The following is a 115,343-nucleotide window of genomic DNA, read 5'->3' as shown; positions in this document are numbered from 1 at the left end:
AAGTAGTGGTTCAAGCTTAGGCCATATCACTGAGCCTATCGCATAATCCGACGTTGAGATACGTACCGTACCGGCGGCTTTACTGTTGAGGTCTTTCAGTGACTGTAATCGCCCCTGGATACCATCGATATAAGGGCCGAGGTCATCGAGCATGGATTGCCCTAGATCGGTTAACGAAATACTGCGTGTGGTGCGGGTCAGAAGTTTCATCCCAAGACGGGATTCGAGGGTGCGAATAGTATGGCTAAGCGCTGATTGTGAAACGCCTAAATGGGCCGCTGCTTTGGTAAAACTCTTTTCACGCGCCACCACTATAAACGCCATTAAATCATTAAGGTTTTCCCGTGCCAACCTGTGCTCCTTGCAGCCAAAAAAGAGTAATGAGCGTAGTGTAGCGTAATGCAACACGAACAAGCACTCAATCGAGGGATAATTTATTGCTTTTGAACGGGTCGAATTTCAGGGAATACCATTTATGATATTCATTCATATGTCATATCGAATTTCACCCCTAACTCACCCCTGCCTTTTACTTTAAAATGATTATTCGTCTATGACAGAGGAATTCAATAGTGGATTATTCATTATTAAACAATAACCTGAAAATGCCTATGGCCGGTTTTGGTGTTTTTCAGGTGACAGATAAAGAAGAATGTAAGCAGTCAGTGTTGACTGCCATTCGTGCTGGCTATCGTCTCATCGATACCGCAGCCGTTTACGGTAATGAAGATGCTGTTGGTGACGCTGTGCGTGAGGCCATTGCCGAAGGTTTATGTCGTCGCGAAGATCTGTTTATTACCTCAAAACTGTGGGTACAGGATATGGCCAGTTACGATATGGCCAGGGCAGGTATCGACGCTTCCTTAGAAAAATCAGGGCTGGAATATTTTGATCTCTATTTACTGCACCAGGCAATGCGCGATTATTTCAGCGCGTGGCGTGCACTTGAAGACGCCTATGATGCCGGTAAACTTAAGGCGATTGGAGTCTCTAATTTCTATGCTCATGTATTAGCAAACTTCTGTGAGACCGTCAGAATCAGGCCCATGGTGAATCAGGTTGAATTACATCCTTACTTCACCCAGCCGGTTGCCCTTGAAACCATGAAGTATTACAACGTTCAACCGGAAGCCTGGGCCCCATTAGGCGGCGGCAGGCATAAGCCGTATGAAAATGAAATGCTGCAACGAATTGCCGATGCCCACAAGAAAACGGTTGCTCAGGTTGTACTGCGCTGGAATGTGCAGCGTGGCGTCACGGTTATCCCTAAATCCACCCGTCAGGAGCGTATTGAAGAGAACTTTGCCATCTGGGATTTCTCACTGACTGAGAGCGAGATGGAACAAATCAGCTCACTCGATTTAGGCTACGTTGGCGATGCCATGAAACACTTTAACCCGGAATTTGTGCGTGGCTGTCTCGGTGTGAAAATTCACGACCGTTAACGCTGATTTTCGTATTGAGCCTTCATGAGTGAAGGCTCAATACGACGTATTTCTGCCGGAGATTTTTCTCTTGCAGGAATTTACTCACCTGGTGACGGAAGCACCGATTCAGCGTTTGATTGTCGTGAGAGAACTGAACGCTTTAAAAGGACTCTGGCCGGTTAAACTACCCCTGCTCATCCGTTTCTGACTAAACAGCCTCTTATCTGGTCGTGCGCCCGGCGCTGCCCAGACCTGGATGGTCGACCAGAGAGTTGAAAATCTACGTCTCAGTCATATATTCCGGAGCTCTTCACGACCCTGCGGGATCATTTCCCGGGTATGAGATAATTGACCTGAACCGGGCAACATAACCAGAGAGCGTAACCATTGCTCAGCACGGTTTCTCATGCCGGGCAGCGATGAGTGTCTGATTAATTTAAATATGCCTGATCACTTATTTCACGTATCAAAACGTATCTGTGAAATTTTCCGGATACGATCAGGGTCGGTATGAGAATGGAAACAACTTACGCCCGTTTCCATGTGGGAGATAATGTCGGTCTCTTCTTCACTGAGTTGAAAATCAAAAACTTCCAGGTTTTGTTTCATTCGTTGTGGGCTGACAGATTTCGGAATCACAATAATGTCACGCTGAATCAACCATCTGAGCACAACCTGAGCGACACTTTTGCCATGTTTTTCTGCAATCTTTAACAACACCGGGTTTTGAAAGAGATGGTTACGGCCTTCAGCGAACGAAGCCCATGACTGTGGCTGAACCCCCAATTCTTTCATGAATGAAACGTTCTCTTCCTGCTGATAAAAGGGATTGATTTCTATCTGATTCAGCGCGGGGGGAATCCGGTTAAAGACAGTCAAATCCACCAGCCGGTCCGGCGAGAAGTTACTGACGCCGATACTGCGCAGCGTACCATCATCAAACTTCTCTTCCATGGCCCGCCATGTGCCGAACACATCTGAGTAAGGCTGGTGAATGAGATACAAATCTACGTAGTCCAGCCCCAGGCGTTCCAGAGAGCGATCTATTGCCCGAAGGGTCTGGCTGTATCCCATATCCTGAACCCATACCTTGGTGGTAATAAACAGATCTTCCCGCGCAACTCCGCTGCGTTTTATTGCCTGACCAACAGCTTTCTCATTCTGGTAGGCGGCAGCTGTATCAATAAGTCGGTAACCCGCTTTTATTGCTTCATATACGGCATTTTCACATTCATCAGCATCATTTATTTGATAAACGCCAAAGCCCAACCGGGGCATACGGTGACCAGAGTTTAACGTGACATAGTTCATTGGTTTACCTCAATAGATCTGCTTTCAGCATCTGACCGGTTCATTAAGCACAAACTATCCATAGAGTAGCGCTGGTTTTCCGGTTCAGGGGAATGGTCAGTATAATTAAACCGCGATAGATAATTAATCATAGAAAGTCGCTATCAGTTTATCAAAAGTCTCATGAACTCATCCGGCGGTTGTCTTCACTCTTCCGGATTCGATAGCGTTAGCCTTCCACTCATTGAAGCGGGTTATCGAAAGGAATGGGTGGATTTTTCGGGTAAAGACCACCTCTGCTCATCCGTTCCCGGAGAAATAGTCCTTGCTACAGTAGTACGCCCGGCGCTGTCCCGGCGTGGCTGATCGAAAAGATAGTGTCCTCCTTATCTGACAGACTCAGGAATTCAGACGATTAACTGCGTATGGTTTCTAACCAATCGGTGACCGTTTCTGTGGTCCTGCGCTCCTGGTCGCATTCCATAACCAGCGGTTTTTCCCGGCGGGCGGTTGGCGCCAGACTGGCAAGGATGTCGTCACTGTCTCCCTGACCGTAGCCGCCGTGAGTAATGAAGGGGATAAGTAATTTGCCCGCAAGGTTATGGCTGCTAAGAAATGTCTGCACTACGGGAGGCACGCTGGTTCCCCAGACGGGAAAGCCTAAATATACGGTCTCATAGCGTGAGATATCTGTGACACTATTTTTTAACGCGGGTCTTACTCCCCGTTCACGCTCATTTTTTGCCTGTTCAACGGTCTGGAAATAGTCTTCCGGATAAGGTGTTGCCGGTTCGATTTCAAACAGAGAGGTGTTCAGGGCACGGTGAATGACGCCCGCAATCACCCGTGTATTACCGCTGCGGGAAAAGTATGCCACCAGAATACGGCTACCTTGCACGTTTGTGTTTCCGGCAGCAGCCGATGCCAGAGAGACGTTGGCCAGAGATAGCCCGGCAAGCGCAGTAATCAACATCCTGCGGGAGGGGTTATGTTGCATAATCAGCTCCTGATTTTTTTTGCCAGCGCCAGATCCAGCGCCTTTTCAGCGCGCGTAGCCGCATCTTTTTCGCCATGTTCACGCAGAACCTGTGCCAGTTGTCGCAGCTGAGATGCCGTCAGACCGACCCGCATACTCGCGCGCGTATGTGATAACAGTTGGGCTTCAACGCCTGGTGTGGCGGCTAATGCACCCACCGTTGCCAGTTCACGGCTTTGCCAGTCGAGGTTATCGCGGGCGAAAATGTCGCCGAACAGATGTGTTTGCAGAAATTGATTAATGACGGGGGCAAAATCAAACAGAGGTCCCTTGACGGGAGCGCCTGAAATTTTAGTCTGGTTTGCGATACCGACTCGGCGAAGCTCGTCCCCGACAGGGATTGGGGCAACCGGTTCTTTACCCGCAACGTCTTTAATACCATGTTGTTTACGTGCTTCAACGACCTTCATCAGTTCATTAAGTGCATTCAGGCTACGGGGAAAGCCCGCGTAGGCATAGAGCTGGACCAGAATCTCTTTGGTTTGGTTAATGGTGAGTCCGGAGTCCAGTCCCAGATTCAGGGCCGCATTCAGCTTATCCATCTGACTGTTGGCCATCGTTGCCGCAATCAATGGGATGGCCTGCTGTCGGGCTGACAGTGTATCTGAAACGGTTTGTTGGTGGTTCATTTCTGAGGCTCCTTTATTGACGGTGGCTGCGTTTGCTGTGAGACCCAAACTCAAGGTCAGCAGTACTGCTGTCGCTAATGCTTTAACGGGCGTTATATTGTTCATCTGTCACTTTCTCCATCCAGTTAACACTCTTGCCATTCACAATCCCGGTTATCGCCATATGCGTCATCGCGCTGCCAGGCGCGGCCCCATGCCAGTGCCTGACGCCCGGCGGGCAACAGACAACGTCACCCGCGTGGATGACTTGCACCGGCTGGCCTTCCTGTTGGGTGAGCCCGACACCAGAGATAACAATAAGCCGTTGACCTGCCGGATGCGTATGCCAGCCCGAACGGGCACCCGGCTCAAAGGTGACATAAGCCCCGGAAACCGGGATATCCTTATCCGGTTTGAACAGCGGATCGACCCGGACGCGACCGGTAAAGTTTTCGGCTGACCCATACACTGGCTTCTGACTTCCTGCGGGAGCGATATTGACAGCGGGATTTTGCTCCGCAGCCTGGGATGAAAACGTAAAAAAGGGCAGTAACAGCCCGAGGTAACGTAAGTGTCTGATCATGCAAAGCGTCCTTATCAATGAAGAGGGGATTGCCTACGATAATTTTATCGAGGGGGTGATGACGTCAGGCTGACGCCTCCCTGACAATTCTGTCAGTTAACCCGGGTCCCGGTTTAGTGTCGGAGTGAGCATTGCTCAGTGTTTCATCCGCCACCAGCATGTTTAATTCAGAACTTGTGCGCCGCAATGGTATGCAGAATTCACAGCTGGATAGTATCCGGCAGCGTCTTCAGCAGGCTTCTGATACAGGTGCTCAGGAAGCCGCCGGAGGCGAAGTGCGTTACTCCGGTGATGCCAACCTGACTGATGAACAGATAGCTAAATTACCTTTTGCCTTATACCGGCAGGGTTACGAGTACTACTGGAAAACCCACGCACACCCGAACTCCACGTTTAAATACACCACCAGCAGCCTGATAGATTTGATGAACTTTGACGTGACGGACCATATCAATCTCATCAATAAACCACTGCTGATGATTGCCGGAACAAAAGCGGATACGCTCTATATGACGAAAGATGCGTTCACTAAAGCTACCGGTACGAAGGACAAAGAACTCTTCCTGACCGATGGTGCTACCCATATCGGGACATATTGGGTTCCTGCATACGTTGACAAGGCTTTGCAAAAGCTGAACGTCTTCTTCGAAAAGAATATTTAAATCGTTTCTGATGATGCCCCGGCGACTCTGGCTGGGGTAGGTCAGTCAGCAATATTTACTTTCTTATGGTCACGTCTTGATACATTTTAAATTGTCTGTTCACACCGTAAACCCAGATTAACGAAGTTGTGGTTAAAGATAATTACGTCAGTTAAATAGGTGCTATGAATAGAATTCATAGGTCCGGAGCAGGGAAGGTTATCAGTTAGCCTGATGTGACAGGATGAATCTTAAGTGAGTTAATCGTTCACTTTAGATCACTTTCAGATGGAGAAGTAAATCAGAATTCGCCCGGGGAACGCAGACCCGGGATATTTTCGTTCCTGAAATATAGCTCTGGCTTTTGGTTGACAGACCGAAAGCTGAGCACAGGTAAGGTGTTGGTCATGTCTCCGGGAAGTGGTTAGACGGATAATGTAAATGTTTTGCCGCTTTTTAGATAAAACAACCCGGAACTCACTGCGGGGTAAATGTTAAAGTTATCCTGACTGTAACAGCTATACCTCGCAGAGGTATGGCTGAATCTGCTAAAAATCAGTCTGAAAATAGGTAATACTGAAATGTTCTGCTCACCGGGTCAGGGTGTCTGTTGATATGTCCGCCAGGGAAATTACAGGTGCTGTTCACCGGCCGGAGAGTCGTCAACGCAATACTACCGCCAATCCCGGTGTGGTTTTATGAGTCCGGGTAATCTTAAGCTAACGGGACTCAGACAACAATTCTGACAATTGGCCAGTAAATTATTTAATTAAGTTCGCCGTCCATAGCGATGGTTAATTTAATTATTTGATTAAGTCCGGGGGCAGGTCGATAAATACGCAGGTATGATTTATTGGTATTTATTTGCTGTCCTTGTTATCTGACAATGTCGCCGTCATATAGACGTGATCCCGCCAACTGGCACCAGTAATATGATATGCCTTATATCCCAGTCGCTTTGCTTGTTGAGCAATATTATGTTGAGCTTCATCCAGGGTGCTGCCGGTCGCTGATATTGTTTTAGCGAATGCTACACCGGATAACAATGTAGTGAGTAATGCGGCAATAAATAATTTTTTCATTAACTTCTCCTTAAGAAATGACAGGGCGAGTGGTAAGTTGTGCCATCATTTATGAACTGAATTAGCAATGATGGTAAATTTTATTAAATTAAAAATATAACCAGGTGGTTATTAATACAATTTAATGCGTTGTAATGATCGTGAATATCTCCTCGCATGTGAATGGATTTTCTGATACGAAGAGTATATTAACCATAATCTCTCAATTGAATTGATGTGTGCTCAATATAACAAGCAACTGCTGACAAAACTCTGACATCGAAATGATAAATTTGTCATCCAATAATGGCGAGAATTCTTATGGAATTGTTAGTGTTAAACTGGTAATGGGAGCAGGTTTCGCCTGTTGCCTGCCCTCAGGGTTCCGGGCAGGACAGTGATTTTTGAGTTAACTTATCCTAAAGGTTTTTAACCGAAAACTACGATAATACGGGCATAATGGTATTATATTACCGGTTTAATTTACGGGGGATGAGAAAATATTATAAAGGCAGCATGGCTGAAAACCTTTAGTCAGAAGTAGGGGGTGTAACCTTTTACCCTGGCTGTTGGTAAACAGTGCATCGAAGCTACTCTGCCAGCGATTTAATGTCACCAGGGATGTTTTAATGGATGTGGTGACTGGACGAACCCTTAATCCGGCAGCTGATTTAATGGTTTTTAAAAATGGATATTCAGACTTCCCGAAAAAGAACACTTCATTGATTCCGCACAAGATAACAGAAACTTTAGTTATTAATTAAAATAATTGCTCAGGTATTGTTAAACATATCATAACTATTTAACAGCAGGGAATAAGGATAGCGGGTCAGATGCCAACGGGTTGGTTCCTGAAACAGAGTTAAATATCATCTTCCAGGGAGGGAGAAAATATTCATGGGTGCAATGGGATTTTACCTGCGGGTAGGTGATTCGACGACCTGTGGCGGGAAGATACTGACCGGCGATGAAACGCTCAGCTGGTATGGCGTGGCAGGCGCACTGGAAGGCGATATCGTATCGTGCGGTAAGCATCCGGGGACATATCAGATACTGGGTGGCACATCCGATACCTGGGACGAAGGGAGAAGGCTGGCAGGAACGTTGGACAGTGTCAGTTCCTGTCCGTGCCGGGCACGGTTTATCCAGTCAATATCGGACGGCTATATCCGGGAAGATAATGCTGAAGAGCAGGAGCAGCAGAAGGCAGAGGAAAAATGGTTAGCGGAAGAACGCGAGCATAACCGCGTCTTTGCTAAATCCTGCCTGTGTGGTGAAGGCTGTAATGATGCCGGGGAAGAGCAGGACCCCCATACTAATTTTGCCTCAATGGCATTTTATCGGACTGTTCCGGCATCCGATCTGATGAGACAGGTCGATTGTACCAACGAATAAGCAGTAATGTGATGTAGCTTTGAGAGTTTTATATCAGACGTTTGTAGAGAAGAGGGAATGGGTTGCCCATTGATAAACAGCAAAAAGCCCGCTCAGGTTTCCCTGAGCGGGCTTCTTTAAAATGGCTCCTCTGACTGGACTCGAACCAGTGACATACGGATTAACAGTCCGCCGTTCTACCGACTGAACTACAGAGGAATTGTCGTGAAGACGGGGCGAATATTAATGACCTGATGGCAGGTTGTCAATACGGATAAACATATTACGATTCAACTGCCTAACTTTAAAACGTTCTGTCGGTTATCTGTACTCTGGCAGGCTTATTGTTCACCGACAGTGAAATCATGGCGGCTGGCAGGAGGCGAATAATCTCATTCTTGTTAACAATTAGTGAAGTAAAGAAACATTTTGCCATATCCCGCTATGCTTAACGGGGCAGGGAGCGCTTTCAACTTCGGAAACAAGGATATTCCGGCTTACCGGTAGTGACTGTGGTAAGACAACATTCAGTCAGAGATAAGGAATCTTATTATGAATGTACCTGAAAGGCGGCGGGGATCGGTGCTGGCGACGGGAATTTTTGAACTGTTAAACCCGGTTCCCTATGGTTTTTTTGTCGGCGCATTGATTTTTGATATCACCTATATGTACAGCAGCCAAATCCTGTGGCAAAAGTCTGCCAGCTGGCTGATTACCCTGGGGTTGTTGTTTGCCATTATTCCGCGGTTAATTAACCTGGTACAGGTCTGGTCCGGCCCTGATTATCCGGGGCGCAGAATGCAGCGGTTGAGTTTCTGGCTGAATGTGCTGGCCATTATTGCCGCTATTTTTAATGCTTTCGTTCACAGCCGTGATGCCTACGGGATAGTGCCGGAAAACGTGGTGTTATCGGTAATTACGGTCATCTGCCTGGCACTGGGTGCTCTGGTGGTCAGCGGCCGGTCACGGAATTATGCAGGAGGCAGACCATGAACAATACGCTGAAACTGGCCCCGTTGGCGGTCATTATTGCTTTAGGCCTGTCCGGCTGTGATCAGCAGGCAAAGTTGACCCCGGAACAACAGTCCGGCAGTGACCCGCATCTGCCGGTGGCGAAAAACTTCCTGGTACCACCGATGCAGGTACCGGATGCCGCAGGCTGGCAGCAAGGGGCAACGCCGAAAGTCGCGGCAGGATTAAAAATTGAGAAGATAGCTTCAGACTTAAAGCATCCGCGACAAATTTACGTGTTACCAAACAACGATGTGCTGGTGGTGGAAAGTAACAGTCCGGGTACTGAGGCGGTGACCACGCCGAAACAGATGATTGCGTCGTTGGTGAAAAATAAATCAGGTAAAGGAGCAAAAGGGGGCAACCAGATAACCCTGCTGCGCCACACCGCTAATGGCTGGGAAAAGCATCTGTTTCTGCAACATCTCAATTCTCCGTTTGGGGTTCAGCTGATTGGTAACACACTGTATGTAGCGAATACCGACAGTATCTGGCGTTACCCTTATCAGACCGGGCAGACAGAGATAACTGACCCGGGCAGTGAACTGGCCGATTTACCAAATACCATCAATCACCACTGGACCAAGTCACTGCTTGCCAGCCGTGACGGCACGCGACTGTATGTCGGAGTCGGTTCCAACAGTAACGTGACCGAAAATGGCCCGGAAGTGGAATATCGCCGGGCCGATATTCTTGAGGTGTTCACCGATACCGGTGCCAGCCGGATTTACGCCAGTGGTATCCGAAACCCGACCGGATTGCAGTGGGAACCCTCGGGCGGAAAACTGTGGGCGATTGCCAACGAACGGGATGAAATTGGGGCTGATCTGGTGCCGGATTATCTGACTTCGGTACAACAGGGCGGATTTTACGGCTGGCCTTACAGCTACTATGGCCAGCATGTCGATCCACGGGCCATGCCTCAACGACCCGATTTAGTCGAAAAAGCGCTTAAGCCCGATTATGCGATAGGGTCACATGTGGCACCGCTGGGTTTATGGTTCTATACCGGTCAGTCACTGCCGCAGAAATATCATGGCGGGGCATTTATCAGTGAACACGGTAGCTGGGATCGCTCGCCGCTGAGCGGTTATCAGGTCTCTTATGTGGCCTTCAGCAACGGTCAGCCCACCGGAAAACCAGAACCGGTAGTGACCGGCTTCTATTCAGCGGATCAGAAACAGCTGTATGGGGCACCCGTCGGTCTGATGCAGGACCAGCAGGGCGCACTGATTATTGCAGATGATGTCGGAAACGCGGTCTGGCGGGTGTCGTCTGACTAAACAGTACTTTCAGCCCCGTTGCTGAACACGGCGGGGCTACTTTCCTGCAAGACGCATCAGCTGGCTCTGGTTTGCCGGTAATTATGCTATCAGATTGCTCAGCGAAACTTTGAAGGCGAGAGGCCAAAGCGCTGAGTAAATCTTTCCGCAAAGCGTGATGCGGACTGGTAACCACAGGCATCAGCTACCTGCGCCATATTCCATTGGGTGGTTTGTACCAACATCAGGCCATGCTGCATACGAATATCCAGCAGTAGTTTCTCAAAGCTCAGCCCTTCCTCACGCAGACGTCTGCGCAAGGTCGATTCGCTCATTGCCAGTTTTTCTCCGGCAACCCGCGCAGTCCAGGTCATTTCTGGTGCATCGCGTAGCAGATGACTCAGTCGCGGGAAAATGCCCTTGCGTTGAGACAACGCAAAATGAACCCCATGTTCGGCCATCAGTAGCAGTAAGTCATAAATCCGCAGACGAATCCGGTCATCACTGATATCCGTTCGTACTGCTTCATTCAGCAATCGCATCACGGACTCATTCAGTGCTTCAGTAAGCGCTATCCTGTTTATCTGTGGTCTGCTTTTTACTGGAGAATGGTGCTGTTCAAATAACTGATAAAAATGTTCTGACACCCCTTCACTGAAAGTAAGAAACAGCGAACGAAACGGTGTGCCGATATCCGGGGGGGATTTAGTGTAATCAGCAATCACCCCCTGATCGATAAACGCGACCGAATCACCGTTTGCCAGTCTGTGCGTTGCACCGGAAATCGTAAATTCAATGCTTCCGGTCAGAACGATCAACACCGTAGGCTCATAAAAAAAGAAAGAACGGGTATGTTGCTTTACTTTCAACTGAGGGTAAGCCACCGACAGCAGCCCGGGTCGGCTGAAGCTGCTGGCGAAAAAAACAGACCCGTCGGAGGGATTAACCTCCTCAGTTTTATGTGTTACAGGTTGATAATATGGACTTTTTTTAATCATCGGTGGCTGGTCGCTCCATGGTGCACTGTCAGGCAGTCACATCAGGGTTTAGGCTGTAAACTCCGGTAAGTGTTGCTTTGGCCAGAATCTCGCTGCTATTCAGGGCGTTGAATATATTAGCCCCGGTCAGCTCGCCACTGACAGATAACTCTGCTGTTGGAAGTGCGTACAAAGTAAATATATAACGGTGAATTATTTCATCATTCCACGGCGGACAAGGGCCATCATAACCATAATAGTCTCCGGCCATCGACTCATCTCCTGCGAACCATGCCGTGTAATCATTAATACCATGCAACAGCCCCTGAGGCGCGTCAGGGCCAGATTTTCCTTTCACCGTAATTCCGCTGGATTGAGAGCCTTCTTCAATCTCGTATTGTTCCGGCGGAATATTAAGTAATGCCCAATGGAAAAAATTGATTCTTGGAAGTGACGCAGCAACGGTTCGGCCTGCCTGATTGACATTCTCACCTTCAGAAGGCACGTCCGGATCGTGACATAGCAATACTAATGACCGGCTGCCGGCCGGGATATCTTCCCAGCCCAGATGTGGATTCAGGTTGTCAGATAACCGGATATGATTTTCTGCATCGTAAACAGCAAAACTATTTTTACCTGGTATGGTTTCACCATCTTTAAAACTACGACTGAATAATTTCATGTTATTTCCTATTCACAACAGGGTAAAGCAAGTATACGGGGACAGCCTGGTATGATAGTCGCTTATCCGGTCATATTTGCTCCGGAAACTGTCATTCTGACAGGCGATGTCATACACCAGGGACATCCTGGCTATGGACACATTTTCCGGAAGATGCTGGCGGGCCTGGTTTTGGTTTGCCCACAGTGAGTCGCGGAGAGGTAAACTGATAACTCTGGCTGACGTATTTTGCAAAACAAACAGGAAAAAAGTTACCTGAATCATCGATATACTTATCAACCGATCCCTGTTTACCCGATCCCGTGTCAGGAACCTGATAAACACGATGAAAAAACAATTAACTTTGGCCCGGCGCCATTTTCTGTTGTCCGGGCTGGCTTTATGCCTGCCGGCGCTGGCAAAAGAAGAATTCGCGACTCTGACTTTCACTCCGCTTTCACCTGCCCGCAGCAGTACAGAAAATCAGCCATCTCCGGGCCGCAGAACGCTCTCCCGGACACCTGCCGCGGTAGAGGTGACAACGTCACCTGCAGCCAGGCAGCCTCATGCCCGTAAACTGGTAATGATAGACCCGGGACATGGCGGTAAAGACCCGGGAGCCATCGGTGAAAAGGGGGAGGAAGAGAAGCATGTAGTGCTGGAAATTGCCCATAATCTGCAGGCTCTGTTTGCCGACAACCGGCATATTGAGGTGCGGTTAACTCGTGAAGATGACCATTTTATCCCACTGTATCAGCGGGTCGAAATCGCTCATCAGCACAATGCGGATATGTTCCTGTCAATTCATGCCGACGGATTTACCAGCCCGCAGGCCCATGGCGCTTCGGTATATGCGCTCTCTACCCGCGGAGCCAGCAGTACCATGGCCCGTTATCTGTCGCAGCGTGAGAATGCTGCCGATGATTACGCCGATATTAACGTGCAAACTAAAGATGCTCAGCTACAGCAGGTGTTTTTCGACCTGGTACAGAACCAGAATATTAAAAGTAGTCTGGATCTGTGCCGACATATGATTGGGCACATCCGTACCGTACATACCATGCACAGTTATCACCCCGAACAGGCGGCGTTTGTGGTGCTGAAATCACCTTCCATTCCTTCGGTCCTGATAGAAACCTCCTTTATTACCAATCCGCAGGAGGAGCATTTGCTGGGCACACGGCAGTTCAGAATGAAGATGGCAAAAGCGATTGCCGGAGGGATTGAGAGCTATTTTACTGTCTGAGGCAGGCAGACCAGGAGGGGGAGGACGCAAACCGTTCAGCAAAATGGGTTTTATTATGCGTTAATTTTATATTAGCTTAGCTAAAAAATTAATTTCACTCATGTTGGTCCAGTGAATATGATGCCCCTTATCGGCTGGTGACTCGCCGGCATCATGACAGAGGGGATCTCATGAGCATTAATTTTTTAGGGATGATCGGGCATCGCCTGGCATCCGAGATCATTCCGGCACAAGGGCCGGTGTTTGATAAACACTATATCAGTGAATTTGCCCGGGTACACGAACAGGCCGGGTTTGACCGTATTCTGGTTGGCTACTGGTCTGATCAACCGGATGGCTTTCTGGTGACGGCACTGGCAGGCAGCCAGACATCACGGATTAAATTTCTGCTGGCCCACCGTCCGGGTTTTGTCTCGCCAACCCTGGCGGCCCGTAAACTGGCCACCCTTGATCAACTGCTGGACGGTCGTCTGGCGGTTCATATTATCAGCGGCGGCAGTGATGCCGAACAGCGGCGTGACGGCGATTATCTGAATAAAGCGCAACGTTATGCCCGTACCGATGAATTTCTGGATGTTCTGCAACAGAGCCTGAGCAGTTCCCGCCCCTATGACCATCAGGGGGAGTACTATCAGGCCGAAGCCGCGTACTCTGCCGTTAAACCCGCTCAGTCCCGTTTGCCTGTCTATTTTGGCGGTTCTTCTGCTGAGGCGATTGAGGTTGCCGGCAAGCATGCGGATGTGTTTGCCCTGTGGGGTGAACCACTGGCCGGTGCGGCCCAGACCGTGGCCGCCGTGCGTGCCAGTGCCGCCCGCCATCAGCGTAACATCGACTTCAGTATCTCTTTCCGTCCGGTGATTGGTGCCACCGAAACGGAAGCCCGGGAAAAAGCCGCGCATATATATCAGCTGGCAAAAAAGCAGCTGGCAGATTCCGGTCATCATTTTGGATTGCCCAAACCACAGAGCACCGGTGCACAACGGCTGCGGGATGCGGCGGCACAGGGGGAATGGCTGGATAAATATTTATGGACCGGGGTGGCCGGGTTGGTGGCGGGTGGATACAACTCGACGGCGCTGGTCGGCACTGCCGATCAGGTCTCCGATGCATTGCTGGAATATTATCGACTGGGTATCAAAAATGTGCTGATTCGGGGCTTCGACCCGCTTAACGATGCCCGTGAGTTTGGTGAAGCTTTGTTACCGTTGACCCGTGAAAAAGTAGCTGCAGAAGATGCGCTGGCGAGGATTGCCTGATGAGTAAACGGACACCGCTGGCACTGTTATTGCTGGCGCTGGTTTCCCCGCTGATTCATGCCGCAGATGAAGTTACCCTGCGGGTGGGGGATGTGAAAGGAGACCGGCTGGTGGCGCTTAAAGCCTCAGGGGAGCTGCAGCATCTTCCTTACCATCTGCAACTAAGTTCTTTTGATGCCGGTGCCCCGGTGCAGGAGGCATTAAATGCAGGCGCGCTGGATGTCGGATTTACCGGTGATTTGCCTTTCCTGTATGTCTATGCCGCCGGCGCACCGGTCAAAGCGGTCGGTGCCTGGCAAAATAATCCGGACAGCATCGCCTTGCTGTCGCGGCCCGGAGCAGGAATTCACTCGCTCGCCGATTTAAAAGGAAAACGCATTGCGGTAAACCGCGGTGGTTGGGGGCAGTATCTGGTGCTTGGGTTACTGAAACGGGCAGGGCTTACACCTTCCGATGTCTCATTACGATTTCTCAGCCCGACCGATGGACGGGCCGCACTGGCTTCCGGATCGGTGGATGCATGGGCCCCGTGGGAACCTTATCTCTCTTCCGCGGTACTCATCGACCATGCGCAACGGGTTCCGCAGGGAGGAGGCCTGGGGATCATGAGTGGCTACTCCTTTGTGCTGGCGCGCCAGGATGCGATTAACAGCCCTAAACGGGCTGCTATTGTCGACTTACTGACCCGTCTGGCACGCGCACAACGTTGGGCACAACAGCACCCGCAACAATTTTCCGTGGCGCTCTCAACAGAGCTGCATATGCCGCAGAATGTGACCCGTGCCTGGATAGCCAGTGCGCGAATCTCGCCGGTCGTTTTCAACCAAACCATTCAGGCTGCATTGCAACATTCTGCCGACGTCTTCCACCAGGAAAAAGTATTACCTAAAGCGGTCGATGTCAGCCATGCCTTTGATTTCAGTCTGGCAACAGGCGCTGACAAGATTGCAGCGACGCCGGCAACTACTACTCAGGAGCAACCATGAAAAGGATCTCTGCGTTAATGATATTGCTGGGTGCATCGGCAGCCAGCGTACATGCAGAAGAAGTGACCTTGCAGATAGCTGACCAGAAGGGCGGGATGCGTTCTGTACTGGAAGCGGCGGGTGATTTACAGCATTTACCCTATCATATCCACTGGACCGAATTTCCTGCGGCTGCGCCGTTAGGCGAGGCGCTAAATGCCGGAGCTGTGGATGCCGGTATAATCGGCGATGCTCCGTTGTTATTTGCTGAAGCCGGGGGGGCCCGGGTAAAAGCTATTGCTGTGGCTAAATCCGATGCTTACGGCACAGCCTTACTGGTGAATGCCAACAGTCCGCTGCATTCAGCGGCTGACCTGAAAGGTAAAAGCATTGCCACAAACCGTGGGTCAATCGGCCATTTTGTGGCACTGAAAGCCCTCGCCAGCGCAGGGCTGAAAGCCAGTGATGTGAACTTCCGCTTCCTCGACCCGGCCGACGCCAAACTGGCGCTGGTGCGTGGTTCGGTAGATGTCTGGGCGACCTGGGAACCTTACACTGCCTTTGCGGAAACTCAGGATCACCTGCGGGTACTGGTCAATGGCCGTGGGTTGTGGGCCGGTAACAGCTATGTGGCGGCCACCGACACGGCGCTGGCCAATCCGGCGAAACGTAAAGCCTTACAGGATTTCCTGTTACGTCTGGCCAGCGCCCAGCAATGGGCCAACCAGCATCCGGACAGCTACAGTCAGACGCTGTCAAAAATCATCGGTTTCCCGGTCGATGCCGTCAAACTGTCGTTTACCCGGCGGCATATGGTCTGGCAGTCCATCGACTCACAGACGGTAGTCCAGCAGCAACAGACGGCCGATTTCTATCACCAGAGCGGGCTGCTACCTAAGACCATTCAGGTGTCAGCTACCTTTGATCACAGTTTTAAACTTCCGGCGCCAGACGTGGGTTCTGCCGCAGCCACCACTCCCTCACAGGAAGGTAAATAATGGCAATTTTCTCTCTGGATACCCCGGAGCCTGGAACTCAGCGCGCCGGAAAATCACGAGCCGTCAGCCGACGGTTGCTGAATGCACTGGTTCCCTGGGCGTTACCGATAGTGGTGATTGTGCTGTGGCAGCTGGCGGCTCAAATTGGCTGGCTGTCGGTCAGAATCCTGCCCGCACCGGTCACTATTGGCAAAACGTTCTGGCGCATGACTCTGAGTGGTGAACTTGGCAGTAACCTGGCTATCAGTACCGCCAGGGCATTAACCGGCTTTGCTATCGGTGGTTCTATCGGATTGTTACTGGGATTTATCACCGGGTTGTCGCGCATCGGTGAACGGCTACTGGATACCTCGGTACAGATGTTGCGCAATATTCCGCATCTGGCACTGATCCCGTTGGTCATTCTATGGTTCGGTATTGATGAAACCGCCAAAATATTTCTGGTGGCACTCGGCACCTTGTTCCCTATCTATCTCAACACTTACCACGGAATACGTAATATCGACCGTGGATTACTGGAAATGGCCCGTAGCTATGGATTACGCGGGTTCAGCCTGTTCCGCCAGGTGATATTACCGGGAGCATTGCCTTCCATTATGGTCGGGGTCCGTTATGCACTCGGGGTGATGTGGCTGACACTGATTGTCGCCGAAACCATCTCTGCCGACTCCGGTATTGGCTACCTGGCGATGAATGCGCGCGAGTTCCTGCAAACCGATGTGGTAGTGGTCGCCATTATTCTGTACGCACTGCTCGGGAAACTGGCTGATGTCTGCACCGTGCTGTTAGAACGGGTCTGGCTACGCTGGCATCCGGCTTACCAGTCTAAGGAGAAAAACTAATGACAATTCACCAACCACCGACCGGGACGCCACTGAATATTCAGCATATCAGCAAGCGTTATGGCGAGCGTACCGTACTGAATAATATCGATCTGCAGGTTGACGGAGGCCAGTTTATCGCTGTGGTCGGCCGGAGTGGCTGTGGTAAAAGCACCTTTTTACGGCTGCTGGCCGGGCTCGAACAGGCCGATGGCGGCAAATTGCTGAGCGGCAGCCGGCCGTTGCAGGAGTCGCAGCAGGAGACGCGGTTAATGTTCCAGGAAGCCCGGTTGCTGCCGTGGAAAAGCGTGCTGGACAATGTCGGGCTGGGTCTGAAAGGTCAATGGCAGTCAGATGCCGCACAGGCGCTTGAAGCCGTCGGACTGGCTCACCGTGCCAAAGAGTGGCCATCTGCATTGTCGGGCGGGCAAAAACAGCGGGTTGCACTGGCCAGGGCACTGATTCACCGGCCGGAACTGTTGCTGCTGGATGAACCGCTGGGGGCACTGGATGCGCTGACCCGTATCGAAATGCAGACGCTGATCGAATCACTGTGGCAGGAACATGGATTCACCGTGGTTCTGGTCACTCATGATGTCAGTGAAGCTGTGGCGTTGGCCGACAGAGTGATACTGATTGATGAAGGTAAAGTAACGCTCGACCTCACTGTCGATGTTCCACGTCCGCGTCGGCGTGGCAATGCCCGTCTGGCGGAGCTGGAGGCTGAAGTGTTGAACCATATTCTTAGTCCGGCAGTCGTTGCGACAGCACCTGACAGCATAAGGAAAATCGCATGAGCAAACCCAGAAATTATTCCCGGCTGACCGGTTTTATCCGTGAGCTTTCTGAGGAATTACACCGCTTCCCGGCCGATGATGAAGCGGCAATTTTGCAGCATAGTGCACCTTTGCTGGCCCGACTGGTCAGTGAAGATGACTGGCTGGATGATGAATTCGCCGTGCCGCATCCTGAACATTATCAACAGTATTTGCTGCATGTTGATTCTGCAGAACGTTTTTCAATTGTCAGCTTTGTCTGGGGCCCGGGTCAGCAAACGCCGGTGCATGATCACAGAGTCTGGGGACTGATTGGTATGCTGCGGGGGTCGGAAAAGTCGCAGTCATTTATCCGCGACAGTCATGGGCTGACAGCGTCAGGCGAAGCCGTGGTGCTTAATCCGGGTGATGTTGAGAAGCTCTCGCCGCAAGAAGGCGATATTCACCAGGTTTCTAACAGCTACCAGGACCGTGTTTCGGTCAGCATTCATGTTTACGGCGGCAATATCGGTCAGGTTTCACGGGCAACCTTCCGTCCTGATGGCAGTGAAAAACTGTTTATTTCCGGTTATGCCAATCAGCGTTTACCTAATATCTGGGGATTATCTACTCATGAGTCATGAACATCATTTCTCGCTGCGCAGTGCAGCGGATATTCGCCAGACACTGCTGGCACAACAGGAACTGGCGTTGGTGGATGTGCGCGAAGAAGCAATTTATGCAACCGGTCATCCGTTATTTGCCGTGAATCTGCCACTGTCTAAGCTGGAAATTGAACTGTTTTCGCGGATCCCACGTCGCACCACTCCGGTGGTGATTTACGATGATGGTGAAGGGCTGGCGTTACCGGCGGCACAACTGTTACATAAGTTGGGCTATAGCCATGTTTCCTTGCTGGAAGGCGGGCTGGAAGGCTGGCGTAGCGCGGGTGAACAATTATTTATCGATGTTAACTCCCCCTCAAAAGCCTTTGGCGAGCTGGTGGAGCATCAGCGGCATACTCCGTCGTTGTCAGCACAGCAGGTGGCAGAATTACAGGCCAGTGGCGCTGACCTGCAGATTTTCGATGTTCGTCGCTATGACGAGTATCAGACGATGAATATTCCAGGCAGTCTCAGTCTGCCGGGCGGCGAGCTGTTACTGCGCATTCGCGATTTGCTGCGCTCGAATAAAACTCAGGTAATTATTAACTGCGCCGGTCGTACCCGCAGCATTATTGGCACCCAGACGCTGGTAAATGCCGGAATAACTAACCCTGTCGCTGCGTTACGCAATGGCACCATTGGCTGGACACTGGCAGGGCTGAGCCTGGAACACGGGCAGTCTCGTCAGTATGGAGAGTTGTCGGCGGAAAACCGGGTGCACTCTTCACAGCAGGCTGCGGATGTTGCGGAGCAGGCGGGAGTGAGCCACATCTCGCTCGCACAGTTGCGGGAATGGCAACAGCAAGCCGATCGTACTACTTATCTGTTTGATATCCGCAGTGCTGAAGAGTATGTGGCAGGCCACTTGCCAGGGGCGCGTCATGTGCCTGGTGGTCAGCTGGTACAGGAAACCGACCATTACGCCAGTGTCCGTGGTGCACGGATTGTGCTGGTGGATGATCTGCATACCCGGGCTGATATTACCGCCTCGTGGCTGGCCCAGATGAACTGGCAGGTGGCAGTGCTGACCGGTCTGGATGGCAGCGAATTCAGTGAAGGGGGGGAGTGGCGGGTGCCAGTGGCGGAAGCCGGACTTCATCCACAGATTGATGCCCGGACGGCAGAGCAATGGCTGGCAACGGGTGGAACGAAGATCTTCGATTTCACCACCAGCGCTAACTATGTCAAAGGTCATATCCCCGGAGCCGGCTGGTTGCTGAGAGCCGATCTCCCACTGCTTGCCGGGCAGGGAGCACTGCCGGAAGCTGAACGTTACATTGTCACTTGTGGCAGCAGCCTGCTGGCGCGTTATGCCGTGGACCAGTTACAGCAACTGACGGGCAAGCCTGTGGTTGTGCTGGAAGGGGGCAATGCCGCATGGCGTGCCGCAGGTTTACCGGAAGAGCATGGCGAAAGCTGGTTACTGTCAGAACGTAAAGACCGTTATCGTCGGCCTTATGAGGGTACCGATGTTGCCCCTCAGGCGATGCAGGCTTATCTGGACTGGGAATATGGTCTGGTTGCTCAACTTGAAAAAGATGCCACTCACGGTTTCAGTGTTATCTGACCTCTGTTGCCCGTCGGTCAGTGACCGGCGGGCTGACCTTGCCTTTATCGTTATTCTCTTCTGCTATGGCTTCCCCGACACTCACTCCCTTCAATGATCTTTCAAGTCGCCTTGCCTGTGAATACTGAGTATCGTCTGCCGCTGTCACGGTTCACTCAGCGCTGGCTGTTGCTTTTTTGCTGTGCCGGTGACAGGATAAATCAGTTAGTTGGCATGTGAGCTTAACTATAAGAATTCACAATGTTTTTTACCGGCGGGGCGAAATAATGGCTGAGCATAAAAAAGGCGAGTTAGCAGACAGCGATAAAAGTCTGGACCGCTTTGATATTGCGATTCTCAAAATACTGCAACAGGACAGTTCCGTGTCCAACGTCGCACTGGCAGAAATGATTAGCCTGAGCCCGCCTGCCTGCCTGCGGCGGGTCGAACGGCTGAAACAGCAGGGCTATATCAGCGGTACGGTGGCTTTACTGAATCCGCAAGCCCTGAAAGCCGGGCTGGTAGTAATGATAGGGGTGGTGCTCGACCGGTCTACCCCGCAATCATTTAAAGATTTTGAAGGTGCGGTAAGTAAAATACGTGGCTGCATGGAATGTCATATGGTGAGTGGTGAATTTGATTACATCATGCTGATTCGCACAGCGGATAATCAGAGTTTTAATAAACTGCACGCCGAACAGTTGCTGTTCCTGCCCGGGGTCCGGCAAATCCGCTCGTTTATTGGTCTGCGTGAAGTTTTCTCTACCACTCAAATCCCGCTCTGAACTCCTCTGAAGCATCGCCGCCTGACCGCGGCGGCCTGCACTCTCAGAAATCGCCCGGCCGGGGTAATAACTATTTCCTATCACCCGTAACCGGCCAGTTTTTCCGAAAATCAGCCCTCTCTGCGTTGCTCTTTGCGCCCTAAAGTTTTTACTGTCTAACCATTTGATAGTTATAAGTTAATTTTTCATTCCGTCAATGGCTTTACAAATATTCGTCAACAGGTTGATTAATAAAATTCCATACAATGACTCACAGAAGAAATTTGAGATAAAAAAATAAAATAACCAGGAAATTTAATAAAAATATTCGCCATTAAAACGAAATTTACAAAAAATCCGACTGAGATATGGTGAAAGGGTACTGCATTTAGCGCGATAAACCACAGTTGTTTATCGCCCCCGATATCCCAGGAGATAAATGATGAACCTAGAAAAATTCCCACGTTACCCACTGACTTTTGGACCATCACCGATTACGCCAATGAAAAGGCTGAGCGCGGAGTTAGGCGGAAAAGTGGAAATTTATGCCAAGCGTGAAGACTGTAACAGCGGGCTGGCATTCGGGGGCAATAAAACCCGTAAGCTGGAATATCTGATTCCTGAAGCGCTGGCTCAGGGCTGCGATACCCTGGTATCTATCGGCGGTGTGCAGTCTAACCAGACCCGTCAGGTGGCTGCCGTTGCTGCACACCTGGGAATGAAATGTGTGCTGGTGCAGGAGAACTGGGTTAATTATTCCGATGCGGTGTATGACCGGGTGGGAAATATCGAATTATCGCGGATTATGGGCGCGGATGTTCGTCTGGATGCTGCCGGTTTTGATATCGGGATTCGTGAAAGCTGGAAGCAGGCGATGGAAGAAACCGCAGAAAAGGGCGGTAAGCCGTTTCCGATCCCCGCGGGTTGTTCAGAACACCCTTATGGTGGTTTAGGTTTTGTCGGTTTTGCCGAAGAAGTACGTCAGCAGGAGAAAGAGCTGGGGTTCAAATTTGACTATATCGTAGTCTGTGCGGTCACCGGCAGTACACATGCAGGAATGGTGGTGGGCTTTGCTGCCGATGGGCGTTCACGCCGTGTGATTGGTATTGATGCTTCCGCGAAACCTGAAAAAACCAAAGCTCAGGTGCTACGGATTGCACAAAATACTGCTGAACTGGTGGAACTGGGCCGTGAAATTACCGAAGAAGATATTGTGCTGGATACCCGCTATGGCGGACCAGAATATGGGCTGCCTAATGAAGGAACCCTGGAAGCTATCCGGCTGTGTGCACGTACCGAAGGTGTGCTGACTGACCCGGTCTACGAAGGAAAATCCATGCATGGCATGATTGATATGATACGTAACGGGGAATTCCCTGAAGGGTCAAAAATTCTGTATGCTCACCTGGGCGGTGCCCCGGCACTGAGTGCCTACAGTTATATTTTCCGCAACGGTTAATCACCGCGAACTCTGCCGCCGGTTTCCCTGTTCCTGTAACCGGCGGTGAGTTACATCAGCCGGATACCGAACCGGTTTAGCAGTGTGGCCCAGGCAAGAAAAATAATCAGCGTCATAACGCAGGATGCCAGCAAAGCCGGCCAGAAGCCCCAGTTCTGCAATGCCCACGGGAAGAATATAAACATCGGTAGTGTCGGAACCACATACCAGAAGGTATACCAGGCGTGACTGGCAATCTTCTGTTGATTTTGTCCTTCCAGCTTCATCCAGACTAATACCAGTACGGTGACCAACGGCAGTGCCGCCAGTAACCCGCCAAGCCGGTCGCTGCGTTTTGCAGTTTCAGAAATTATGACCACCATACCGGCAGTCAGAGCGTATTTAGTGATAAGCCACAGCATATAATTACCTGTCAAAAACCCATGAGAACACGAGGGAATGCACTGCCCGGGTGATTTCAGGCTGAGCAAAAAAGAGTATATCCTGTGTACTGAAAGTCCGACAGGGGAGCCGTGTATCACTCTGGCTCAACCACCCGCCTGGCGGGTAGCTTGTCAGAGAATATTGCGTAAGGTTCAGACATCTAATTTACGCTGAGTAATCCACTCAACCCGGGCCGGATCACGGTGCGAGAAGAATGCACTGGTCGCAGTATCAATGGCGGTAATGTGTAACATCTCTTCTGCGGTCAGAGAAAAGTCCAGTACACCGAGGTTTTCTGTCATTCGCTGCTTACGCACGGTTTTTGCCAGTGAAACAATATTACGTTGTAACAACCAGCGCAGGATCACCTGGCCTACCGATTTTCCATAACCTGCGCCTATAGCAGCCAGTTGTGGATGGTTAAACAGATCGTTACGACCTTCAGCAAACGGCGCCCAGGCTTCCGGTTGTATCCCACGGCTCTGCATCCAGGGAACCGTTTGCAACTGCTGATGGAACGGATTTACTTCTACCTGATTCACCGCCGGAACGACTTTGTTAAAGGCTATCAGGTCTGCCAGCCGGTCGGGATGGAAATTACTGACCCCGATGCTGCGGATTTTACCGGCCTCATACAGCTCTTCCATTGCCCGCCAGGCACCATGAACATCACCATAAGGCTGATGGATCAGATACAGGTCAACATAATCCAGTTGCAGGCGGTTGAGGGAACGTTCGAACTGTGCTTTTGCCCCGCTGTAGCTGGTGTCCTGCAACCATAATTTAGTCGTTACAAACAGCTCATTACGGTCAATTCCACTCTGTCGGAGGGCATTACCCACCTGAGTCTCATTCTGATAAGAGGCTGCGGTATCAATCAGCCGATAGCCACTTTCAATAGCATCAAGCACAGCCCGCTCACACTCAGTTGCATCGGTCATCTGAAATACGCCAAACCCCAGTAAAGGCATATCGACACCGTTATTGAGTTTTACTGAATTCATCTTAGTCTCCTTTTACTTTGGTGGGTGGATAGTGTTGTCAGCGAATATAAGTCGATAAAGGGTGTAAAACCGCACGGTCTGTGAACCAGATTAATCACTGTCCACCAGGCCCGGCGGCAGGTTATTTTATGAGTAGGTTGCGATCGCCTGCTGTAATGCAGCTTCTGCCCGCGAAGCAGCGTTATCATCACAGGGGCGCAATATCTCAACCAGATGCTGTAATTGTTGCTTACTCAGACCGACACGCAGGCTGGCGAGGGTGTGAGCCAGTAATTGCGCCTCTGCACCCTCTGTGGCGGCCAGCGCCCCGACCGTCGCCAGTTCACGGCTTTGCCAGTCAAGATTATCGCGGGCAAAAATGTTGCCAAACAGGTGGGTCTGCAGAAACTGATTAATCACCGGGGCAAAGTCGAATAATGCGCCTGCGACCGGGCCGCCGGCAATAATGCTCTGATTTTTAAATCCTAGCTGCTGCAATTCCTCGCCGACCGGCACCGGGGCCATCGGATCGGCACCTTCTGAATCCTGAATACCACGTTGTTTGCGTGATTCGGTCACTTTCATCAGCCGGCCCAGTGCATTCAGGCTGCGGGGAAATCCGCAGTAGGCGTATAGCTGGATCAGAATCTCTTTGAGTTCACTGACAGTCAATCCTGCGTCCAGTGCCTGCTCCAGCTGGTTTTCCAGTAAATCCATGCGGCTGGTCGCTACGTAACAGCCTGTCAGCGGGATTGTCTGTTGCACCGCAGACAGTGTCTCAGAATCAGCGGGTTGTTGTGCCATGATTAAACTCCTGTGCACGTACATTAAAACCTGTCGCCACTTCCGACAGAATCCATAGGGTTACTCTCAGTGTCCGGCACTATTGCGGGCAGTGACGGCCATAACACCACTGGCACAGGCAAACAATGCGATTATCCAGCCCATGGTCCAGGGAGTGCCGTTACTGAACAGTGCTAGCAACAGTGATGAAATAATACCGCTGCCATACTGCAGTGCTCCCATCAGTGCGGCGGCTGATCCTGCGATTTCAGGGACCTGGTCCAGAGCACAGGCAGTTGAGGTTGCGGCAATAATTCCGTTCATTGAGAAGAAAATGAAAACGGTGACAATAATAAGTGCGATGCCACCGATGTTCAGCGCGGTACCCATCCCCAGAACCAGTGCAGCCAGCACGGCGATCAGCACGGCAATTTTCAGCAATTTTTCCAGCGGATATTGATGAACCAGTCGACGGTTCAGCATACTGACAGCCATCAGACCAACAATATTCACCGCGAACAGCCAGCCATAAAATTGCGGAGCGACGCCAAAATAGCGGATGTATACCCAGGGAGAGCCGGTGATAAAGGCATAAGCTGCTACATAGTAAAATGTCAGGCACAGGGTAAAACGCATGTAGGTAGCATTGCCGAGCAGTCGCAGATAATTACGAAAAGCACCAGCCAGCGAAACATTCACCCGACGATCAGCTGGCAGTGTTTCGGGAAGAAAATTCAACGCCAGTAATAACACCGCTCCGATAGCCACCAGTAACCAGAAAATGGAATGCCAGCTGGTAAACCTGATCATCTGTCCGCCGATTAACGGACCCGCAATGGGGGCGATAGCCATAATAATCATCAGCGTGGAGAGCATCTGCGCCGCCCGGCTACGGCTGAACAGATCGCGAATCATGGCACGCGCCAGCATCGGTCCGGTACAAGCCCCGAGCGCCTGAAATACGCGCCAGAAAACAATCTGGGTCATATCCGTTGACAGGGCACAACCCGCCGAACCAATGATAAACAGAATAATCCCGATGAATAAGGGTAACCGGCGCCCGTACTGGTCGCTGATCGGCCCCCAGATCAGTTGGGCAATACAGAACCCGGCTAAAAAGCCGCTAATGGTCAGTTCAGAATTGCCCTGTAAATCGCTGTTCATCTGCGGCATGGCCGGCAGATAGATATCGGTGGACAGTGAGGTCACCGCCATCAGGGCACTCAGAATTACCACAAACAGCATGCCTGTAGGTTTTGTGGAATGAGCAGAAGAATATTGCACAGTTGAGTTAGACATACGTCTCCGGCGGAAATAAGTAATGTGCACAGAATAACGTTTTCCGGAGAGGGGATAATGGCAGGGAAACGGATTGATGTTATGAACCAGTTTCATTAATTATGTGATGTAACAGCAGGCGCAGAAACCGCAAAAGCTTAGCAGAAAGCGATGTTTTGCCGGTCACTGCGGCACTTATATCATGGAATTCTTTGTTTTCGGGGAAACCAATATGAAATATTTGCCGTCGATGATTACTGCTGCGTTATTGCTGAGCCTGGGGGCAAGCGCCACCGCCAACGCAGAACCAACGTTACGTATCGGCTATCAAAAATCTTCCACATTACTGACCTTACTGAAGCAGCAGGGGACGCTGGATAAAGCACTGGCCAGTCAGGGAATTAGTGTCAGCTGGCATGAGTTTACCAGTGGGTTACCGCTGCTGGAGGCACTGAATACCGGCAATGTGGATATTACTGCGGATGTCGCCGATACCGTACCGGTGTTTGCCCAGGCCGCAGGGGCAGATTTCACCTATTATGCCCGTGAAACTCCGTCTCCGGAGGCTCAGGCCATTCTGGTACCTGCCGGTTCGACAGTGAAAAGTCTGGCTGAACTGAAAGGCAAAAAAATTGCAGTTACTAAAGCCGCCGGCAGCCACTACCTGCTGATTGTGGCACTGAAACAGGCGGGACTGACGCTTAAAGATGTTGATGCGGCCTGGCTGACACCGGCCGACGGCCGGGCCGCTCTGGAAAATGGCAGTGTTGCTGCCTGGGTGACATGGGAACCCTATGTCACCAGCGCCCGTGAGGAGCAACATGCCCGTGTACTGGTCAGCGGTAAAGGGCTGGCCAGTTACCAGCGTTATTATCTGGTCGCCAGTCCGTATGTAAAGGCTCATCCGGCCGTCGTCAGTACGGTATATCACGCCCTGCAACAGGAATCTCACTGGCTGAAAGATCATCCGCAGGATGCGGCCAAAATTTTATCGCCGTTATGGGGAAATCTGCCCCTGGCGACGATTGAGAAGGCTAATGCTTATCGCAGCTATCAGGTCGAACCGGTGAAAAGCAGCGACCTTACTGAACAGCAAAAGATTGCTGATGTATTTTATCAGGCCAGATTACTGCCAAAACCAGTGAATGCTACGCAGATAGCGACCTGGCAGCCAGCTAAACCTTAATTCATTCTGACGGCAGTGGCTGTGTCTTTAGCGCTGCCTGATTCTGTTTTATCACAACAAAGTGGCAGATACAGCCAGAGCTGCAGAGTCAAAATTCCCCGCGAAAAAGCACTGACATCTTTTATTACAGCAAGTTCAACCTGTTTACATTGAACTGACAATCAAAATGATTATACTTCTCATTCCCTTTACTGCATGTTTGCGATTTCCTGTTTTTTTCTGGAATTGCCGGTCAACGGAAAACCTGTTCCTGGCCGGGGCTCAGTCATATCTGTCTGCTTATGCAGCATGCATTAAGCCGGTTATTGATATAACCAAATATAACTATATTGAGGACGATAATGTTTTTTGCTGCCAGACGATCTGAACAACAGGACCGTTCCCCTGTTGCTGATTCCGTAAAAGGTTGTATTCCGTCGCTGTCTTTACTTGCTGTAGTCATTGCCACCGTGTTGCATGTCCCGCAGGGGATGGCTGCTGATTCGGAGGCTTCTGCCAGCAATACGGCTGCCAGCCAGCCTGCTAACAGCAAGCAGAACACCAGCAGTGCTAAAAGCAGTACTCTGGTGGTCACTGCGAAGGATCAGGCAAACGATCCTGATGCGCCAAAACCCACCGATTACAATGTGCCAGTGACCCGTGCTGCAACAAAAATGGCACTGACTGCCCGGGATACCCCGCAGTCAATCAGTGTGATTACAAAGCAGAGGATGCAGGATCAGCAACTGGATACCTTGTCAGACGTGCTGCAAAATACCACCGGTATCACCCAGGAAAACTCAGGGGCGAACCGCAGCAATTACTATTCCCGTGGCTTTAAAATCGATAACTACCAGATAGACGGCGTTCCGGTACTGGAAGATGCTGTCTGGAATCTGGGTGATACTCTGTCAGACACGGCAATCTATGACCGCGTAGAAGTGGTTCGCGGAGCGACCGGACTGATGAGCGGCGTCGGCGATCCTGCGGCATCAGTGAATATGATCCGTAAGCAGGCAGACAGCAAAACCTTTAAAGGCAACCTGACCAGTAGTTACGGTAGCTGGGGTAATCAGCGTTACGTTGCTGATCTTTCCGGACCACTCAGCGAGAACGGCAGGGTGCGTGGCCGTATGGTGGCCGGCTATCAGCGCAGCGGCAGCTGGCTTGATGATTACCATACCCAGAAGAAGTTCTTTTATGGCACCATCGCGGCTGATTTAACTGATTCCACCACCGTGTCTGCGGGTTATGATTTTGATGAAACTCAGGTACATGGTGCGACCTGGGGCGGATTGCCAACCTTTTATCTGGATGGCAGCAAAACCGATTACAAACGCAGCACCAATCTGGCCCCAGGCTGGGCGTACAATAACGTGCATAACCGCACAGTTTTTGCCAGCCTGAAACAGCAACTGGCCAACGGCTGGGAATTTAACCTGACCGGTACCCACAGTGAAGCTGAAATGGACAGTAAGCTGCTGTATATCGACGGCTACTTCGATAAAACCACCGGAATTGGTGTCGGGCCTTATGCGGGTTATGACCTGCTGGGTGGAACCGGCTATAACACGGCCTACCGTCGCGAAAATGATCTTGATGCATACGCCAGCGGTCCGTATGAACTGTTTGGTCGCCAGCATGAGCTGATGTTGGGTGTCACTTATATCCGTCAGAATGACCGTTATTACAGTGCCTCGACCAGCTTTACCTCGGCAGATGTCGGTGATTTCAACGACTGGGGTAGCTATCCGGAGCCTGACTGGGATCCACAGAGTCTGGCAGAAGATAACACCATCCATCAGAAATCTGCGTACATGGCGACCCGAATTTCTCTGGCTGATCCGCTGCACCTGATCCTCGGCGCGCGCTATACCCAGTACAGGGCGGATACCATGACCGAGAAAATGGAGAAAAACAACGTTACGCCATACGCCGGACTGGTGTATGACATTAACGATACTTACTCGGCGTACGCCAGCTATACCTCCATCTTTAAGCCTCAAGCTTATCGTGATATCAACGGCGCGTATCTGAACCCGATCACCGGTAAAAGCTACGAAACCGGGATTAAAGGTGACTGGCTGAACAGCCGACTGACCGCTTATCTGTCAGTTTTCCGTATCGAGCAGGATCACCTGGGAACCACCGATTATGAGCTGGTAAAAGGCAGTACCGATTATGCCTATTACGAGCAAAACGGCACTGTCAGCCGTGGCGTGGAATTTGAGATTAATGGCGCGGTCACTGACAACCTGCAACTGACGTTTGGTGCAACCCGTTATGTGGCGAAAGATGGCAGTGGTAATGCGCTGGAGCCGACTCAGCCTCAGACGACCTTCAAACTGTTCGGCAGTTATCGTCTGCCGACAATACCGGATCTGACTGTGGGTGGTGGTATAAACTGGCAGAACCATACCTGGGATAGTGTCGCGGGACCGGGTGGTACCAGCAACCTGTATGCGGATCAGGGAAGTTATGCCCTGGTTGATCTGTTCGGGCGTTATCACGTGACCAAAAACCTGTCTGTGCAGGCGAACCTGAATAACCTGTTCGACAAGAAATATAATATTGATGTTGGCCGTAACTTTATCTACGGCGAACCGCGTAATGTTTCTGTGTCGGCCAGTTATAACTTCTGATAAACGAATGAATGCCCGTCAGGGCTGACGGTTTCCCGCAAATAAAGACAGGCATAGAAGGTTGTGATCTACCTGGTGTTCCACCAAAAGGGTAGGTCACACCTCTATGCCTGCTTCACAAGTCTGCCATAAATTATTCAACTCGTTCATCTGACGGTTCATCAGTGTAGCTGGCAGGTTATTATGCTGAAAATAATGGAATAGCAGGGCGTTCAGGCATTCAGTGCGAAGTGACGAAGGGTGTTGTCGGACTTAACACTGAGTGAGCATATCATTCGGCAGTCTTCGCAAATCCTGCCGGGGATGAACGCCGACAGGGTTTTTGGTTTGCTGATTATGTCGATGCGTGTGCTGTGGTTCAGGTTCGTGGCTTTCCGCGGGATAGTTTCCTCGTCACAGGCTCTGACATAAGAGATTCAAGCGGAATATTTGCGCGTTGGTGCAACGCCAGAATTTGCGTTTTAGATAATTGCCGGGTGCCGTTCAGTATTTCATACACTCTGGATGGTGTAGCATCGATCATGCTGGCAACGTCCCGGGGAGTTAACCCCTGCTGATCCATGCGAAACTTTATGGCTTCAACCGCGGTAGGCGGTATGATTTTGTAATGCTCATCTTCATATACGGCAATCAGTGTAATCATTACTTCCATAAAGTCGCCAGCCTCAGTACCGGGTTCTGGCTGGGAGTCAAACAGCGGCTCTGTAACAGCCAGGGCGTTAAGATAATCAGCCTCATTGCGAATTGGTTTCACCTGGTATTTCATAATGTCACCTTGTTAGCATCGATACTGCTGTATTCGGCGTGGGTGCCGGCAAATTTAATGAACACGGCCTTTTGGCTATAGGCTACACTACAAATTATCCGGTAAGTATTGCCCTTTATGTCGAAAACCACGCTGTTTTGCTCTAAAAAATCAACGGAACAATACTTGTTTTTTATGTCATGCGGCCCGTTCCAGTCAGCTTTGCTGACTTCGTGATACCATGCGGACATTGGCCCTTTTGCATCAGCGTGTTTAGTCCAAAAATTCGTCAGAGTTTTTTTTGCTATAACGTTCATGACTTGTCCATAAGTCCCAATATGGGATTAATTTTATACCTCCCAAAATGGGACTCAAGCACTTTAACTGAGTCGGGGCAATAAAACATGCGTGGCGACACCAAAATGTATCGTTATCTCATTGCCTTCAGGTCTGACGGGTTAGCATTTATCCGGTCACGGCTGACCGACGTTTTCCGGCCAGCAATCCTGCCAGGGCCAGTACTACCGGTACCAGAGAACCCCATAACACCCCGTTCCAGCCCACCATATGCAACAGTGCTCCTGAGGCGAACGAACCGATAATCATCACCCCGAATACCACGAAATCATTCAGGGACTGCACTGTGGTTTTCTCTGACGGCTGATGATAATTGATGATCTGTGTCGAGGCGCCGGTAAAGCCAAAATTCCAGCCCAGGCCAAGCAAAATCAGTGATAACCAGTAATGCAGCACATCGGTACCAGCCAGACCAGCGAATATTGATAATACCAGCAGCAGCAAACCGGCGATGGTGATTCTGTCAGAACCAAAACGGCTGATTAAGCGGCCGGTAAAAAAGCCTGGTCCATACATGGCAATAACATGCCACTGAATGCCCAGATTAGAGTCCTGTTGAGAAATACCGTGCATATGCATGGCAAGCGGCGAGGCAGTCATCAGGAAATTCATGACCATATAAGAGACAGCACCGCTAAACACCGTACGCGTAAAACCTGGCTGTCTGACCAGTTCCCGCAACGGGCGGCCACGGCTTTCCGTCTCAGCCCTGACCGACGGCAGTTTTACGCCAGCCAGTACTGCTGCCGAAAGCAATGCCACCAGTGCCTGAGCCATGAAGGTGGCTGCAAACAGGTGCTCCGGCCACAGATTCATGGTACCGGTGACCAGCATCGGGCCGATCACTCCGGCAATCACCCCTCCACCCATCACCAGAGACAACGCTCGTGCACGCTGGCTGGGAGCCGCACCATCAGTAGCGGCGAAGCGGAAAGTGACAGCCACAGCGGCATAAGCACCGCCAAAAAAGGCGGCCAGGCAGAATAATGAAAACGAGCTGCTAACCACTGCCAGCGCAGCCAACAGTCCGGTGATCACTCCCGACCCGGTGCCCGTCATAAAAGCAGCACGGCGGCCGTATTTTCGGGCCAGCTGGCCAAAGGGTAAAATACAGGCCGCCATACCTATTACAAATACTGTCACCGGTAATGTCGCCAGACTATTGTCAGGCGCAAGGTTGTTGCCGACGATGGCCCCGGTAGCATAGAACACCACCGAGTTGGCGCCTGCCAGCGCCTGAGCCGTTGCCAGCCGGAAAATATTACTTTTTTGTTGTTGTTCTGAAAGTGCAGTATCACCATTCATGCAGAAAATTATCCTGTGTAAAGGTAGGAACAGACGTTGCTCTGTCGCCAGCCCGCCCGGGATTAAACCGGTCATGGCACAGAACTGCCGGGCCCGTGCTGTCGGTGGCTACGATGGTTTCCTTGCGCAAGCATGCCAGTGTTAAGCGCCCCTGACGAATAACAAAATATATCTGAACGCGACAGAGAAACTATCCCGTCAATGGATTTCCTTCCGTTGCGGGCCTACGGAAGATTATGTTGCGGGACGGTTATCAGTTGTTCCACAGGGAAATTGAGTTGTTTAGCCAGCCTCAGATAGTGATTTCGGATGTCCGTCGGCATCTCCGGTGTCCGTGAGAGCAACCATAAATAATGGCGATTAGGACCACTGACCAACGCATACCGATAATTTTCATCCAGCGCAATGACGTTGTAGCCACCATAAAACGGGCCAAAAAACGACACTTTCAGGGCACCCACATCCGGTCGTCCGGTAAATAACGCCTTTCCAACGCTGCTTTTCCATCGCCGGTTCTGCACGTCATAACCCCGGTTAATGACCCGCAGGCTGCCATCACCTTGTGGCTGATAACTGGCGGTAACCTGTTCCAGCCCGCGTTCAAAACGATTATCCAGCCGCATAATTTCATACCATTGGCCGGAATAACGGCTGGCATCAAACTCAGTGACCGGGCTGACGCCTTTCGGCGGAGTGGGGGAGCGGCAGGCGGCAAGCGCGATGGAAAAGGCAACGACCGATACTACGGGCCAGATTTTCATAGCTACTCCTGTCACCAACGGTTTGCTGGTGAGTATAGCATTGCCACAGACAGTAACGGGTGCGATTCCCAAAAAACTGTTATATTTTAGTTAAATAGTTTTTTAAACTGAGGAACTGCATAATGCCACACTGGACGCTGCACTGGCTGGAGGCGACAGGTTCGCTGTCACAATACCGGGATCGGATTAGCGAAAATTTTGTTGCGGCTGAATCGCTGCTCAGTCAGATGATGCCGCCTCCACGGCTGGATGTCCTGATTCAAAATCTGCCAGGCCAGGTGATTCCTGAAGTCGGGCTGTTGGGCCGTGCCTACACTGAGAGGTTGTTCAGCCTGGCGGTGGACCCTGACAGTCCGGCGCTGGAAGAGAGCCTGCATCAGGGAGCGTTACTACGACATATCCTGCATGAAGTTCATCACTGTTTGCGGATGGCGGGACCAGGTTATGGGCTGTCTGCCGGCGAAGCGTTGGTCAGTGAAGGACTGGCAGGACAGTTTGTCACACAGTTGTCCGGTCATTCACCAGAACTCTGGGAAACGGCGTTCAGTGACACACAGTTGCTGCAATGGCCGTTACCTGCTGAAGTGTTGGCTCAGCAGCCCTACGACCATGCCGCGCTGTTCTTTGGCAGCGGCACTTTACCACGCTGGTATGGTTACAGTCTTGGTTATCAGATGGTGGCTGCCTGGCTGGCTCAGTCCGGTACTCCTGACCCGCAGCAATGGGTCAATGTCCCTGCGGCGCAGGTGATAGCGGCAGCACAACAAGCGGGGCTGGTGTCGGCCTGACATTATTGCTGTGACCTGCCGTAACGGGCATCCTGTGCTCAGCTAATTTTCTGCAAAGCTTATGATTTCTATTCGGTTGTTTTCTCTCTGCCAGTCAGCAATATTTTGCTGAACTGTATAATTTTTGACGGGCTTTATGGCAGAAAAGAAAACCGCATATCTGGATGTGCAACAGCGGGACTGGATAAAACAGCAACAGCTGCGCTGGTTGTGGCGCAGCGAATTCCCCACATGGGGTCTGATTGTGACTATTTACGGTGGCTGGTTCGGAACCTTTGTGTTTGCAGAATCTCTGGGAACAGGGCTGACCACGGTGCTGCTTATCTGGTTTACTGCATGGTATATGTCGCTGCAACATGAACTGATTCATGGCCATCCAACCCGTTATGCGCGGGTTAATCAGCTGCTGGGACTGCTGCCTCTGGCGGTCTGGTATCCTTACGGACTGTACCGTGATTCTCATCTGGCCCATCATCGTAATGAATTACTGACATACCCGCAGGATGATCCGGAAACCTATTATTTTTCGCACCAAAGCTGGCAGCGCTTTGGGCCAGTGCGTCGCCGGTTAATCCGGCTGAGAAATACGTTCCCCGGCAGACTCCTGTTAGGTCCGTTAATCGATATTGCCGCGACTCTGCGCCAGTTACTGAGTGATTTTTGTCGGTTCCGGCTATCCGCAATACTGATGTGGCTGGTTCATGGCTTGTTGTTGCTGGTGGTATTCCGCTGGATAACTGAGCATGGCATGTCAGTAGGCTGGTATCTGCTGGCGGTCAGCTATCCTGCGCTGGCGCTGACCAAAGTACGATCTTTTTACGAGCATCGCGCAGATGACAATCCGGCAGCGCGTTCGGTGATTAATGAAGCCGGTGCCGGCTGGCGTTTACTGTTCCTCAACCTGAACTATCATTCAGTACATCACGATTTACCGGGCATTCCCTGGTATGCACTGAGAACCATTTATCTGCTGAACCGGCAAGGTTATCAGCAACGCAATCAGGGATTCGTGGTGAAGGGATACCGCCACTGGTTAAGGAATTTTTTGACCGCGCCGGTAGATGTGGAACTGCATCCGGCCGAACAGGAACAACAGCGTGATTAGTCTGCCAATGTATGATGTCGATCATCCGGCAACCCTGGCTCTGACCGAAGAGTTAGCACGGCGCCTGCAACTGCGGGGCTTTAGCAAAGAACAGACACGTGTGGTCTGGCCTGATGGCTTAGCCGCGCACTGGCAGGCAGACTCCCTGTTATTATCGCAGACCTGCGGTTATCCGCTGGTCACACTGCTCGACACTGTCCGGACCGTAGGCTGCTTCCATTACACCGTAGCAGGTTGTCAGGATTACCGTTACCGCAGCCTGTTTGTGGTCAGGGATGCCGACAGGCAACGGCAGGTGGCTGATTTTTCCGGGCAACGGCTGGTATGTAATTCCGCCGATTCACAGTCGGGATATAATGTCTGGGTTCGACGACTGGCAGAGCAGCAGTCGTCAGTGAATGAATTCTTTTCTGAGGTTCACTTCAGCGGCGGTCATCGTCAGTCTCTCTGGGCATTACAGCAGCAGAGTGCGGATATTACGGCAGTGGATTGTGTCTCTCTGGCTCTGTTTGCCCGCTACCATCCTCAATGGCTGGAAGGGTTGGTCGTTATTGATCAGTCACCGCTGACGCCTGGTTTGCCGTTAATTGCTGCGGCATCGGTCAGTGATAACCAGTTACAGCTGTTACGGCAGACGCTGGCGGAGCTGGTAGCTGATCCGCTCAGCCAGCGGCTGTGTGCGCCGCTACTGATTGGCGGATTTAGCGAAATATCACGCGAGGCATATCAGGAACTGTTGTGATTCCGGCTGGCCGTGGTGGCCTGCCGGAAAACAGCCAATTACCCCTGAACGAACTGATTGGCGATGGCCGGTAGTCCGAGTTTTTCCCGCAGATTCCCGGCAGCATACTGTTGACGCATCACCCCACGTTGCTTTAACAGTGGAACGACTTCCCGGGTGAAGTTTTCAAAATCTGTCGGCAGATACGGGAACATCAGATTAAACCCATCCGCAGCACCACTGTCGAAGATCGCGGTTAGCTGATCAGCGATTTCCTCCGCGGTTCCTGCCAGCAACCAGCTATCTGAACTCTGCAGTAACTGTCGGCCAATCTCAATCAGTGGCATCGACGGGTCGTAGCCTTTGATCACTTCCAGCAGAGTGCGGATACCGTCAAAGTTCTCAACATCAGGCAATTCCGGCAATGGCAGATCTCGTGGATACTGACGCAGATCTATTTTCAGGTATGAAGAGAGCAGGTCTATAGCCATTTCATCTCCTGACAGCTGTCGGTTCAGTGCCAGCCGTTGTGCTTTTTCTTCCTCATACCGGATAACCACCGGTAACACACCGGCAATGATTTTTAGTGATTCCGGCTGACGTCCGACACTGAGCAGTCGCTGATTCATATCCTCGCGGTAGGCGAGACCCTGTTCGATGGAGCGAATAAACACAAAATGCATATCCGCATACTGTGCGGCCAGTTGTTTGCCGGCATCCGAGGAGCCTGCCTGCACCAGCACCGGACGCCCCTGAGGTGGTCTTGGGACATTCAGCGGGCCACGGACCCGAAAATAGTCCCCCTGGTGATTCACAATATGGACTTTATCCGGATCGGCAATGACTCCGGTCTGTTTATTAAACAGCAGTGCGTCATCCTGCCAGGAGTCCCATAATTGAGTCACCACACGAATAAACTCTGCTGCCCGTTGATAACGGTCCTGATGAGAAGGCAGGGTGTCACGACCAAAGTTGGCCGCTTCTTCCGGCAGCCATGAGGTTACAATATTCCAGCTGACCCGCCCTTCGCTGATCCAGTCCATTGAGGCAATAAACCGCGCCAGATTATAGGGGTCGTGATAGGTCGTAGATGCTGTTCCCATCAGCCCTATATTTTGGGTAACCGCAGCCAGGGCAGATAGCAGCGTCAGCGGCTCCAGACGCAGATTAGAGTATTCTGTCAGCCCTGACGGAACGCTGTCCCAGACGCTGTAGTGATCGGCGATAAAGATATTATCCAGGGTAGCGGCCTCGGCCTGAGCCGCCAGCTGTCGGTAATACTCCAGAGAAAATATCTGCTGATCGGCGGCGGCCGGATGCCGCCACGAAAAGCGATAATCTCCCTGAGGGTTATAGAAAAACAGATTTAATATCAGCTGTCGTGACGACATATACCGCTCCGTTACAGGGTTTATCCGCAGTGATTAGAGATTTTTTTTCACCCAGTCATCGGCCACAGTCGCCGGATCGGCATGTTGCAGATCAACCTGCTGATTCAGTTCGGTCAGGGCTTTATTATTCAGTTTCGCTGATACTTCATCCAGCGTCTGGCTGATCTGTGGAGTCAGAACAGCCTTTCTGACCAACGGAACCACATTCTGGCTGGGTTGTTCATGTTTATCGTCCTGCAATACCACCCAGTCTTCTTTTGCCAGGTTGCCCTGAGTAGAGACCACCGTGGCTACATCGATTCGTTTAGAGTTAAGCGCCATACGGGACAGCGGGCCACCCATATCCAGGGTCTCAACCCGTTTAAATTTGATTCCGTAAACCCGCTCCAGTCCCGGCAGACCTAATGCGCGGGTCACGACTTCCGGCGGGCCACCTACGACCAGCTTATCAGCCACTTTTGCCAGGTCAGACAATGTTTTCAGATGATATTGCTTCGCTGTTTCGGCGCGTACCGCCCAGGCAGTGGTAGATTCAGCCGGAGAGGCCTGCAACAGTGTAAATTCGGCGGGAAGGACTTTTTTCAGTGCGGCTTCGACATCCTGCTGCTGTGTCACTTCCGTTTTCGGGTCATAGTAGTTGAGCAGAGCACCGAGATACTCAGGCACAATATCAATCTCGCCGCTTTTCAGCGCAGGAATAATGATTTCCCGGTTGCCGAGATTCAGGCGGGTTTTCACCTCCAGTCCTTTCTTCTTCAGAGCCTCTGCATAGATATTTGCCAGAATCGACTGTTCAGAGAAATTAGCGCCGCCGATAGTCAGGGTTTCGGCATGTGCGGTAGCTCCTGCCAACAGTACGGCAGCCCCCAGTAGTGACAGAATCGGTGATTTCAGGTGTAACGATAGTTTTTTCATACAGAGAACTCCGGGGTTAATAAAACAGATGTTGTCCGTTACGGCTGAGCGGAGTAGCCAGGGCTGTGGCGGAACAGTCGGCGGCGTAACACCAACAGCAACAGATCACAGACAATGGCCAGCACCGAGACGATTAATGCACCAGAAATGATTTGCGGCACATCCTGTTGCCCCAGACCATCGATAAGAAAGCGCCCAAGCCCGCCGGCTCCGGCATACGCAGCAATCACTGCAGTGGCAATCAGTTGCAGCAAAGCGGTGCGGAAACCACTGAAAATTAGCGGCATGGCTAACGGTAACCGTAAGCCGGTCAGGCTTTGCCAGCCCGTCATTCCCATCGCCCTGGCCGCATCACACAGTTGTTTATCGGCATGATAAATTCCGGCATAGGTATTGGTGACAATCGGTGGCAGAGACATGGCAATCAGGGCAATAAATACCGGCAGATCGGTAAAACCTATCAGCAGAATAAACAGCAGGATCAGGCCAAGCGAAGGTATGGCGCGCCCGGCATTAAACAGGTTGATAAACCAGAAAGCGATACGCGGGCGGTACCCCAGATAAATACCTGCCGGTACTCCGATTAGGGTGGCAATCACAATACTGACGGAGACATACCAGCCATGCTCGGCAATCCGCTGTAAAATGCCGGAATCTCCGGTCCAGTGTCCGGCATCGGTCAGCCAGTGAAAGGTCGCGATAAAGGTCGCTATTATCTGTTCCATGGCATAATCCACTGGCCGGTGCGGGCAATAACAAAATCAAAGCAGAAAGATAACAACAGGCTAAGGAACAGGCTGACCCAAATCGGGGTCAGAAAATCCTGATTAAAACCCGCCAGTAACAGCTGACCCAGGCCACCCTGACCAATCAGCGAGGTGACGGTCACCAGCCCGACCAGAGTGACAGAAGCAATCCGCAGACCACTGATCACTGCCGGCAATATCAGAAAAAATTCCACATCGAAAAAACGCTGAATCCGTCGATAGCCAAGAGCACGCGCCGATTCCAGCACATCCGCAGGCAGTTTCTCCATTCCCGCCAGCAGATTACTCAGCAAAATCAACAGAGAATACAGAGTCAGTCCGATAACAGAAGTCGTGACACTCAGGCCTGTGAACGGAATCAGCAGAATGAAGAGGGCCAGCGACGGAATGGTAAACAGCACACCGCATAAAGCGACAATAGGTTGAGCCGTGGCTGGCCAGCGCAGGATTACCAGTAAGCAAAGGGCGCTCAGCAGTGAGCCAAAAAACAGGGAATAAACCACCATCTGCACATGTTGCCAGCTCAGATTTGCGATCATCGCGCTGTTGGTCACAATCCAGTGCCAGTCAATCATCGGCCAATACCCTCCAGGTGAGTGTCCAGACTCTGGTTCAGAAGCGCAAGCGACAGAACTCCGCAATAGCGGCCATCAGCATCGGTTTTGACCAGCAGCCCGTGCGGCGCGGTCAGTAACTGATTACAGGCAAAGCGCAGCGACTCCTGTAAACCGATGGTCTGCGGCTGCGGGCTGCCCTCTGTCTGCCAGTGTAACGGTCGTAATTCTTCGTCCAGCACCAGTACTGGCGCATTTGCCAGTTGTGGGTGCGGGCTGCTTTGCGGCAACGCCCGGCTACCTGTCAGCGGTACATCATATTGTGGAGTGGAGGAGACGACTATTCTGTCCAGACGGCGCAGATTGGCTTCCGGACCAATAAACTGACGTACGAAATCATTGGCCGGATTGGCCAGAATCTGATCGGGAGTATCGTACTGAACCAGCGTTCCCCCTTGCTGAAATATGGCAATCCTGTCGCCCAGACGAATTGCTTCATTGATATCATGAGTCACCAGCACAATGGTTTTTTTCAGACGCTGCTGGATATGCAGTAATTCTCCCTGCAATTTATCCCTGACGATCGGGTCGATAGCAGCAAAAGGTTCATCCATTAACAGAATAGGGGGATCAGCTGCCAGCGCTCTGGCTATGGCGACACGGCCTTGCTGGCCGCCGGATAACTCATGTGGGTAACGTTTCAGCAGGCTGCGGTCCAGTGACATCAGATCCACCAGTGCCTCTATCCGTTCGGCAATCCGGGCGCGATCCCAGCCACACAGCAATGGCACAGTAGCAATATTGCGGAATACGGTACGATGCGGAAACAGGGCCGCATTTTGCATCACAAATCCAATCTGTCGTCTGACCTGAATAATATCTGACTGAGATAACAGTTTATTTTCAACATAGACCTGGCCGGCATCGGGAATATCCAGCTGGTTTATCATTCTCAGAATAGTGGTCTTCCCGCAACCACTGGGCCCGACAAAAGTACAGAATTCATTCTTGTTGATCACCAGGTTTAAATTACTGACCGCAGCGTGTTGGCTTCCCGAATAGGTTTTAAAAATTCCCTCAAGTTTAATCATATCCTGGTATCGCTTTAACAAAGAATAATAATAAGTATAGGAGAGATAGTAGTGATACGCCGGAAAGCTGCAAAATGCTGAATTGTTGTTTCTATTTTCAGAATAAGCAAAACGGGCAGGAGGTATTTTTCGGGGGACGGGTAAATTGCACAAGCAGTATCAGTAAATCAGCCCGGCGAACCGGGCTTAGGTGTTTTGAAACTCTTACAGCGGGACGGTTTGTAACACCACCAGTGAAAAAACCATGATGACCGAAAACAGAACCACAGGAATAAAGCAGAAACGAATATGGTCTTTTAGTTCAACGCCGGTCAGGCCAATCGCCAGGTAAGTGGTGGCGAACACCGGGCTAATCATCATGGTGATATTTTTTCCTACCACCATAGTCAGCCCCATTTGTTCCCAGCTCAGACCGTAATGGGTGCCGACTTTTGCCACCAGCGGATAAATTCCGTAAAAGAAGGCATCCGGACCGATAACAAAACCAATCAGACCACCCAGCAGACCCATAATAATGTGCAGATGTGCTCCCAGAGCATCCGGCATGACCTGCAGCACTACATCAGCCATTTCTGTCAGTATAGAGTTGTTACCGCCACCACTAAGAATGCCGACAAAGGCACCGGCAGCCATCACGGTGGCCGAAATCATATACGCGGAATAGGCGTACTTTTTCATTACCGCTTCCTGCTGTTTCAGCGACGGATAATTAACAATCATCCCCACTGAGAAGGCAGCCATAAAAATTACATAGGCCTGAATATGGGTGACCAGCAGCAATACAGTAGCGCCAACCACTAACAGTACATTGATGGCAAATACCCATTTATTGCGTGACGCACCTGGCCCGTGATCATTCTTACCGTTCAGCGAATCAGGCTCAGACAGGGTTTCGGGAATCGGTAAGCCCTGTGCCAGACGTTTCTTTTCAAGCAGCCCCAACACCAGCCCCATCACCAGCACGCAGACCAGACCGAATATCTGGGTTGGAATCAGCCGGTGGTAAAGTTCATTAACGTCCAGTCCGGATACTGCGGCCACCCGGGCGAGTGGGCCAGCCCACGGGGTGAAGTTGGTTACCCCCATTCCTGCGGCCAGCATGCATAATAAAACCACCGGCCGAAGTTTATAATGTTTGTATACCGGCAGCATGGCGCCGATAGTAATCAGCACAGACGGAACGGATGATCCATCAATATGAGCGACGGTGGCGATAATTCCGGTCACCATTACAATGGCGACCACATTATTACCGGCAATTCGTGTCAGCCAGTTGACCAGCGGCTGAAATACACCCGCTTCGGTCATAATACTGAAAAATATAATTGAGAATGTGAACAGTACAGCATTGGGCGCAACCTGCATTACGCCCTTCATAATATACTGATTCATTTGCATCGGAGTGTATCCGGCGCAAAAACCGGCGATCACCGACAGACAGATAAATAATGCAACCGGTGTCGCCTTTCCACGGATAAGGAAGAACATTAAAACGCCAATGAGCACATAGCCAACTAATGCAAGGTACATATTATTATCCTTATAGTTATAAAATGCTTCTATTACACCGGACAACCTGCTTTGCGTAATATCGAATTAAAACGTTCAGGGTCGCTGGTGCCACTGGCATTACTTTTACGGATAGCTTCTTCTTTCAGTAAATGAGCCTGGGCTCGTTGCAGTACAGCTGCAGCATCACGGGCCGGGATAGCTATAACCCCGTCGCTGTCAGCAAGAATCAAATCACCGGGCGCAACAGCCATACCGGCACAGGCAATTGGCGTGTTGACTTCACCAGGACCACTTTTATCAGGGCCGCGATGAGTATGTCCTTTAGCAAATACCGGGATCTCACCATCGGCCCATTCCGCCAGATCGCGGATGGCACCATCCACTACAAATCCGGAAATTTTCTTCGTCAGGGCAGTTGTGCGGATTAATCCGCCAATCAGCGCCTGGGTCAGACAGCCACTGCCATCAATAACAATCATATCTCCGGGCTGAGCCTGCTCCAGCGCCTTATGGATCATCAGGTTATCCCCGGGCCGGACTTTCACTGTGATAGCCGGACCACAACAGCTGATATTGACATCCTCGTGGTAACGCTGAAGCCCCAAAGTGCCGGTGATTCGGCCCATACAGTCACCAGCTACCGCGACCGGAATCTCGCGAAATGCCTCAATGATCTCCTGCGGGATCTCATTACGACGTTCAGCAATAAAAAAGCCTGCCGGCCAGACTGCGGATGAATTACTCATTTTTCCCCCCTTAACGTAAATACTGCAAAATGTCTGAACTTAATGTTCTAAGGCAGTATTGTCGCGGGCAATTATTTCCTCTAATGTACTTTTTTATCAAATCGATGAATTTAAGGAATAGATGTTGAATAACAGAGACCTGGACTATTTTATTGTCGCGGCAAGGATGTTGAATTTGGGAATAGCATCACAAAACCTCAATATCACTCAGCCAGCGCTTTCCAAGTCTATCGCCCGGCTGGAAAAAGAGTTGGGGATCAGCCTGTTCAGCCGCAGCGGCCGTGGTCTGATACTTACCGAAGCTGGCGAAGTGTTATATCAGCGCGGAATAATTTTGCAGCACTCCCGCGAAGAGATAGTGACTCTTATGGCCGAGCTGGGGAGCGGAAATAAAGGTGTCGTGCGGATTGGTAGTGCCGGATCGGCAACCCAGTATCTGTTACCGACCGTCTGCCGCCAGCTTCAGGAGGAAGCACCGGGAATTAAGCTGGAAATTCAGATTGGTATGAATGACATTCTGTTTGGCAAGCTGGAGCGGCATGAACTGGATATTATCATTGGGCCACTGGTCGATTATCACCAGCCGGTGGTGCAGTACCCGGTGACATCGGACCGCGTGGTGGTCGCAGCCAGCCGTAATCATCCACTGGCAGGTAAATCGGCCACCCTGCGTGAACTGGCACGTTACGGATGGATTTTACCGGCGGCCAGCGTACGGATGCGGCAATGGCTCGAACGGGTATTCGATCAGCATCACTGCCCGCCACCAGAGGTCAGAATTGAAGTCAGTTCACTGGCTGCGGCTCCGGACCTGATAGCCAGCAGCGGATTACTCAGTTTTATTTCTGAAAACAGTCTGGCGGAAGATGCTTTTTCCTCACGGCTGGCCAGGATAGATATTCCACAGCTGGTTATGGAGCGGCGGGTCGGTATTACCTGTCTGCAGGACGCCTGGCTTTCACCGGCGACCCGTAAGGTGATAGAAGTGACCCGCCGTTACGGTCAGACGGAAAATTCAGACAGCAGCGATGAGTCATCACCGCCTGAGAGTCCGTGTTACTGAGGAAACCGCAAAAATAGCGGCTGAGCTTCATAGTGTTCTGCCATGGCCTGCAGAACAGTAAACTCCGATTTATCTACCACATGCGGGACCATAAGCTGGATAAAACTCCAGACGACGGTCCCGGTCACTGCCACCTGGTCCGGATTATCGGAGGGCACATGAGTGCTTAACTGAGCTTCCCAACTCCGGCAGGCTTCGAGCAACTGCCCGGTGACCCGTTCAACCCAGGGCTGATATTGTTTATTCTCCGGGCGCAGACGATGTTCATGCACATGTTGTACCGTTTTCTCAGCGGCAATCAGGATAGTTCCGAGAATCTGTAAGTCTCTTGCCAGTGCCGCAGGCGCTGCAGGCAGTAGTTTTTTGTCTGGTGCAGCCAGGGTCTCGTAATATTGCAGAATCAGCGACGAATCGACTAACCGGCTACCATTATCAGTTAACAGGGTCGGGGCTTTGACCAGAGGGTTATAACCGGCAAATTCCTCGTAATCCCGGAATACTGACAGCTTAAGACTTTCAAAACTCACACCATACAGAGCCAGGGAAATGGCAGTTCTTCTTACATAAGGTGAATCCATCATGCCAATCAGTTTCATAAAGAGTCCATCAGCCGGAGTAAAAGAGGCAGTCCATAACGATAGGGGATGTACTGCTGTAGTCTCTTCAGACTAGCTGAAATTTCTGTGGCTAACATCAGTCTTTTCTGACGGTTTATGTAAGCCTGGCTAACATAAACCGGGCCAGATGAATGGCAGTGTGATCGTATATGCTACAGTCCGTTTATCTGTTTATCTGTTTATCTGTTGGAGTCTGAATGTCTGCTTTCCCACCGATCGCCGGATTAAGGAGCTTTGAAGCTGTTGCAAGGCTGGGCAGTGTTACACGGGCAGCCACTGAGCTGCACGTCACTCATTCAGCTATCAGTCAGCAAATAAAGACACTGGAGCAACTCACCGGGGTAAAACTATTTATCCGCCACGGGCGCGGGTTGCGGCTCAGCGAGCAAGGGCGGCTGTATGCGCTGCAAATTCGTCAGGCTCTGAATCAGATTAATGATGCAACCCGGCTGGTACAGGTACTACCGCGACGTGAAGAGTTGACTATTGCCGGGATACCGTCGTTTATCAGCCACTGGCTGGTTCCCAGGCTGTCCGGTTTTCGCCGTCAGTACCCGGAAATCACCCTGCGGCTGGTGGCGGGACTGGAAATTGGCGACCTGCAACAAGGAACGATCGACCTGGCGATCCGTATGGGGAAAGGGGACTGGCCTGCGGTTAGCTGCAGGAAGATGTTCAGTGACCAGTTGCTGGTGGTGGCTTCGCCGGACTTTAATGACGGGCAGTTGCCGGTGACGGCAGAACAGATTGCCGCCAGCAACATTATTTTCTCGATGGAGTCCTGGCAAAGCTGGTCGGAGAGTGCCGGATTGCAATCACCGGTGGTTCCTCAGGGGCTATGCATTAATGATTCGAACCTGGTGCTGGAGGCGGTCCGCTGTGGGCAGGGAATTGCCCTTGAACGACGTTCGCTGGTGCAGGAACTTATCCGTCGGGGAGAACTGGTGCAGTTAGGTGACTGTGTGGTGGCGTACCCGTGGGATTACTGGCGGGTTATTCCCTTATCCGTGGCTGAAAAGCCGGCGCTCGGGCTGTTTTGCCAGTGGCTGGATGAACAGGTTGAACAGTGGGAGGCAGAATTTGGCATCAAGGCTGGCGTAGCTGAACATCACGAGGTAAAGAGCGAAGACTCTGCAACTGAATAGCACGGAGAAACCACCACCTGAATTCAGGTGGTGGTGATAGCCGGGAGAGCGGTTGGTTCACTGCACTGCACCGCACAACCCGGTGAAACGGCGTAACCGTTATTTACCGCTGTCCTGAGAGGCGATGGAATCTCCCAGCCAGCTTTTTGCTCCGGTTGCTTTACGGGCTGCGCTCACCTGGTCAGCCGTGACGGCCGGAGCGGCGTTGCCCCAGCTGTTACGGATATAGGTCAGGGCCTCTGCAATATTAGCGTCAGACAGTTTCCAGCCGAACGATGGCATACCTGCAGCCGTCGGATTCGCATGGGTAAACGGTCCCTCGCTGCCATTCAGTACCACGTTTAGCAGGCTGGACGGATCTGCAGAATTTACCTGTGGATTGCCTGCCAGTGCCGGGATCATGTTGCGAATCCCTGCACCATCAGAAACGTGACAGGCACTGCACTGAGATTCAAACACTTTCTTGCCGGAGACCATTTGCTGGTCATCAGCCGTCAGAGCTGTCGGAACCTGTGGGTGAGAGGCAGGAATAGATTTCAGATAAGCCGCAATCGCGTTCAAATCATTATCATTCATATACTGCGTTGAATTCTCTACCGCTTCGGTCATCGGGCCTGAGGAGGCGGTGATACGGTTACTGCCGGAACGCAGGTAGCTGACAATATCGGCATTACTCCAGTTGCCTAAACCGGAATGAGGATCCGGCGTCAGGTCCGGTGCATACCAACCCTGCAATGCTCCGCCCTGCAGATAAGCAGAGCTGTCACCGCCCAGCATATTTTTGGCAGTATGGCAGGAAGCACAGTGCCCTGGTCCATCGACCAGATACTGGCCACGGTTAACCTGTTCGCTGGCCTGTGGATTAGGGGTAAATGCCGCATCTTTAAAGAACAGCATATTCCAGCCCGCCAGCGTCCAGCGCTGATTGAACGGGAATGGCAGCTGGTTTTCTACCACTTTATGGTTAACCGCTGGCAGGTTACGGATATAGGCCCATAAATCGGTCAGGTCTGCATCGGTCAGCCGTGAGTACGCCGGATAAGGCATGGCTGCATACAGATAGCCGTGAGAACCAACACCATGACGAACAGCTTTATCAAACTGTTCCTGAGTCCATCCACCAATACCGGTTTCCCGGTCAGAGGTGATGTTTGATGACAGAATTTTCCCGAACGGCGTTTGCAGAGCATAGCCCCCGGCAAATGGCTGGCCACCTTCAGCGGTATGACAGGCCGTACAGTCAGAAAGACGGGCAATATATTCGCCCCGTTTAATCTGGTCCTGCAGTGCCGGGCCCGTCTCCAGGCTGACGGTTTGTGGATAGTTTTTATGAATACCGTACTGTTCATAGGCGGTATAACCGAGTGCACCGGCAATGACTACCGCAGCGACCACGGAGATAACGCGTCGTGTTTTTTTAGCCATGAGAGTTTCCTTATCGTACCAGCGAACCCGGATTTTTCAGGTAGTCATTAACGATATGGTGCGCAGTCCATAACGTCAGGGCACTGAGAGTGATGGTCGGGTTATAACCGCCATTATTCGGGTAAGATGAGGCCCCGAGCACAAACAGATTGTGTGCATCCCAGTGTTGCTGGTAGCGATTCAGTACCGAGGTTTTCGGATCAAGCCCCATCACGGCACCGCCAATGGTATGAGAACTGTCATAGGCACGGAACGGTGAGTTGTGGGAGTCAGGGAACGCTTCGGTTATCCAGCTGCTGGCGCCGGAGACTTTACAGATATCTTCAATCCGGTCACGAATAAAACGCGCCATCAGACGATCATTCTGGTTGTAGTCGAAGGTCAGACGCAGCAGAGGCTGTCCGTTCTCGTCAGTGTAATTCGGGTCCAGTGACAGATAGGAATCACGGTGTGAATACGAGGTTCCCTGGCCCTGAATTTTGGCATAGTTCTGATAACTGTGGCGGAACGCTTTTTTCCACGCCGAGCCCCACATTTTGCTGCCGGCAGGCAGGCGGTCAGTCATACTTAACGGAGTCCCCTGATCTGACAGCGCCTGAATTCCGGCACCTCCCAGGAATCCAAGCCCGGTGTGGTCGAAGTTATCGCCATTGAAATCATCAATCTGGGTGGATAACGCGCCGGTAGAGATGAACGGGTTCATGTATTCATTTTCGTAATACAGATATCCCATCGACATGGTCTGGTAGTTATAGGCGCGACCGAGTGTACCTTCGCCTGTGGCGTGGTCGTAGGCTTTACCGATTTTCGACAGTAACAGCAGGCGCACGTTGTCTAACTGATACGCCGACAGGCAAACGATGTCTGCCGGCTGGAAGCCGGTGTTACCATCAGAATCACGGAAGGTCACACCGGTGACGGTTTTTTCATCGTCAGCTTTATTAATGTACAGCGCGGTACATTCGGTCAGCAGGGTAAAGTTGGTGCGATCCATCAGTGCCGGAACCACACAGATATTCGGTGAAGATTTAGACCAGTTACCACATCCGTAAAAACCGCAATAGCCGCAATAGGTACAAGGGGCCAGGTTAATGCCTAACGGGTTGGTAAACGCTGCACCGATGGTTCCTGCCGGAATAGGGAACGGGTGGTAGCCCATTTTAGTGGTGATATTATGGAAGGTATCGTTCCAGTGCGAACGGATTAATGGCGGTGTCGGGTACTCACTGGTACGGTTGCCTTCAAACGGATTTCCGCCTTCCTGAGTGGAGCCGTTAAGCACACCTGCTTTACCGGAAATACCGGCAATTTTTTCCACACGATCATAGAAAGGTTCCAGCTCTGCATAGCTAACCCCCCAGTCCTGAAGGATCAGGCCGTCGGCCAGCGGCATATTGTTATAGCGCTCTTTGTGACGGGTCGCCATCTCGAAATCAGAAGGGTTAAAACGCCAGGCATTGGCTGCCCAGTGTTTACCGGCACCACCTACACTGTAGCCCATCTGAAAGGCATTCCAGTCGCGGGCTGGCAGTGCTTTCTGGCTGCTGTCGTTACGAAAAGTCAGGGTTTCTACACGGGGCGGTTTCAGTATTTCGCGGCGTACGCCATAACGTAGTTCATCGGCAGCAATGGCGGGGGAGAAATTGCTCTGGGTCTGTTCCCAGGGGCCGCGTTCAATCGCAACCACATTTAATCCGGCGCGGGTCAGTTCTTCGGCCATCAAAGAGCCGGCCCAGCCGAGGCCGATAATAACGGCATCTGCTTTAGGTCTGGTGTAATTCATATTAAGCCTTCAGTAATCTTATGCTTTCAGGAGTTGAATAATGCTGACCGGTTCGATATTTAATTTAGTTCCTTTCAGTGGGGCATAATCACGATAGTCATAACGTGCTCCCGGGAAACCAATCATTTTCCAGCCAATCATATTGCGGTTACCACCATATATCGGGTCGGCAAGAAAACCTTCCTGTACATTGGATAAGAACTGACTAAATACATCTTTGGATGACAGGGTAGGGTATTTAATCTGGTCGGCTTCCATCTGTTCCAGATATTTATCCTGCTGATCATTAGTTAGTTCGCTGAAGGATTTTGAAAATTTACTCTGACAGTCTTTTTCTATTTCGGCCAAACCAATACGGTAAATCTGAGCCGGAGTGTAAGGCTGCTGGTTACCCTGGGAAGGCGTACCATTTTCAAACGGGCCAACATTATAGCGCCAGCTGGCTTTACCATAATTTCCGGCTAACTGGTTATCGATAAAAACAACACAGCCCGCATCGGAGGCGCTGACAGTCAGTTCATCTGCAGGGATCAGCCGGTTAAAAATCGCGGTGATCTGGGCATATTCCTGTTCGGTCAGATAGAGACGTTTGGTTGGATCAGCCGGAGTCGGCGGTGGTGTTTCTTTAGCTTTCCACAGTTTTCCGCCATTCAGTATATTATCGCGCGCCGCAGCACCCGCTGGTTTAAATACTGATGCTGCAGTTCCGGTCCCTGCCAGGATTAATCCGGTCTTGATAAATTTACGACGTTGCATTAAATACTCCTGAAAATAAAAACTGTATTACAGATGAATACAGGTAATCCGCTGAAGTTAATCAGAGAGTTATTTGTCAGATAATCTTATTATTAAGTAGGGCGAAGTACTTATATTAAACCGTTACGATATTGCCTCCTGAACATTTCCTCCTGAATATGGCCATGGTCATTAATAATAACCATGGCCGGTCAGTTTATTTACGCAGATGAGATGTTCGTAATGCCAGTTTGCCGGGAAGCCGGCGCATACTCTCATCAGTGTTACCATCAATCAGGCGACTGATCGCTTCTGATATCTGCAATGCCGCGTCCTGATCCCAACTGGTCAGTGACCATGTTGGTGAGTGCGCTTCGTCAACGTTATCAAACCCCACCATCCCGATATGCAGGTCAGGGCTGAAATCTTTTACCGCCTGCATTGCGCCAAACGCCAGAACGTCATTTTCACAAAACAGAGCTTCAATGCGCTGTTCCGCCGGGGTTGCCAGCAGATAACCACGCATTATTTCATACGCGCGGTCCCGGTCGTAATTACCTGCGACCAGTAGCTGGTCCAACGTTTTACCCGCCTCATGCAGACTGGCCGTGTACCCCTCCAGACGCAACAGATGCCTGGATGAGGTATCCGGGCCTTTTAAATAACCGTACCGCTGGTAACCCTGTCCGGTCAGTAACTGTCCTAACTGACGGGAGGCGTTAAAGCCGTCGGTCATCACTTCATCAATCTCAGCACTGTCTGTGCTGCGAAACACATGGATTGCCGGGATGTGATGCAGTGTTTCGGTGGCCACCAGCAAAGCATCACTGACAATCGTTGCCAGATAGATCAACCCGTCTACCTGTAACTGTCCTGCCATTTGCAGAACCGACTTAAAGTTCTCAGCAGACTCGACATTCAGCAACAACGTCATATAACCACGTTCGTTCAGCTGTGCAGTCACTTCTCTGAGCATGCGCAGACTATGTGGGTTGGTAAATTCATCAGCTACCACCCCGATAATATTGGTCTTGCGCCGTTTCAGACTTCTGGCCAACAGATTCGGCTGAAATCCCAGTTGTTGTGCTGCGGCCATTACCTGCTTTCGTGATTTATCAGAAATCGAAGCACCTTCCTGAAAAGCCCGTAATACTGTCCATTTGGAGACACCCGCCACTAAGGCAACATCATCGGCAGTGGCAGGGTTGTGCTTATGTCCGTCATGGTTGTCTTTTGCTTTCACATAATTCCCTTGAGGTTTCGTACAGAGGGGGACCAGACATAGAAGCTACCTTGCCTGCTGCCGAAGCTCAATGCCGCATTTCATGCGGTCGGGAGTTGTTATTAGTTATGTTTTTTTCGTGTTGCAATTATGTATGCCTTTGCAACCGTTGGCAATAATTTTGCCAACGGTTGCAAAATGATTGTATGATTTATATTAATCCATTAAATACAGATGGTTGCGTGGTATTTTTCCCGTTCATCCATTCCCGGGCTCTGACAGGCTAATTGTTAGTAAATGTAACGAAGGGGGGGTTGTTTTTAACCGCACTCAGGGGTACTCAACAACGCGGGCAGCGGCTGCAATTCCCGGTAAAGGTTGGTTTCCCCGGTAATGGTATTTGCAGCAACAGGTTAAACGGTTATGGTAGTTATTCTGGTCATTCTGTTGAAGTTAACGAAGATTCGGCCGGTCATGTCAGTTTTTTTGGGCTTGCACATTGAGGGGGATAAATTCTGTGACTAAACGGGTAGCAGTAATCGGTGCCGGAGTGTTAGGACTTTCGGTTGCGCGTGAATTAGCCTTACGCGGAGTGCAGGTCACGGTTTTTGAACGTGAGACTGCCGGGGCCGGAACCAGTACAACCAGCTATGCCTGGATTAACTCAAACGGTAAATCGCCGGACAGTTATCACCGGCTGAACGCCGAAGCTATCGATGAACACCGAAAATTACAACATAACAGCCCGACAGAAGGGCGCTGGCTGGAAGAGACCGGCACTTATGAATGGGCCATCGACCCGCAGGGTGAACAGCAACTACTGGAGCGGGTTAGCCGGTTAACCGCTCACCATTATCCACTGCAACAAGTAACTGCTGCCGAAATAAAAAAACGAATTCCTGAATTACAGATCCCGCCAGCGGCTGGTTCACTCTGGTACTTTCCTCAGGAGTGCCTGCTCAATCCAGTTATTTATCTTGCAGCGCAGCTTGCTGTATTGCGTGAGCAGGGCGCGGAAGTAATTACCCGCTGTGAAGTGGTGGATATCAGTGAAGATCCTTCCGGAGTGACTCTGCAGCTGTCTGATGGCAGCCAGTGGCAGGGAGATGAGGTGATTGTTGCCACCGGAAGGTGGTCCCAACAACTGGCAAACCGGCTGGGTTTGTCTCTGGCGATGATTGATGCCAACCAGCAGGGAAAAATTGCCTGTGGTTTCCTGGCTTACACTACGCCGCTGATGACTCAGCTGTCTGCTAACCTGATCTCGCCGGAACTGAATATTCGTCCGGCAGGGGGCGGGCGGCTGATTTTACAGGCTACCGATCTGGATGTTCATGCGAATCCGGTACAACCCCCTTCAGTGGACGGATTTATCGGCAAAGAAATGCTGATTCGTTTGCGGCGGATGCTGGCGAATACTGACAATGCCCGGCTGGAAAGCATTGCGGTCGGGCAACGGGCAAAGCCTGCGGACGGATTACCGGCCATCGGCTATCTCACACCGCAACGTAAGGTTTATATGATGGTGACTCACAGCGGAATAACACTGGCACCGTTGGTCGGCAGACTGGTTGCGGAAGAGGTGAGTTCACAGCAGCGTCCGGCAATGCTGGAAGATTTTGCGCCTGATCGCTTACTGGGAAAAACCGCCGCTGACTTCCCGTCAGAAGGGATCTATTTCCCGGCGGCACAATAACCACTGTCACCGGCCCGTTATCTGGGCCGGTGACAGTGAGAGAGTAGCCGACAGTCAGGTTTACTGCAGATGGCTAATCAGTTCCTGATTAAAGCGGGCCGGTTCTTCCATCTGTGGTGCATGGCCAAGCCCTTTAAATTCGATTAGCGTAGATCCCGGAATCATCGCGGCGGCCTGTTTCCCCAGCACATTGTAATGACCAATCTGTGCTTTTACTGCCGGTGGCGCGATATCACTGCCGATGGCGGTGGTGTCTGAGGTCCCAATCATCAGCAGAGTTTTAACCCGCAGATCTTTCAGCTCGTAATATACTGGCTGTGTGAAAATCATGTCGTAGATCAGCGCCGAGTTCCAGGCAACCCGCTGGTGTCCCGGCCCTTTGTTCAGCCCGGCCAGCATGGTCACCCATTTATCGTAAGCAGGCTTCCAGTGCCCGACATAGTAGGTATGTAATTCATAGTTATGGATAGACTGAGCACTCAGCTTCAGTTCACGCGCATACCACTGGTCGACGCTGCGCCACGGTACACCTTTCGCTTTCCAGTCTTCCAGACCAATCGGGTTAACCAGCACCAGCTGGCGGACATTATCCGGATACATCAGCGCATAACGCACTGCCAGCATACCGCCAGTGGAGTGGCCGATAATAATGGCCTTACTGATATTCAGCTGCTGCAGTAACTGATGGGTATTCTGCGCCAGTTGCTGAAAACTGTACTGATAATGCTCCGGTTTCGAAGACGTACAGAAACCAATCTGGTCCGGCGCAATCACGCGGTACCCTTTTTTATGCAGGGCACTAATGGTGTCTTCCCAGGTGGCTCCGCAAAAGTTTTTACCATGCAACAGCACGGCCGTCTGGCCATTACCCTGTCCGGCAGGAGCCAGGTCGATATAACCCATCTGCAGGTTATCGCCCTGAGATGAGAAAGAATAATGCTGTAGCGGGTAAGGGTACTGAAACCCTTCCAGGTGCATGCCGTATGAAGGGGTGTCATCACTGAACGCTGCTGTGGAAAACAGTCCGCAAACCAGCAGGCCAGCGGCAATAATCGGATGTCGGATACGCAACGAATTTTCTCCGTGAATAAAATAAAACCTGCCCGTCAGGGCAGGAAGGCCGGTTATTTCCCCTGATAAGGAGGATAGTCGGTATATCCGTGCTCGCTGCCACCAAACAGTGTGGCCGGATCGCCAATCGGGCTCAGTGGCAGATGTTTCTCCAGACGCTGCGGGAAGTCAGGGTTAGCAATAAACGGCCGGCCGAAAGCAATTAAATCGGAAAGACCAGCACTGAGGATCCTGTCCGCTTTTTCTTCAGTGTACTGACCAGCGACGATAAGCGTACCCTGAAAAGCTTCGCGCAGATGATGACGAAACTCATCAGGAACCTGTGGTGCATCGTCCCAGTCAGCTTCGGTCAGATGCACATAACACAGTTGTTGCTGGTTACACCAGGCTGCCAGCATCAGAATGGCATCAATTGCCTGCGGATCATTCATGCCGCGCTGGGTAATAAACGGAGCCACACGAATCCCGGTGCGTTCGGCACCAATCGCATCACTGATTGCACTCAACACCTCCTGTGCAAAGCGAATACGGTTTTCCATACTGCCGCCATATTCGTCAGTACGATGATTAGATGTACGACGCAGGAACTGATCGATCAGATAACCGTTGGCACCGTGAACTTCTACCCCGTCAAATCCGGCTTCTATTGCATTAAGGGCGGCCTGGCGGTAATCGGCGATAATGGATTTAATTTCGTCTTTACTCAGTGCCCGTGGCACTGGGCAGTCAACCATTCCACCTTTACCGTTGTCATCGACAATCCACACCTGGCCATCAAACGGCAGTGCCGAAGGCGCGAGTGGTTTTCCGTCGGGATGAAATTGTGGGTTAGACATCCGGCCTACGTGCCATAACTGGCAGAAAATCCGGCCACCTGCTTTATGCACTTCATCAGTCACCTGTTTCCAGCCTGCAATATGTTCCGCAGTGTAGATACCTGGCGTCCAGGAATACCCCTGAGCAGTGGCAGAAATCTGGGTGGCCTCGGTAATGATAAGCCCCGCACTGGCGCGCTGGGCATAATAAGTGGCCATCATCGGCGAAGGGATATTGCCCGGTTGCAGGGTGCGCGCACGAGTCATTGGCGCCATAACAATACGGTTAGCAAGGGGCAACGAACCGGCATGGGCCGGCTGGAACAGAGTAATCGATGACATGCTGTAGTACCTGTGATGAACGAAGACATCACTTTAATTCGCGGCGTTAATATTGATAATATCGATAATTACAGATGCTCTGTTCGGAAAAACTGAAGAATATGGGAAAGCTTGAAGATCTCTCATTGCTGGTGACGGTGGTGGAAGCCGGCAGCCTGGCGGCGGCAGGGCGTCGGCTTAATTTATCTCCTGCCTCAATGAGCGCCAGACTGAAAGCCATGGAAGAACGTTACCAGACACGGCTGTTTAACCGGACAACCCGCTCGATTGCCCTGACTCGCACCGGGGAGGATTTCTATCATTCGGCGTTGCGGGTACTGGATGAAATGACACTGGCTGAGGATAAGTTGCTGAGCCAGGAAGGAATGCTGCGGGGGAATCTGCGGATTTCCGCCCCTTCAGATTTCTCACGACAGTATGTGGCTCCGGCGCTAATGGCATTTTCTGAGCTTTACCCGCAAATTGCAGTCTCGCTATATGTGGGTGAAGATGTGGTGGATTTAATCTCACGACAACTGGACATGAGTATCCGCTTTGGCAATTTGCCGGACAGTAACCTGGTGACCCGGGTAATACAGCCGAATCACCGGGTGCTGGTGGCTTCTCCTGACTATTTGTCGAAGCGGGGGATTCCGGAACAACCTGCCGATCTTAACCAGCACCGTTGCCTGGTCATTGAGCGTCGCGGGATGCTGCTGAATGAGTGGCGTTTTGAACAGCAGGGCGAAATTAGCACGGTACGGGTTAAACCCGCCATTAGCAGTGATGACGGTTCGATCCTGCGGCAGTGGGTACTGTCTGGTGCCGGTATCGCCGGAAAATCATGGTGGGATGTTAAAAGAGATGTCAGTGAGGGTCGGTTGTCACTGGTGCTGGCTGAGCAGTTTATTGGTTTCTCGGCGTCAGATCGTAAGCAGGTGGGATTGCAGTTTGTCTATCCTGAACGTCGTTTTCATCCGTTGCAGGTCAGTCGGTTTAGCGAATTTTTTATTCAGTGGCTGGAAAATCAGTAACCTGTGGGGAATTACTGAATACCGGTCAGCCAGCAACCACGGCTGACCGGTAGATTACGCGGGTAATACTTCTCAGAATTTCAGTTTTAGCTGAACCCCGGTCACCCAGGTATTTTTAATTTTCTCATTGGCAAAGGCACCCGGATTTTTAATGTACTGCACGCCAGGACGCAGCGACATCCACGGAGTAACCTGTACGTTATAATCCACTTCAGCCAGTTCTTCACCAATTCCCAGCCCGCTTAACTGATCAGCGGCAGCAGTTTCGCCCGCAGCCTCCAGTTTCGCGATTGCATTGTGCCGGCTGTTGTTATTATAGACAGCACGTCCGAAACCAATGGCGACAGAATCATCCGGACGCGCTTCAAACGGAGCATTTAAAACCAGGCCGGTGGAGTACCAGTGACGGAAAGGCGAGGTCGCGCCATCAGTGGTGGTCGCCTGACCAAACAGATGCAGGTTACGCCGGGCAACAGAAGGAGACTGCCACAGTGTCTGGTCGGCCAGCAGGTAAGCGCCCCAACGCTTCTGAGCACGAATGGCCGAATCGTCAATCCGGGCTACGTTAGAACTGTCGTAGTAGTAACCCACTTTATACAGGCCCGGCAAGGCGGCATGCAGGTTATAAATCAACTCCACTGGCATGATATAGCCGGTGGTGCCGGGGCCAAAGGGTTTAAATGCCCTGGCTGAGCGGCTGCTCATTTGTGGATTGACGTTAAACACTGCGGTCTGAATCGCCCAGCTGTCATTGAACTGATAACTCAGTTCGCCACCGAAGTGGGCACTTGGGTAGTTACCCCAGCCACTGCCACCGGATAAGGTCAGCGGGTGTCCACAGAAACCGGCGTTCATAAAGCTGCACATAATAGGCAGCGTGCCAAAATCGTTCCCCATCGCCAACAAACCGACTTTATATTTTAATTGCGGAGTCAGCAGGGTATTGGCATAACTCAGTTCCGACAGACGGGTATACAGTCCACCGTAGATCTCCTGAATTGGCAACCGGTTTCCTACCAGGTCAGCAGAAGCACTGCGTCCCCGGCGGTCATTAATTGTCAGTTGCAGGGTACCTGCATGAGTGGTGTTAAACAGTTTGTTGAAATCGAAGGTCGCGCCAATGCGAATCTGTTGTGCATAACGGGTTCCCCGTGACTGGCCACCTTTCACCACACTGGCGGTCTCAGAAACATAGTCTCCGCTGAGAGTAATCCCTTTTTGTTCAAGCGCCTGCCGCTCTCCGCCCCAGTCACCGGTCAGGGTAGGCTGGGTCATCAAATCAGTTGCGTAAGCAGCGGGCATAGCCAGTGCACATAATATGGCGACTGGCAGGATACGGATATTATTTTTAATGACTTTCATTATTTTATTGTCATGTGGATGAGTAAGCTTTTCTATCATATTGCTAATTTATAACTATAGTTATTATTATTTTATCACTCGCGGAAATGTTGTGTTTCTTAATGTATCTGTGGGTAACACAATGAGAAAATATGCTCTAAATGACTGATATTTAACCAGAGTGAATGATAAGTAAACAATAGTTACGCTAATGTTTAATATAAAAAATAATAAAAAGATAACGGAGGGTTATTAATCTGTTCGCCTCTGGTTAATTAATTCCGTAAAATAAATCCCACTGTTACACAATACAGTTAAATAAGTTGCATTTAATTTGTTCAGTGGCGTTTAAATAATAATCAATTGGCAATCCGGGAAGGAAAGAATAATTCACCGGCGGCTAAAGTTTATTATGTAATAGATTTATAGGTTAAAAAATAATCCTGCAGGGTTCTCTGTAATGAACTCAGCGGGCCATCCATGCCCACCATCAACATATCGGTCCAGGCATTTTCATCTTCCAGCGGGATGTAAACGATATTGCCGATGTTGTAGGAAACAATGCAACCTGGCACCACACTGACGGCATTCCAGGCATTGACCATGCCCAGCGCATTACTGACAGCAGAAACCCGCCATTCGATATGCGGGTTGAACCCTGCGGCCTGGGCCAGCCGGATCAGTACACTGGTAATCCCGTAGTTATTGAGATCCTGATACCCGACAAAGGCATCATTTTTCAGCTGGTGCAGTGACAAACTTTTTTCCCCGGCCATTGGATGTGACGGGGAGAGTGCGACGTAAAGGCGGTGACGTGAGAAATGCTTACTGATAGTTCCGTCCGGCAGTACCGGCTGCGGGCCACGGATAAACGCCAGATCAATTTTGCGTTGTTCCAGTAAAATCAGCTGCTCATCCATCTCCAGTTCCAGCAGCGAAATGCCGACGGCCGGGTAGAGGGCGCGAAAGCTTTTGAGAATGGTCAGAAACAACGGGTCAAACAGAGCGGTACCGACATGGCTGATAGTGACCCGGCCGGTTTCACCACTGGCAGTTTTCCTGGCTTTTTCAATTGCCGACAGATGGCGGTCCAGCAGATCTCTGACACTGTCATAATAATTCTTACCCGCCAGTGACAGACGAATACCCCGGCCTGCAGGTTCAAACAGCCGGACGCCTACCTCATGCTCCAGCGCTTTTATCTGCTGACTGAGAGCCGACTGAGCGATCCCCAGTTTCTCCGCAGCTTTGCCGTAATGTTCAATTCCTGCCAGACAGGCAAAGTATTCCAATCGTTTTAATGTATCAGCCATATCAAAACCATAAGTATTTACTTATTAAATTAACATTTTTTGTATCTGGATTACATTTTATTATCAAACCATAATCCTGCCCACAACAACCGTGGGGGATTTTCTGCCCTTCCGGACACCCACCCGGATGCCCCGGAATATACAGCTGACATCAGTTGAACAGCGAGACCTCAGCATGGAATCGCTGGCTTTCGTTCGTTGTCGGCGGGCAGAGAATACCACCAGAAAATTGATTCAACAGTAGGTAATCATGAATAAGGCTACACCTGTCAGCCCCGGTGAAAGACGACGCTTTATTAAGTTGTTAGCAGCATCAACGGTGGCGGGAACAGTCAGCAGTTTATTGCCGGGCCAGATAGCCTGGGCAATTGATGCCGGGCAGCCGGCGGTCGCCGGTTTTCCGGCATTTATGACGGTATCTGAAATTATTTGCGGCTATCCGACTCTGGATAATGCACTGGGCAAACGTATTTTCAGCCTGATCAGTGCTGAGCACGGTGATGCTTCTCAGAGTATTGCCGAGCTGCAAAAGCAACTGAATGCAGATATGTCCTCTGCCGAAATGCAGGCGGCGTTGAAAACACTGGATACCCCGGCACAACAGCTGTTCAGTGAAATTTTGCGCGGCTGGCAAATTGGTATTGTCGGTAGCGGTAAGCAATCACAGGTCGTGGCTTATGAGTACGCACTGATGTACGCGCCGATTTCAGATGTTGTCGTCCTGCCGACGTTTGCCCGTGGTGAACCCCATTACTGGGCATACCCTCCTGTGATTAAGACCGGAAAGCTGTAAGAGATTTATTATGAAAACCACACATTCTGCCACCGTTGTTATCATCGGTTCAGGCATCGCAGGCTCACAGATAGCCCAAAAATTACAAAAAGCTGGCATTGATACTCTGATGCTGGAAGCAGGTTCACGGATTGAGCGCTGGAAAATTGTAGAAAACTACCGTAATTCGCCATTTAAAACTGATTTTCAGTCACCGTATCCACCGACCCGTCATGCGCCACACCCGCAATACTCGCCGGAAGATAACGGCTACTTTATTCAGTATGGTCCGGAGCCTTATAAAGCGGGCTACCTGCGTGTCGCTGGTGGAACCACCTGGCACTGGTCTGCTCAGGCCTGGCGTTTACTGCCAAATGATATGCGTCTGAAAACACTGTATGGCGTCGGGCGTGACTGGCCGATCAGTTATGACGATCTGGAACCGTATTACTATGAATCTGAAGTTGAAATGGGTGTTGGCGGCCCGGAAGACACCGGTTCACCACGGAGTAAACCTTATCCACATCCGCCGTTGCCTTTGTCTGATTTTGACAAGGCCTTCAAAAATGTGGTGGATAAAAACGGCTATCACCTGATTACCGAACCGGCAGCCCGTAATACTGAACCGTTTGACGGTCGCCCGGCCTGCTGTGGCAACAGTAACTGCATGCCTATTTGTCCTATTGAAGCGCAGTACACCGGTGAAACCGCGGTTCGTAAAGCTGAACGTGCCGGATCTCTGCTGGTTCCGGATGCCGTGGTCTATAAAATAGAGCACGATGCCAAAGGCAATATCACTTCTGTTCTGTATAAAGATCCAAACGGGGAAAGTTTCCGTGTCACAGGGAAAATCTTCGTACTGGCGGCTAATGCCATCGAAACTCCGAAGCTGATGCTGATTTCCCGATCTGACAAATATCCAAATGGTATTGGCAACACGACTGATAACGTTGGCCGTCACCTGATGGATCATCCTGGAACTTCAGTTTACTTCCTGAGTAAAGAACCGATGTGGCCGGGCCGTGGGCCTATGCGTTTAAGTTGCATTAACAACCTGCGCGATGGTGATTTCCGTTCAGAACATTCGGCGATGAAAATCAACCTGGGCAACTATTCTCCAACGCTGGCGGTGAGTAATTACCTGCTGAGTAAAGGGGTTTCCGGCAAAGATCTGCCGGCGATGGTGCGTGATTATGCGTCACGCTGGGTAGCAGTGAATACCTTCTTCGATATCCTGCCTGACAGAGATAACCGGATTGTGGCGGTAGACTCGCAAAAAGATGCAATGGGTATTCCTAAACCAGGCGTGCATTACCACATCAACGATTACATTAATAAAGCGCGTGATGTCGCCCACCAGCACTTCGACCATATTGCCGGTCTGTTTGGCGGTACGGAAGTGCGTCATGATGATAAGTACTTCAACAATAACCACATCATGGGCACCCTAATTATGGGTAATGATCCCAACGACTCCGTGGTGGATGCTGATTTACGTACCCACGATCACCAGAATCTGTTTGTGGCGTCCAGTGGTGTTATGGCCAGTGCCGGAACCGTTAACTGCACCCTGACATTATCAGCGCTGGCGATGAGACTGGCAGACAAATTAATCGCGGAGTGCCAACATTTATGATTCGTTCATCTTTTAAGCGCTCACGGAATTTTCTGCCGTTGGCCGGGCTGTTGTTTTGTGCTGCGGGCTATGCGCAAACCGGATCAGCTCAACCTGATCCGGTGGCAACACAACCCACTCCGACTCAGCCAGCGGCCGCTGCCGGTACGCAGGGAACGACCCTGATTCAGCAGGGTGAGTATCTGGCGAAAGCCGCGGACTGTGAAGTTTGTCATACGGCTACCGGCGGGCAGACCTTCGCTGGTGGGCTTGGGTTTAAAACCCCGTTTGGCACCATTTTTTCATCGAACATCACCCCGGATAAAACCCACGGGATTGGTCAGTGGAGTGAGAAGCAGTTCAGTGATGCGCTACGTTATGGCATCCGTGCTGATGGCAAGAATCTGTACCCGGCAATGCCTTATACCTCTTATTCTAAGCTGACGGATGCAGACATACATGCCATGTATGCCTTCTTTATGTCGCTGAAACCGGTCGCCACCGATCCCCCGGAAAATAAGATGGGCTTCCCGTACAATCAGCGTATTGCCCTGAAAGGCTGGAATCTGATCAATTTCCATTACCAGCCGTTTAAGCAGGATCCTGATCAGTCGGCCGAATGGAACCGGGGTCACTACCTGGCAACGGCGCTGGGACACTGTGAAGAGTGCCATACTCCACGTAACCTGGCGATGGGCCTGAGCGATAAGTCCTATGCCGGTGCGATGGTGGATGGCTGGGAAGCATTTAACATCTCTTCGGATAATACTTCCGGGATTGGTCGTTGGAGCCACGCTGATCTGATGCAGTACCTGAAAACCGGTTCTGTACCAGGTGTGGCTACCACGGGCGGAGGTATGGCTGATGTTATTTCTCACAGTCTGCGTTTCCTGAGCAATGATGACCTCAGTGCACTGGCAACCTATATCAAGAGTGTTCCGCCGCAGAAAACTGCGTCACAAAACCGCTCCGGATACGGCGACAATGTTCAGAGTGATATTACTCAGGCGGTTCGCGGCATGCCAATTGATGATTCCGCACCTTCTGGTGCCGTATTATTTAACGGCAACTGTGCCAGCTGTCACGGGACCAAAGGTCAGGGGATAGGTGAAAACCGTTACTATCCGTCACTGTCAAATAACAGTGTGGTCGGTGCGGATAAAGCCAATAACCTGGTTCAGGTGATTCTGTATGGTATCGATCGTACCAACGGCAAAGGCGAACATATCGTGATGCCTGGCTTTGGTGACGAACTGACCGACAGTCAGATTGCGACCCTGACTAACTATCTGCGCACCAATTTCGGCACTAATCCTGCGCCGGTTGATGCCGCACAGGTGAAAGCGCTGCGGGAAAATAACGTGATGGTTATTCCGGGCTACCTGCTGATTTTGGGCGGAGTCATCGGTGTCATCATCCTTGTTGCCATCATTATGTACTTCCGTCGCAGAAAAGCTGCGCGCAACCACGCGGGCTGATTTTCAATAATCCCCGTCCGTGAATGCTACGGACAATATGAAACCATCATCCGGGCCACGGGTGATGGTTTTTTTTTGCAAGCGATGGTGAATCTGCAGATTATTAGCAGTGAACGAGGTTCAGCCAAATTCCCGGCGTAATGCCTCGACAAACTTACGCACTTTGATGGTGGGTCGTAGCCCGGCCGGGATCAGAATATTCATCGGCCGCGACGGGCCGGCATAGTCTGCCAGCACTTGAATTAGCCGTCCCTGTGTAATCTCCTGGCGCAGAATATCTTCAGGACCCAGGGTAATACCATGACCTGCGGTGGCTGCATAGAGCAGTGCTTTCCAGTCGGTAGAACGGAAACGACCACGCGGTTTGATTTCCTGCTGCTGGTGGTTTTTGCTGAAGATCCAGCGACAAGGATTGGCTGCTGACCAGATACCATAGACCAGACAGGAGTGATGTTCGAGATCCCCCGGATGTTGCGGCACTCCGGCTTGTGCCAGATATTCTTGCGAGGCACAGGCAATGAGCCGGTAAGGACGCAACGGCAGACTTATCATGCTGCTGTCAGCTAACTCGCCGATGCGGATCAGAACCTCAAAACCTTCTTCCGTCGGGTCAGCAAACCGGTCGTTGAGGGTAAGTTCCACTTCGGTTTCCGGGTAATCCTCAAGATAACGGCTGATAAACGGCGCCAGAGTGTGAGCTCCAAAGGTCACCGGGGCATTGACCCGCAACACACCAGCCGGGGAGAGTTTCATTTCCAGAGCAATCGCATCGGCTTCTTCTGCTTCTGCCAGCACGGTTTTGCATTTACTCAGATAACTGTGGCCGATTTCGGTCAGACTCTGGCGGCGGGTGGTGCGGTTCAGCAACCTCGTGCCCAGTCGCGTTTCCAGCCAGGCGACATTTTTGGCCACCATTTGCGGAGACATATTCAGAGCTTCGGCGGCCGCGGCAAAAGATCCGAGTTCAGCGGCTTTAACGAAAACGTTCATGCTGGTCAGCTTGTCCACCATTCACTCCTGTTTGTTGTTTATAAGAGTGTTATATCAGTGTTTATCCCCGTATTACATTTAAATACATTGAACCGGTCGATTCACTTTTACAGGAAACATAACGATGAAACTGGGAATTATAGGTGCAGGCTTTGTCGGACGGGCGATTGCTAAACTCGCTATCCAGGCCGGCCATCAGGTTATGCTAAGCAATTCACGCGGGCCGCAGACATTATTTAGCCTGCGGGCGATGATTGGTTGTCAGACTGGCACCGTCAGTGAAGCAATTAACTTCGCGGATGTGGTGGTGGTGGCGGTTCCACTCAGTGCAGTGAACCAGTTACCTGCCAGTGAACTAGCTGGCAGACAAGTGCTGGATGCGGTGAATTACTATCCGGAACGTGACGGGCAACTGGCGGTGCTGGATGCTAAACAGACCACCACCAGTGAGTGGCTGGCAGAACAGTTACCTGAAGCGATTATCACCAAAGCGTTTAATGCCATACCAATGACAGACCTGGAAACTGACGGCTTACCTGCCGGGTCCGAAGGGCGTCGGGCATTACCTTTGGCAGGAGATAATGCCGAAGGAAAACATATCGCCACCGAACTTTATCAGTCATTTGGATTCGATACTGTGGATGCCGGGGCGCTGGCAGAGGGAAGGCGGTTTGAACGCGGGACGCCCGCGTATTGTGTACGTATGACTAAGGGTGAACTGGAAACTGCACTGCGCGAGGTGGTGTAACCGGGGCCGCCGTTACTGCAAGACAGGTAACGGCGCTATCCTTTTATTCCGGCAACAGGTAACTGACCGAGAGTTCGTCCTTTTTCAGCTTCACTTTACTTACCACTACTTCACCGGTGGCGCCGGTTGAAGCAACATGAGTACCACCGCATTCAGTGGCGGGCAGAGAGCCCCAGCTCACCCGACGCCTTCCCTGGTATTCAGAGGTTTGTAGCGGTAAATCAGCGGCTATTATCTCCGCTACCCGCAGGCTGATATCCTCCGCCGACACAGGCCGGGCATTATCAGCCGCGCGGAAAACAATCCTGCCTTCACCTGGCCGGTGGTTACCTTTCACTGCCTGCCAGCCAGACTGTTCACCGGCGTAAGCAATCAGATGCCCGGCGGAGTGGTAACGGCTGTGAAGTTGCCGGACCGCTCCGTTCACAGTCAGAGTCACCGGTCCTAAAGCGACAGCCTGGTCGGTTATATGTACGATCTGTTGATCCTCGCGGATCGCCAGCAACAGAGTGGCTGATCCGATGTGACCCTGATCAGAAGGCTGGCCTCCGCCTTGCGGATGAAACAGAGTAGCAGCCAGTATCACCCTGAACTGCCCGTCCGGCAGAGCTGAACAGCTGAGTACTTCTGTTGTCAGGCTTAAAGCATCGCTGTTGAAAAAACAAAGTTCGGTCAAAGAAGTTATTCCATTGTTATGGCATATCAGCCGTGGAAAAAAATTGCGCGAAATTATCCGCGAAATTGCTGCAGGGCAGAGAGGGTAGCGGTAGCACCGCCGCAGACCACCAGCAGAATGTTTTTCAGCCCCTCTGAACGCAATTGTTGTGAATAAAGCACTGCCAGCGCTGCGCCACAGGCTGGCTCAGTCACGACCCGGTGATCATCAGCGAATACCAGGCAGGCATCTACCGCCTGTTTGTCGGTGACAATGCAGGGGATCACCGGTCTCTGACGACTGATCTGCCAGGCATGGTCACACACCTGACGGGCTCCCAGAGAGGTAGCCACTCCGGAAAGTTCCGGCAAGCTGACCGGTTTACCTGCCTGCAGGGCGGCCTGATAAGAAGCCATGCCGGATGTTTCTGCCGCATAGATCGGCACATCCGCCAGGCCGTTACGTTTCAGCCCGGCATCCACGCCTGACAGCAGTCCTCCTCCGCCAACCGACAACACGACTGCATCCGGGATAACACCGTCGGCGACAACTTCATCAATCAGTGTTGCATGGCCTTCCCACAGTAAAGGGTCGTCAAACGGATGAATAAACGCATCATTCTCACCGGCCAGCGCCAGTGCGGCCTGATTAGCCTCTGCCCAGCTACTACCTGCAACCTGAACGCTGGCACCTTCCAGGGCAAGCAAATCTTTGGCACGCTGAGAGGTTGTTTCAGGCACAAACACGATGACCGGAACTCCGAGTTTGCGGCCTGCGTAGGCCACTGCCAGACCGGCATTACCCCCGGATGAAGAGATAAAACGCCGGGCACCGCGGGAATAGAAGGTTTCGCAGGCGTGGCCAACGCCGCGTAATTTGAAAGAACCACAGGGTTGTAATGCTTCCATTTTCAGCCAGACCCTGGCGTTGTTACTCTGGCTTAAAGGCAGCGATTCAATCAGTGGGGTTTTGATACTTAACATTGGGTCTGCTCCGTCGGTGTTGCCGTTACCGCACACTGTTCACCAACAGTGAACAACGACACGGGGATTGAGTTAGCTTGCGGTGGCAATCATCAGGAGTCCGTAGATTTCAGAGCATCCAGATAGTTATAAATGGTATAGCGGGTGACGCCGAGGGCGGCGGCTGCTTTTTCCACACCACCTTTCATCATAAATAACCCTTTCTGCTGCATCGCGCTCACGGCAAGAAGGTTCGCTTGTTTACCGGCAGAACGGCTGTTACCCGGGCTCTGTGCGCTGGCCGATGCAATAATGTCACGCATCATCTCTTCCATATTTTCCGGTGCGACTTCAGCTGGGGGCTCAGGCTGAATGGCGGGCACAGCCAGATTGCCCAGAACTGAAAGGATCTGAAGTGCGTTATCGATCCCCGCCTGTTCGACATTGATGCATAGCGCGGCAAAAGGGGTGCCTGTGTGATCGCGGTAAATCGCGCTACTGCTACGAAGCGGTTTGCCATCGCGGCTGTAGGTGGTGTAATCCAGCATCTCCGAGACCGCCTGATGGCTGTTTTGCATGGCTAAGACAAACGCCGGGTCAGTACGCATACCTGCCAGAATCGGATCACCCTGTTTCCGGCCAGTCACCTGTGAATTGACTATCTCAACAATTGAATATTCTGGTTGCCTTAAATCGTGCAGCACCACTTCGGCATTGCGGGAAACCACGCTTCCAATCACCCGGACAGCGGCAGCCAGCATCATCAAAAAATGATCGGTAACTTCAGCAGCAGATCGTTCTGACATCAATAAATACCTTGCAAAGCGCGGGAATGACAGAGCTCTGACAGTGCAGAGCTTAGTGATAAATTCAACAATTTGTTGATTGTGTGGATTGAATATAGAGTTAATGAATATTTAGATCAACAAAAAGTTGAATTACAATCACCGGAGGATGGCAGCCACGGGGCAAATATGGCAGACCATAACGCAGAGAAGGGGCTGTTTCGCCTTAAACAGCAAGGAATTGTTTTATCTGAGCGAGGGACGACAGTCCTTCCATCGGACCTTTGTTAGAAACGGCAATAGCACCACTGGCGTTAGCAAACTCAAGTGCCTGATGGATAGGATATCCCGCCAGTAACAGGCTGACAAAGGTTGCTCCGAAACAGTCACCCGCACCGGTAGGGTCAATCATTTCACAGCCGGTACCTTTAACATGCAATTCATTCAGGCTGCCTGCTGTCATCTGATAATGGCTGGCTCCTTGTGGACCCCGCTTAACCACCACATGAGCAATACCGTTGTTTAGCAGTTCCTGAATAACCGATGATTCACTCTGATTTTTTCTGCTGGAAAAATGGGCAACCTCGCTCTCGCTGGGCAGGAAAATATCGGTATATTCCAGAATAAAGTCAAAGGCTTGCTCCATTTCCGGAATATTCAGCATCTCTTTTCGAATATTCGGGTCAAATGAGACAGTGCCATTATTTTGTTTAACTATTTCAATGACTTTATGCATGGCTTCAATCATACGGAAGGAAAACAGTGACGAACCCATGATATGAAAATGGTTGCACTGGCTGAGCAGAGTGACATCAATCAGCCGCGCATTAAAACAACCGCAGGCACTGCCAGGAATATTGAAAATAAAGTCACGTTCGGTTTGAGTCCGGTAACTGACAAACGCGGTGCCGGTCGGAGCCTGTCTGGCAACGGAAATACCTGCAGTATTGACACCTTCCTGCTGTAACCGGGCAATATTCATCCGGCCAAAATCGTCGTTACCTACACAGCCAAACAGCGTTGATCCAAAGCCAAGCCGTGCAACCTGAGCCGCAAAAATTGCAGGTGCGCCGCTGGGGTAAGGCCCCAGAAACTCACCGGCTTTGCTGAAACCCTGGTTGCGGTTTTTCGACAGAAATTCAACCAGCAGTTCGCCCATGGTACAAATATTCACTGACATTATGGCTCCTTAGTCACCTGCTTAAGGGGTGGATGACCAGCTAAAACATTCATTATTGCTGTACCGGATGCTGAATCCGGCTTCAGATAACTGCTGCTGGTAATGCTGTTGTATATAACGGCTGGTCACCAACTGGCTGGCCTGTGCTAAATAGCCTGCCGTCGATGGCGGATCGAACCGCGTCGGCTGGCCGGTAATAATCACGGTACTTTGCCGTGCTAAGTTGAGACCTGCCTGGTAAAAGCCTGACAATAAAGGCTGGCTGACCATCAGTCCTCCGTCAGATTCGCGAATCCCGGCTTCAAAAATAAAGTGATCGACGGAATACCGGTTCAGACATTCTTCCAACGATTTTCCTGCCAGTAACGACAATGGGGCTATCAACTCATCACCGGCAACAATGATTTCCCCGTCAATATACTGTTCGGCTATCAGTGCATGATGCAGATCATTCACAATCAGTCTCAGCCCGTTCAGTTCACTCAGAAAGGGGATGACCCGTCGGATGATACTGCCTTCTCCCAGAAATACGGTCTGCGATGAATCAATAGCCCTGGCACAATGACGGGCTATTTCCAGTTGCTGAGCCAGCGCCAGTGCTTTCGCTGTCACCGGTAACGGGTATTCATCGGCATCTGCAACTAAGTTGTAAGCCGGAGTGGCTATTGCTCCGCCAAAAGATCGTTTCAGGTAGCCTTGTTGTTCCAGATAACTAAGGTCGCCCCGGATAGTGACTCCGGAGACGCCAAGCAAAGCAGACAAGTCTTCAACTTTAATCTCACCTTGCTCGCCGACCAGTTCGGCAATTTTTAGCCTGCGTTTCAACAGATTCGATGATTTCCTGGGCACAGCTCCCCCGTCCTTATGTTTGTCGAGAGAGTCACTATAACGTTGACTATTTTCAATTGAAAGTAACGGACAAAGTTATCCGAAAAACTGAAAGTTATTAGTCAGAGTTATTGCCAGATTTGATCATGATTCATGTCAGAACTGTACAGTGCTGTCGACTATATCACTATGATTGTTAGATTTAATTGCGAAATATCACGTTATCGTACGCTGAAAGCTATTCTGAAACCTGAATTGGAAAATGAAAGCTTATATTGATTTTCTTTCATTTTGAAAGTTAATCCACAAAACCTGGCTTCCGGTCACATTCTGGCAAGAGAACTGCTGATACCTTACTTACGAAATGAAGGTAAAAGTTGGATTTCTTTCATTTGTAAAGTTAACGCCTGAAAATCGACATGCAGATCACTGGCTGACGAAAGTACAGGAAGGTCGCCAGCCAGGATGGCACGGCAACAGCGTGTTCAATTTTATCCGGCCACCATGAGTCAGGAGAAAACAAGGCAGGTCATCGTGATTTATACACTGACGTTAAATACTGCAATCGATATGAATATTAGCTGTGATTCGATTCAACCCGGAGTGGTCAACCGTAGTCACAGCACAGAATACTGCCCGAATGGCAAAGGGGTGAATGTCGCTCTGGTACTACACCATTTTAAAAAGCCGGTACATATCCTTGGGATCTTTGGCGGATTCACCGGGCAATACATTGTTGAAGAACTTACCGCCAGACAGCTCAGTGTTACGCCTGTCTGGGTGAACAATCCCACGCGTATCAATGTGTTTATCAATGATGGTCACCAGGAATACAAACTGGTGAATCCGGGGAATACAGCCGATCAGCACTGTTGCCAGCAAATATTACAACGGCTGGAAGTGCTGTCTGGTGGCGATTCACTTGTCATCAGTGGCAGCCTCCCGCCCGGTATCGACAGTGATTTCTACCGGCAAATTCTTGAGTTGTGCCATGCAAAAGGGTGCGAGGTCATTCTGGATATCAGCCATCCGTCACTTAAGCAGTTAATCAGCCAGCGTCCGTTGCTGATTAAACCGAATGATGAAGAGCTGGCGGAAATCTTTGGATTGCCCGCAGATGATGAGGCGCAAATTCGTCACGCCATGTCGGTTCTGCATACAGCCGGTGCGCGTAATGTGTTGCTCACTCTGGGTCAGCGGGGAATGTATTTTTCAGACGGCGAAACACTGTGGTCCTGCACGGCACCTACTGTTGAGCTTGTCAGTTCTGCCTGTGCAGGAGATGCAGCACTCGGGGCGTTTCTGAGCCTGTGGGCTGAAGGGGGGGAAGTGACAGAGGCTCTCCGGCTGGCAAGCGCAACCGGGGCAGATGTTGCCGGTTCAGCAGGTCTGGGTGAGCTATCGAGGATTAACCAGTTAATCGGGCAGATACAGACCCGCAGATTATAACAGAGGCCAAACATGAAAAAAGTCATTGCGGTGACGGGCTGCCCGACAGGTGTTGCCCACACATTTATGGCGGAAGAAGCGCTGAGAATGGCAGCGGAAAAGGCAGGTGTCGCTATTAAGGTGGAAACCAATGGCGCGTCCGGGGTTGAAAATGCAATAACAGCTGAGGATTTAACCGATATCTACGGTGTGATTATTGCCGCAGACAAAGATGTGAATCCGGGGCGATTTGACGGGTTACCGGTTATTGAAGTGCCGGTAAAGCAGGGAATACATCAGGCCGGGGAGTTAATTCAGCGGGTGATCAACGGCGAAGGCATCATCCGTCAGCCTGCTGTCGGCAGTGGTGAACAGCCTGCTACCGGTAAAGAAAATCAGGAATCTGCAGGACGGCAGATCTATAAACACCTGATGAGTGGTGTCTCTAATATGCTGCCTTTTGTGGTGTCCGGCGGGATTTTAATCGCCATATCATTTTTATGGGGGATATATTCCGCCGACCCTGCGGCAGCGGATTATAACCCGATAGCCGCAACGCTGATGAAGGTCGGACAGCAGGCATTTACCATTATGGTGCCGGTATTTACCGCCTTTATTGCTTTTTCTATCGCCGGTCGCCCCGGAATGGTGGCGGGGTTTGTCGGAGGTTTACTGGCGAATGCCACCGGGGCAGGTTTTCTGGGCGGAATTATTGCCGGTTTCTTTGCCGGCTACTTCATGTTGTGGATGAAACATCTGTTGCGCAGACTGCCACGGCAATATGAAGGTCTGAAATCGATTTTTCTGCTGCCGCTGTCGGGAGTACTGGTAACAGGGGTACTGATGGTACTGCTGGGTCAACCGGTCGCTGCTATTAACAATGGCATGATGCACTGGTTAAGCTCGCTGCAACAGGCCAGTCCGGTGTTACTGGGGATTGTGGTAGGGGCAATGTGTTCCTTTGACTTCGGCGGACCGGTGAATAAGGCGGCCTATGTTACCGGAACTTTACTGCTGGCTCAGGGGAATGATTACTTTATGGCCGGTGTTTCGGCTGCCTGTATAACCCCGCCGCTGGTCATTGCGTTTGCCACCACGCTGTTTCCAAAAGGTTTCACCACGGAAGAGCGGGCGGCCGGGCTGGTGAATTATATTCTTGGTTGCACTCATATCACAGAAGGCGCGATTCCTTTTGCGGCGAAAGATCCGGTGAGAGTGATTCCGCTAATGATGATTGCCTCATCGATCTCCGCAGTGCTCAGCTACAGCATGCATATCCAGGTACCGGCACCGCATGGCGGCTTTCTTATCCTGCCACTGGTCAGTAAACCGCTGGTATGGGTGGCCTGTATTCTGGCCGGGTCATTAGTCGGGGCCGTGATGCTGGGAATGCTAAAAATCTGGCAGTCACGCCGCAGTGCCCCTGTGGCCAGTGAAGCCCCGGCAACCACATCATTACCCACCGGGCCTGCTATCACTCTGACCCGCGAAATGATTCGTCTTGACCGTCGGGAGCTGAGTAAAGATCAGGTACTGAGCGAACTGGCTGCCAGTCTGCAACAGAGTGGACTGACTGACAGCGGCTATTTGCAAGGCATACAGCAACGTGAAGCAATGATTAGCACCTATCTGGGGAACGGTATCGCGGTGCCCCACGGAACACCGGAAAGCCGGGATCAGGTAGTGAAAACCGGGGTTCGTATACTGGCCTGCCCGCAAGGCGTTGACTGGGGCGAAGGGAATATTGCCCGCCTGATTATTGCGATTGCCGCAAAAAATAACGAACACCTGGAGATATTACGCAATCTTGCCCGGTTACTCGGGGATGACAGTGTCGGTCCGGCTTTAGCAACAGTCAGCGACGAGCAACAGGTTTTGAATATTCTGCTGCGGCAACCTTCTGCGGAACCTGCACCGGTATTAGCCGAAACCGGGGGAGAAGAAAGCGCCATATTTGTTCTGTCAAACAGCCACGGACTGCATGCCCGCCCGGCGGCAGAACTGGTCAGACTGATCCGCCAGTGGCCCGAAGATATCCTGGTTGAAAACCTTGACCGACCGGGAGCGCGGGTGAGTGGCCGCAGTATGATGAAAGTGATTGCGCTCGGCGCAAAATGCGGACACCGGCTGAAATTTACTACCAGTGGTCCGCAAGCCCGTGAAGCGCTTGCCGCTATCAGCACTGCAATTGATCAGCAGTTCGGAGAACTGGATTCAGTGGAAAAAAACCAGCTACCCACAGTATGAACAAAATTCGCCAGCACCAGGGGAAGAAATAACGAAATACTGATGAATTAATTATCCGGCTGACAGTACACGACTTTTATATTTATTTATCTCTTCGGGTAAGTTTTATATCCGGCGGGTTTGTGAACGCCATAAAGCTGCGGGTTAAATAAATAGAAATTTAATTAATGGGTAAGTATTTATCTCCGGCGATGGATTGATTAGCCGCGGCGTACTGTCACTTTTTATTATTATCTCTGAATAGGTGAAATATGATTAATCTGACTGAAAATAAAAAACAGGCAATGTTAAGACTGTCAAATGATGACGGGGTTATTGCAGCTCTGGCAATTGACCAACGAGGTGCTTTAAAGAAAATGATTAAAGCCTATAAACCTCAGGGGGCTGATGCACAGGATATTATTACTTTTAAAACGCTGGTATCAAAAAACCTGACGCCTTTTGCAACCTCGATCTTACTAGACCCGGAGTACGGATTACCCGCCGCCCGGGCCCGTTCAGACAATGCCGGGTTGCTGCTGGCTTATGAGAAAACCGGCTACGATGCCAGTCAGCCTGGCCGGTTACCGGATTTACTTAATATCTGGTCCGCAAAACGACTGAAAGAAGCGGGTGCCGATGCGGTTAAATTTTTGCTTTATTATGATATTGATGAGCCGGAAGAAATTAATAATCAGAAACATGCTTTTATTGAACGCCTGGGGGCAGAGTGTGTGGCCGAAGATTTACCTTTTTTCCTTGAGTTAGTCTCATACGATGCCAATATTTCAGATGCCGGCAGTGTGGAGTATGCACGAATTAAACCACATAAAGTTAATGATATGATGCGTGAGTTTTCCGATCCCCGTTATGCCGTTGATGTACTTAAAGTTGAAGTGCCGGTAAATATGCAATATGTCGCGGGATTTAATGGCGAGGGTCAGGAAGTCTATAGCCGTGAACAGGCGGCTGAATATTTCAGACAGCAATCTGAATCTACCGATTTGCCGTTTATTTTTCTGAGTGCCGGAGTCACCGCCGATCTGTTTCGTCAGACACTGCATTTTGCCCGTCAGGCAGGGTCAACGTTCAACGGAGTATTGTGCGGCCGGGCCACCTGGGCAAAAGGAGTGGAGCCATTTATTTCACAGGGAGAACAGGCCGCAACGGGCTGGCTGCAGGAGTACGGTAAAGCCAATATCAGCGAACTGAATGATGTACTGAAACAAACCGCCAGCTCCTGGCTTAAAAAACTCTGACACCCATCATTTATCTTTATAACGGCCTGCGGGCCGTTTTTTTATCTGTTAAAACAACTGACCAATAGCATCTACGGAGAGGCTGGCTGATTGTCGGATGCTTACAATGCCCTTTGCCGTGATGCTCAGTCACTATGTTTCCCTGGCGGTGATAAGCAACGGGATTAACCCTGGCGTACAACCGCCACTAAACATTTTGCAACAAGCTAAGGCTTCTTATCGCATCACTACACACTATTCTTTATGGCCTACGCTGCCCGTGGCATACCACAGCGATACTGAGTAGCAAGGCCAATGTATCTGAACAGTTTCTGAGTTGTCAGCCTGCATCGCCGGGCGGGATTCTGAACACCGTTCAGCCCTGTTGAAAGGCCAGCAGGAACAGTGGGTTGTGGAGTTTCGCTGGCTGACAGCAGAACAAAAAACGCTTCACCGGCAGGACAGATATGCTGTGCGGGCGTAAGATTAAACGCGGCTACAGAGGCCTGCGCTTCATTGTGGTTGTCCGACAGGCCACCAGTAACCGTTTGTTGTGTCAGACATCGTCTGTTCCGGGGGATGTTAAACAGTAAACCGATTGAGGTAACTATGAGTCAACTATTCAGTCCTGTGAAACTGGGGCAACTGGCCCTTGATAACCGTATTGTGATTGCGCCGATGTGCCAGTATTCCGCACAACAGGGCTGTGCCAGCCACTGGCATACTATTCATCTCGGCCATCTGGCGTTATCCGGTGCCGGGCTGTTGATTATTGAAGCGACTGCGGTTGAGGATATTGGCCGTATTTCCCCGAACGATCTGGGGTTATGGAATGACAAAACGCAGTCTGCGCTGGATGTAGTGATCCGGCAGATTCGTGAAGTGTCGCCGGTTCGTGTGGGTATTCAGCTGAGCCATGCCGGAAGAAAAGCCAGTGTCAGTGCTCCGTGGCAGGGTGGACATGCATTATCGCCTGAGCAGGGCGGCTGGCAGACAGTAGCACCTTCAGCGGTCGGGTTTCATGATGACGGTCTGCCACCGCAGGCTCTCAGTGTGGCTGAGTTGCAGGCAGTGAAACAGAAATTCGTAGACAGCGCGCGTCGTGCGGTGGATTTAGGCATCGATCTGATTGAAGTGCATGCAGCTCACGGTTATTTACTGCATCAGTTCCTGTCACCGTTAAGTAATCAGCGCAGTGACGAATATGGTGGGTCTCTGGAAAATCGTCTGCGTTTCCCGCTGGAAGTGTTTACGGCGATTAAACAAGCGGTGCCGGAGTCTGTTGCTGTCGGGGTTCGTCTCTCTGCGACCGACTGGGTTGATGGCGGCTGGGATGTTGAACAGTCAGAAGTCTTTAGCCAGGCTCTGGAAAAAGCGGGATGTGATTACCTGCATGTTTCCAGTGGTGGTTTGTCGGCTCAGCAAAAGATCACCGTCGGCCCGGGCTATCAGGTACCTTTTGCCAGGGCAATCCGCAGTAAAGTGAAGATCCCTGTCATTGCTGTCGGTCTGATCACTGAGCCGCAGCAGGCGGAAGATATCCTGCAACAAGGGGATGCTGACCTGATAGCTCTGGCCCGTGGTATTCTTTACGACCCTCGCTGGCCATGGCATGCAGCGGCAGCACTGCATGATCAGGTCGCGGTACCTAATCAGTATCTGAGATCAGAACCGCATAATGCCCGTGGTTCACTGAAAGGGCATACTGAGCAGCGTTAAGTTTCAGTCACTGCCGGCTTTAGTAAAGGGCCGGCAGTGAGTTTTACATCCTTATCAGCCCCTCTGGCTGGCCAACATCAATTGGTTTTTTCTTTCCTTTTATCCTTCCCTGCGACTCTTGCAGATAAACCCGCTAAATCACAGCGATACCGTCAGAATTTGTTTTTGTTGTGGTGACTGGCGGAGTAGTCATTCTGCACTCTTCTCATGCTGATGGCTTGTCCCGCCAGTGACAACAGTATTTTGGGTGTTTATTGACCAGACAGTAATCACAGCACACTTATTTGCACTGAGTGGTCACGATGTTGGCCCGATCTGTGCATGTATTTCAGGCACGGCAATCCCGTCATCAGGAGTCAATGACGGGCGTGTGGGGCGGTGTTAACCGTGCAGGAATTTTCCGTAAATGGCCGTCAGCAGCCAGCTTCAACTGAGTGGATATAACGATCTTTCGTCAGTCTGTATGCTGTTCCTGAGGTCCGGTTATGCGGAAATTTGCCCGTAAGCCACGGTTTCGTCCCGGGGTTGTCATGGCAGTCAGATAAATTCTGATGATTTGCATGTATGCAGCGCCTATCAATGTTCATCTCACACAGTGACGTGAACCAGATACGCAGCGGTCTTGATTCTGGTTTTTAGAGCATGAAGAAGGCGATTACTATGAATATTATTTCTACGTCAGTATTTGTTGGACCGAATACCTTTGCCCGGACACCTTTAATTCGCCTGACGGTGGATATCGATCCGCACTATGCAGAAAAACTGAATAAGCTCGGAATTGCGGTTTATCAGGCTCTGGAACAGGTTGTTCCCGGCATCAGCAGCGAAACCGTTGATCAGGACCCGGGTATGCTGATTGCCCGACTGGCGCTCAAATTACAGCATCTGGCGGGAATGGAGGGAGGAACAGCATTTACCGCCCCTTCGCAGGACGTCGATGAAGCCGAAGTACTCTACAGCTACGAAACCGAAAACATCGGGCTGGAAGCCGGTGAAGTGGCCTGCGATATGCTGGTGGCGTTAGCCCGTTCTGAAGATGACCTCAGCACAGTGGATTTAAGTAACCATATTTCCCGTTATCTGCGATATGCTGATAAACGGACACTTGGCCCGTCGGCGATGGAATTAGTCAAAGCCGCACAGGAACGGGATATCCCCTGGTACCGGATGAATGATGCCAGCCTGATTCAGGTAGGTCAGGGGAAATATCAGAAGCGCATTGAAGCGGCGCTGACCAGTAAAACTTCGCATATCGCGGTCGAAATTGCGGCAGACAAAAATATGTGTAACCAGTTGCTGGGAGATTTAGGACTACCGGTTCCCAAACAGCGGGTGGTTTACGATGAAGATGAAGCGGTCTCGGCAGCGAACAGAATCGGTTACCCGGTGGTGGTGAAGCCACTGGATGGTAATCACGGACGCGGAGTCTCGGTAAGCCTGACAGATGAAGAGTCGGTGAAAACTGCTTATGCGCTGGCTGAACCGGAAGGCAGTGCAGTGATTGTTGAAAGTATGATCCGTGGTGATGACCACCGGTTGCTGGTGGTTAACGGTGAACTGGTGGCTGCAGCCCGCCGGGTTCCCGGCCATGTTGCCGGAGACGGGATTCATACCATCCGCGAACTGGTGGCTCAGGTGAATCTTGACCCGCGGCGCGGTGTCGGGCATGAGAATGTCCTCACCCGGCTGGAGCTGGATGAACAGGCACTCAGATTATTACAAAGCTATGATTATACGGCAGACAGTATTCCTCCGGCCGGTGAAGAAGTTTATCTGCGGAAAACAGCCAATATCTCCACCGGTGGTACGGCGGTAGATGTGACTGATGTGATTCACCCGGATAATAAACTGATGGCTGAGCGGGCTATTCTGGCGGTCGGGCTGGACGTGGGTGCGGTAGATTTTCTGACCACGGATATTACCAAAAGCTATCGTGAAACCCTGGGAGCAATCTGTGAAATTAATGCAGGCCCCGGATTACGGATGCATATTTCCCCTTCCGAAGGTAAGCCCCGTGATGTGGGCGGCAAGATTATGGATATGCTGTTTCCGGCAGGGAGTCAGTGCCGCGTGCCAATTGCCGCATTAACCGGCACCAATGGTAAAACAACCTGTGCGCGGATGCTGAGTCATATCCTGAAAATGGCAGGACATGTAGTTGGTCAGACATCGACAGACGCGGTGCTGATTGACGGAAATGTCACTGTTAAAGGTGATATGACCGGGCCGGTATCGGCAAAAATGGTATTGCGTGACCCGTCGGTCGATATTGCGGTGCTGGAAACTGCCCGTGGCGGAATTGTCCGCTCCGGTCTGGGATATATGTTCTGTGATGTTGGCGCAGTGCTGAATGTGACCTCTGACCATCTGGGGCTGGGAGGCGTTGATACTCTGGATGAGCTGGCCAAAGTGAAACGGGTTATTGCCGAAGTTACCCGTGATACCGTGGTGCTTAACGCGGATAATGAATATACGCTGAAAATGGCCGTACACTCTCCGGCGAAACACATTATGTATGTGACCCGTAACCCGGAGCATACGCTGGTTCGCGAGCATATTCGTCTGGGTAAACGGGCGGTGGTGCTGGAGCAGGGGCTGAATGGCGAGCAGATCGTTATTTACGATAATGGTATGCAGATACCGTTAACCTGGACTCATCTGATTCCTGCCACACTGGAAGGGAAAGCACTGCATAATGTCGAAAATGCGATGTTTGCTGCAGGAATGGCGTATGCACTGGGGAAAACTCTTGATCAAATCCGCAGTGGCTTACGGACCTTTGATAATACCTTCTTCCAGTCTCCGGGCCGAATGAACGTGTTTGACGGCCATGGCTTCCGGACCATCCTCGATTACGGTCATAATGAAGCGGCTATTGGCGCAATGGTAGAACTGGTGGAACGCCTGAATCCACAGGGACGGCGGCTGGTTGCCGTGACCTGCCCGGGTGACCGTAGGGACGAAGACGTAGCCGCTATTGCTGCCAAAGTGGCGGGGCACTTTGACTGCTACGTCTGCCACAGAGATGATGACCTGCGGGACAGAGGTCCGGACGAAATGCCACGCCTGATGAAACAGGCTCTGATGGCGCAGGGAGTCAAAGAAGAGGCGATACAGATTGTTGAACAGGAAGTTGATGCGCTGAGCACCTTACTGAATATGGCAAACCGTAATGATTTGGTATTGTTCTTCTGCGAAAATATTACCCGTTGCTGGAAACAGATTATCAATTTTAAACCAGCCTTTGGCGACGCTGCCCTGACAGCCGCCCCGGAGGCTTTACCGGTTCAGACCACCGATATCCCTGCAGGTTATCAGATAACACAGGGTGAACGCGGCGTACTAATAATACCGAATGACTGACCGGTCTGATGAGATATTTATGACTAATTGCGTGACTTCAGAAAAAAATCAGAGACCAAAACTGGCGGTAATCGGCGGCAGGCTGGAAGATGATAATGCCGCCGTTTATCAGCAGATGCATCTCTGTTCCGGCGGGAGAATTGTGGTGTTTCCTACAGCCTCTTCCGAGCCGGAAGCGGTGGGCGAGGAAACGCTGGCCGTTTTCAGAGCTCATGGCTTTGATGCGGTTCTGGCGCCGGTGTTCGGTGAGCAGGCTGCTCAGGCAGCACATTCGCCGGAAACCGTCGCGTTAATTCGTGACTACGGCAGTGTATTTTTTACCGGTGGCAATCAGGTTTTTATTACAGAAGCCCTGGCACCGAACGGTGAGGAAAGTCCGGTACTGGCGAGTATTCGAGAAGTCTACGCCGCCGGCGGGCTGGTGGCAGGCTCCAGTGCCGGAGCGGCGATGATGTCCGACACCATGATAGTTGGCGGCACCTCTCTGGAAGCGGTTACCTACGGGATTATACCGCATGAGGATCAGCCCGGAATGCTGCTGGGTAAAGGGCTGGGCTTTTTCAGCCACGGTATTATCGATCAGCACTTTATCAAGCGCGGACGTTTTGGCCGGCTGGTGATTGCGATGATGAACAGCGGGGTCACCACAGGTTTTGGTGTTGACGAGAATACTGCACTGTTTATCCAGGGCAATGAAGCCAGCGTGGTGGGAGAATACGGCGTTTTTGTGATTGATATGCAACACGCCAGTTATGATATCGCTGCCGGGACCGCAGAAAATATCAGCTTCAGTTATCTGGACAATGGGGACCGGTTACTGCTTGATACGCTGCAGGCACTACCTCATCCTTCAAAAATCGCAGTCTCTCATGCCGATGTGGCATATCGCGCCCCGGCCCGTTCACTGCGTAATGTGTTTGGCGCCTACACACTTTACGACCTGCTGGCTCGTCTGGTACTGGGTGACCCGACAAGCTACCAGAGTGACAGCGCCAGCGCGATCGATCCCAACCGTGGAGAGGCAACCAGCGTTGGATTTGAACGCCTCGACGGGAGTTCTCAGTCACTTATCTCCATAAAAAATAACGAATTACGCATGACGGCCATTGGTTACCGTGCCAGTCTGAACCACTTCCGGTTAAATGCATCCCAGCTCACCGCTAGCCATTATCGTGCGCTGGCGCGTGATTATGGCATTGAGCCGCAGGTAGATTCGCGAATGATACTGCTCGGTTCCACACCGCTGGCTTACGACTCTCCGTTGCTGGATGAGGTGTTGAATGCCTGCTCAGGGCCGGTGGGCATTATTGCGGCAGCCTCCTCAGAACCGCGCAGCGAGGCAGCACGTTATGTCAGACGGCTGGAAGAACATGGAATTGCCAGTGTGGATTTACGGGTCACTATCGACAACATCGAGCGTATTGGTCTTGATCCTGAACTGGTCGCGCAGATTGCTTCTTTGAAGACAATTCTGCTGACCGGCGGCAATCAGATTCGGCTGGCAGAAGCCTTATTACATCGCGGTGAAGTGACGCCGATTTTGCAGGCTATAGTGCAGGCGTATGCCGCCGGGGCCACAATTATTGCGGTCAGCGGTGCGGCAGCGGCGTTATCCGGATTTATGATTGCCGGCGGCAGTTCCTATGAAGCAATGCGCTTTGGTATTGCCTCAGATATGGGCCGTCGCGGTCTGGTCATTCAGGAAGGACTGGGGTTGTTTGGGGTTGGCGTGGTTGATCAGAACCTTATTTCTGCCGGGCGACTCGGGCGTCTGGTGGTGGCCTGTGCTGAGGAAGGCGTGCATTACGGGCTGGGTATCTGTGATGACAGCGGTTTTATTACCAGCCACGATAACTCACTGCTGACGGTGATTGGCGCCAAAGGGGTTGTGCTGGTAGAAACTAACCGTTCGCAGATTACCCTGCAGGCGGATGAGTTTATTGCCAGTGGCAATCAGCTGACCTTCGCATTGCCCGGCGATGTTATCAATCTGAATACCGGAACCGTGTTGCGCCAGCAGCCGGTAGAAAAGGCAGATGAGACGCTCAGTCAGCTTACCGCAGATCTGATTCAGGATTGCGGAGATGATGGCAGAAGCAGTTATGCAAAACGAGGCCCCATACAACTCCGTTATCAATCCACCGGCAGTGGTCAGGGAATACTGGATATTGAAAGTCTGCGGGATAAACATGGCTAATCATTGCCGGAGACAGCCACAGATTCGATGATTTTTATTCAGGTTTCGGCATATTACCGCGAAATCAGCCAGCAGTCTTACAGCGCAGGAATTTATGATGAACAATGATGATCAAACCGCCGTAACCGCCAGCCAGTACCCGCTGGTGGCACTTGAATCAGGTACCGAACATGTGGTGACTGCTTACCGGTTTGGTGAGCAGGGTGCCAGGCCAAAAGCTTATCTGCAGGCCGGATTACACGCCGATGAGTTTCCGGGCATGCTGGCTTTACACTATCTGTTGCCAATGCTGGAACAGGCCCAACAACGGGGTAAGCTGACCGGAGAAATTGTGCTATTACCTCAGGCAAACCCTCTGGGGCTGACTCAGCACCATCAGGGGTTTCTGAATGGTCGCTATGAAAGCGAAACCGGTAGTAATTTTAACCGTGATTTTCCTGATCTGGCGGCCGCTGTCGGGGAAAAACTGGCGGATAAGTTAGGGGCGGATGCACAGGAAAATATTGCGCTGATTCGGGCTGAAATGTCCGCAGCATTAGCAGAGATAACCCCTGAAACTGCCATTGACAGCCTGCGTCATACACTGCTGACTCTGGCTTATGACGCCGACCTGGTATTTGATTTACATGCAGATAACCAGGCGCTGGTACATATGTATACCGGCCCGGCACTGTGGCCGGATGCCAGCGATATTGCCGCCGAACTGGATGCACGGGCGATATTACTGGCCGATCTGTCCGGTGGAAATCCGTTTGATGAAGCCTGTAGCGCACCCTGGTGGCAACTGGCGGAACGTTTCCCGGGTAACCCTATTCCTCCGGCCTGTCTGGCGACAACCCTGGAACTTGGCAGCAATGATGATGTAGATATCCGTCAGGCACAGGATCAGGCCGCCGCGCTCTACCGGTTGCTCGAACGTCGCGGCGTTATCAGCGGGCCTGAGGCATCGGCGCTTCCGGCATTGCGTTGTGAAGCGACCCCTCTGGCGGCAATGTCACAGGTAAAAGCGCCGCAGGCAGGTCTGGTGGCATATCATCTGCGGCTGGGGGATACGGTGAAAAAGGGCGAACTGATCGCCACAATTATCGATCCACTGAATGGCAGCGCAGAAGTACTGGCTGAGACCGACGGGGTACTGTTTGCCCGTCACAGCCAGACCTATGCCTGGCCTGGTAAAATTATCGGCAAAGTTGCCGGAACTGAACCCCTGGACGACCGTCAGGGCTTACTGTTAAGCGATTAATCCTGCCAATGCGTGCTCCCGGCGTTTGCCCGGGACACGCTGTTTCAATTCTCCCCGTCAACCTCCGGCTTATTTGCACCAGGCTGGTAAGGTAATAGCTATCAAAGAGATAGAATCCGTCAGATAGTCGTTCAGGCAACTTCACGGTAAGGTAACTCCGGTAAATATTATAAGGGGTAGAGCAATGAGTCGTTCCGAAGATCAGAATAACAACACCTTTTCTGCCGCTGAGCCTGAGTCAGGCGCGGCTAAATGTCCTTTTCCACACGGCAAAACGAATAAAGTCGCTGGTGGCGGTACCCGTAATAGTGACTGGTGGCCTGCGCAACTGCGGGTGGATTTACTGAATCAACACTCTTCACGTTCCAACCCACTGGGCGAAGACTTTGATTACCGCCGTGAATTTGCCAGCCTGGATTATTACGCACTGAAAGCTGATCTCAGAAAACTACTGACGGATTCGCAGTCATGGTGGCCGGCAGACTGGGGCAGTTATATCGGGTTGTTTATCCGTATGGCCTGGCACAGTGCGGGTACTTACCGTTCTGTGGACGGTCGGGGTGGTTCAGGGCGAGGCCAGCAACGTTTTGCTCCCCTTAATTCCTGGCCGGATAACGTCAGCCTGGATAAAGCCCGGCGCCTGCTTTGGCCGGTAAAACAGCAGTACGGACAGAAAATTTCATGGGCCGATCTCTATATTCTGGCGGGTAACGTTGCGCTGGAAAATTCCGGATTTCGCACCTTTGGTTTTGCCGCTGGTCGTGAGGATGTCTGGGAAGCCGATCTGGATGTGAACTGGGGTGAGGAAAAAACCTGGCTTGCTCATCGTCATCCGGAAACCCTGGCCGGTTCACCGTTAGGGGCCACCGAAATGGGCCTGATCTATGTGAACCCGGAAGGTCCTGAGCATAGCGGTGACCCTGCTTCAGCCGCTCCGGCTATCCGTGCCACGTTTGGCAATATGGGAATGAACGATGAAGAGATTGTTGCGCTGATTGCCGGAGGGCATACCCTGGGTAAAACTCACGGTGCAGGCCCTGCCAGCCATGTGGGTGCAGATCCGCAGGCAGCCCCTATCGAATCACAGGGACTGGGCTGGGCTTCAGATTACCAGAGCGGTGCCGGGGCTGATGCCATTACTTCAGGCCTGGAAGTTATCTGGACACAAACGCCAACTCAGTGGAGCCACTACTTCTTCGAAAACCTGTTCAACTATCAGTGGGTTCAGACCCGGAGCCCGGCAGGTGCGATTCAGTTTGAGGCCGCGGATGCCCCTGCATCGATTCCGGATCCATTCCATCCGGAGGTTAAGCGTAAACCGACGATGCTGGTGACTGACCTGACTCTGCGTTTTGACCCGGAATTTGAAAAAATTTCACGGCGCTTCCTGAATGATCCGCAATCATTTAATGAAGCCTTTGCCAGAGCATGGTTTAAGCTGACGCATCGCGATATGGGGCCGAAATCCCGCTATTTTGGCCCGGAAGTTCCTTCAGAAGATTTAATCTGGCAGGACCCGTTGCCGGTGGCGAAGTACCATCCGTCGCTGGAAGATATCCGAACTCTGAAACAGCGGATTAAAGCGTCCGGACTGTCGGTGGCTGAACTGGTGAATGTGGCCTGGGCTTCAGCGTCTACCTTCCGTGGCGGTGATAAACGCGGCGGTGCCAATGGCGCAAGACTGGCATTATTGCCACAGCGCCAGTGGCCGGTGAATGCCGTGGCTGCCGGTGTACTGCCGGTACTGGAAAACATTCAGCGCGAACTGTCGGTGGCTTCGCTGGCTGATATCATTGTACTGGCCGGTGTGGTGGGACTGGAAACCGCGATAGCAGACAGCGGATATGCGGTAGAAGTGCCGTTTACCGCAGGACGTGTGGATGCCAGCCAGCAGCAGACAGATATTGAATCTTTCGAATTCCTGCGTCCTGAAGCCGATGGGTTCCGCAATTATCGTGACAGTCAGGCAACTTCACGGACCGAAGATTTACTGATTGATAAAGCACAGCAGCTGACCCTGACGGTTCCTGAACTTACACTGCTTATTGGCGGAATGCGGGCGCTGGGCGCGAATTTCGACGGTGGGAAGGCAGGGGTATTTAGTGATGTTCCGGGGCTGCTGGATAACAGCTTCTTTGTGAAATTACTGGATATGCGGACTGAATGGCAGGCGACAGATGCCACTGCCGAATTGTTTAACGGTCGCGACCGTGTCAGTGGCGAAGTCAAATACCAGGCCAGTCGTGCTGATCTGATCTTTGGTTCCCATCCGGTATTACGGGCAAATGCTGAGGTTTACGCAAGTGCGGATGCCAACGCTAAATTTGTCCGGGATTTCGTCAAGGCATGGACTAAAGTGATGAATCTCGACCGGTTCGATCTCTGATAACTGCATAACAGAGTATCAGATGATTTTCTTCCCCGTCTGCCACTGTGTATGACCGGCGAGGAAGGTGAGCGGTGAAGCAGCGGTGCTGGTTTCACCGCTCACGCCGGTCCGGATTTCATCATCCCTGATAGTATAAAACGTTGACCTTTCCGCGGGCTGACCGGCAAAAGATTACAGGCCCGTGGCTGGCTGATTGATGCGTAAAGGATTGCCCGGAGTAATGATGATTTTTGCCAGATAGAAAGGGTTACCCTGGTACATAAATGTCTGGGTTTGCACCATGACCGGCGCGTTTGGGTCAATCCCCAGTTTCTGACCGCGATCAGTGCCCGGAATTGCTGCCTGCACAGTACATAAGCCGGGGCCCGGAGCTGTAGCTGTAAGTGTCAGAAGCAGGGCATGCACCGAAAGATGCTGTTGTTGCGGGTCCGACAATGCCCGGGCAATGCGAGGGTCTACCGCGTCAAGAGCTTCCCCGGCGGGCAGATGTTCCTGAACCAGCGCTATCACGCTTTCGTCGCGATAGACCAGGCTTTCACAAAACCAGCTGTCGTCATTTTTGCTGATATGCAGTAACTCGTGAGTCAGGTCTGATGGCTTTTGTAGCCGGTTATCTATACGTTTCAGGCTGATCTTACTGTGGCTGTTGCTGAGTAGTTTTTCCGGAGGTAACAGATTTTCAAGCCCTGGAGTGGGAAGTACACTGCTGACAAACCGGCCAATTCCTCGCCTGGTCAGCAGCAACCCGTCCTCTTCCAGCAACATCAGAGCTTCCCGCACCACGGTACGGCTGACTCCCAGCATCGTACCCAACTCACTTTCTTTAGGCAGCATGGATCCGGGTGGTAATAAGCCACCGCGAATCGCTTCCGAAAGCCTTGAATAAATGATCACCCGTAATGGCTGACCAGCACTGTCAGGTAACGGGGAACTGAGAAAATCTGTGATATCAGGCATATTGAGCGGTTTTCCGGACAAGACAATAGGCGAAATAGTAGGACATCGCACGGATAAGTAAAACCCATTTGTAAGATATTATACCAGCAGGTATAACATGTGGTTTATTACAACTATGACAGGAAATTTTATGAACTCTGTGGCGGTATCACCGGACTCCGGTGGTCTGGAAGGGAAAAGTGCAGCAATGCTGGTGGCAGCACTGATGCTGGCAATACTGGCATTTCAGCTTAACTGCTCGATGATTTCTCCGGCATTACCTGAGATGGCAGCACAAATTCACGTTAGCCTGGCTGATATTTCTCAGGTGTCGTCACTGTTTTTCCTGTCGGGTTCGATTTGCGGAGTAGTACTCAGCCGGTTCAGTGATTTCTTCGGACGGCGCAGGATGCTGATAGTGGTGATGTTGTTGTGCAGCGCAGGAACGCTGCTCAGTGCGGTCACTCATGACTATTACACGATGCTGCTGGGACGAGTGTTACAGGGAGCCAGCAGTGCTACTTTCCAGCTCTCCTATTTGCTACTGCATCAGAAAATCAACCGTCGGTTATTCGGTACGGCTATCGGGGTGATCACCGCAGTTAACGGCGGTGTTGGCGGGGTTGATGGCTATATCGGAGGATTGTTAAGTGACAACTACGGTTATCAGTCAATTTTTATCATCACCCTGGCGGTGTGTGTGCTGGCATTACTGGCTGTAATCACACTGCTGCCGAAAGATATCCCGGGCGATACCCGGGGAAGCATGGACTGGTGGGGTGCGGCAGTGCTTTCAGTCAGCATTGTTTTTATCAATATGTATCTGAATAAAGGATCGTCCGTCGGCTGGTTTAGTGCCAGTGCATTGCTGTATCTGGTACTGTTTGTAGCAGCCATTCTGGTGTTCGGCGCCATTGAAAAACGCCGGAAGACTCCGCTGGTACCGATCGATCACTTTTTCACCCGTCATTTCTGGCCGGTAATCACCACGACGATACTGATACTGGCTGGCGTCTTTTCGGTTATTGGTTTTGCCATCATACTGATTTCCCAGGATACCCATGCCGGGCTGGGGATGAGTGCGGCTATGTCATCATTATTGTTCCTGACACCTCCGGCACTGATGGGCTTTGTTTCCGCGCCGCCAGCCGGTTGGCTGGCCGGTAAAATCGGCTGGATAAAAACCTTCCGTACCGGTCTGGTGCTATGCCTGATCCTGATGGTGATCATTACCCTGAATCCGGTGAACAAGCCGGTGCTGATTGTCGGATTAGCCCTGCTGGGCATTACCTATTATGGTGTAGTGCTAAGCTGTATCAGCGGGCTGAGTGTCCTGTTGTCACCCAAAGAAGCGCCATCATCACTGACTGCTGTTAATGGCGCATCCTTTGGCTTAGGGGCAGGGCTGGGGATTGGCCTGATTGCCGCCCATATCGGCAGTGGCACCCTGCAGGGATTCACCCATGGTTTGATGATCAGCACCGGTCTGACTGCTCTGGCGGTGATCAGCGGCTTTATGCTGAAAATGCGTGACGCCTAACCAGCTCTGGTCGTCGCGGGCTCCTGTAAAATGAAAGGTAAAAAATGCAACCGATAAAGCTCTACTTTGACTGTGATACCGGCATTGATGACGCTATGGCGCTCGGTTATCTGCTGGCCGAAAAACAAAAAGTCGATATCGTGGGTATTGGTACGGTCTGCGGTAATACTGATGTGGTCTCCGGGGCACGTAATACACTGAATCTGCTTAATCTGGCAGGAGTAAGTGATATTCCGGTAGCAATGGGGAACCCTGATCCGTTATACGGCACCTTTGTGAGCTGTTGTCAGCATATTCATGGCAATAATGGTATCGGGGATGTTGAGCTGACTACGGCGGCCCGGCAACCTGAAGCGCAAAGTGCCGCAGAGTTGCTGGTCTCACTGGCCCGGCAATATCCCGGAGAACTGCATATTCTGGCAACCGGCCCGCTAACTAATCTGGCCCGGGCATTACTGCTGGAACCGGCACTGCCCGGGTTATTAGCCCGGGTGACCATTATGGGGGGCGCAGCGAATGCACCAGGTAACCGCTCGCCGGTGGCAGAAGCCAATATTGCTGAGGATCCGGAAGCCGCTGCACAGGTATTTCAGGCACTGGATAATATTGTGATGGTGCCGCTGGATCTCACCATGCGACAGGTTCTCGAACAGCAACATCATCAGCAACTTTTGGATTCTGACCGGCCATTCGCCAGAGCCATTGGCGAAATGCTGACTCTGTATATCAGATTCTATGAAGATAAACTGGGGCGTAAAGCTTGCGCTTTACATGATCCGGCCGCTGCCTGGTTTGCTGTTGAGGGACTGGAAGGGTGTCTGGCGCCAAAAGTGCGGGTAGTGATTGATGACACCCACGGCCCTTCACGAGGTCAGACAATATGCGATTTACGGGGCAAATATAACGGTTTTCCACCACAGGCTGATGCTAACTGTACAGTCGTACTGGACTACGACCAGCAACTGGCTCCGCGACTGACTGAAAAATTACTTTCGGTATAAGGCAGACCAACATGCGCTTAACCGCTAAGGCTAAGCGCATATAACATTCTCCGCCGTTTATTCAATTACCGGGTGGTGAATCATCGCGAATTCAGCGGTATTATTCATCATTAATGGAAACCCCCGGATAAATGCACTGTCGGGTAACGTATGAGCATATTTACTATCAGAGGCCGGGTCCTGCGGAGCGGCTTGTTTACCGTACCAGGTCAGTTCGGATATTAGCGCGTTTGGATCCTGTAATATCGAGTGGTCATCATTGGCCCACACGTCTGACATTCCATTAATAGCTACAGCTTTCATCACTGCACGACCTACAGACGGGGCATACCACAGGGTCTCGAAAGTATAGCCGGACACCCGACACTCTTTACTTTGACAATGGGTCTCGCTCGCCCCGGGGCCGGAAAACTGTGGGTTCGTTTTGCTCCAGTGAATATGCCGGGTGATGATGACCGTATCAAAACTACCCCCTGCAACGGTTAACTTAGCAATACCGGTAATCCTGGAGTCGGCGCTGGCGTGATAGGTGTATTGCCATGATAGCCCGTTGCCACGGTTGACGTGTACCGGCATCTGATAGCGGGTATGCCAGGTTTTGCCTAAGGTGAGCGGAAAATTAAGTAACTGCCTGTCAGTCGCAGGTTGTGTAGGTAATATCTGGCTGTAACTGTTAAGTCGTTCTTTGAACTCACTGTCACCGACACGCCAGGTTGCCGTCTGATTATCGCTGCTGACCAGTGTCAGCACACTACTGTGTTTTCCGTCGGAACTGTATTCCCAGACGTTACCCGGTGCGGGTAGTTCCCGTTTTTCTGCATGGAACGGCAGGGTAACTTTTGGCATCCCCTGGCTATCGAAACTAAGGTAGTCCAGCCCGACACTATAGATTTTGTCGCTGATTTCTCCCGCCTTGTAACTGAAAAAAACTGCCTGTTTTTTATCATCATCAATACTAAATCCGGGACCATTCTCTTTTCCATCACGATAGGTCTGGTAGCGAATCACTCTGCCGTCACGCACCGTTTTTTCCTCTCCCTGCTGCCTGCCGTTGCTCCAGGAAGAGTAAGTGGTGTGGTCATCGTAGGTATCAATTTGTGGTCCGTCTTTGGCATAGTCCCCATCGGTGCGGTTTTGTTGCAGACCCGTCAGTTTGCCATGACTGTCAAAGGACTCTTTGATGCTGCGATGTGCGGCAATCTGCAGGGTTTCTTTTTCCTGTAACTGGCCATCAGGACCGTAAGTCAGAGTCAGTTGTGGGTCAGTGCCGTAGGATTCAACGCGGGTGGCGAGTTTGCCATTTTGGTCGAAACTATCTTCGTATTGCCGGACAACCTGTTGCTGCGTTTTCTGGTACACACTGCGCTTCAGCCTGCCGTCCGGATAATAGTATCTGGACTGCCGATATTTATTTCCGTCAAAACCCAGACCCTCATAGCTGAGCTGTCCATTCTGATACCAGGTTTTTTCGAGCACAGACCAGCCTGGTTCAGGATAACGTCGGACTTCTTCCGGCTTACCGTTTTCACGCCAGCTGGTTTCCATACCGATCGAATCGCCGTCCTGATCCCATTCTCCCTGTTTTTTAAGCTTACCGTCAGGGTAGAACATCTTATATTTGCCGGTCATATTATCGCTGGCCAGCAGGTCCGTGGCATGGAGGTCTTTAAAGGTTGCCTGAATATAGGGCTGATTATTAGGATAACGCAGAGTGAATTTTCCGCTGGTGGCCACTGGCCAGTCCAGTAACCATGCGGCATCCTCGCCTTGTTTTACCGGCTCAAATTCACTGTTAATACTTTTGGTTTCTGCCATAGCGACCGGTGACAACAGGGCGGCGGACAGGATATAAATTGCGGGCTTGAGGGTCATAATTTACCGTGTCTGATTCTGAAACACTGTTGGTTTTATTTACATTTAGCATCATCCTGTCTTATTAAAGAGGATATTTCAACCTCATGAATTACCGGTAAATTCTGATTTTAATTCGGCAGACCACACAGAATAAATATTGGTTATGCTGAAAAGACATTAATTTCCATCGCAAATAAACTCTGCCTGTTTCTGGTATTTTCTCCCGAACAACAGACAAATTGCGGAAATAGCGCAAAAGCCCCGGTATTTTAACCGGCAAATATTTTCTGTGATTTTTTGGGGAATTTCACCGCCAGTGGCAGATTCAGTCTGGCTGCATAATATTGATTGTGCCTGTGGCATGGAGGTATTGTACTCCGGAAATGATTCAGCCAGTGAATATCCTGCGATATTCAGATGAAAACCAGCAATTTACAACTGGCTTATTGACGGGGATAAAGCAATGAAAAACCTGGATGATATTGAAGCATTTGTGCGGGTTGTGGAATGCGGAGACTTTACCGGTGCGGCACGGGTCATGAATGTTACGGCCGGGGCAGTCAGTAAACAGATAAAAAGGCTGGAACAGTCACTGTGTATTACTTTATTTGAACGTAGTACCCGAAAAATTCGTGTCACCGTAGCCGGGCTTGAGATTTATGAACATTTCAAAACCGGTTTAGAAAGTTTTAATCAGGCGAAGCTGATCGCGGAGCATGGACTGAACAGTCTGTCAGGCTCAATCTCTATCAGCAGTCCGTCAACTTTTAATCATTGCTTTCTGATACCTGCCATAGATGCGTTTAGAAAAATGCATCCTGAAGTCAGTTTTTCGCTGGAAAGTTGTGACAGGATCGTTGACCTGTATGCCTCCGCTACCGATATTGCCATCCGTTCTGCAGAACTAACCGACTCACGTTTAATTGCCCGAAAAATTTTTGACCAGCATAGGGTGGTGGTGTGCGCGCCTGACTTGTTGTCAGGTTTTGCGGTTCCGCTGGATATGACTGATTTAGCCCGGCTACCGGCAGTGACTTTTGGTTATCCCGGCTATCCATCTGCGCTCTGGTCACTGGAACACCAGGAAAACGGCGAAGTTCAGTCAGTCAGGCCGAAAAAAATGTTGATGACTGATGACGGCACGACATTGTTAACCTGGGCCCTGCAGGGACAGGGGATTGCGCTGAGAGAAAGCTGGAGCATTAATAACTACCTGCAGAGCGGTCAACTGATCCGTCTGATACCCGAATGGCAAGAATCAGTCAGTAGTTTGTGGCTCATTCGTACCAGCTACCGTGGTTCGCCTGCACGACTCAATGTTTTTTCCGAGTTTCTGATTACTTTTTGTCGTCAGAAACTGTCACTAATGTATGACGGAAATCTCTGAATGGCAGAACATTGTGACATTCTGTCACAGGTTATATTCCGGAACATCGTTCGCTAAGATACTGACGTACAGGCATTATCTGTTCCTCCATTATATTTACAGGATCATATGATGCCTCTGTCGTTATTCGCACTGGCCGTCAGTGCCTTTGCTATTGGTACAGCAGAATTCGTAACTACCGGATTATTACAAACCATTGCCGCTGATCTGCAGATTTCGATTACCCGTGCCGGAATGATGACTTCAGGCTATGCGCTGGGGGTGGTTATCAGTGCTCCATTGCTCACTTTGCTGTCTGCCCGGGCTAACAGGAAACATACCCTGTTGTTGCTGTTAGTGCTGTTTATTACGGGCAATATTATTTCATCTCTGTCTGGCAACCTGGAGATGCTGATGGCGGGCAGAGTGCTTGCAGCATGCTGTCATGGGGCATTTTTTGGTATTGGTGCTGTTGTGGCAGCCAGTGTGGTTGCCGCAGATAAGCAAGCCAGCGCCATTGCACTGATGTTTACCGGGCTGACTCTGGCTAATGTTCTGGGGGTTCCGGCTGGCACCTGGCTGGGTCAACACTATGGCTGGCGTTCTGCATTTCAGGTAATCGCTCTGTTGGGTGGTATAGGGTTTGCGGGACTGTTTTGGCTATTACCTGACCAGTCCCCGGGTCAGCAAAGCCTGAGCAGAGAACTGGCGGTATTTCGGCGGGCTGAAGTTTGGCTGGCACTGTTAATTACTGCTACCGGATTCAGTGGTTTACTGGCTTCTTTCGCCTATATATCGCCGATGATGACCGAAATCAGTGGATTTAGCACCACGAATTTGAGTCTGATTCTCGTGGTATATGGCCTTGGATTAGTGTCTGGAAATCTGGTCTCTGCAAGATTCGCTAATCATCGTCCGGAGCCGGTTATACTGGTGTTGCTAACATCTCTGGTAGCGTTACTGGTGTTGTTTTATTTTACATTGCATATTCGATGGATGGCAGTGGTTAACGTCTTTATGCTGGGTGCCGTTGGATTTGGTACTATTCCTCCTTTGCAGATGTATGTAATGAAAAAAGCACAAGGTGCATCTGCACTGGCGTCAGCAGCCAATATTTCAGCATTTAACCTTGGCGCTGCGGGCGGAGTCGTACTTGGAGGGAAGGCCATTGACGCTGGCTTTGGGCTTGCTTCACCGAATCTTGCAGGAGCTCTTCTTTCAGGTGCAGGGCTTATGATTGCTCTGTGCTGCATGGTCAGTTCGGGACGGCAGAAACGCAGATTCCGGTGATACTTATATTCCATATTTCGTTATGCAACGAAGCATCACGGGTCAGAGTTGTCAGAATAGCGTCGTCAAACTAAAGGAGACGACCATGATTGCTGTACTATTTGAAGCCGATGCACGCCCGGAACATCAACAACGCTACCTTCAACTGGCGGCTGAACTCAGACCAGAACTGGATAACATTCAGGGATTTATTGCTATTGAGCGCTTTCAGAGTCTGACTAATCCCGGAAAAATTCTTTCTCTGTCATGGTGGGAGAACGAACAGGCAGTGCAGGAATGGAAATCTCATCTGCGGCATCAGGCTGCGCAGAGCGAAGGGCGACAAACTATTTTTTCCCATTACAGCATCAAAGTGGCCACTGTGGTTCGTGAGTATTCTTCTGCCGGAAGTGAGGTCAGCCATGTATGACATTTGGGTAGTACTGGCGGATCAACCCGGTGAACTGTCGCGCCTGGGGCAGTTGCTGGGACAGGGGAATATCGGAATTGAAGGGGGCGGGGTGTTTACTGTCGGACAGGAATGCCATGCCCATTTTCTGGTGGCAGAGGGCAGGCAGGCCGCTGATATCCTTAGCAATGCTGGCTTACAGGTGAGGCAGGTAAAGGCCCCTCTGATCAGAAAACTGAGTCAGACAAGGTGTGGTGAACTGGGGGAAATAGCCGGGGTGCTGGCGGAGCATAATATCAATATTGTGACTCAGTACAGTGATCACAGCAATCACTTGATCCTGATGACGGACAATGATGAACTGGCGGCCGAACTGACGACCCGCTGGAGCGTGTAATGGGTAGAACAAATTCACAGGTGTCTGCGTTGCCGGAGGATGAAAATCCTCTGCTGCGGCCTGTGTCGGAAATTGCTGCCGCGATGGCTGACCCTTCACGGGTCAGCATGTTATGTGCATTGATGGATGGCCGGGCGTGGACCGCGACCGAACTCAGTGTGGTCGCCGGTATTGCTCCCTCAACTGCCAGCGCTCATCTGGCCAGACTGCAACAAAACAGGCTTATTACCTGTCTGTCTCAGGGGCGTCATCGTTATTACCGCTTATCGGGTGAAGAGGTGGCGGGTCTGCTGGAAACACTGATGGGGCTTTCTGCCGCACCGGTGAAGACAAGGGTGATCAGCACTCCTGCAAATTTACGTAAGGCACGCACCTGTTATGATCATCTGGCCGGTGAAGTCGCTGTAGAGATCTATGATGTTATGCAGGCTGAACAGTGGATAAGCCCGGAAAGTGAATGTTTGTCTGCCACGGGTAAAGAGAAGTTTTTACTCATGGGGATAAACGGAATCTCAAATCACAGGCGAAAAGAGGCTTGTGCCTGTCTGGACTGGAGTGAACGACGTTTCCACCTGGGCGGAAATGCCGGGGCGCAGTTATTATCTGTGATGCTGCAAAATCAGTGGGTAACCCGGACGACCGGTTACCGGGAAGTGACTTTCACTCCACAGGGCAAAAAGGCTGTAAAGCGCATTTTCGGTATCGCCGTATAATCCGGTGATGAGCAATAGCTGTCCGGGAGGAGTTTGTAAAATAAACCGGAACAGCTAACCGTCAGCAGCTCTTGTGTTGTACCGCCTGAGTCCGGAGTTAACCGGCAATCGCGGTGATTTGCTCAGTGCGTTCTGTCAGCTTGTGTTCCTTCACGCAGCGAATAAATCGCTTTAGCGCGGTCGTTGGTTGTACATCGTTTCGGGTAATAAACAGGGTTGGTACCCGCGAAATAGTCGGGATCACTTCATGTATCTGTAATCTGTCTGTCTGCCCGGATTTCTCAACCACCGAGCGAGGTAACAAAGTGATGCCCACTCCGGCACTGACACATCCCAGCATACCATCCAGCGAGCCAAACTCCAGCCGCTGGAATGCCGGGCGGCCCAGCCAGGTCAGATACTGTTCCAGGCGTTGCCGGTAAGCACAGCCTTGTTTAAACATCAGTGCGGTAATACCCCGTGGGTTGTCTTTCAGTTGCTGCGGATGGCGAATTCCGCCTGCAGTCACCAGTACCAGTTCCTCACTGAATACCGGTGTTGTTGCCAGTAGCGGATGATCTACCGGTCCGGCCACAAAGGCCCCGTCTGCCTCGCAGTTCAGTACTTTGTCGATCAAAAAAGCGGTAGCATCAATGGTCATCGCCAGTTGTACTTCGGTATAGCAATCATGGAAGCTGGCCAGAATATCCGGCAGTCGTACCGCCAGCGTGGTTTCCATCGAGCCTATGGTGATCATCCCGCTGGCTTCTCCTTCATCTCTGGCCACCCGGGAGGCTTCATCCAGAATAGCCAGTGCACGCTGTGCGTAGGGTAGCAGGCGGTTACCGGCACTGGTCAGTGTGACACCACGGCTATGACGTTCCAGCAGGGGTAAACCGATATATTCTTCCAGCGAGCGGATCCGGCTGGTGACGTTAGACTGAACTGTGTTGAGTTCTTTGGCCGCGGCAGTAATGCTGGCACAGCGGGCAACCGCGGAGAACGTCAGCAGATCACAGATTTTCATCAGAAACTCCCATCGCAATTTTATAATCGTAATGCAATCTGTCATCGTTAATTCAGATGGCAGTAAAAGTAAGCAAGTTTCAGGCCAGCCATCACCGGTAAGTTAATTGACTGTATTTTAGAGGGAATAAATAAAACGCATTGTCTGTTACCCGCGGAATGCCTGTAAGGTGGGCGTCGTTGCACCATAAGGATACTGATTTACGTCGCTGACGGGCGGTGTATTAACCAGAGTGCAGAGTATGACCGACAGGCCCTGTAAAAAAGGCCTGACCGGACAGGAGCAGAACAGGGCTGCGAGACATAGCCGGATGGCCGTTCCGCTCCTTAAGTTTACCAGGCCGGAGAATGGCTGCCCAAAGCCGGAGTGGTTCCCTGCCACTGACAGGGCGTTTCAGACATTCGCAACACCGGCCCCAGTGTTTTCAGGTCTCCATAACAGGTAGCTTCATCACACACCGCCCACCGTTCAAATTCTGCTGCGGTTAATCGTCCCGCCGCATGCCGGAAATCTTCCAGTAGTCCCTGGCGTTGCAACAGCATGGCAGACTGACAGAGCGACACCTGCACCCGATAGCTGCCACCTTCAGTGGCCCGACGGGCAAGGGCCACCAGGCCGCCGAAGGTCGCCAGGAAACCGGTCAGGAAATCACAGGTAAATACCGGCATCAGCCTGGGTGATCCATCCCCGTGATGCTGCCCTTCAGTGTGGCAGATACCGGTGACCGCCTGAGCGACCTGATCCCAGCCGGCGCGGGAAGCGAATGGCCCCCCGGACCCAAAGCAGTTAACCGCTATATGAATCAATCCGGGACGCAGTTTCATCAGTTCATCGACACCAAAACCATGCGCTTCGAGCCGGCCCGGCCGGTAACCGTCAATAAAGATATCTGCATCGCCGACCAGTTGTTTCAGCTGACCGGCTTGCTGCGGATTATCCATATCCAGGAAACAGCTGCGTTTGCCGTGGCTGGTATCACGGACAAAGGCAGGCACCTGAGGCAGATGAGGAGCGGTGACCATCAGAACGTCTGCACCATGTTCGACAAAGCCGATACCTGCGGTCGGGCCAGCCAGAATTCGTGTCAGATCCAGCACTTTAATCCCGGAAGCTGGTAATGCTCCGGCAGGAAGAGGCTGAGGTTTGCCTTCTGCGACTTTGGTAATTTCCACCACAGGACGTGCCGCGAGGTATTGACCGTGCGGGTGGTTTAGCCATTCTTCCGGGCTACGGACTTTGCCACCGCAAGCCATGGCATCGGCAATCGCCTGTTCAAGCCTGTCAGACTGCCAGCGACGGACACCTTCACTAACTGATTGCGGTGAACTACTGCATTGTAAAAGATCGAGAATTCTTTTTTCGAGATGCGTAAGATTGGTATGTGGCAGCAACCAGCGACCATCAGCGGTTTGCCAGGGCTGGGTGAGCGACACCATATGTTTCATAGCCTCAGAAACGGCAATCGGCCGGAAGATACCGTCTTCACCGCGTTGCTGTGTCATGTCGCCGCCGGCCAGCGATGTTGCAGCTGCCGCGCGCATATTGATACTGATTTTTTGCCGCCTGCCGGTTTTCAGTTGCCACAGATCATTGGCCGCCACACCGCGGGCAGCGAGTAAAGCCGCAGCGGTTTCACCTACCTTAAACGGAGTGTTAAACAAGTTATCCTGACCGGTGACCTGAACTTCGTCATTTGCCAGTGGTTTGCCATCTCTGATGGCCATTAGTTCGGCAAAAGCCCCGGACTGCGCGGTAAAGTTTTCCAGCATGGTGACTGACTCCATAATAATTTGATAAATAAACCGGCGAACAAATCAGGCAGCGTTGTCGGCTGTGAAACTGGCGAGGCTTTTCCTGTCGGCCAGGGAAACCGCGATGCAGACGATAAATGCCAGAGGAACGGTAACAATCGCGGGTGGGTCGATAGCAAACAGCGGCGTGCTGTGTCCGAGAACTTTTACCCAGACAGAAGGCCCTGCAATGGTGAACACCAGTGATGACACTAATCCGCAGCCACCTCCCCACAATGCACCGCGGGCGGTGAGAGAACGCCAGTAGATAGCCAGAAGCAATACAGGGAAGGTGGAGGAGCAGGATAACGAAAACGCCAGGCTTATCATGTAAGCAATGTTTTGCCCTTTAAACAGGATAGCAAGCAGTACTGCCAGTACCCCGAGCACTACCACTGATCTACGCATGATTTTTACTTCGCTGGCATCACTGATACTGCCTGTGCGGCTGAGAGTGCCGTAAATATCATGGCTCACCGCCGAGGCCCCGGAGAGGGTTAACCCTGCAACCACCGCCAGAATAGTGGCGAAAGCCACTGCTGCCAGAAAACCGAACAGAGGTTCTCCGCCAAGTAATGCGGCAAGTTGCAGGACGGCAGTATTACCGCCGACGCTGGCACCAGGCAGACTATGAGTCCGCAGCAGATAGAGTGCCCCAAAGCCGATGATAAAGATCATCAGATAAAATCCGTTCATAAACAGCGTTGCCCATAACACCGAACTGCGTGCAGATTTTGCATCAGGCACTGTAAAGAAGCGCATCAGAACATGAGGCAGACCGGCAGTGCCGAGCATTAATGCAATACCAAGCGAAAATGCAGACCACGGGTCTTTTGCGGGCAGGGCAGGAACCAGAATTTGCCGGCCGGCCGGGTGAACGCTCACCGCACCTTTCAGTAGTTCACTAAAGCTGTAGCCGGTCATTCGCAGTACCAGAAAACAGAGCAGCAGACAGCTGAGAATCATCAGTACGGCTTTGATCATCTGTACCCAGGTAGTAGCCATCATGCCGCCAAACATGACATAGAGCACCATTAATACCCCGACCAGCGCGACTGCCCAGACGTAGTTAATGCCGAACATGACTTCAATTAATTGCCCTGCGCCTACCATTTGTGCAATCAGGTACAACAGAACAATGGTCAGCGAGGCGCAGGCGGAGAAAATACGGATACCTTTACCCTGTAGCCGGGCGCAGACCACATCGGTAAATGTATATTTGCCCAGCTTGCGCATTTTAGCTGCCATCAGAAAGACCACTACCGGTAACCCTGTGGTGTAACCGATGGCATAAAATAAGCCGTCAAAACCACCGGAGAAGACCAGTGCCGTCAGACCCAGTAATGCCCCGGCAGACATTGCATCCCCCGCAATCGCCAGGCCATTCTGGAAGCCGGTAATCTTCCCGCCAGCGCTGTAAAAATCACCGGCGGTTTTGGTCCGACGGGCCGCCCGCCAGGTAATTGCCAGCGTCATCAGAATGACTGCGATGAAGAAAAAAATCGCCAGTCCACCGGAGCCTGTCGACGAACCGGCTGATGCCAGTGCGGGAGCAGAAACCGCGCTAAGTAGGATCAGGGGCAGCAGTTTTTTCATATCAGTTATCCTCGTGATGATTGGCTATCACCACATACAGCGTGGTCAGGATAATTCCACTGACAATAACCACCGCTCCCAACACGAAAGAGAGCGGGATTTGTGTCTGCATAAAATTTTTCTGCAAGGCACCGGTGTTAAATACACACAGCTTGATAAAAGTGAAAAAAATAATGATTTGCACAGCGGTAAACAGGATGCCTGACGATGTGTCATTCCACGGCTTGTTGCTGGTGTTAACTGAACGGCGCATAAAATTTGTCTCCTCATAAGCAGAGTTAAACCTGACATTTTCCGCACATTACGGGGAACTGACGGGAGCGGAGTGAGCAGGGGAAAATCGTGGCTTCGGAGAAACTCTAAAAGTACACCGCTATCACGGGTAGCGATTTGTTATGATATCAGTCATCTGAAATTAAGATGGCAAGCCGGCATTGCACTCTGACCGGTGCAGGGCGCACCAGCATTGGATCCCCGGGGAATCAATCTGGTGCATGTTACAAATCAGGGCAAACTTAATCACGGGGTGTTTAGCAGAGATGGTTCCGGATATCATTCTGATATCAATGATATTATCTGAAAATGAATACACTAAACCGGCAGAGTTTATTATCTGCGGGGTTAGTTGTATGTATATATAAAATAATAACGTATTTTAATTTTAATATTCTTATTTAGAATAAATGATGAGGCAGGATAAGCCGTCATGGCCTCCTGCCGGTTCACCTTCAGGGCATCACTGTTACTTTGCGGTTTTATTTATCAGGTCCAGTTCTTCACTGGCTTTAGCGATAGCAATGCGTATTACCTGAAGGATAACACCGCTGCATAGCGCAGACAGACCCACAGTAAAGAAGGCCGTAACCACTGAATCTACCAGGGTATTGCCGGAGGTCACCACTACCGGCCGATAGATGACAATGCCGGCAAAAACCACCCAGTGACTAAAACAATAAAAGCAACTGAACAGATGTCCTGCCATAGCATGTTTTCGTGCGGCCCACTGGCGTAACGGCCGGAACATTTCCTGTTGGGTCACAGATATAGCGATACAGGCGGACACCAGCGCAATAACCAGGCATATCCAGACATTTTGCAGCAGATTTTCAGACAGCATAAGCAATACTCACATTGGTCATTTCATGTAATAATATAAGATACATGAAACAGACTTTTTCACGCAACCAATAAAGTTACGTAAATGAATAACAGCAACCGATCCGGAGTGGAAAATGCGCAAAGATCACCGGCTCTCCAGAGCGTTACATATCCTGATTCATATGGGTAACACCAGTGAGGCCGTAACCTCAGAGCAAATTGCACTGATGATAAATACCAATCCGGTCGTGGTGCGACGATTGTTTCAGGGGTTGCGGGAAGCCGGGCTGATTCATTCAGAAAAAGGCCACGGCGGAGGCTGGACACTGGAAAAACCGTTACAGGAAATCACTCTGCTTGAGGTGTTTACAGCCATTGGCAGTAATGAGCTGTTCACTGTAGGCTGGGCTAACGAACATCAGGATTGTCAGATAGAACAGGCAGTGAATCAACAAGTTGAACAAACCCTGGAGGCAGCCCGCGCGCTTATTGTGCAGCGTTTTGCAGAAGTGACCCTTGATCAGCTGGCTCCTGAGCAGTGGCCGGTCTGAGCCAGCAATTAACAAATTAAGTTAGTAGATGAGTAACGGCCTGAGACTTTCGTTCCGGCCGCATATGACAACAGGACCAACCAGGGCACATCAGAGATCATTTGTGTCGCCGGCAGCAAAAGCAAACTTATTCAGCCGTTCAGGCGGGTATAGCGGAGGGGGAATGCAGGAAGCAGGTTTTCATCAGGCAGTAAATACTGTTACGCGTAGAGTCTCAACACGGGCAGTATTTTTTATCGCAGGGTTTGCTATGGGTGTCTGGGCGCCGCTGGTGCCTTATGCTCAACAACGATTACAGCTTGATGCCGGAATGCCTGGGCTGCTGTTACTTTGCCTGGGAAGCGGATCACTGGTCACCATGTTGTTTTCGGGTAAGCTCACCAGCCGCTTTGGTTGCCGGGCTATGATTATTGCGGGTGCTCTGCTGGCCTGTGTGGCTTTGCCGCTGTTGGCTACTACAGACTCACTTCCCTTAATGATTACCAGCTTGTTACTGTTCGGTGCCGGAGTGGGTCTGACTGACGTGACTGTAAATATTCAGGGCGCTTTGGTTGAACAGCAAAGTGATGTTCCTCTGATGTCCGGGTTTCATGGTTTGTTCAGCGTGGGCGGGATTGCCGGTGCGGCAGGTGGGAGTCTGGTGCTGGGTGAGGGGGATGTCGCCATTGGCCATGGTAGTGTCCGCAGTATTATTAATGCTGGTAATACTGATACTGGCCCTGCGGTATTTATTACCTTTAGCCTCTCATGAAGAACAACAAAATTCTGCTTTTCGTCTGAATCTGCGGCTTATCCTGATGGCAGGGATGTGTCAGCTCTGCTTTCTGGCAGAAGGTGCTATGCTGGACTGGAGTGGTATCTGGCTAACTGAACAACGCGGTCTGGCTATTGAACATGCAGGCTGAGGCTATGCGGTGTTTGGTGGCGCGATGGCGGTTATGCGACTCACCGGTGATCGACTGGTCAGCCGACTGGGACGAAAAAAACTCCTGATGCTCAGTGGTATTTTTGCAGCGGCAGGTTATGCACTGGCGGTGCTGTTACCTGGCTGGGAATCCTCACTGGGTGGATTTATTCTGGTCGGGATAGGGGCGGCGAATGTTGCTCCGGTGATTACCACTCTGGCAGGAAAAGAGCAGGTCATGCCGTCGAATATGTCGGTCGCTTTTGTCGCTACTGTCGGTTATCCCGGTATTCTGATGGGACCGGCGGTGCTGGGTTTTATCGCCCACGGTTATGGGCTGGCGGTGGCATTTATCTGTATGGCATTGTCGTTGTTGCTGGTGGCGACTGGAGCACTAAAACTGGAATACTGGTAGTTGTTGGCAGGCACAGGTCTGCTTACACAGACATCTTTTACAGTTCGGCCGGCTTCAACAGGCTTCAGAACGGCGATAATCTGGTGTTCAGTTAATCGGGCTTTACGCATAGCGATCTCCTTCAGGGAACCTATTCAGTATGTAGGAAGATCTCTAAAAGTGAATGGTTCTTTTTGCAGGGATACTTACAGCAGGGCAATGATGCCACTCAAATCCTTATGAATTCGGCCATAAGCAGCAGAGGTCGGGGAATTGCAATGTAGCACCTGCCGGTTTACCCGGCAGGAATCGCAGTTAATTCCCGCAAATATTACTGTTAAAAAGTGTGTATTGGGTAGGCAGGCTGTTACAGAATAAGCCCCCTCTATGTTAGAAGAGGGGCAATTGCATCAGGCGATGAGAATCGCACGGATGTCGTTAACGTTTGTTAGTGTCGGGCCGGTAATCAGTAAATCATCCAAAGAGTGGAAGAAGCTGTAACTATCATGTTCATTCAGATATTTTGATGCATTGAGTCCGGTCTGTTTACCACGAGCCAACGTATCCGGCGTGATTAAAGCCCCGGCTGCGTCCTCAGTCCCGTCAATACCGTCCGTGTCACCTGCAATAGCCCATATGCCCTCCTCACCATTCAAAGCACAGGCAAGACTGAGCAGAAACTCAGTGTTGCGGCCACCTTTACCCGCACGGCCATTGGAAACGGTAACAGTCGTTTCGCCACCCGAAAGTAACACGGCAGGACCTTTAACAGGATGCCCATACTGCTTCACTGACTTAGCAATACCGGCCATCACCACTGCAACTTCCCGGCTTTCACCCTCCAGAGCATCACCCAAAATTAACGGGGTAATACCATGGCAACGCGCTTTTTCTGCTGCGGCCTGTAATGCCATAGCGGGTGTGGCAATTAAACGCGTGTTACTCTTCACCTGCGATGTCGCCTGCACTGGTTGGTTAAGTAGTACATATCCCACCTGTTCTGAGACAGCAATACCATAGCGCTCAAGCACTTTCAGAGCATCGCCCGGGGTGCTGTTATCAGGGACTGTCGGGCCAGAGGCAACATCTGCAGGGTTATCACCAGGAACATCACTGATAATCAGAGAAACGACGTGAGCTGGTTGCGCCATCAGGGCCAGTTTCCCGCCTTTCACTGCTGACAGATGGCGACGAACCAGATTCATCTCTTTGATGTTGGCACCGCTGTGTAACAGAGCCCGGGTTATCGCTTGTTTGTCCGACAGCGTTAAGCCTTGTATCGGTAACGCCATTAAAGCAGAACCACCACCGGAGATTAACGCCAGCACTAAATCATCTGCTGTTAGACCACGCAGCGATTCTACGATAAGCTTCGCTGCGGTTTCACTCATGGCATCAGCTACAGGATGTGCAGCTTCCAGTATGTGGATGCGTCCGGCAGGTACGGCATGACCATACCGTGTTACCACAACACCACTGACATCTACATCTGGCCAGGCCGCATCCACCGCAGCAGCCATGGCTGCTGAGGCTTTGCCTGCACCAATGACCACGCAGCGGCCTTGAGGCTTTTTCGGCAGAGCAGGGGGAATGACAGGCCCCGGGCGAGCACTGTCAACGGCCTGCTGAAAAATATCCTTCAGAATTTCTGCGGCCAGTTCATTTCTCATTTTTATACCATTTCAGCAACAGTGGCTTTTGACTCAATGAATTCAACAACGGCTTTAGTCACATCAGCGGTATTCGCTGTGCCACCCACATCTGGAGTCAAAATGCCTTTGGTACAAACATACTCGATGCCTTCCATGATGAGAGCAGCAGCGTCTTTCTCACCTAAGTGCTCCAGCATCTGCACTGCTGTCCAGAAGGTTGCAATTGGGTTAGCAATACCTTTACCGGTGATATCGAATGCAGAGCCGTGAATAGGTTCAAACATAGATGGGAAACGCTGCTCCGGGTCGATGTTAGCAGTCGGTGCCACACCTAAGCTACCCGCCAGTGCGCCCGCCAGATCGGACAGGATATCTGCATGCAGGTTAGTCGCGACGATGGTATCCAGTGATTGCGGGTGCAATGTCATGCGGTGCGTCATTGCATCTACCAGCATTTTATCCCAGGTCACATCCGGAAACTCTTTGGCAACCTCAGCCGCGATCTCATCCCACATAACCATTCCATGGCGCTGTGCGTTGGATTTGGTGACGACGGTCAGTAGGTTACGAGGACGGGATTGAGCCAGTTTAAATGCGTAACGCATAATACGGGTGACCCCCACCCGGGTAAAGATGGCGACTTCGGTGCCCACCTCTTCCGGCAGACCTTTATGTGCACGACCGCCATTACCTGAGTATTCACCTTCTGAGTTTTCACGCACGATGACCCAATCCAGATCGCCAGGTCCGCGATTGCGTAAAGGGGAAGTCACGCCAGGTAAAATTTTGGTTGGACGAACGTTGGCATACTGGTCGAAGCCCTGGCAGATTGGCAGACGCAGGCCCCACAGAGTGATGTGGTCAGGCACATCGGGTGCGCCAACGGCGCCGAAATAAATGGCATCGAATTTTTTCAGGGTTTCAAGCCCATCTTCCGGCATCATTATACCGTGCTTTTTGTAGTAATCAGAACCCCAGTTAAAAGTCTGTACATCAAAGCGTAACTCAGGATTTTGACGGGTAACCGCCTGAAGCACTTCAACGCCTGCAGAGATGACTTCTGGACCGATGCCGTCTGCAGGGATAGCAGCAATAGAGTAATTACGCATAACAAGTCTCCAACTTAATCAATGTATATTTTAATGAGTTTGGTGAACAATACTGTCTTTAACCTATATTTCAGTCAGGCAATGCCACTGCATGTAGAAGCTGATAACAATGCTCGTTGTTATCTGAATACTGTGACGGTAAACCTTCCTTTATCGGAAAATAGTGGTTGTAAAAGCACTTTGTAAAACCTGTTGCATTGAAAATTAGGCAAAACAATGAATAATCTTTAGTCCCCTGATATCGACTTTTTTAAACTCTGGCTGAACAGAGCTGAAACGATGAGCTATAGAATTTTGCGACCGGTACCAGTTGTAAAGTGAATGTTTATATTAAAATCTCCATTTTTTAATTCATTGCTATTTTTTCTCGCTTGATTTTAGTATGCATTTTTAGCTGAGCAGATCATCATATCTGGATTATATAAATTATTTGAATGGTTGATGGTGGAGGGAATAAATTAATATAAATCAATTAGGTTGCTTTGCTGTCATGGGCCTATGGGTCCATTTTGGCTGGCGAGCCTAAAGAATGGAAATGATACCTGTATCACTTTTTCGCTTTATTCGGTTGTTGAAATAAAATACTGGAATACGTCTGGTAAACCGTTCAACTCGCAATGTGTAATTAACAGAAGTCGGTGTAATTTTCTTTGGCGAGGCAGGTAAATTCAACGAACAATTTGATACTTCAGGGATGCGATTTATGGTGCGTATGAAAAATGAACGATGAAGGTTACGTATCGGAACAATCGATACAGCTACTCACAGATTAGCTCCCTGTCTATCGTGTATTTTCCCCACTTCATCCGGTCAGTAATATTCACAACATTGAAAAAAACATCAGTCTCATTCCAAAATTAAAATCATGATGGTTGGATATGATCTTCTTTCGCGAACTATTGAAAATAGATTGTTCGCTGGTGTTGGGGTCTATTACGCATAAAAATTGTCTGTTGGTGGTTTATTCACCATCACCCGCTGGCAGCTAAATAACATGTGAATGTAACAGATATCAAGAATGAGGTGATGATTATGTCGGATCGTCGTACCCGACCACATAGCCACGAGCTGACCATGGGCATTGTTAAACAGATAAGTATGCTACCTCAGATAACCCATTGTTCCCGGAGTAAATAGACCAATCCCGGCCAGGTTAACACTGAGTGAGGTCACGAAGTGGTACCTGCCTCCTACCACACTATCAACAGTCAAACGTGGCTTACAATCTCATCGGATTAGATACATTCATTAAACGGGCTGCTGCTAAGTGTAAGCTGAGCGAAGTGAAGATGAGTTATTACGTAATATGCTGAAACTGCTAAACGATAACGATTTTGAACTGACTGAGAAAATATAGGCTAAGAATATTCATTAATCAACAGCGGAGCGATGTAAGGTAAGCAGGGTCGAATATCTATTTTTTAAACGTTATAATGTGAACGAGATCTCAAATCTAACCATTTATTTAGTGGGTTGATAGTAATCAATCATGTAATTAACTGTTTAATTATGTGAAAAACAGGGTGTAACCAGGGTTGATTAAGTGATCTACTTCAAATAAATAATACAAAAGAGACCTACTATGGCATTATTTAATTTATTTATATAATAAGCTAACAGTTATTGAATTTTGGAAACGCTTTATAGTTCCCCAGTCGGTAAACATACAATCTCATATACACTATTGTGAAAGGCAGGGGATTATGAATCAGGATATTGAAAGTATCACGTTGAAAAGAATTACATGGAAAGTACTTCCTTTCGTAATGTTTGCTTATTTTATTGCTTTTTTTGACCGGATTAATATTGGTTTTGCCGCATTAACAATGAATCAGGATCTTGGATTTACAGCTTCCGTGTTTGGTTTAGGTGCGGGGTTATTTTTTATTGGATACTTTATTACCGATGTACCCTCTAATGTAATTTTGCAAAAAGTTGGGCCGCGCATCTGGTTAGCAAGAATCATGGTTAGCTGGGGTATTATCGCTGCCTGTATGATGTTTGTTAAAAGTGCCACCAGTTTTTATGTATTACGTTTTTTATTAGGGGTGGCAGAAGCCGGTTTCTTTTCAGGCATTATTCTCTATCTGAGTACATGGTTTCCCATTAAACGCCGCGCCCAGGTTATTGCTTTGTTTATGGCAGCAGCGCCCATTTCCGCGATGGTAGGTTCTCCTTTAGCAGCCATAATACTCAGCATGAATGGTGCTCTAGGCTTTAAAGGCTGGCAATTGATGTTTATGCTGGATGCAATAGCCGCTATTTTGTTAGGCGTTTTTACCTTTTTCTATCTTAACGACCGACCAGAGAAAAATCACTGGTTAAAGCCTGAAGAAACCTCCTGGTTACTGGATACGCTTGAAAAGGAAAATATAATTAAAAATGCTGGTGTTAAAACCAGTATCTGGAGAGGCCTGGCAGATAAACGCGTATTGACCTTAGCCGTGGTTTATTTTGGCAGCTCCGCTGGGTTGTATTCCCTGAATATCTGGTCACCACAATTTCTGAAATCTTTTGGTTTGACTACTATACAGACAGGTTTGATTAATGCGTTGCCTGCTGCACTCTCGATTATTGCCATGGTGAGTTGGGCGCGACATTCAGATAAAACACGTGAACGTATATGGCATGTAGTTGCAGCTTGTCTGTTAGCTTGTGCTGGCTTCGTTGTGGCAGGTTCAGTGCATACATTAGGATTTGCTCTGTTAGCACTGATTATGGCTAATATTGGCATCTCTTCATGCAAACCGCCATTGTGGAGTATTCCATCACTCCTTCTGAATGGCCCGGCTGCAGCTGCGGGACTAGCAACAATCAACTCGATTGGTAATTTAGGTGGTTTTGCCGGACCTGCTATTATCGGTTGGTTGCGCGAAACAACAGGCAACTACTCTGGCTCAATGTATTTTATTGCGGGGATGCTATTGGTCTCGGCGGTTTTAACGCTGACCATCGAGCGCCATCGTAAATCGCCTGCTCATGAATCAAGTGTTTCGTTTAAATGATGTAACTTATGGATCTTCGGGTATTTTTTATGAGAAGTCAGAGTCTGACAGACTGATTCTGACTTCTTACAGTGATCGACCATATTTAATGTAATAGCTTCAGTCATCACCGGCGAATGATTTAACTGCGATTTGTATCCCAGACATTCTCCATTCATGGCAACTACCGGGATGTTAACAGCATATTTAACGCATGACCTGATTCTTCTTAGCACAGCTGTTAGAAATGGGAGAATTTCCTACAATTTTACCAGCAAAGGGACGTAGCTTAAAATACTGTTTAATGGGCGTGTGGACGAGGTAATGGGGTAGCTAATTGATAAAAAGCAAAAAACCAGACGCCCGCAGACATCTGGTTTTTTTAAATTGGCTCCTCTGACTGGACTCGAACCAGTGACATACGGATTAACAGTCCGCCGTTCTACCGACTGAACTACAGAGGAATTGTCGTTAAGACGAGGCGCATATTAACCACGGCTGGCAGGGTTGTCAAAGCCCTTTCGCAGTGGTGTTCACTGAATGCCGAATATTTCGGCACTCCTGCAAATAATGGTGGGAAAACCACCATTATTGCAGTGTATAGCTGGGATAAGCGGTTACTTTGTAGGCTCGCTGGCTTCTGTCCGGTAGATCCGATCTATCACTTTTTTCCAGCTAAAGGGCTGTAGTTGATCCCAACTGAGCTGGAGAGCCGCCAGTTCATCGACAAATCGCTGCTGGGTTTCACGGGTTGCCAGGCTCTGAGAAGGGGTTACGCCCACATCCTTAAGAGTCTTCGCTACTTCAGCCATCTCTTCTGCACGGCGTTTACCATGTTCAGCCACCCGGCTCACCAGGTAGTCACCCAGTTGCTTGTCCCAGCCCAGTGACGGGAAACTACGATGCAGCGAGCTTAGCACTTCCTCTTCAACCCCGTACATCCGGGCGGCACTCAGGCATTCTACAGTCAGGGCTTCCAGCCCTTTGATCATCACACTGCGACACATTTTAATCGCCGACGCTTCACCGATTTCCTTGCTGTGGACACTGCTGCTAAAGCCGTGTTCATTGAGCCAGTGACTGATCAGTTCAGCGGATGGTCCGCCAGTCAGTAACGGGGTGCCGAGTCTGGCGGGCGGGAAGGGTGCCATAACTGCAACATCGATATATTCAGCTGACGCTGAGGTGACCGAACGGCTGTTTTTTTGTTTGGTTAGTGGCGACACTGAGTTTAGATCCAGAAAATACTGGCCTTCACCCAGCCAGGCTGCGGCTTGTTCGGCAACGCAGCGGGCACTGTCAGCAGTGACTACCGAAAAAATCAACTGACTGTCAGCCAGGGCATCTGCCAGATTTTCACACAGGGTAACATTCAGCGTCTGAGCCCGTTGCTGCATGGCCGGCTGAGTGTACAGCCAGTCATAGGCACTTAACCGGATTTCAGGCCATCGGGACTGAAGTTCCTGTGCCAGCAAGGTACCGACTTCACCCAACCCAATCAGGGTGATTTTTTTGACCACTAATGCCTGTGGCTGGTTCATGCGACATCTCCTTGTGATTGCCCGTCCCAGACCGTGCCGGGAATACTGACGTTTCCATCAAACAGTAAGCGTGCAGTGCGCAACAAGCCACTTCCGGTGAGCCGTTCAGCGCCGCTGCGGGCAGGGTCAGTCCGCAATTTAACGCTAAATTCTCCGGTCGGATGTTCCACGCCGATTCGCGGCTGAGGGTCGTCTGACAGAACGGCCAGCCCTTCGGTCACGGAACCAGGCAGCAGACAGGCACTGGCGACACTGACGGCTCCCAGTACCCCGATAGAGGCGTGGCAACGGTGTGGAATAAAGGTCCGTGTGGAAAGTGTGCCACCAAAGCGCGGGGCTGAAATCAGTGTCATTTTTGGCACGGTGCGCGAGGTTACATCACCGAGATTCATCGCCGGACCAGCCTGCAGACGAATCGATTCCAGACGTGCTTTCAGCTCGGTATCATGGTCCAGCTGTTCACGCGTTTCCTCACCAGTGCGGCCGAGATCTGCTGCGCGCAGCAGTACCACCGGCATGCCGTTATCAATACAGGTCACGTCTATACCGTCATACTGGTTGATGACACTGCCGGTGGGCAACAACGCACCACAAACCGAACCTGCGGTATCGGCGAATTCCAGGAAAATTTCTGCAGCCGTACCCGGTACGCCATCAATTTGCAGATTTCCCTGATAGTCCACCTCTCCCTGTGGTGTAGGAACATGAGCGGTAGCCAGCTGGCCGGTATTGACCATAAAAATCCTGACCCGTGTCATGCCGTCACTGGCGGCCAGTAATCCTTTTTCCAGCGCATAAGGGCCTACGGCAGCCAGAATATTGCCGCAGTTCTGGCCATAATCGACTACCGGTTTATCAACATTCACCTGGGCAAACAGATAATCAACATCTGCATCTTCCCGTTGTGAGCGGCTGATTATCGCCACTTTGCTGGTTAGCGGGTCGGCACCACCGACACCGTCTATCTGCCGCGGGTCAGGAGAACCCATCACCGCCAGCAAAACTTCATCACGCCGCTGTTTATCTGCCGGCAGATCAGAAGCCAGGAAAAAAGCGCCTTTAGATGTACCGCCCCGCATTAGCATGCAGGGGATTCGGGTCTGACGCATATTGCCACCTCACTTTTTAGCTGACTGTTCCAGCTCTGTGATGTCGTCGTAATACTTCAGGCCTTTTTGTTCCAGGGTCGGACGCATATTGTAAATATCCAGCCCCAGCTCACCGGCCGCCAGACGGGCACGCTTACTTTCTTCCAGCGCTTCACGTTTCCGGGCGGCCAGCAGAACTTCGCCGGCTTCTGCATGGCGCACAACCACAACACCGTCGTCATCTGCCACTATGGCATCACCAGGCATGATCAGCTGGCCTGCACAGATCACAGGGATATTTACCGACCCCAGGGTCTCTTTCACCGTGCCTTGTGCATAGACCGCTTTAGACCATACCGGGAAGCCCATATTACGCAGGGTCTGGGTATCCCGAACGCCGACATCAGCAATCAGGCCAATCACGCCGCGGGCCTGTAATGAAGTGGCGAGCAGGTCACCAAAATATCCGTCATTACAAGGCGAGGTCGGTGCAACCACCAGAATATCGCCCGGACGGCATTGTTCTACCGCCACATGGAACATCCAGTTATCACCGGGAGCGACCAGCACGGTCACGGCATTACCGCAGCGGCTGACATTTTGCTGAATCGGGCGAATGGAACCGTCCAGTAATCCCTTACGCCCCTGGGCTTCGTGAACCGTAGCCACACCGAGGTGGGCCAGTTCATGCAGTACCTGCTCATCAGTCCGTGAAATATTACGAATGACTATGCCTTTTTTCCCCACCCACTGTGCGCTGTTATCACTCATGATAAATCTCCTGTCACACGCGGGAAGATACTCTGGTAGCCTTCGCCATAGATGATCTCTTTAGCAGCGGTAATGCCGATATTACGTTTCGCCTGCACACCACGTTGTAACGCCACACGGGTATAGTATTCCCACAGATGTTCCTGGCCTGCCATGCACTGAATGGCCTGGTATTTTTTATCCCACACCGGGGTAATGTCGAGCAGTACGTCGGGTCGCCATTCACACTGTTCTGGTTGGTGCGGTTCAAAACAATAGACCGGTGGTGCACCGACAATTTTCTCCCCGGGTTTATAACCTTCAGCCTGAGCAATAATGCGGGCTTCCTGAGCCAGATTGGTCGCCAGTGGATGGTCGTAGTTGTACGGATCTTTCAGAGAGTGGGTCAGTACAAAGTGAGGCTGTACGCGGCGGTAAACATCAGCCAGACGGAACAGGTCTTCTTTGTCGGCACGTAACGGATAATCGCCCATATCGAAAAACTCGATGCTGGCTCCGAGAATTTCTGCTGCAGCAATTGCTTCCTGGCGACGGGAGGCTTTGACTTTCTCTTCGGTCATTTCCCCTTTACGCCACAGTTTGGCTGATTCGCCACGCTCACCAAACGACAGGCAAACAATATGAACCTGGTAACCTGCCTGGGTATGTAATGCGATAGCACCGCCGGCGCGCCAGACGAAATCTGCAGAATGGGCACTGACCACCAGTGCGGTTTTAGCGGAAGCCTGGGAACTGCTGTCGGGTTTGTTCATTCGCCTGATCCTTTTATGTTTTTTGAGGGTGGCTGAGGCAGACAGCCGGGTACTGAGTGCTTTCTATGCTGACAGTGACGACCGGGTGTCGGAAATTCATTTAATTGCAGCAGGTATGCGTTTTATTTATATTGAGAGCTGTGCAACGATTCTGAAACAAGAGAGGGATGAATGGACAACCGGCAGGAACTGTCAAACCTGATGCAGATCCGCGCATTTTGTCAGGTGGTTGATCAGGGCAGCGTTTCCCGTGCGGCAGATGAGCTTTATCGTACCCAGTCGGCAATTACCCGGGCCATTCGTGATCTGGAGACCCGGCTGGCAGTGCCGCTGTTTGAACGCCATGCTAACGGAATGATGCTGACGGATTTTGGTAAGTGCATTCTTCCACGGGCACGGCGGGCGATAGAGGAGTTGCACCAGGTGGCGGTAACTTTGCATAAACTGCAGAGCAAAAACGGCAACAGTCGTTCAATGACCGAGCCCTTATATCTGTTTAACGTTAATCGCCTGCAAATTTTTGTATCGCTGTGTCAGACAAGACACATGCAGACCGTGGCGAAACTGCTGGGTCTGAGCCAGCCTGCCGTGTCTGCGGCTCTGAGAGTGATGGAAAACGGGGCGGAAATGCCGTTACTGCAACGTACTCCTCAGGGGATGATCCCCGGGATCGCGGGTCAGGAGATTTTGCCCTATATCCGCCGTGCGCTAAACGAACTGCGGCATATTCCGGCAGATATTGCGGAGTTGCAGGGGGTGCTGGTTGGTCGGGTGCAGATAGGTGCATTACCCCTGAGCCGCAGCCGTCTGTTACCGCAGGCTATCCTCGCGGTTACCGAACGCTATCCGGGCATCCGTATTATCACCAACGAGAGTGCTTTCGCCCAGCTGGCAACCGGTCTGCGTTCAGGAGAAGTGGATTTTATTATTGGTGCGCTGCGTACCCGTGACTATGCCGCCGATATGGTTACAGAAACCCTGTTTTCGGAAGAGATGGTGATACTGGCCCGGCCCGGGCATCCTCTGAACCGTGAGGGTGTGACTCCCGATGATTTGCGTACTGCGCGCTGGGTGTTGCCGCGTTCAGAAACCCCGGCACGTGAACTGCTGGACAGAAGCTTCGAAGCAATGCAGATTCCAGCCCCGAATCCGGTGGTGGAAAGTGGCGATCTGGCCATAGTCCGTGGTTTATTGCTGGGTTCAGATATGCTGGCGGCAGTTTCAGCCAGACAGCTGGAACATGAACTGTCTCATGGTGAACTGGTGACGATTCCGCTGAGTATGGAGAATACCCGCCGGGCGATAGGCATCACCAGCCGTGCGGGTAGTTTGTTATCACCGGCAGCGAAAGCGATGATCGATGCTATCCGGCAGCAGCTGATACGCTGAGCATGCTGCCGGCTGTTACTGCTTAAACTGTGGGTGGCTCACCGAAACCAAACAATGTTTTCGGTGTTTGCCACATAATTTTATCCAGTGTGGCAGCATCACCAAACAGCTGGTCCGCCAGCACCAGTAATGTCCCAATATCCATCCGTTGTCTGGCGCGTAAAAACGGCCAGTCTGAACCCCACATACAACGGTCTGCACCAAAAGCGGCAAGCAGTGCTTGTTGGTACTTGTGCCCTTCGGTATACGGGAAAGGGGGCTCACAGAATTGTGATAAACCGGACAGTTTAACCCAGCAGCGGTCAGTCTCTGCCAGTGACAGCAGGGCCTGAAAACCGGGTTGCTTCAGACCTGCCGCCACGTCCGGCCTGCCGGAGTGATCAAACAATAACCGGGTCTTGCTTCGCAACAGCATAGGCATCAGATCCGGTAACTGATCTTTGGTGACCTGAATATCAGCAATCAAACCGAGTTCATGCAGCTTTGCCAGCATACTATCAAACTGTGCAAAACGATCTGTCCCCAGCATCGCCACATTCATGGCAATCCCGGACACACCCGCCTGTTTCAGCTCAGCAAGGTAGTCGACGCTGCTATCTGGCGGCACCACAGCAATACCTTTAAACCGGCCGGCACCGTGTTTCAGCGTATCCAGCAGGTAGCTGTTATCGGTGTTATAAGCCGAAGTCGGGCCGATAATTACCGAATGACGGATATTATAGGCTTCCATCACATAGCGGTAGTAATCAACGGTACCCAGTTCGTGCCCTTCGGGCCGGTAAGGGGTATCGCTGATATAGGGGAACTTCTGCGGATCGAAAATATGGTGATGTGAATCGATCCTTGGTTGGCTAAAATCTGGCATTACTTTTCTTTTCCTGCGACCGAATAAAGAACCTGTTGGTTACGGGTTTTCTGGAATTCTTCCAGAGTCTGACCGCGCATTGCAGAATAAATATGCAGGTTAGACACCCCTACGACGGCACCGAGTTTTTCCAGCAGAAAGAAACTGACACCGTACTGAATCATGGCCCGCCAGTTAAGTTCACGGATCATGGTCTGCTCTTCCTGAGTCAGTTTATTTTCATCGAACAAAGCCTGTTGTTCATTACGAAAACGTTCACGCCAGGCTGGCTGAATCAGACGATGCAGGAAGCGGTTAATCCGTAACCCCTTCAGGCTGCGCGCCTGAGTAAACGGATAGGTGCCCTGTAATTTCTCCACACCCGCCATCTGGTGAGCAATTTTATCACGCTGACGCTGGCGTAAATCAGCCGGTGCTTCGCGGGCCTGGTTTTCCAGTACCAGAGTGGCTATGCCGGTCATAGATGGCAGGTAATAGGCCTGATGACGAAGGGTGACATTTGCAGAGAGTGCGCCGCGCATCACCAGCCACATAATTTCTTCTGAACCTTCCATACCACTCAGGGTGGCATACTCGGCGATGGTCATATCGCACAGTGACTCAGGGTCGTTGACCAGCATATCAACAAACTGAGCATCCCATTCGGGATTGTTAAAACCACAACGCTCGCCATGAACCTGATGAGAAACCCCACCGGTAGCCACGATGGCAACTTTTAAGTCTTCCGGGAAGCTTTCTACAGCACGGCGCAGTGCCTGTCCCAGTTTATAACAGCGACGTGCGCTGGGAATCGGGAACTGCAAAACACCTACCTGCAGAGGGACGATTTTAGTCGGCCAGCCATTTTCGCGGTAAGGCAGCAGTGCGGATAATGGCGAGAACAGACCATGATCCAATGGCTTATCCATAAAGAACGACATATCAAATTCATCGGCCATCAGGCTGGCACCAATATGCTGAGATAACGCAGCATGGCCTTTAACCGGCGGTAAGTCGCGCGGGCCACCGCCTTCGTCTGCCACCAGATACTGGTCGTCGATACCCAGTGAGAAGGCAGAATAATGGTCGAAAAAGAATGATGTAACATGGTCATTAAAGATATACACCAGCGCATCTGGCTTATTGTCGTCCAGCCACTTTTGCATCGGAGCAAAACTTTCAAAGATAGGTGACCAGGCACTTTCCTGTTGTTTGTTATGATCGACTGCAAAGCCGATAGTCGGAGTATGTGATACTGCCAGTCCGCCGATAATTTTTGCCATTTCAGACCTCTGCATAGTGTTTGTAGGGTGAGGGGATCCTTCCCCGGAATATGCGTTTTAGTTAACTGCTTATTAATGATGATTCATGGTGCGTGACAACCCGGGCAGGTCTTCAAGCTCAATCCCTTTAATCATCATCGCAGGACGTGCCGCTCTGTGAACCAAAATCGACAGTCCGGCTAACAGCGCCGGCAGTGCCAGCACCAGGAAAATTGCATTTTGTGATGGAAAGAAGCCCAGTAATACACCACCTAAAGAAGAACTGATTATTGCTCCGGTACGACCTACACCGTGCATCCAGCACACGCCGGTCGAACGAATTTCGGTAGGATAGAACGCCGGAGAAAAAGCCTGCAAACCGGTCTGTGCACCGTTAATACAGACGCCACTACAGAATACCAGTACCGCCAGGATCATCGGTCCGAACTGACCAAACCCTTGTGCCATCAGACAGCACATACCCAGCAGATAGAAACCGGCAATCACCTTACGGGCCTGTAATTTATCCATCATTCCGCCGACCAGCAGACCACCAAAGGTTCCGCCTAACTGGAATAAACCGGCAACAATGGCGGATTGCTGTAATGAGAATCCGCTGTTATGCATAATGGTCGGCAACCAGCCATTTAACAGATAGATAACAAACAGCCCCATAAAATAGGTGACCCATAATACCAGGGTGCCCCGGGCGTAACCACGACTGAACAGCTGGAAAACCTTGGCATTCTTCTGGATTATTGGCGCTTTTAACACAAATTTTGTGTTAGCAGAAAATACACCGCCGGCACGTTGTAACACGGATGCAATTTTTTCGTAACCAACATTACGGACGACCAGGTACATGGCTGATTCAGGTAATAACCAAATCAACAGTGGCAGTAGCAGTAACGGGATCAGCCCGCCAGCAAACAGTACCGACTGCCAGCCAAAATGGGGTAACAGGCCCGCAGCAATAAACCCACCCACTCCGGAACCGATGTTAAATCCGCTGTACATAACGGTGATTAACAGGCTACGGCGGCGTTCCGGCATGTACTCGGCGACCAGGGTTACGGTATTAGGCATTACCGCTCCGAGGCCCAGACCGGTCAGGAAACGCAAACCAGCCATTTCCAGTGGAGTGCGGGCAAAGGTGCTCAACAGGCTGAATACCGCGAAACAGAGTATCGATATTAATAAGATTTTTTTACGACCAAAACGGTCAGCATAAGGACCTGCGACCAGGGCGCCCAGTGCCACACCAAACATGGCAGCACCAAGGATAGGGCCCA

General features: G+C 51.0%; 100 protein-coding genes, 2 tRNA genes and 3 pseudogenes (2 of these 105 only partly in view). 48 read left to right on the top strand and 57 right to left on the bottom strand.

The window, feature by feature from the left end; all coding sequences use genetic code 11:
* Positions 1 to 351 carry the 5' portion of a LysR family transcriptional regulator gene (locus tag A7K98_RS11825; protein ID WP_087488743.1) on the bottom strand. Its footprint begins 549 nt before the window's first position, so 351 of the gene's 900 nt are visible here — the first part of the coding sequence; the start codon lies at positions 349 to 351; its stop codon lies off the left edge, out of view.
* Between the two features lie 221 nt (positions 352 to 572).
* Here A7K98_RS11825 and A7K98_RS11820 point away from each other — a divergent pair, with 221 nt between their 5' ends.
* Positions 573 to 1,445: an aldo/keto reductase gene (locus A7K98_RS11820; RefSeq protein WP_087488742.1), complete on the top strand. Its 873-nt coding sequence runs from the start codon at positions 573 to 575 to the stop codon at positions 1,443 to 1,445.
* Positions 1,446 to 1,886: 441 nt separating this feature from the next.
* Here the strand turns inward: A7K98_RS11820 and A7K98_RS11815 are convergent, their stop codons facing one another.
* The 4 genes from A7K98_RS11815 to A7K98_RS11800 all read right to left on the bottom strand — a co-directional run bounded on the left by A7K98_RS11815 (position 1,887) and on the right by A7K98_RS11800 (position 4,944).
* Positions 1,887 to 2,738 carry an aldo/keto reductase gene (locus A7K98_RS11815; protein WP_087488741.1) on the bottom strand — a complete coding sequence of 284 codons (852 nt, stop codon included), beginning with the start codon at positions 2,736 to 2,738 and terminating at the stop codon, positions 1,887 to 1,889.
* 394 nt (positions 2,739 to 3,132) lie between these two features.
* A complete protein-coding gene (locus tag A7K98_RS11810; RefSeq protein WP_087488740.1) occupies positions 3,133 to 3,714 on the bottom strand; it encodes a flavodoxin in 582 nt (193 codons plus the stop codon).
* A 2-nt stretch (positions 3,715 to 3,716) separates the two neighbouring features.
* A complete protein-coding gene (locus A7K98_RS11805) occupies positions 3,717 to 4,487 on the bottom strand; it encodes a carboxymuconolactone decarboxylase family protein (RefSeq protein WP_087488739.1) in 771 nt (256 codons plus the stop codon).
* On the bottom strand, positions 4,465 to 4,944 hold the full coding sequence (locus A7K98_RS11800) for a (R)-mandelonitrile lyase (protein ID WP_087488738.1): 480 nt from the start codon (positions 4,942 to 4,944) through the stop codon (positions 4,465 to 4,467). Before A7K98_RS11800 ends, A7K98_RS11805 begins: the two co-directional genes overlap by 23 nt.
* Before the next feature lie 137 nt (positions 4,945 to 5,081).
* Here A7K98_RS11800 and A7K98_RS11795 point away from each other — a divergent pair.
* Positions 5,082 to 5,606, top strand: a pseudogene (locus A7K98_RS11795) (alpha/beta hydrolase); the annotation flags it as partial.
* 839 nt (positions 5,607 to 6,445) lie between these two features.
* On the opposite strand, the gene A7K98_RS11790 reads toward A7K98_RS11795, so the two are convergent.
* Complete coding sequence (locus A7K98_RS11790; protein WP_087488737.1) at positions 6,446 to 6,667, bottom strand: YdgH/BhsA/McbA family protein; 222 nt, start codon at positions 6,665 to 6,667, stop codon at positions 6,446 to 6,448.
* Positions 6,668 to 7,543: 876 nt separating this feature from the next.
* Here A7K98_RS11790 and A7K98_RS11785 point away from each other — a divergent pair.
* Positions 7,544 to 8,041 (top strand): PAAR domain-containing protein, encoded by a 498-nt coding sequence (locus tag A7K98_RS11785; protein WP_087488736.1) that lies wholly within the window; start codon positions 7,544 to 7,546, stop codon positions 8,039 to 8,041.
* A gap of 122 nt (positions 8,042 to 8,163) precedes the next feature.
* On the opposite strand, the gene A7K98_RS11780 is transcribed toward A7K98_RS11785, so the two are convergent.
* A tRNA-Asn gene (locus A7K98_RS11780) sits at positions 8,164 to 8,239 on the bottom strand.
* A gap of 333 nt (positions 8,240 to 8,572) precedes the next feature.
* Between A7K98_RS11780 and A7K98_RS11775 the strand changes: the two genes are divergently transcribed.
* Both A7K98_RS11775 and A7K98_RS11770 read left to right on the top strand, forming a co-directional pair.
* Entirely contained in the window at positions 8,573 to 9,013 is a 441-nt protein-coding gene (locus A7K98_RS11775) for a DUF2231 domain-containing protein (RefSeq protein WP_087488735.1), read from the top strand.
* Positions 9,010 to 10,314, top strand: coding sequence for a PQQ-dependent sugar dehydrogenase (locus tag A7K98_RS11770; protein WP_087488734.1), 1,305 nt, complete (start codon positions 9,010 to 9,012; stop codon positions 10,312 to 10,314). The genes A7K98_RS11775 and A7K98_RS11770 overlap by 4 nt, the downstream gene beginning before the upstream one ends.
* A 98-nt stretch (positions 10,315 to 10,412) precedes the next feature.
* Here the strand turns inward: A7K98_RS11770 and A7K98_RS11765 are convergent, their stop codons facing one another.
* Positions 10,413 to 11,177 carry a helix-turn-helix transcriptional regulator gene (locus A7K98_RS11765; RefSeq protein WP_232461534.1) on the bottom strand — a complete coding sequence of 255 codons (765 nt, stop codon included), beginning with the start codon at positions 11,175 to 11,177 and terminating at the stop codon, positions 10,413 to 10,415.
* Positions 11,178 to 11,319: 142 nt separating this feature from the next.
* A complete protein-coding gene (locus tag A7K98_RS11760) occupies positions 11,320 to 11,952 on the bottom strand; it encodes a YbhB/YbcL family Raf kinase inhibitor-like protein (RefSeq protein ID WP_087488732.1) in 633 nt (210 codons plus the stop codon).
* Positions 11,953 to 12,277: 325 nt separating this feature from the next.
* Between A7K98_RS11760 and A7K98_RS11750 the strand changes: the two genes are divergently transcribed.
* The 8 genes from A7K98_RS11750 (at position 12,278) to A7K98_RS11715 (ending at position 20,204) form a co-directional block, all read left to right on the top strand.
* Entirely contained in the window at positions 12,278 to 13,177 is a 900-nt protein-coding gene (locus A7K98_RS11750) for an N-acetylmuramoyl-L-alanine amidase (RefSeq protein WP_087488730.1), read from the top strand.
* A 170-nt stretch (positions 13,178 to 13,347) separates the two neighbouring features.
* Positions 13,348 to 14,433 (top strand): LLM class flavin-dependent oxidoreductase, encoded by a 1,086-nt coding sequence (locus tag A7K98_RS11745; protein ID WP_087488729.1) that lies wholly within the window; start codon positions 13,348 to 13,350, stop codon positions 14,431 to 14,433.
* Complete coding sequence (locus tag A7K98_RS11740) at positions 14,433 to 15,419, top strand: ABC transporter substrate-binding protein (RefSeq protein ID WP_087488728.1); 987 nt, start codon at positions 14,433 to 14,435, stop codon at positions 15,417 to 15,419. The genes A7K98_RS11745 and A7K98_RS11740 overlap by 1 nt, the downstream gene beginning before the upstream one ends.
* Positions 15,416 to 16,396: an ABC transporter substrate-binding protein gene (locus A7K98_RS11735; RefSeq protein ID WP_087488727.1), complete on the top strand. Its 981-nt coding sequence runs from the start codon at positions 15,416 to 15,418 to the stop codon at positions 16,394 to 16,396. The genes A7K98_RS11740 and A7K98_RS11735 overlap by 4 nt, the downstream gene beginning before the upstream one ends.
* Positions 16,396 to 17,238 (top strand): aliphatic sulfonate ABC transporter permease SsuC, encoded by an 843-nt coding sequence (ssuC, locus tag A7K98_RS11730; protein WP_087488726.1) that lies wholly within the window; start codon positions 16,396 to 16,398, stop codon positions 17,236 to 17,238. Before A7K98_RS11735 ends, ssuC begins: the two co-directional genes overlap by 1 nt.
* A complete protein-coding gene (ssuB, locus tag A7K98_RS11725) occupies positions 17,238 to 18,014 on the top strand; it encodes an aliphatic sulfonates ABC transporter ATP-binding protein (RefSeq protein WP_087488725.1) in 777 nt (258 codons plus the stop codon). The genes ssuC and ssuB overlap by 1 nt, the downstream gene beginning before the upstream one ends.
* Complete coding sequence (locus A7K98_RS11720; RefSeq protein ID WP_087488724.1) at positions 18,011 to 18,616, top strand: cysteine dioxygenase family protein; 606 nt, start codon at positions 18,011 to 18,013, stop codon at positions 18,614 to 18,616. Before ssuB ends, A7K98_RS11720 begins: the two co-directional genes overlap by 4 nt.
* On the top strand, positions 18,606 to 20,204 hold the full coding sequence (locus tag A7K98_RS11715; protein WP_087488723.1) for a rhodanese homology domain-containing protein: 1,599 nt from the start codon (positions 18,606 to 18,608) through the stop codon (positions 20,202 to 20,204). The genes A7K98_RS11720 and A7K98_RS11715 overlap by 11 nt, the downstream gene beginning before the upstream one ends.
* Here A7K98_RS11715 and A7K98_RS21345 read toward each other — a convergent pair.
* A complete protein-coding gene (locus tag A7K98_RS21345; RefSeq protein WP_157665934.1) occupies positions 20,197 to 20,352 on the bottom strand; it encodes a hypothetical protein in 156 nt (51 codons plus the stop codon). The two genes, A7K98_RS11715 and A7K98_RS21345, sit on opposite strands and share 8 nt — an antisense overlap.
* Before the next feature lie 118 nt (positions 20,353 to 20,470).
* On the opposite strand from A7K98_RS21345, the gene A7K98_RS11710 reads away from it, so the two are divergent.
* Both A7K98_RS11710 and A7K98_RS11700 read left to right on the top strand, forming a co-directional pair.
* On the top strand, positions 20,471 to 20,968 hold the full coding sequence (locus A7K98_RS11710) for an Lrp/AsnC family transcriptional regulator (RefSeq protein ID WP_087488722.1): 498 nt from the start codon (positions 20,471 to 20,473) through the stop codon (positions 20,966 to 20,968).
* 421 nt (positions 20,969 to 21,389) lie between these two features.
* Positions 21,390 to 22,406, top strand: coding sequence for a 1-aminocyclopropane-1-carboxylate deaminase (locus A7K98_RS11700; RefSeq protein WP_087488721.1), 1,017 nt, complete (start codon positions 21,390 to 21,392; stop codon positions 22,404 to 22,406).
* Between the two features lie 50 nt (positions 22,407 to 22,456).
* On the opposite strand, the gene A7K98_RS11695 is transcribed toward A7K98_RS11700, so the two are convergent.
* From A7K98_RS11695 to A7K98_RS11680, 4 genes are all read right to left on the bottom strand, one after another.
* Positions 22,457 to 22,807: a DUF3147 family protein gene (locus A7K98_RS11695; protein ID WP_087488720.1), complete on the bottom strand. Its 351-nt coding sequence runs from the start codon at positions 22,805 to 22,807 to the stop codon at positions 22,457 to 22,459.
* Between the two features lie 174 nt (positions 22,808 to 22,981).
* Positions 22,982 to 23,833 (bottom strand): aldo/keto reductase, encoded by an 852-nt coding sequence (locus A7K98_RS11690; RefSeq protein WP_087488719.1) that lies wholly within the window; start codon positions 23,831 to 23,833, stop codon positions 22,982 to 22,984.
* 126 nt (positions 23,834 to 23,959) lie between these two features.
* Positions 23,960 to 24,616, bottom strand: a complete 657-nt coding sequence (locus tag A7K98_RS11685; RefSeq protein WP_087488718.1) for a carboxymuconolactone decarboxylase family protein — start codon at positions 24,614 to 24,616, stop codon at positions 23,960 to 23,962.
* Between the two features lie 66 nt (positions 24,617 to 24,682).
* Positions 24,683 to 25,894, bottom strand: coding sequence for a multidrug effflux MFS transporter (locus A7K98_RS11680; protein WP_087488717.1), 1,212 nt, complete (start codon positions 25,892 to 25,894; stop codon positions 24,683 to 24,685).
* Between the two features lie 211 nt (positions 25,895 to 26,105).
* Between A7K98_RS11680 and A7K98_RS11675 the strand changes: the two genes are divergently transcribed.
* The gene (locus A7K98_RS11675; RefSeq protein WP_087490479.1) at positions 26,106 to 27,059 is read left to right on the top strand and encodes an aliphatic sulfonate ABC transporter substrate-binding protein; all 954 of its coding nucleotides are present in this window, start codon (positions 26,106 to 26,108) and stop codon (positions 27,057 to 27,059) included.
* A 341-nt stretch (positions 27,060 to 27,400) separates the two neighbouring features.
* Positions 27,401 to 29,680 (top strand): ferric-rhodotorulic acid/ferric-coprogen receptor FhuE, encoded by a 2,280-nt coding sequence (gene fhuE / locus A7K98_RS11670; protein WP_087488716.1) that lies wholly within the window; start codon positions 27,401 to 27,403, stop codon positions 29,678 to 29,680.
* A gap of 358 nt (positions 29,681 to 30,038) precedes the next feature.
* Here fhuE and A7K98_RS11665 read toward each other — a convergent pair whose 3' ends face one another.
* The 4 genes from A7K98_RS11665 to A7K98_RS11650 form a co-directional block, all read right to left on the bottom strand.
* Positions 30,039 to 30,446, bottom strand: a complete 408-nt coding sequence (locus A7K98_RS11665; RefSeq protein ID WP_087488715.1) for a helix-turn-helix domain-containing protein — start codon at positions 30,444 to 30,446, stop codon at positions 30,039 to 30,041.
* The gene (locus A7K98_RS11660) at positions 30,443 to 30,742 is read right to left on the bottom strand and encodes a type II toxin-antitoxin system HigB family toxin (protein WP_087488714.1); all 300 of its coding nucleotides are present in this window, start codon (positions 30,740 to 30,742) and stop codon (positions 30,443 to 30,445) included. Before A7K98_RS11660 ends, A7K98_RS11665 begins: the two co-directional genes overlap by 4 nt.
* Positions 30,743 to 30,890: 148 nt before the next feature.
* Positions 30,891 to 32,087, bottom strand: a complete 1,197-nt coding sequence (locus A7K98_RS11655) for an MFS transporter (RefSeq protein ID WP_087488713.1) — start codon at positions 32,085 to 32,087, stop codon at positions 30,891 to 30,893.
* A 224-nt stretch (positions 32,088 to 32,311) separates the two neighbouring features.
* Entirely contained in the window at positions 32,312 to 32,848 is a 537-nt protein-coding gene (locus A7K98_RS11650; protein WP_087488712.1) for a lipocalin family protein, read from the bottom strand.
* Positions 32,849 to 32,970: 122 nt separating this feature from the next.
* Between A7K98_RS11650 and A7K98_RS11645 the strand changes: the two genes are divergently transcribed.
* The 3 genes from A7K98_RS11645 (at position 32,971) to A7K98_RS11635 (ending at position 35,483) form a co-directional block, all read left to right on the top strand.
* Positions 32,971 to 33,636: a DUF2268 domain-containing putative Zn-dependent protease gene (locus A7K98_RS11645; protein ID WP_087488711.1), complete on the top strand. Its 666-nt coding sequence runs from the start codon at positions 32,971 to 32,973 to the stop codon at positions 33,634 to 33,636.
* A 136-nt stretch (positions 33,637 to 33,772) separates the two neighbouring features.
* Positions 33,773 to 34,741, top strand: coding sequence for a fatty acid desaturase (locus tag A7K98_RS11640; RefSeq protein ID WP_087488710.1), 969 nt, complete (start codon positions 33,773 to 33,775; stop codon positions 34,739 to 34,741).
* Positions 34,698 to 35,483, top strand: a complete 786-nt coding sequence (locus A7K98_RS11635) for a phosphate/phosphite/phosphonate ABC transporter substrate-binding protein (RefSeq protein WP_407703082.1) — start codon at positions 34,698 to 34,700, stop codon at positions 35,481 to 35,483. Before A7K98_RS11640 ends, A7K98_RS11635 begins: the two co-directional genes overlap by 44 nt.
* A 38-nt stretch (positions 35,484 to 35,521) precedes the next feature.
* Here the strand turns inward: A7K98_RS11635 and A7K98_RS11630 are convergent, their stop codons facing one another.
* From A7K98_RS11630 to A7K98_RS11600, 7 genes are all read right to left on the bottom strand, one after another.
* Complete coding sequence (locus A7K98_RS11630; protein WP_087488708.1) at positions 35,522 to 36,853, bottom strand: LLM class flavin-dependent oxidoreductase; 1,332 nt, start codon at positions 36,851 to 36,853, stop codon at positions 35,522 to 35,524.
* Positions 36,854 to 36,886: 33 nt separating this feature from the next.
* Entirely contained in the window at positions 36,887 to 37,768 is an 882-nt protein-coding gene (locus A7K98_RS11625) for an ABC transporter substrate-binding protein (RefSeq protein ID WP_087488707.1), read from the bottom strand.
* Positions 37,769 to 37,806: 38 nt separating this feature from the next.
* Positions 37,807 to 38,493: an ABC transporter permease gene (locus A7K98_RS11620; RefSeq protein WP_232461532.1), complete on the bottom strand. Its 687-nt coding sequence runs from the start codon at positions 38,491 to 38,493 to the stop codon at positions 37,807 to 37,809.
* Entirely contained in the window at positions 38,481 to 39,110 is a 630-nt protein-coding gene (locus A7K98_RS11615) for an ABC transporter permease (RefSeq protein WP_087488706.1), read from the bottom strand. Before A7K98_RS11615 ends, A7K98_RS11620 begins: the two co-directional genes overlap by 13 nt.
* Positions 39,107 to 40,180 (bottom strand): ABC transporter ATP-binding protein, encoded by a 1,074-nt coding sequence (locus A7K98_RS11610; protein ID WP_087488705.1) that lies wholly within the window; start codon positions 40,178 to 40,180, stop codon positions 39,107 to 39,109. The genes A7K98_RS11615 and A7K98_RS11610 overlap by 4 nt, the downstream gene beginning before the upstream one ends.
* 204 nt (positions 40,181 to 40,384) lie before the next feature.
* Positions 40,385 to 41,710: a CitMHS family transporter gene (locus A7K98_RS11605; protein ID WP_087488704.1), complete on the bottom strand. Its 1,326-nt coding sequence runs from the start codon at positions 41,708 to 41,710 to the stop codon at positions 40,385 to 40,387.
* Between the two features lie 32 nt (positions 41,711 to 41,742).
* Positions 41,743 to 42,438 (bottom strand): RraA family protein, encoded by a 696-nt coding sequence (locus A7K98_RS11600; RefSeq protein ID WP_087488703.1) that lies wholly within the window; start codon positions 42,436 to 42,438, stop codon positions 41,743 to 41,745.
* A 121-nt stretch (positions 42,439 to 42,559) separates the two neighbouring features.
* On the opposite strand from A7K98_RS11600, the gene A7K98_RS11595 reads away from it, so the two are divergent.
* Positions 42,560 to 43,501 carry a LysR family transcriptional regulator gene (locus A7K98_RS11595; protein WP_087488702.1) on the top strand — a complete coding sequence of 314 codons (942 nt, stop codon included), beginning with the start codon at positions 42,560 to 42,562 and terminating at the stop codon, positions 43,499 to 43,501.
* Here the strand turns inward: A7K98_RS11595 and A7K98_RS11590 are convergent.
* A complete protein-coding gene (locus tag A7K98_RS11590) occupies positions 43,495 to 44,097 on the bottom strand; it encodes a glutathione S-transferase (RefSeq protein ID WP_087488701.1) in 603 nt (200 codons plus the stop codon). The genes A7K98_RS11595 and A7K98_RS11590 overlap by 7 nt on opposite strands.
* A 218-nt stretch (positions 44,098 to 44,315) precedes the next feature.
* Here A7K98_RS11590 and A7K98_RS11585 point away from each other — a divergent pair, with 218 nt between their 5' ends.
* The gene (locus A7K98_RS11585; protein WP_087488700.1) at positions 44,316 to 45,263 is read left to right on the top strand and encodes a LysR substrate-binding domain-containing protein; all 948 of its coding nucleotides are present in this window, start codon (positions 44,316 to 44,318) and stop codon (positions 45,261 to 45,263) included.
* Between the two features lie 99 nt (positions 45,264 to 45,362).
* Here A7K98_RS11585 and A7K98_RS11580 read toward each other — a convergent pair whose 3' ends face one another.
* From A7K98_RS11580 to A7K98_RS11565, 4 genes are all read right to left on the bottom strand, one after another.
* Positions 45,363 to 46,688, bottom strand: coding sequence for a c-type cytochrome (locus tag A7K98_RS11580; protein ID WP_087488699.1), 1,326 nt, complete (start codon positions 46,686 to 46,688; stop codon positions 45,363 to 45,365).
* A 10-nt stretch (positions 46,689 to 46,698) separates the two neighbouring features.
* Entirely contained in the window at positions 46,699 to 48,471 is a 1,773-nt protein-coding gene (locus A7K98_RS11575) for a GMC family oxidoreductase (protein WP_087488698.1), read from the bottom strand.
* An 18-nt stretch (positions 48,472 to 48,489) separates the two neighbouring features.
* Complete coding sequence (locus tag A7K98_RS11570; protein WP_087488697.1) at positions 48,490 to 49,227, bottom strand: gluconate 2-dehydrogenase subunit 3 family protein; 738 nt, start codon at positions 49,225 to 49,227, stop codon at positions 48,490 to 48,492.
* A 196-nt stretch (positions 49,228 to 49,423) separates the two neighbouring features.
* On the bottom strand, positions 49,424 to 50,449 hold the full coding sequence (locus tag A7K98_RS11565) for a LacI family DNA-binding transcriptional regulator (protein ID WP_087488696.1): 1,026 nt from the start codon (positions 50,447 to 50,449) through the stop codon (positions 49,424 to 49,426).
* A 496-nt stretch (positions 50,450 to 50,945) separates the two neighbouring features.
* Between A7K98_RS11565 and A7K98_RS11555 the strand changes: the two genes are divergently transcribed.
* On the top strand, positions 50,946 to 52,124 hold the full coding sequence (locus tag A7K98_RS11555) for an NAD(P)/FAD-dependent oxidoreductase (RefSeq protein WP_087488694.1): 1,179 nt from the start codon (positions 50,946 to 50,948) through the stop codon (positions 52,122 to 52,124).
* Between the two features lie 60 nt (positions 52,125 to 52,184).
* Here the strand turns inward: A7K98_RS11555 and A7K98_RS11550 are convergent, their stop codons facing one another.
* Both A7K98_RS11550 and A7K98_RS11545 read right to left on the bottom strand, forming a co-directional pair.
* Positions 52,185 to 53,159, bottom strand: coding sequence for an alpha/beta fold hydrolase (locus A7K98_RS11550; RefSeq protein WP_407703114.1), 975 nt, complete (start codon positions 53,157 to 53,159; stop codon positions 52,185 to 52,187).
* An 89-nt stretch (positions 53,160 to 53,248) separates the two neighbouring features.
* Positions 53,249 to 54,352: an alkene reductase gene (locus A7K98_RS11545; protein ID WP_087488693.1), complete on the bottom strand. Its 1,104-nt coding sequence runs from the start codon at positions 54,350 to 54,352 to the stop codon at positions 53,249 to 53,251.
* Positions 54,353 to 54,453: 101 nt separating this feature from the next.
* On the opposite strand from A7K98_RS11545, the gene A7K98_RS11540 reads away from it, so the two are divergent.
* The gene (locus tag A7K98_RS11540) at positions 54,454 to 55,365 is read left to right on the top strand and encodes a LysR family transcriptional regulator (protein ID WP_087490476.1); all 912 of its coding nucleotides are present in this window, start codon (positions 54,454 to 54,456) and stop codon (positions 55,363 to 55,365) included.
* Positions 55,366 to 55,437: 72 nt separating this feature from the next.
* Here A7K98_RS11540 and A7K98_RS11535 read toward each other — a convergent pair whose 3' ends face one another.
* The gene (locus A7K98_RS11535) at positions 55,438 to 56,727 is read right to left on the bottom strand and encodes a carbohydrate porin (RefSeq protein WP_087488692.1); all 1,290 of its coding nucleotides are present in this window, start codon (positions 56,725 to 56,727) and stop codon (positions 55,438 to 55,440) included.
* A gap of 389 nt (positions 56,728 to 57,116) precedes the next feature.
* Positions 57,117 to 58,019, bottom strand: coding sequence for a LysR substrate-binding domain-containing protein (locus tag A7K98_RS11530; protein ID WP_087488691.1), 903 nt, complete (start codon positions 58,017 to 58,019; stop codon positions 57,117 to 57,119).
* 250 nt (positions 58,020 to 58,269) lie between these two features.
* On the opposite strand from A7K98_RS11530, the gene A7K98_RS11525 reads away from it, so the two are divergent.
* Genes A7K98_RS11525 through A7K98_RS11515 form a run of 3 tightly spaced genes read left to right on the top strand, consistent with a single transcriptional unit; the run spans position 58,270 to position 61,884 of the window.
* Entirely contained in the window at positions 58,270 to 58,812 is a 543-nt protein-coding gene (locus A7K98_RS11525) for a sugar dehydrogenase complex small subunit (protein WP_087488690.1), read from the top strand.
* Between the two features lie 10 nt (positions 58,813 to 58,822).
* Positions 58,823 to 60,427, top strand: a complete 1,605-nt coding sequence (locus A7K98_RS11520) for a GMC family oxidoreductase (RefSeq protein WP_087488689.1) — start codon at positions 58,823 to 58,825, stop codon at positions 60,425 to 60,427.
* The gene (locus A7K98_RS11515) at positions 60,424 to 61,884 is read left to right on the top strand and encodes a cytochrome c (protein WP_087488688.1); all 1,461 of its coding nucleotides are present in this window, start codon (positions 60,424 to 60,426) and stop codon (positions 61,882 to 61,884) included. The genes A7K98_RS11520 and A7K98_RS11515 overlap by 4 nt, the downstream gene beginning before the upstream one ends.
* Before the next feature lie 120 nt (positions 61,885 to 62,004).
* On the opposite strand, the gene A7K98_RS11510 is transcribed toward A7K98_RS11515, so the two are convergent.
* Positions 62,005 to 62,892 carry a LysR family transcriptional regulator gene (locus A7K98_RS11510; RefSeq protein WP_087490475.1) on the bottom strand — a complete coding sequence of 296 codons (888 nt, stop codon included), beginning with the start codon at positions 62,890 to 62,892 and terminating at the stop codon, positions 62,005 to 62,007.
* Between the two features lie 106 nt (positions 62,893 to 62,998).
* On the opposite strand from A7K98_RS11510, the gene A7K98_RS11505 reads away from it, so the two are divergent.
* A complete protein-coding gene (locus A7K98_RS11505) occupies positions 62,999 to 63,622 on the top strand; it encodes an NADPH-dependent F420 reductase (RefSeq protein ID WP_087488687.1) in 624 nt (207 codons plus the stop codon).
* Positions 63,623 to 63,665: 43 nt separating this feature from the next.
* On the opposite strand, the gene A7K98_RS11500 is transcribed toward A7K98_RS11505, so the two are convergent.
* The 5 genes from A7K98_RS11500 to A7K98_RS11480 form a co-directional block, all read right to left on the bottom strand.
* Positions 63,666 to 64,298 (bottom strand): alanyl-tRNA editing protein, encoded by a 633-nt coding sequence (locus tag A7K98_RS11500; protein ID WP_087488686.1) that lies wholly within the window; start codon positions 64,296 to 64,298, stop codon positions 63,666 to 63,668.
* A 53-nt stretch (positions 64,299 to 64,351) separates the two neighbouring features.
* Positions 64,352 to 65,260 (bottom strand): pyridoxal-phosphate dependent enzyme, encoded by a 909-nt coding sequence (locus tag A7K98_RS11495; protein WP_087488685.1) that lies wholly within the window; start codon positions 65,258 to 65,260, stop codon positions 64,352 to 64,354.
* A 92-nt stretch (positions 65,261 to 65,352) separates the two neighbouring features.
* The gene (locus A7K98_RS11490) at positions 65,353 to 66,045 is read right to left on the bottom strand and encodes a helix-turn-helix transcriptional regulator (RefSeq protein ID WP_087488684.1); all 693 of its coding nucleotides are present in this window, start codon (positions 66,043 to 66,045) and stop codon (positions 65,353 to 65,355) included.
* A 205-nt stretch (positions 66,046 to 66,250) separates the two neighbouring features.
* Positions 66,251 to 67,204: a sugar kinase gene (locus A7K98_RS11485; protein WP_087488683.1), complete on the bottom strand. Its 954-nt coding sequence runs from the start codon at positions 67,202 to 67,204 to the stop codon at positions 66,251 to 66,253.
* A 21-nt stretch (positions 67,205 to 67,225) separates the two neighbouring features.
* Positions 67,226 to 68,053, bottom strand: a complete 828-nt coding sequence (locus A7K98_RS11480) for a DeoR/GlpR family DNA-binding transcription regulator (protein ID WP_087488682.1) — start codon at positions 68,051 to 68,053, stop codon at positions 67,226 to 67,228.
* A 513-nt stretch (positions 68,054 to 68,566) separates the two neighbouring features.
* Here A7K98_RS11480 and pfkB point away from each other — a divergent pair.
* The 9 genes and pseudogenes from pfkB (at position 68,567) to katG (ending at position 83,832) form a co-directional block, all read left to right on the top strand.
* The gene (gene pfkB / locus A7K98_RS11475) at positions 68,567 to 69,481 is read left to right on the top strand and encodes a 1-phosphofructokinase (RefSeq protein WP_087490474.1); all 915 of its coding nucleotides are present in this window, start codon (positions 68,567 to 68,569) and stop codon (positions 69,479 to 69,481) included.
* A gap of 12 nt (positions 69,482 to 69,493) precedes the next feature.
* Positions 69,494 to 70,891, top strand: a pseudogene (locus A7K98_RS21495) (PTS fructose transporter subunit IIC); the annotation flags it as partial.
* A 60-nt stretch (positions 70,892 to 70,951) separates the two neighbouring features.
* Positions 70,952 to 71,707: an HPr family phosphocarrier protein gene (locus A7K98_RS21490; protein ID WP_169715435.1), complete on the top strand. Its 756-nt coding sequence runs from the start codon at positions 70,952 to 70,954 to the stop codon at positions 71,705 to 71,707.
* A gap of 251 nt (positions 71,708 to 71,958) precedes the next feature.
* The gene (lacD, locus tag A7K98_RS11465) at positions 71,959 to 72,945 is read left to right on the top strand and encodes a tagatose-bisphosphate aldolase (RefSeq protein WP_087488680.1); all 987 of its coding nucleotides are present in this window, start codon (positions 71,959 to 71,961) and stop codon (positions 72,943 to 72,945) included.
* Positions 72,946 to 73,533: 588 nt separating this feature from the next.
* The gene (locus tag A7K98_RS11460) at positions 73,534 to 74,643 is read left to right on the top strand and encodes an NADH:flavin oxidoreductase/NADH oxidase (RefSeq protein WP_087490473.1); all 1,110 of its coding nucleotides are present in this window, start codon (positions 73,534 to 73,536) and stop codon (positions 74,641 to 74,643) included.
* Positions 74,644 to 75,303: 660 nt separating this feature from the next.
* The gene (cphA, locus tag A7K98_RS11455) at positions 75,304 to 78,006 is read left to right on the top strand and encodes a cyanophycin synthetase (RefSeq protein ID WP_087488679.1); all 2,703 of its coding nucleotides are present in this window, start codon (positions 75,304 to 75,306) and stop codon (positions 78,004 to 78,006) included.
* Positions 78,007 to 78,025: 19 nt separating this feature from the next.
* Positions 78,026 to 80,203: a cyanophycinase gene (locus A7K98_RS11450; protein WP_198361104.1), complete on the top strand. Its 2,178-nt coding sequence runs from the start codon at positions 78,026 to 78,028 to the stop codon at positions 80,201 to 80,203.
* A 94-nt stretch (positions 80,204 to 80,297) separates the two neighbouring features.
* Complete coding sequence (locus tag A7K98_RS11445; RefSeq protein WP_198361103.1) at positions 80,298 to 81,446, top strand: succinylglutamate desuccinylase/aspartoacylase family protein; 1,149 nt, start codon at positions 80,298 to 80,300, stop codon at positions 81,444 to 81,446.
* A 184-nt stretch (positions 81,447 to 81,630) separates the two neighbouring features.
* The gene (katG, locus tag A7K98_RS11440; RefSeq protein ID WP_087488676.1) at positions 81,631 to 83,832 is read left to right on the top strand and encodes a catalase/peroxidase HPI; all 2,202 of its coding nucleotides are present in this window, start codon (positions 81,631 to 81,633) and stop codon (positions 83,830 to 83,832) included.
* Positions 83,833 to 84,006: 174 nt separating this feature from the next.
* On the opposite strand, the gene A7K98_RS11435 is transcribed toward katG, so the two are convergent.
* Positions 84,007 to 84,792 carry a GntR family transcriptional regulator gene (locus tag A7K98_RS11435; RefSeq protein ID WP_087488675.1) on the bottom strand — a complete coding sequence of 262 codons (786 nt, stop codon included), beginning with the start codon at positions 84,790 to 84,792 and terminating at the stop codon, positions 84,007 to 84,009.
* A gap of 130 nt (positions 84,793 to 84,922) precedes the next feature.
* Between A7K98_RS11435 and A7K98_RS11430 the strand changes: the two genes are divergently transcribed.
* Positions 84,923 to 86,311: an MFS transporter gene (locus A7K98_RS11430; protein WP_157665929.1), complete on the top strand. Its 1,389-nt coding sequence runs from the start codon at positions 84,923 to 84,925 to the stop codon at positions 86,309 to 86,311.
* A gap of 44 nt (positions 86,312 to 86,355) precedes the next feature.
* Positions 86,356 to 87,312: a nucleoside hydrolase gene (locus A7K98_RS11425; protein ID WP_087488673.1), complete on the top strand. Its 957-nt coding sequence runs from the start codon at positions 86,356 to 86,358 to the stop codon at positions 87,310 to 87,312.
* Between the two features lie 57 nt (positions 87,313 to 87,369).
* On the opposite strand, the gene A7K98_RS11420 is transcribed toward A7K98_RS11425, so the two are convergent.
* Entirely contained in the window at positions 87,370 to 89,184 is a 1,815-nt protein-coding gene (locus tag A7K98_RS11420) for a toxin-antitoxin system YwqK family antitoxin (protein ID WP_087488672.1), read from the bottom strand.
* Between the two features lie 445 nt (positions 89,185 to 89,629).
* On the opposite strand from A7K98_RS11420, the gene A7K98_RS11410 reads away from it, so the two are divergent.
* The 5 genes from A7K98_RS11410 to A7K98_RS11390 all read left to right on the top strand — a co-directional run bounded on the left by A7K98_RS11410 (position 89,630) and on the right by A7K98_RS11390 (position 93,320).
* Entirely contained in the window at positions 89,630 to 90,553 is a 924-nt protein-coding gene (locus A7K98_RS11410; protein ID WP_087488670.1) for a LysR family transcriptional regulator, read from the top strand.
* 108 nt (positions 90,554 to 90,661) lie between these two features.
* Positions 90,662 to 91,822, top strand: a complete 1,161-nt coding sequence (locus A7K98_RS11405; protein ID WP_232461531.1) for an MFS transporter — start codon at positions 90,662 to 90,664, stop codon at positions 91,820 to 91,822.
* Between the two features lie 85 nt (positions 91,823 to 91,907).
* Positions 91,908 to 92,231 carry an antibiotic biosynthesis monooxygenase family protein gene (locus tag A7K98_RS11400; RefSeq protein ID WP_087488668.1) on the top strand — a complete coding sequence of 108 codons (324 nt, stop codon included), beginning with the start codon at positions 91,908 to 91,910 and terminating at the stop codon, positions 92,229 to 92,231.
* Positions 92,224 to 92,607 carry an amino acid-binding protein gene (locus A7K98_RS11395; protein ID WP_087488667.1) on the top strand — a complete coding sequence of 128 codons (384 nt, stop codon included), beginning with the start codon at positions 92,224 to 92,226 and terminating at the stop codon, positions 92,605 to 92,607. Before A7K98_RS11400 ends, A7K98_RS11395 begins: the two co-directional genes overlap by 8 nt.
* Positions 92,607 to 93,320, top strand: coding sequence for an ArsR/SmtB family transcription factor (locus tag A7K98_RS11390; RefSeq protein WP_087488666.1), 714 nt, complete (start codon positions 92,607 to 92,609; stop codon positions 93,318 to 93,320). Before A7K98_RS11395 ends, A7K98_RS11390 begins: the two co-directional genes overlap by 1 nt.
* Positions 93,321 to 93,417: 97 nt before the next feature.
* Here A7K98_RS11390 and A7K98_RS11385 read toward each other — a convergent pair whose 3' ends face one another.
* From A7K98_RS11385 to A7K98_RS11365, 5 genes are all read right to left on the bottom strand, one after another.
* Positions 93,418 to 94,326 carry a LysR family transcriptional regulator gene (locus A7K98_RS11385; RefSeq protein ID WP_087488665.1) on the bottom strand — a complete coding sequence of 303 codons (909 nt, stop codon included), beginning with the start codon at positions 94,324 to 94,326 and terminating at the stop codon, positions 93,418 to 93,420.
* A gap of 332 nt (positions 94,327 to 94,658) precedes the next feature.
* A complete protein-coding gene (locus A7K98_RS11380) occupies positions 94,659 to 96,095 on the bottom strand; it encodes a CoA transferase (RefSeq protein ID WP_087488664.1) in 1,437 nt (478 codons plus the stop codon).
* A 45-nt stretch (positions 96,096 to 96,140) separates the two neighbouring features.
* A complete protein-coding gene (locus A7K98_RS11375; RefSeq protein ID WP_087488663.1) occupies positions 96,141 to 97,712 on the bottom strand; it encodes a sodium:solute symporter family transporter in 1,572 nt (523 codons plus the stop codon).
* Position 97,713: 1 nt separating this feature from the next.
* A complete protein-coding gene (locus A7K98_RS11370; RefSeq protein ID WP_087488662.1) occupies positions 97,714 to 97,965 on the bottom strand; it encodes a DUF485 domain-containing protein in 252 nt (83 codons plus the stop codon).
* A gap of 489 nt (positions 97,966 to 98,454) precedes the next feature.
* A complete protein-coding gene (locus tag A7K98_RS11365) occupies positions 98,455 to 98,829 on the bottom strand; it encodes a hypothetical protein (protein WP_087488661.1) in 375 nt (124 codons plus the stop codon).
* A gap of 115 nt (positions 98,830 to 98,944) precedes the next feature.
* On the opposite strand from A7K98_RS11365, the gene A7K98_RS11360 reads away from it, so the two are divergent.
* Together A7K98_RS11360 and A7K98_RS21735 are read left to right on the top strand one after the other, a co-directional pair.
* Positions 98,945 to 99,361 carry an RrF2 family transcriptional regulator gene (locus tag A7K98_RS11360; protein WP_087488660.1) on the top strand — a complete coding sequence of 139 codons (417 nt, stop codon included), beginning with the start codon at positions 98,945 to 98,947 and terminating at the stop codon, positions 99,359 to 99,361.
* Positions 99,362 to 99,524: 163 nt separating this feature from the next.
* Positions 99,525 to 100,680, top strand: a pseudogene (locus A7K98_RS21735) (MFS transporter).
* Between the two features lie 389 nt (positions 100,681 to 101,069).
* Here A7K98_RS21735 and A7K98_RS11345 read toward each other — a convergent pair.
* Positions 101,070 to 102,329, bottom strand: coding sequence for a glycerate kinase type-2 family protein (locus A7K98_RS11345; protein WP_087488658.1), 1,260 nt, complete (start codon positions 102,327 to 102,329; stop codon positions 101,070 to 101,072).
* A 2-nt stretch (positions 102,330 to 102,331) separates the two neighbouring features.
* On the bottom strand, positions 102,332 to 103,420 hold the full coding sequence (locus A7K98_RS11340; protein WP_087488657.1) for a tartrate dehydrogenase: 1,089 nt from the start codon (positions 103,418 to 103,420) through the stop codon (positions 102,332 to 102,334).
* 1,703 nt (positions 103,421 to 105,123) lie between these two features.
* Here A7K98_RS11340 and A7K98_RS11330 point away from each other — a divergent pair.
* On the top strand, positions 105,124 to 106,425 hold the full coding sequence (locus A7K98_RS11330) for an MFS transporter (protein ID WP_087488656.1): 1,302 nt from the start codon (positions 105,124 to 105,126) through the stop codon (positions 106,423 to 106,425).
* 367 nt (positions 106,426 to 106,792) lie between these two features.
* Here A7K98_RS11330 and A7K98_RS11320 read toward each other — a convergent pair.
* The 5 genes from A7K98_RS11320 to galB all read right to left on the bottom strand — a co-directional run bounded on the left by A7K98_RS11320 (position 106,793) and on the right by galB (position 110,556).
* Positions 106,793 to 106,868, bottom strand: a tRNA-Asn gene (locus A7K98_RS11320).
* Between the two features lie 153 nt (positions 106,869 to 107,021).
* Positions 107,022 to 107,945 carry an NAD(P)-dependent oxidoreductase gene (locus tag A7K98_RS11315; protein WP_087488654.1) on the bottom strand — a complete coding sequence of 308 codons (924 nt, stop codon included), beginning with the start codon at positions 107,943 to 107,945 and terminating at the stop codon, positions 107,022 to 107,024.
* On the bottom strand, positions 107,942 to 109,054 hold the full coding sequence (locus tag A7K98_RS11310; RefSeq protein ID WP_087488653.1) for a 4-oxalomesaconate tautomerase: 1,113 nt from the start codon (positions 109,052 to 109,054) through the stop codon (positions 107,942 to 107,944). The genes A7K98_RS11315 and A7K98_RS11310 overlap by 4 nt, the downstream gene beginning before the upstream one ends.
* A 9-nt stretch (positions 109,055 to 109,063) precedes the next feature.
* Positions 109,064 to 109,804, bottom strand: coding sequence for a 4-carboxy-4-hydroxy-2-oxoadipate aldolase/oxaloacetate decarboxylase (locus A7K98_RS11305; protein WP_087488652.1), 741 nt, complete (start codon positions 109,802 to 109,804; stop codon positions 109,064 to 109,066).
* On the bottom strand, positions 109,801 to 110,556 hold the full coding sequence (gene galB / locus A7K98_RS11300) for a 4-oxalmesaconate hydratase (protein WP_087488651.1): 756 nt from the start codon (positions 110,554 to 110,556) through the stop codon (positions 109,801 to 109,803). Before galB ends, A7K98_RS11305 begins: the two co-directional genes overlap by 4 nt.
* Before the next feature lie 171 nt (positions 110,557 to 110,727).
* Here galB and A7K98_RS11290 point away from each other — a divergent pair, with 171 nt between their 5' ends.
* Positions 110,728 to 111,945 carry a LysR substrate-binding domain-containing protein gene (locus A7K98_RS11290; protein ID WP_087488649.1) on the top strand — a complete coding sequence of 406 codons (1,218 nt, stop codon included), beginning with the start codon at positions 110,728 to 110,730 and terminating at the stop codon, positions 111,943 to 111,945.
* Between the two features lie 22 nt (positions 111,946 to 111,967).
* Here the strand turns inward: A7K98_RS11290 and A7K98_RS11285 are convergent, their stop codons facing one another.
* The 3 genes from A7K98_RS11285 to A7K98_RS11275 all read right to left on the bottom strand — a co-directional run.
* A complete protein-coding gene (locus A7K98_RS11285; protein ID WP_087488648.1) occupies positions 111,968 to 112,810 on the bottom strand; it encodes an amidohydrolase family protein in 843 nt (280 codons plus the stop codon).
* Positions 112,810 to 114,072 (bottom strand): gallate dioxygenase, encoded by a 1,263-nt coding sequence (locus A7K98_RS11280; RefSeq protein WP_087488647.1) that lies wholly within the window; start codon positions 114,070 to 114,072, stop codon positions 112,810 to 112,812. The genes A7K98_RS11285 and A7K98_RS11280 overlap by 1 nt, the downstream gene beginning before the upstream one ends.
* A gap of 72 nt (positions 114,073 to 114,144) precedes the next feature.
* A protein-coding gene (locus tag A7K98_RS11275; protein ID WP_087488646.1) for an MFS transporter crosses the window boundary here: on the bottom strand, positions 114,145 to 115,343 show its 3' portion. 181 nt of this gene lie beyond the right edge of the window; the window shows 1,199 of its 1,380 coding nt (coding positions 182-1,380); its start codon lies off the right edge, out of view; it ends in the stop codon at positions 114,145 to 114,147.

This window comes from Tatumella citrea (genome assembly GCF_002163585.1).
In the GTDB taxonomy this organism is placed as follows: Bacteria; Pseudomonadota; Gammaproteobacteria; order Enterobacterales; family Enterobacteriaceae; genus Tatumella; species Tatumella citrea.
This window is presented reverse-complemented; position numbering and strand designations above follow the sequence as displayed.

Excerpts from the sequence above, each read along its gene's own strand:
- A7K98_RS11650 (WP_087488712.1), bottom strand. The coding sequence starts at position 32,848 with ATGAAAATCTGGCCCGTAGTATCGGTCGTTGCCTTTTCCATCGCGCTT.
- A7K98_RS11540 (WP_087490476.1), top strand. The coding sequence starts at position 54,454 with ATGGGAAAGCTTGAAGATCTCTCATTGCTGGTGACGGTGGTGGAAGCC.
- A7K98_RS11405 (WP_232461531.1), top strand. The coding sequence starts at position 90,662 with ATGATGCCTCTGTCGTTATTCGCACTGGCCGTCAGTGCCTTTGCTATT.
- A7K98_RS11290 (WP_087488649.1), top strand. The coding sequence starts at position 110,728 with ATGGACAACCGGCAGGAACTGTCAAACCTGATGCAGATCCGCGCATTT.
- A7K98_RS11810 (WP_087488740.1), bottom strand. The coding sequence starts at position 3,714 with ATGCAACATAACCCCTCCCGCAGGATGTTGATTACTGCGCTTGCCGGG.
- A7K98_RS11360 (WP_087488660.1), top strand. The coding sequence starts at position 98,945 with ATGCGCAAAGATCACCGGCTCTCCAGAGCGTTACATATCCTGATTCAT.
- A7K98_RS11700 (WP_087488721.1), top strand. The coding sequence starts at position 21,390 with ATGAACCTAGAAAAATTCCCACGTTACCCACTGACTTTTGGACCATCA.
- A7K98_RS11680 (WP_087488717.1), bottom strand. The coding sequence starts at position 25,894 with ATGTCTAACTCAACTGTGCAATATTCTTCTGCTCATTCCACAAAACCT.
- A7K98_RS11570 (WP_087488697.1), bottom strand. The coding sequence starts at position 49,227 with ATGCAACGTCGTAAATTTATCAAGACCGGATTAATCCTGGCAGGGACC.
- galB (WP_087488651.1), bottom strand. The coding sequence starts at position 110,556 with ATGAACAAACCCGACAGCAGTTCCCAGGCTTCCGCTAAAACCGCACTG.
- A7K98_RS11760 (WP_087488732.1), bottom strand. The coding sequence starts at position 11,952 with ATGAAATTATTCAGTCGTAGTTTTAAAGATGGTGAAACCATACCAGGT.
- A7K98_RS11495 (WP_087488685.1), bottom strand. The coding sequence starts at position 65,260 with ATGTTAAGTATCAAAACCCCACTGATTGAATCGCTGCCTTTAAGCCAG.
- A7K98_RS21490 (WP_169715435.1), top strand. The coding sequence starts at position 70,952 with ATGATTCGTCTTGACCGTCGGGAGCTGAGTAAAGATCAGGTACTGAGC.
- A7K98_RS11520 (WP_087488689.1), top strand. The coding sequence starts at position 58,823 with ATGAAAACCACACATTCTGCCACCGTTGTTATCATCGGTTCAGGCATC.
- A7K98_RS11370 (WP_087488662.1), bottom strand. The coding sequence starts at position 97,965 with ATGCGCCGTTCAGTTAACACCAGCAACAAGCCGTGGAATGACACATCG.
- A7K98_RS11490 (WP_087488684.1), bottom strand. The coding sequence starts at position 66,045 with ATGTCAGAACGATCTGCTGCTGAAGTTACCGATCATTTTTTGATGATG.
- A7K98_RS11645 (WP_087488711.1), top strand. The coding sequence starts at position 32,971 with ATGCCACACTGGACGCTGCACTGGCTGGAGGCGACAGGTTCGCTGTCA.
- A7K98_RS11525 (WP_087488690.1), top strand. The coding sequence starts at position 58,270 with ATGAATAAGGCTACACCTGTCAGCCCCGGTGAAAGACGACGCTTTATT.
- cphA (WP_087488679.1), top strand. The coding sequence starts at position 75,304 with ATGAATATTATTTCTACGTCAGTATTTGTTGGACCGAATACCTTTGCC.
- A7K98_RS11330 (WP_087488656.1), top strand. The coding sequence starts at position 105,124 with ATGAATCAGGATATTGAAAGTATCACGTTGAAAAGAATTACATGGAAA.
- A7K98_RS11600 (WP_087488703.1), bottom strand. The coding sequence starts at position 42,438 with ATGAGTAATTCATCCGCAGTCTGGCCGGCAGGCTTTTTTATTGCTGAA.
- A7K98_RS11800 (WP_087488738.1), bottom strand. The coding sequence starts at position 4,944 with ATGATCAGACACTTACGTTACCTCGGGCTGTTACTGCCCTTTTTTACG.
- A7K98_RS11305 (WP_087488652.1), bottom strand. The coding sequence starts at position 109,804 with ATGAGTGATAACAGCGCACAGTGGGTGGGGAAAAAAGGCATAGTCATT.
- A7K98_RS11785 (WP_087488736.1), top strand. The coding sequence starts at position 7,544 with ATGGGTGCAATGGGATTTTACCTGCGGGTAGGTGATTCGACGACCTGT.
- A7K98_RS11605 (WP_087488704.1), bottom strand. The coding sequence starts at position 41,710 with ATGTACCTTGCATTAGTTGGCTATGTGCTCATTGGCGTTTTAATGTTC.
- A7K98_RS11575 (WP_087488698.1), bottom strand. The coding sequence starts at position 48,471 with ATGAATTACACCAGACCTAAAGCAGATGCCGTTATTATCGGCCTCGGC.
- A7K98_RS11690 (WP_087488719.1), bottom strand. The coding sequence starts at position 23,833 with ATGAATTCAGTAAAACTCAATAACGGTGTCGATATGCCTTTACTGGGG.
- A7K98_RS11390 (WP_087488666.1), top strand. The coding sequence starts at position 92,607 with ATGGGTAGAACAAATTCACAGGTGTCTGCGTTGCCGGAGGATGAAAAT.
- A7K98_RS11660 (WP_087488714.1), bottom strand. The coding sequence starts at position 30,742 with ATGAACGTTATAGCAAAAAAAACTCTGACGAATTTTTGGACTAAACAC.
- fhuE (WP_087488716.1), top strand. The coding sequence starts at position 27,401 with ATGTTTTTTGCTGCCAGACGATCTGAACAACAGGACCGTTCCCCTGTT.
- A7K98_RS11740 (WP_087488728.1), top strand. The coding sequence starts at position 14,433 with ATGAGTAAACGGACACCGCTGGCACTGTTATTGCTGGCGCTGGTTTCC.
- A7K98_RS11585 (WP_087488700.1), top strand. The coding sequence starts at position 44,316 with ATGTCTGCTTTCCCACCGATCGCCGGATTAAGGAGCTTTGAAGCTGTT.
- A7K98_RS11280 (WP_087488647.1), bottom strand. The coding sequence starts at position 114,072 with ATGGCAAAAATTATCGGCGGACTGGCAGTATCACATACTCCGACTATC.
- A7K98_RS11615 (WP_087488706.1), bottom strand. The coding sequence starts at position 39,110 with ATGATTGACTGGCACTGGATTGTGACCAACAGCGCGATGATCGCAAAT.
- A7K98_RS11395 (WP_087488667.1), top strand. The coding sequence starts at position 92,224 with ATGTATGACATTTGGGTAGTACTGGCGGATCAACCCGGTGAACTGTCG.
- A7K98_RS11635 (WP_407703082.1), top strand. The coding sequence starts at position 34,698 with ATGTGGAACTGCATCCGGCCGAACAGGAACAACAGCGTGATTAGTCTG.
- A7K98_RS11595 (WP_087488702.1), top strand. The coding sequence starts at position 42,560 with ATGTTGAATAACAGAGACCTGGACTATTTTATTGTCGCGGCAAGGATG.
- A7K98_RS11655 (WP_087488713.1), bottom strand. The coding sequence starts at position 32,087 with ATGAATGGTGATACTGCACTTTCAGAACAACAACAAAAAAGTAATATT.
- A7K98_RS11425 (WP_087488673.1), top strand. The coding sequence starts at position 86,356 with ATGCAACCGATAAAGCTCTACTTTGACTGTGATACCGGCATTGATGAC.
- A7K98_RS11665 (WP_087488715.1), bottom strand. The coding sequence starts at position 30,446 with ATGAAATACCAGGTGAAACCAATTCGCAATGAGGCTGATTATCTTAAC.
- A7K98_RS11515 (WP_087488688.1), top strand. The coding sequence starts at position 60,424 with ATGATTCGTTCATCTTTTAAGCGCTCACGGAATTTTCTGCCGTTGGCC.
- A7K98_RS11625 (WP_087488707.1), bottom strand. The coding sequence starts at position 37,768 with ATGAAAAAACTATCGTTACACCTGAAATCACCGATTCTGTCACTACTG.
- ssuB (WP_087488725.1), top strand. The coding sequence starts at position 17,238 with ATGACAATTCACCAACCACCGACCGGGACGCCACTGAATATTCAGCAT.
- A7K98_RS11345 (WP_087488658.1), bottom strand. The coding sequence starts at position 102,329 with ATGAGAAATGAACTGGCCGCAGAAATTCTGAAGGATATTTTTCAGCAG.
- A7K98_RS11735 (WP_087488727.1), top strand. The coding sequence starts at position 15,416 with ATGAAAAGGATCTCTGCGTTAATGATATTGCTGGGTGCATCGGCAGCC.
- A7K98_RS11640 (WP_087488710.1), top strand. The coding sequence starts at position 33,773 with ATGGCAGAAAAGAAAACCGCATATCTGGATGTGCAACAGCGGGACTGG.
- A7K98_RS11790 (WP_087488737.1), bottom strand. The coding sequence starts at position 6,667 with ATGAAAAAATTATTTATTGCCGCATTACTCACTACATTGTTATCCGGT.
- A7K98_RS11530 (WP_087488691.1), bottom strand. The coding sequence starts at position 58,019 with ATGGCTGATACATTAAAACGATTGGAATACTTTGCCTGTCTGGCAGGA.
- A7K98_RS11400 (WP_087488668.1), top strand. The coding sequence starts at position 91,908 with ATGATTGCTGTACTATTTGAAGCCGATGCACGCCCGGAACATCAACAA.
- A7K98_RS11695 (WP_087488720.1), bottom strand. The coding sequence starts at position 22,807 with ATGCTGTGGCTTATCACTAAATACGCTCTGACTGCCGGTATGGTGGTC.
- A7K98_RS11450 (WP_198361104.1), top strand. The coding sequence starts at position 78,026 with ATGACTAATTGCGTGACTTCAGAAAAAAATCAGAGACCAAAACTGGCG.
- A7K98_RS11580 (WP_087488699.1), bottom strand. The coding sequence starts at position 46,688 with ATGGCTAAAAAAACACGACGCGTTATCTCCGTGGTCGCTGCGGTAGTC.
- A7K98_RS11775 (WP_087488735.1), top strand. The coding sequence starts at position 8,573 with ATGAATGTACCTGAAAGGCGGCGGGGATCGGTGCTGGCGACGGGAATT.
- A7K98_RS11435 (WP_087488675.1), bottom strand. The coding sequence starts at position 84,792 with ATGCCTGATATCACAGATTTTCTCAGTTCCCCGTTACCTGACAGTGCT.
- A7K98_RS11620 (WP_232461532.1), bottom strand. The coding sequence starts at position 38,493 with ATGGAACAGATAATAGCGACCTTTATCGCGACCTTTCACTGGCTGACC.
- A7K98_RS11710 (WP_087488722.1), top strand. The coding sequence starts at position 20,471 with ATGGCTGAGCATAAAAAAGGCGAGTTAGCAGACAGCGATAAAAGTCTG.
- lacD (WP_087488680.1), top strand. The coding sequence starts at position 71,959 with ATGATTAATCTGACTGAAAATAAAAAACAGGCAATGTTAAGACTGTCA.
- A7K98_RS11380 (WP_087488664.1), bottom strand. The coding sequence starts at position 96,095 with ATGCTGGAAAACTTTACCGCGCAGTCCGGGGCTTTTGCCGAACTAATG.
- A7K98_RS11815 (WP_087488741.1), bottom strand. The coding sequence starts at position 2,738 with ATGAACTATGTCACGTTAAACTCTGGTCACCGTATGCCCCGGTTGGGC.
- A7K98_RS11545 (WP_087488693.1), bottom strand. The coding sequence starts at position 54,352 with ATGTCATCGATTACTCTGTTCCAGCCGGCCCATGCCGGTTCGTTGCCC.
- A7K98_RS11485 (WP_087488683.1), bottom strand. The coding sequence starts at position 67,204 with ATGTCAGTGAATATTTGTACCATGGGCGAACTGCTGGTTGAATTTCTG.
- A7K98_RS11805 (WP_087488739.1), bottom strand. The coding sequence starts at position 4,487 with ATGAACAATATAACGCCCGTTAAAGCATTAGCGACAGCAGTACTGCTG.
- A7K98_RS11310 (WP_087488653.1), bottom strand. The coding sequence starts at position 109,054 with ATGCGTCAGACCCGAATCCCCTGCATGCTAATGCGGGGCGGTACATCT.
- A7K98_RS11770 (WP_087488734.1), top strand. The coding sequence starts at position 9,010 with ATGAACAATACGCTGAAACTGGCCCCGTTGGCGGTCATTATTGCTTTA.
- A7K98_RS11750 (WP_087488730.1), top strand. The coding sequence starts at position 12,278 with ATGAAAAAACAATTAACTTTGGCCCGGCGCCATTTTCTGTTGTCCGGG.
- A7K98_RS11340 (WP_087488657.1), bottom strand. The coding sequence starts at position 103,420 with ATGCGTAATTACTCTATTGCTGCTATCCCTGCAGACGGCATCGGTCCA.
- A7K98_RS11420 (WP_087488672.1), bottom strand. The coding sequence starts at position 89,184 with ATGACCCTCAAGCCCGCAATTTATATCCTGTCCGCCGCCCTGTTGTCA.
- A7K98_RS11365 (WP_087488661.1), bottom strand. The coding sequence starts at position 98,829 with ATGCTGTCTGAAAATCTGCTGCAAAATGTCTGGATATGCCTGGTTATT.
- A7K98_RS11720 (WP_087488724.1), top strand. The coding sequence starts at position 18,011 with ATGAGCAAACCCAGAAATTATTCCCGGCTGACCGGTTTTATCCGTGAG.
- A7K98_RS11460 (WP_087490473.1), top strand. The coding sequence starts at position 73,534 with ATGAGTCAACTATTCAGTCCTGTGAAACTGGGGCAACTGGCCCTTGAT.
- katG (WP_087488676.1), top strand. The coding sequence starts at position 81,631 with ATGAGTCGTTCCGAAGATCAGAATAACAACACCTTTTCTGCCGCTGAG.
- A7K98_RS11285 (WP_087488648.1), bottom strand. The coding sequence starts at position 112,810 with ATGCCAGATTTTAGCCAACCAAGGATCGATTCACATCACCATATTTTC.
- A7K98_RS11445 (WP_198361103.1), top strand. The coding sequence starts at position 80,298 with ATGATGAACAATGATGATCAAACCGCCGTAACCGCCAGCCAGTACCCG.
- A7K98_RS11715 (WP_087488723.1), top strand. The coding sequence starts at position 18,606 with ATGAGTCATGAACATCATTTCTCGCTGCGCAGTGCAGCGGATATTCGC.
- A7K98_RS11315 (WP_087488654.1), bottom strand. The coding sequence starts at position 107,945 with ATGAACCAGCCACAGGCATTAGTGGTCAAAAAAATCACCCTGATTGGG.
- A7K98_RS11745 (WP_087488729.1), top strand. The coding sequence starts at position 13,348 with ATGAGCATTAATTTTTTAGGGATGATCGGGCATCGCCTGGCATCCGAG.
- A7K98_RS11685 (WP_087488718.1), bottom strand. The coding sequence starts at position 24,616 with ATGGCACAACAACCCGCTGATTCTGAGACACTGTCTGCGGTGCAACAG.
- A7K98_RS11385 (WP_087488665.1), bottom strand. The coding sequence starts at position 94,326 with ATGAAAATCTGTGATCTGCTGACGTTCTCCGCGGTTGCCCGCTGTGCC.
- A7K98_RS11610 (WP_087488705.1), bottom strand. The coding sequence starts at position 40,180 with ATGATTAAACTTGAGGGAATTTTTAAAACCTATTCGGGAAGCCAACAC.
- A7K98_RS11675 (WP_087490479.1), top strand. The coding sequence starts at position 26,106 with ATGAAATATTTGCCGTCGATGATTACTGCTGCGTTATTGCTGAGCCTG.
- A7K98_RS11375 (WP_087488663.1), bottom strand. The coding sequence starts at position 97,712 with ATGAAAAAACTGCTGCCCCTGATCCTACTTAGCGCGGTTTCTGCTCCC.
- ssuC (WP_087488726.1), top strand. The coding sequence starts at position 16,396 with ATGGCAATTTTCTCTCTGGATACCCCGGAGCCTGGAACTCAGCGCGCC.
- A7K98_RS11430 (WP_157665929.1), top strand. The coding sequence starts at position 84,923 with ATGAACTCTGTGGCGGTATCACCGGACTCCGGTGGTCTGGAAGGGAAA.
- A7K98_RS11505 (WP_087488687.1), top strand. The coding sequence starts at position 62,999 with ATGAAACTGGGAATTATAGGTGCAGGCTTTGTCGGACGGGCGATTGCT.
- A7K98_RS11590 (WP_087488701.1), bottom strand. The coding sequence starts at position 44,097 with ATGAAACTGATTGGCATGATGGATTCACCTTATGTAAGAAGAACTGCC.
- A7K98_RS11535 (WP_087488692.1), bottom strand. The coding sequence starts at position 56,727 with ATGAAAGTCATTAAAAATAATATCCGTATCCTGCCAGTCGCCATATTA.
- A7K98_RS11630 (WP_087488708.1), bottom strand. The coding sequence starts at position 36,853 with ATGTCGTCACGACAGCTGATATTAAATCTGTTTTTCTATAACCCTCAG.
- A7K98_RS11410 (WP_087488670.1), top strand. The coding sequence starts at position 89,630 with ATGAAAAACCTGGATGATATTGAAGCATTTGTGCGGGTTGTGGAATGC.